Here is a 112,548-nt window from a genome sequence, read left to right as displayed (position 1 = left end):
GGCCTCGGCGGAAGCGTGACGGGTTGGCCTGGAGGAGCACAGGCGCCGGAAGGGCCATGGCGCGGCTGGGCATGACTGCGGCTCGGCGCGGGTGGGCAGTGCGCCGGCGGTCAGCGGCAGGAGGCACATGGGCCGCCAAAGGTTCACGCTGTCCTGAATTCAGGATGTGATGTACCTTCGGGGGGTGCTGACTGTTGCCTCCGACATCGAGGTGCTGGCCCGGTTCGGCCGCGCGCTCGCCGACCCGATCCGCTGCCGCGTCCTGCTCGCCCTGCGCGAAGCGCCCGCATACCCCGCCGACCTCGCCGATGCCCTCGGCATCTCGCGGACCCGGCTGTCGAACCACCTGGCGTGTCTGCGCGACTGCGGGCTGGTCGTCACCGTGCCCGACGGCCGACGCACCCGCTATGAGCTCGCCGACGAACGCCTCGGCCACGCCTTGGACGACCTGCGCACCGCCGTGGTGGCCGTCGAGACCGACCGGACCTGCGGCGAAGCCGACGAGAAGGGATGCTGCTGATGGCCGCCGGGATATCGATGTCCCTCGGACCGTCTCCAGCCCGCCGCGAAGCGCTGGCTCGCCGGATACGCCTCCTGGTCGCCGCGACCATCACCTACAACGTCATCGAGGCAGTCGTCGCCATCACCGCGGGCACGATGGCGTCCTCCACCGCCCTGATCGGCTTCGGACTCGACTCGGTCATCGAGGTCTCCTCCGCCGCCGCGGTCGCCTGGCAGTTCTCCGCGGCCGACCACGCCGTCCGCGAAGCACGCGAGCAGCGCACTCTGCGGATCATCTCCGTCTCCTTCATCGCGCTCGCCGCGTACGTCAGCTTCGACTCCGTCCGCGCGTTGACCGGCAGCGGTGAAGCCGAACGCTCCGTCTCCGGCATCGTCATCGCCGCCGTGTCACTCGCGATCATGCCGTTTCTGTCCGCCGCCCAGCGCCGGGCCGGCCGGGAGCTCGACTCCGCGAGCGCGGTCGCCGACTCCAAGCAGACACTGCTGTGCACGTACCTGTCCGCCGTCGTCCTTCTCGGCTTGGTCCTCAACGCCACCCTCGGCTGGTCCTGGGCCGACCCCGTCGCCGCCCTCGTCATCGCCGCAGTCGCCGTCAAGGAAGGCCACGACGCGTGGCAAGGCAAGGGCTGCTGCGCGCCCGCGTCGGCCGCACCGGTCCCGTCCGCCGCGGCCGGGACAGACGCCTGCGGGTGCCGCGTCGGCTGCGACTGCTGCGGCTGACGTCCCACGCGAAGCGGGCCCCGGTGTGGTGCGGGGCCCGCTTCGCGTTCAGGATCACGCGCGTGTCGTTGGTGGCGGTGCCCCGGGCGTCTGCCAGTCGCACTCGAAACGAGAGCACCCCACTCCCCTCCTCCACGGATCCTCCACGGAGCGGCGGCGCAGGGCCGGTTCCGGTCCCGGGCGGGGACCGTCCGGTGGTCAGCCGGAGGGCTCCGGGGTCAGTGCTTCCGGTTGCTCCTGCGAAGGGGACACGACCGGGCACGCGTGGTCCGACTGCGTCACCGTCCATCCGTCCCCGAGCACATGGAGGCTGCCGGACGTGACGGAACGGCGCGCGGTGCCGCCGTCGGCTTCCGCGTGGGTCACCGTGCACGTCAGCTGGAGCATGGCCCGACGGGTCAGCGGAGTCGTCGTGCCGGGGAGTTGGATGACGAGGATGCCGTCGGCGGCCACCACCCGTGGGGCGTCCGTCAGGCGCGGCAGCTCCGTGGTGGCCGTCGCGGTCTCGTTCGCGGCCGGTCCCTCGAACAGCAGGTGCACGACGGCCTCCAGGTCCCCGGCGTCGTCGACGCGGCGGGGATAGGGCGTCAGGTCCCCGTCGCGCAGGAAGAAGAGGGAGACGGTGGCGGGCGTCGAGGGTGCTGCCGCGCTGGGGGAGTACATGCCGCTCGCCGGCGCACCGGCCTCGATGACACCGGACGGGGGGACTCCGCACGCCGTGAGAGCGACCGCGGCCGTGAGCCCGGACAGCAGCGCTGCCGTCCGCGAGCCCTTCACCGGGTGCTCCCACCGCCGGCACCGGTGTCGGCGGCGGTGTCGGTGTCGTCGCGGTGCAGCGGGAGTTCGACCGTGAACACCGCGCCGCCCGAGGGCAGGTTCGCCGCCCGGATGCGCCCCCCGTGCAGGCGCACGTTCTCCGCCGTGATGGCCAGACCCAGGCCGCTGCTCTCGCTCCTGGCCCGTGAGGTGCTCGCCTTGTAGAACCGCTCAAAGATGTGCGGCATGTCCTCCTCGGCGATCCCCGGCCCGTTGTCGGTCACCTCGATGACGGCCCACGTCGTGCCCGCCCCGTCCACCCGTACCCCCATGGTCAGCCGCACGGGCGGCTCTCCGTGCCGCAGCGCGTTGCCGATGAGGTTGGCCGTCACCACGTCGAGCCTGCGCGGATCGACGCGCGCGCGGAGCTCACCCGGTCCGGGCAGCCGGGTCTCCACCTGCTCCTGCCTCCACCGGGAGGCGACGGTGCGCCGTACGGACTCGGCCAGGTCGATCTCGTCCCGGTTGAGTTCGGCCGCCCCCGCGTCGAAACGGGAGATCTCCATCAGGTCGTTCACCAGTCCGCTCAGCCGGTTCGTTCCCTCGCTGATGAGCCGCAGCGCTTCGCCGGTCTCCCCTTCCCCCTCCAGGTCCAGCACGTCGGTGACCGCGGACATCGCCGCCAGCGGTGTGCGCAGCTCGTGGGAGACGTCCGCCACGAAGCGGCGCCCCTGGGCCTCCAGGCGGCGCAGCTCCCGTACGGTCCGCTCCAGTTCCGCCGCCGTCTCGTTGAAGGACTGGGAGAGGTCGGCCAGTTCGTCGGAGCCGGAGACGTCCAGCCGGACGTCGAGGTGACCCGCGGCCATCCGGCGCGTCGCCCGGCGCAGCGCCCGTACGGGACGCAGTACGCCGCTCGCGGCGAGCAGCGCCAGGACGACGGCGAGGCACAGGGCCACCAGGGTGGCCCGCTCGATGCCGCGGACCATGGCCTCGACGTACCCCTCTTCGGTGGTCTGCGGGACCTCCAGGTACATCACGAGCCCGGAGAGCATGGTCTCCAGGCCCTCGTCCGAGGTGTACGTGACGGGCATGCCGACGACGAGACGAGGGCGCCCGTCGACGTTCATCCGCTGGAACACCGCGACACGTCGGTCCCGGACGGACCGGAGCATTTCGGGGCTCAACTCGACGAAACCGGGGTTCGGCGCATAGGCGCGGTGGCCGCCGTACGCGGCCATGATCCGCCAGTCCGACGAACGGTTCGCGTACCGCACCTGGTCCACCGCGAACTGGAGGTCCGACTGGTCCGGGGCAAGGGGGATGGCGGGTGCGACGGCGTCGACGCTCGCACGGAACCGGTTGATGACGGAGTCCTGGCTCTGCTGGAGCACCCCCGTGCGCGCCTCGCGGAAGGCGAGGGCCCCGGTGCCCAGGGAGCTGGCCATGGCCACCAGGACGAAGGACGTCAGCAGGCGGGGGCGCAGGCCGCGCAGGGGGAGCGGGATGCGCGCCAGTGCCGCCCGGAGGAACCACCGGGGGCCGGCACCCGGTACGGCGGCGGACGTCCGGTCGCTCATGAGGTGCCGAAGCGGTAACCGAATCCGCGTACGGTCTGCACGTAACGGGGATTCCTGCCCTCGCCGAGCTTGTTGCGCAGTCGCTTCACACAGGCGTCCACGAGCCGTATGTCGCCGTGGTAGCTGTGTTCCCAGACCGCTTCCAGCAGCTGCTGGCGGCTGAACACCTGGCCGGGCGAGGCCGACAGGGTCAGCAGCAGCCGCAGTTCGGAGGGGGCGAGGGTGACGGGTTCGCCGCGGTGCGTCACCACGAGCCCGGCGCGGTCGACGACCAGCTCGCCGTACGTCTCCGCCCGGGGACGGGTGCCGTCCGGCAGCGACGCGTCCTGTCTGCGCAGTACGGCCCGTATCCGTGCGTCGAGCACCCGGGCCTGCACGGGCTTCACCACGTAGTCGTCCGCACCGGTCTCCAGTCCCACGACCACGTCGACGTCGTCCCCCCGGGCCGTCACCATGATGATCGGCACCTGGTCGCGGTCCCTGATCCGGCGGCACACGTCCAGGCCGGACATGCCGGGCAGCATGAGATCCAGTACTACGACGTCCGGCCGGAAGGGGCGGAGCTGTTCCAGCCCCTCCTCCCCCGTTTCGACGGCGAAGACCTCATGTCCCTGGTGCCGCAGACCCAGTTGGACGGCCCTGCGGACATCCAGGTCGTCTTCGACGATCAGGACCCGTGGCATTTCGGCAGTGTAAGCAGACCGGACGAGGCGACCGTCCCGGGGAAGGTCCCTCTCCGACCGCCGTTACACAACGATCACATGGGCCGGGAACGCGGGGCGTCGTTATCTTTCCGTGACGGCACCGGCTCATGGGGATCATCTGGGATCACCAGATTGACCTGCCATGCATTCGGCACGACAGCGGCAATCCGCACCCGCCACCGGCGGCACCACGGCCGCTCACCGCGCCGGCCGCCGACGCCGGTCCGCCCATCGCCGGGAACGGCCGCGCCGCCGGGGCCGGAGCCTGCTGATCAGCCTGCTGGTGACCGCCGGCCTGCTGGGTCCGGCGGCGTACTTGCTGGACGGCGGGCGGAGCGACGCGTCGGGCGGTGCGCCGCACCCGCGGAGCACGCGTGTCACCCCCACTCCCACACCGCCCCCCTCCTCCCCCACCCCCACCCCCTCCCCCTCCTCCCCCTCTCCCTCTCCCTCTCCCACCGCGAGCCGGACCGAGATCGACGTTCCCCCGACGGGCACCGGGACGTTCGTCACCGCGCAGGCCAGTGGGGAGAAGGTGGGCAGCGGCCCCCGCCCGGTGCGCTACGTCGTGGAGGTCGAGACCGGCCTCGACGTCTCGCCGTCCCAGGCGGCGAACGAGATCGCCGGGATACTCGCCGCCCCGCGGGGCTGGACCCACGACCCGGACAACGCGTTCCGGCTGGTGGGCGCGGGATCGCCGCACGACATCACGATAAAGATCGCGACACCGGCGACGGCGGACGCCCTGTGCTGGGCCGGCATCCAGCAGGACACGGGAGGCGAGTACAACTGCGAGGTTCCCGGAGGGGTGGTGGTGAACCTCAAGCGCTGGGTCAAGGGCTCGCCCACCTTCGACGGGCCGATCCACGACTACCGGGCGCTGATCATCAACCACGAGGTGGGGCACTTCCTCGGCCACTCGCACGTCACCTGCGGGGGCGCCGGACAACTGGCCCCCGTGATGATGCAGCAGATCAAGGGCCTGCACGGGTGCGTCGCCAACGCCTGGCCCTACGACGAGAACGGTGACTTCGTCACCGGACCGCCCGTATGACCGGCGCCCGTCCCGAGGCCGGCCGTCACGGCGAACGGCCGTTACAGCTCGGTCATGTACCGGCCCCAGGGCCATGAACCGCCGGCACCACTGTGAACTCCGCTTTCTCCTGCGTCCGCAGGCGAAATCCCCCTCCCTTCCGATCGGATGGAAGCAGATGACTCGATCCCGCACTGTCCGAAGACTGGCCGCCGCGGCGGCGGTCAGTCTGCTGCCGCTGCTCGCGGCCTGTGGCGCCGGCACCGGCACCGACACCGACACCGACACCGGCTCGGAGTCCCACGCGTCGAACGGTGAGAAGACCACGGACGGCTCGTCGGGGCAACTCGACATTCCCGCCGACGCGAACGCCGATCTCAAGAAGCAGTACCTCCTGGAGAACGCGATCGCGGCCTGCATGAACAAGCAGGGATTCCCCTACACCCCCGTGGCCCCCGAAGATCCCGCCGCCTCCTGGACCACTGACGGGGCGGACTACGAGCTGACGAAGAAGTACCGGCAGAAGTACGGCTTCGGCATCTACGCGGGCATCGTCTACCCCGGCGACGCCGGCGCGCCGGGCAGTGCGGCCGCCCGGCAGGACTCGGACCGGACGCCCAACGCGGACTACGTCGACACGCTCACTCCCGGGCAGAAGGCCGCGTACGACGAGGCGTTGGGGGCTTTCCCCGACCCGAAGGCCGGTGAGAAGAACTGGACCGGCTGTCTGGGTGAGGCCGACAAGAAGGTCTACGGCTCCGCGTCGGCCCGGGAACGGGGCACCGCGACCACGAACCGGAACCAGGCCAACGCGCAGGCGCTCAACGGTGATCCGAAGCTGGTCGCGCTGGCGCAGTCGTACGCCTCGTGCCTGAGGAAAGAAGGCATCTCCGTCACGACCACGCAGCCGACCGGCATCGGGGAGATGGTCAAGCTCCAGGCGTTCGAGTCCACTCCGGCCGGAGCCGGTGGCGTTTCCGCCGCCGACGGGAGCGGGAACGCCCAGGAGTCCCTGAGCAAGGAGGAGGCCCTCCCCCTGCTCACCAGGGACATCGAGCTGGCGATGCGGGACCTGGAGTGCGGCAAGGAGTTCCGGGCCGCCTACTTCCCGAAGTTCCTGAAGGCCCCGACCAGCGGTGGCGGTGCCGGGTGAGGCGGCGTCCCGAACCGGCCGGCCCCCGTCCCGGGCGGGTCCGCAGGCTGGTCGGCACCCGTTCCGGACAGCTGACGGTCGTCGTCACCGCGGTGGCGCTGGTCGGAGCGGGCGGCTGGTTCGCCGGATCGCGGATGCAGTCACCCGCGGACGCCGCCGCCGCGCACCGGCCGCCGGAAGCCGGTCCCGTCACCGTCACGGTCGAGCGGCGCTCGCTCACCGCGAGCGTGGTGGCCCAGGGTTCGGTGGAGTTCGCCTCGCCGCGGAGCGTGACCCTGGCCGGGCCCGTCGGCTCTCCAGGCTCCGGGTCCGGCGACGCGGGGGCCGGTGACAGCGTCACCCAGCGGGTCACCAAGTCACCGGCGGCCGGGGTGGAGGTGAAGGAGGGCGATGTGCTGATGCAGGTGAGCGGGCGGCCGGTCCTGGTGCTGCGGGGCACCGTGCCGATGTACCGGACACTGGGGCCCGGCGCCTCCGGGGACGATGTCGGGCAGCTCCAGCGGGCGCTGACCCGGCTGGGCTTCAACCCCGGTTCGACGAGCGGGACATACGGGCAGTCGGACGCTGCGGCGGTGAGCCGCTGGTACGACAGCGAGGGCTACCGCGCCATGGAGCCCACCGTCGCCGACAAGCAGCAACTGGGGACGCTCGAAGCGGCGGTGACCACCGCGCAGCAGGCCCTCCTCGCGGCACGGAACCCGGGCGGCGGGTCCGGGGGGTCCGGGGGGACCCGAGGCCCCGCGGAGCCCGGCGGCGGCCCCGCGGAGCCCGGCGGCGCCTCCGGGGAGTCCGGCGGCGGCTCCGAAGACGGCTCGGGCGCCGACGGGGACGCCGCCGAACTGCGGCTCAAGTCGGCACAGCAACAGTTGGACGCGGCCAACGCCGCGCTCTCCGCCTTCCAGGCCGGTTACGGGACCAAGGTCCCCGCCGGCGAGGTGGTCTTCCTGCCGGAACTGCCGGCCCGGCTGGACAAGGTGTCCGTGAAGACGGGGGACAACCCCTCCGGACCGGTCGCCACGGTGACCAGCTCCAAGGTCGTGGTACGGGCCGTGGTCCCGGCCGACGACGCCGAACTGCTCCACCAGGGCATGCGGGCCCGGGTGGAGACCACCGACGGCACGGAGGCGGACGGCGAAGTGGTGGCACTCGGCGACGACGTGCCGAAGGACGCTCCGGCCGGCACCGGCAAGCAGCAGGGGGCCTCGGACGGCGGGAGCGGCGACGGCTCGGCTCCCGTACCGGTGCAGATCTCCGTGCCGGCGGGGACGCTGGCCGAGAAAGCCGCCGAATCCGCGAAGGTCACCATCGAGGTGGGCTCCTCGGAGGGCAAGGTGCTGACGGTGCCCGTCGCCGCGCTGCACACGTCCGCCGACGGGAAGGCCCGGGTGCGGGTCGTGCGCGGCGGCGAGGTGGTGGACGTCCCCGTCGAGGCCGGACTCTCCGCGGGCGGCCAGGTGGAGGTCACCCCGTCGCCCGGTGCCGCCTTGAACTCCGGCGACCAGGTGGTGGTCGGGCGATGAGCGGTCCGCTGTTCTCGGTCGTGCCCGACGCGGACACGGTCATCCAGCTGATCGCCGTGGACCGGACCTTCGACTCCGAACCGCCGGTGCACGCCCTGCGCGAGGTGAACCTGACCGTTCGGCGCGGCGAGCATCTGTCGATCGTCGGCCCGTCCGGTTCCGGCAAGTCGACGCTGCTCAACACCCTGGGACTGCTGGACCGCCCCACCTCGGGCACCTACTGGCTCGACGGGGTGGAGACCAACGCGCTCGGCGACCTGGAGCGCACCTCGTTGCGTGGCAGCCGGATCGGGTTCGTCTTCCAGTCCTTCCACCTGCTGCCGTACCGGACCGTGGAGGAGAACGTCATGCTGGCCGAGACCTACCGCCGGCCGCGCCCCGGGCGCGGCCGGGCCGGCCGCCGCGCCAGGGCCGAGCAGGCACTGCGACGGGTGGGTCTGGCGCACCGGGCCGGCTTCCGGCCCGACCGGCTCTCCGGCGGTGAGAGACAGCGCGTGGCGATCGCCCGGGCGCTGATGAGCGAACCCGCCCTGCTGCTCTGCGACGAGCCCACCGGCAACCTCGACAGCGAGAACACCGAGTCGGTGCTGGACCTCTTCGGCCGGCTCGGCGAGCAGGGCATGACCCTGGTGGTGATCACGCACGAGGAGGCGGTCAGCGGGCGTGCCCACAGACGGGTGAGGATCAGCGACGGACGGCTCACCGAGGAGCACCGATGAGGTCCCGGAAACGCGTCCCGCGAGCCGCGGCCTCCACGGGCACGGCACGGGCCGGCGGAAGAGCACCCGCCACGGGGACCGTCGAGCGCCCCTGGATGGACGTCAGGGACCTGTGGTCCGAAGCGCTGGCGGGGGTGCTCGCCCGCCCGACGCGCTCCGCCCTGACCACGCTGGGCACCGTCCTGGGCATCACCACCCTGGTCATCACCATCGGGGTCTCGTCCACGGCGGGCAACCAGATCGTGGGCCGGTTCGACGCCCTGACCGCCACCTCGGTCACGGTGGGGGTGTCCTCCGCGGCCCCGGCCGGCCCCGGTCCGCTCGTGGACTGGTCGGGGGTCGACGCGGTGCGCCGGCTGGCCGGGGTCGAATCGGTGGCGGCGATCGCCGCCTCCCAGGAGACCGCGGGCGTCGAGGTGCGGGCCGACGACGTGGCCGCTCCCGGCGAGGTCAGCGGTCAGACCATGGCGGTCGTCGCCGCGTCCCCCACGCTGCCGGCCGCGGTACGGGGCGGGATGACCACCGGACGCTTCCTCGACGACGGGGACATCGCCCGGCACGACCGGGTGGCGGTCCTCGGCGACCAGGCGGCACGGCTCCTCGGCATCAGCTCGGTGGAGAACGCTCCCGCGGTCTTCCTGAAGGGCCAGGCGTACACGGTGATCGGGATACTCGGCGGAGTGGAGCGGGAACAGCAGCTCGCCACCGCGGTGATCCTGCCGCCCACGACGGCCGCGGACCGGATGGGGCTGGGGACCGTGACCCGGGTGCTGATCAACACCGCGCTCGGCGCGGCCGGCCAGGTCGCCCGCCAGGCGCCGATCGCGCTGGCCCCCGGCGCCGAGGCTTCCCTGACCGTGACCGCACCGGCCGATCCGGCCGAGGCCCGCAAGGGAGTGCAGGGCGACGTCAACGGCCTGTTCCTGGTCCTCGGGCTGGTCTCGCTGGTGGTGGGGGCCATCGGTATCGCCAATGTGACGCTGGTGACGGTCATCGAGCGGATCGGGGAGATCGGACTGCGCCGCGCTCTCGGGGCCTCGCGGCGGCAGGTCGCCGGCCAGTTCCTGGTGGAGTCGACGACGATCGGGCTCCTCGGCGGTGTCGTGGGCGCCGCCCTGGGCGTAGTCGTCGTGGTGATCGTCTCCGCCGTCAAGGAGTGGACACCGGTCCTGGACGTCCGCCTCGCCCTCGGAGCCCCGGTCGCCGGAGCCCTGGTGGGACTCCTGGCCGGCCTCTACCCGTCACTGCGGGCCTCCCGCATGGAACCGGTCGACGCCCTGCGCTCGTAGCCGTGCCCCGCGGGGGGGGCCGGGCAGGAGAAGCCTGTGCGCGCCTCCGGGAAGTTCGGGCACGGGGGCGGCGTGAGTTCTTCACCCCTACGACGGCTTCACCGCTCCCGGCACCGACGGGCGCCCCCGACCTGTGGGTTCGCCGCGCTCATCGCCGCTCCAGAGGCTCCATAGGCGCCGGGAAGGGGCCGGGGCCCCGGCCGTCGGCCGCGACCCGCGCGACGGGGCCGTGCACACGGACGGAGAAGGCCGAGTCGCCCACGGTGCCTCCGGCCGACGATGCCGAGGAGCTTCTCCCGCGCGGCGGTGAGCTCGGAGCAGCGCACGCCCTCGTACGCCTGCACCGCGTTGCCGGGGAACGCGCCCGCCTGCGGGTCGCGGGGTGCGAGCCACCGGCGCGCCGAGGTGACCCGTCCCGGGCGGGTCGTTCGGCGAGATCGTCGTCCCGGCGTCCCACCCGGCGTCCCAGCAGGGACACGTCTGCCCAGGTGGGGGGCGGTGTGTGTGTCCCAGTGTCCCGCGTTCGCCCGGGGAGTGGCGGATGGGACGGGACCGGGCACAGGCTGAGGTCATCGCAGCACGGGGTCACGCCGGACACGGTGGGCCACCGCGCTCGACTCCTCCCTCGTACGCCGTGTGTCCGCATGGTGCGGTCGAGGTCAGCCGGGCCGACACGGTCCTTCAGAGAAAGCAGTCCGTCATGCGTATCGCCACTCGTCTCCTCTCCCGTACGGCCGCCTCCTCCGTGGTCGTCGCCGCCGCCCTCGCGTTCGTCGGTGTGCAGGCCGCCGGGCAGGCCGCCGCCGCTCCGAAGAAGGCGTCCACGGCCGTCACCTGCACCGCGTCGAACACGAAGCTGACCGTCACCGAGGTGTCGCGTCCGATCAACCACCTGCTGCTCAAGGCGACCAACACCGGAACCAAGCCCTGCTACGCCTACAGCGCCCCGTTCCTGCGGGCCGGCGACGACGCCCAGGCCCCGCTGCCGTGGGCCACGGAGACCACCCCGCAGTCCGTGGTGACGCTCCAGCCGGGCCGGTCCGCCTACGCGGGCATCCTGACGTACTCCCCCGACGGCGAGGGTGGTGCCGACGTGAAGACCCTGGGCGTGCTCCTCACCGACAAGAAGGGCGGCGCGACCGGCGAGGAGAAGACCCTGAAGCTGCCCCACGGCGGCACCTTCTTCAACAGCGCCGCCTCCGTCACGTACTGGCAGGACAACGCGGCGGACGCCCTCACCTGGTGACCGGCGCCGCGACCGCCGCCGGCCGCACCGGGGCTCCCGTCCTCACGGGCCCGGCGCGGCCGGCGGTGTCCGGGGCGGTGTCAGATCCGCCTGAGCTGGAGCGGGGAGAGACCTGGGCGGTGACGCGGCCGTCCGGCCGCGTTCACCCGACGCGCCCGGACGATCACGGAGTGTCATCCAGGCGCGTCGGGGTGTGAACGCGGACCGGGGGCACGCGGGAGGCGGGACGGGCCGTCCGGGCATCGGCGGGGCCTGTGCGCGTACCGGTCTTCTCATATGAGTACGGCGGACATCGGCCGACCGTGAGCGATCGAGGACGGGATCTGACCTCTTTCATCCCTAGCGTGGTTCTGACGACGGAACAGGACCAGCGGAAGGCGAGAACCATGAGCGGCGACGAGTCGACCACCCGTGAGCAGAGCGGACGCCCGGCGGCCGGCGGGGAGCGCGCGGACCTGCTGGAGGCACTGGCCAAACAGCGGCACTTCCTGCGCTTCACGACCCGTGACCTCAACGACGAGCAGGCCCGCTCGCGCACCACGGCCGGCGAATTGTGCCTGGGCGGCCTGATCAAGCACGTCACGGAGGTCGAGCGGGGCTGGGGGGACTTCGTCCTCGACGGCCCCTCGGCCCTGCCGGACTTCACGCAGATGACCGAGGACGACTGGGCGCGGCGCGAGAACGGGTTCCGGCTGCTGCCCGAGGAGACGCTGGCCGGTGTGCTGGCCGACTACGCGGACGTGGCCCGGCGGACCGACGAGCTGGTGGCCACCGTGCCCGACCTGGACGCCTCGTGGCCGCTGCCCAAGGCGCCGTGGTTCGAGGCGGACGCGCGGTGGTCGGTCCGCCGGGTCGTGCTGCACATCGTCGCCGAGACCGCCCAGCACGCCGGTCACGCCGACATCATCCGGGAGTCCCTCGACGGCGCGAAGAGCATGGGGTAGGACGCCGGCTCAGGACACGCGGCCCCGGGGTTCCACGCGCGCGTGCTGTCCCCGGGCGCAGTGCACGATCCGGTCCCGTAGGCCCAGCCGGCCGGCCTCGGCGAGGAAGTCGTCGAGGGGGGAGCGGAAGACGGAATAGTCGTCGTGGTGCACGGGCAGCACCCGGCGGTAGCCGAGCCGGCGGGCGAGTTCCGCGCCCTGTACGCCGTCCATGGTCACGACGAAGCCGCCGGGCAGCCGGGTACCGCCCAGGTGGAGCACGGCCAGCTCGGCGCCGGGGAAGCGGCGGGCGATCTCGTCCAGGCCGTCGTACAGGAGGGTGTCGCCGGAGAGGTAGACCCGCAGCGCGACCGGTCCGCCGCGCGGCCCGAACTCGAGCATGCTGCCCATCACCGGCGGCAGCAGACAGCTGAGCACCGGCCGCAGCGCGTGCCGGCCCGGCAGGGCGGTGATCCTGACCTGGGACCGGCCGCGGGCGAAGGTGCAGCTCTCCCAGGTCCGCAGGCCGCCGGCCCGGCCGTACCCCTGCCAGGTGCGCAGGTGCCGGGCGGCGTGCGGGGTGGTGACGACGGGCACCGAGCGGTCCAGTCCCCGTCTGGCCCGCCGGTCCCAGTGGTCGCCGTGCAGGTGGGAGAGGACGACGGCGTCCAGCGGCGGCAGCTCGGCCACGTCCAGGGCCGGTTCGGTCAGCCGGCGGCTCACCAGCCCGTACCCCAGGTGCGCGCGTTCACCTCGGTGCAGGAAGTTGGGATCGGTGAGCAGGGTGAGGTCGCCGTGGCGCAGGAGCACCGTCGCGTTGCCGATGAAGTGCACGTCGAGCGGGTCGTCGCAGGCGGCCATGGTGGTCCTCACCCGTCGGGGGCCGTGCCCGGGGGGGGGGGGGGGGGACGGCCCGGGGATGTGCGGTGCGGGTACGGGGATGCTGCGGGGGCCCGTACGGAGTACCCGGTGCGCGGAGGCTCACGCGCGGGGTGCTCCGCCGGGGACGGCCGTTTCCCGGAGCGCGGGGACTCGAAGGGGTGGTCCGCGTGGCCATTCGGCGCAACGCCGATCCGCGGGGACGACGGGGTGGATTAACTTCCTCGCGACCGGTTACGCACCGCCTCTCCGCAGCGCACCCCACCGGACGCCGCGTCCGTGGCCCCGACGAGGATCGTGATGGCGACTCACACGACTGAACCCCTCTCCCCCGTTCCGGCCGCGGAAGGACGCCGCGGCCGGGGCCGGGTGATCGTGTCCTGGCTGACCACCACCGACCACAAGAAGATCGGGCACCTGTACCTGATCACCTCGTTCTGCTTCTTCCTCGTCGGGGGGCTGCTGGCGATGGTGATCCGGGCGGAGCTGGCCCGGCCGGGGCTGCAGATCGTCTCCAGCGAGCAGTACAACCAGGCGTTCACGATGCACGGCACGATCATGCTGCTGCTGTTCGCGACGCCGACCTTCGCCGGGTTCGCCAACGCGATCATGCCGTTGCAGATCGGCTCCCCGGACGTCGCCTTCCCCCGGCTCAACATGTTCTCGTACTGGCTGTTCGCCTTCGGCGGGCTCATCGTGCTGGCCAGTTTCCTGACCCCGCAGGGCGCCGCCGACTACGGCTGGACCGCGTACACGCCGCTCAGCGGGTCCATCCGTTCCAACTTCGTCGGCGCCGACCTGTGGATCATGGGGCTGGGGCTGTCCGGGTTCGGCACGATCCTCGGCGCGGTCAACTTCATCACCACGATCATCTGCATGCGGGCGCCGGGCATGACCATGTTCCGGATGCCGATCTTCACCTGGAACGTGCTGCTCACCTCGGTGCTGGTGCTGCTGGCCTTCCCGGTGCTGGCGGCGGCCCTGCTGGTGCTGGAGGCCGACCGGCGGTTCGGGGCGCAGGTCTTCGGCGCCGAGAACGGCGGGGCGATCCTGTGGCAGCACCTGTTCTGGTTCTTCGGCCATCCCGAGGTGTACATCCTGGCGCTGCCGTTCTTCGGCGTGGTCAGCGAGATCATCCCCGTTTTCTCACGCAAACCGATCTTCGGATACATGGGGCTGATCGGCGCGACCATCGCCATCACCGGGCTGTCGGTGACCGTGTGGGCGCACCACATGTTCGCGACCGGGGCGGTGCTGCTGCCGTTCTTCTCCTTCATGAGCTTCCTGATCGCGGTGCCGACCGGGGTGAAGTTCTTCAACTGGATCGGCACGATGTGGCGGGGCTCGCTGTCGTTCGAGCCGCCGATGCTGTGGGCGGCCGGCTTCCTGGTGACGTTCCTCTTCGGCGGGCTGACCGGCGTGCTCCTCGCCTCCCCGCCGATCGACTTCCACGTCACCGACAGCTACTTCGTGGTGGCCCACTTCCACTACGTGCTGTTCGGCACGATCGTCTTCGCGATGTTCGGCGGGTTCAGCTTCTGGTGGCCGAAGATGACCGGCACCATGCTGGACACCCGCCTGGAGAAGGTGCACTTCTGGACACTGTTCACCGGCTTCCACACCACCTTCCTGGTGCAGCACTGGCTCGGCGCCGAGGGCATGCCGCGCCGGTACGCCGACTACCTGTCCGCCGACGGGTTCACCGCCCTGAACACCGTCTCCTCCATCGGCGCGTTCCTGCTGGGCCTGTCCACGCTGCCGTTCCTCTACAACGTGTGGAAGACGGCCCAGCGGGGCGAGAAGGTGGGGGTGGACGACCCCTGGGGGTACGGGCGTTCGCTGGAGTGGGCGACGTCCTGTCCGCCGCCCCGGCACAACTTCCACGCGCTGCCGAAGATCCGCTCCGAGTCGCCCGCCTTCGACCTGCACCATCCCGCCATCGCGCAGTTCGACGACGAGGAGAACGTCGGCAAGCGCGACGTCCTGGACGCGCCGGGGCACAAGGGCGACCGCCCGTGAACCGGCCCCGTCCCGCGACCCCGCCCGGCCACCGGGCCGACGCCCTCGCACACCAGGTCGAGGGCTACCTGCTGGTCCACGCCGAGCGGGAACGGGCGGAGCGGGAGGCCGCGGTCCTCTGCGCGCGCCTGCCCTGGCTCACCACCGCCCAGGCCGACGATCTCACCCGCCATTACACGGAACAGCGGCTCGTCCTCACCCGCCGCACCCTCCAGGCCACCGTGGAGCGTGCCGAAGCGCTGCGCCGGGAGTACGAGGCCCGCTACGCCGCCCTGCGGCGCGAACTGCTGAAGCGGCACGCGGCGGGCGCCTCGCTCCTCCTGCTGACCGTCGGCACGGTGAGCGCGACGGGCGTGTTGCTGACTCGGTGACGCGGGCGGGGGCCGGTGGCATCACCCGCACGACGCCGGTGAAGGGCGGGCGTCTGCGGACCCACGACTTACGGTGGCGCGTTCCCCTTCCCGAGCAGGCACTCGGCGCGGGGACCGAGCCGGACCGGGGACCGCCCGGCCGCGATCGCCGAGGACCAGGGCCCGGCCGCGGCGCTGGGGGACACGATCCGCACCACGGTCGCCGCGCTCACCGCGGTCATCGCCTCGTGCGCCCTCCAGCGGAAGACACCGGGCGGTGCGGCTGTTCACTCATTCGCTTTCATGAATGCCAGTCGCCTGCGCCGATGCCCGAAAGGGGCATGGGGGACATGACGTGCCCGCATCGGGCATGTCGAGTCCCGACGCATCGAAGTACCGCACCCGTCCGCCGGTACCGGGACAGCCGGCAGGGGCGCGGCAGGCGGTTCCCGCGGGTGCCGCTGTCCGCCGGCAGAGCCGCGGTCGGCTCCTCGACGGTGCGGACCGTACGGAGCCGCGGGCGGACGCGGACCTCGACGCGATGAACCCGCCCCGCGCGAGGGCCGGTCCCGCGTCGCGTGGGCCGTCGGCGAGCGGTGGGGGTCAGCGGCGGCGGGACGTGCGCCGTGCTCCGAGGACCACGGCGCACGTGGCGGCGAGCGCGCCCAGTGCCAGGGCTGTGCGCCTGGCCGTGGGGCCGGCCGTCGGGAACCGGTCGCGCAGGCGGTCGAAGCCGCTCAGGGGGATGCCGGCGAGGGCGTTGCCGGGCGGGCGGCGGGAGACGGCGGGGTGCGGGTGCGTGGGGGCGGACAGCCGTACCGCCTCCCAGGCCGCGCCGACCCGGCGCAGCTGACGGTCGTCCAGTGCGGCGCGCAGGCGGGGCAGGAGGACGTCCTCCTCGTCCCTGATGTCCTCCCGTACGAAGCGGAACGCCTCCTCGGCCCACTCCTGGCGGCGCGGGTCCCCGGGCGCCTTCTCGACGCGCGCGAGCAGGTCGTTGACGGCCTGGTGCTCCTCCTCGACCCGGGCGGTCAGTTCCTCGCCGTCCGGGGCGACCCGGCGCAGCACCGGCCAGAGGACCGTCTCCTCGGCGAAGGCGTGGCTGAAGACGAGCCGTACGAAGTCGTGCCAGAGGCGGTCGCGTTCCGGTCCGCCGGGGGCGGCCGCCCGGTGGGCGTTCATGAGGCGGTCCAGCTCGGCGTGGTCGCGCCGCTGCCTGAGCAGGACGCTGCCCGGCCCGCCCAGTTCGGCCGGGCTCTGCCGGGAGACCGAGGGAAGGGCGGGGTGCTGTTCGTGGTGGGCGGGCATGCCGCTCCCCTTTCATGAGCCGTGCGGGCGGGCGGTACGGCGGCACGGGCGGTGGACGGGTACCCGCGGGGTCCGCGGTGTACCGGCCCGGCGGGCACGCGTCCACCGGCCCGGCGGAAACGCCTCGTCCACCGGCCCGGCGGACACGCCTCGCCGTCCGGAGGGTGCCGTTTCGTTCCGGTGGCCGGGGTAACCCGGCGCCGGAGGCGGGTCCGCCGGGCCCGGGCGTGAAGGCGGAGGGTGCCATGAAGAAGCTGTGGTGGGCGGTTCCGGTCGTCGCGGCCGGTGCGGCGGCCGTACGCCGGGCTCGGGCGGGGAACGGGACGGACGACCGGGCGGGTGACCGCTGGCTGACCGTGAGCGTGTACCGGCAGCCCGCCGACGTGGGATCGGAAGGCAAGCCGCCGCCGCCTCTGGACGGCCTCGCGGACCTGATCGACGTACAGGTGCGGCCCGCCCCGGGCGACCGGGGCACGGAACTGGCCGCCCGCTACAAGGAGCCCGTGCCGCCCGCGTCGGCCTCGCTGCCCGCGCGGCTGGCCGGGCAGGACCCCCGGCAGGAGCTGCGGCGGGCGCTGCGCGAGGCGAAGGCGCTGCTGGAGGCGGGTGAGGTGCTGCGGCCCGACGCGCCGCCGACGACCCGGCCCACGCCCGGCGGCAAGCTGGTCGGGATGGTCACCCGCCGCTCCGGTGGGGAGGGAGTGCTGTGAAGGCGCTGTGCTGGGAAGGCGTGAACAAGCTGTCCGTCGAGCAGGTGCCGGACCCGGAGCCGCGCAACGACCAGGACATCATCGTGCGGTTGATCGCGGGCACCACCTGCGGGTCCGACCTGCACCTCATCGGCGGGTACATCCCGGCCATGCGGGCCGGGGACGTGATCGGCCACGAGTTCGTCGGCGAGGTCGTCGAGACCGGGTCCGCGGTGCGCCGGCACCGGGTGGGCGACCGCGTCGTCGTCTGCTCCTTCGTCGGCTGCGGACGCTGCTGGTACTGCGCCAACGACCTGTGGTCCCTGTGCGACAACACCAACACCAACCCCGGCATCGGACAGGCCCTGTTCGGCTACGAGACCGCCGGCATCTTCGGCTACTCGCACGCGATGGGCGGCCTGCGCGGCAGCCACGCCGAGTACGTCCGCGTCCCCTTCGCGGACTACGGCGCCTTCAAGGTCCCCGAGGGCATCGACGACACCAGCGCCCTGTTCGTCTCCGACTCGGTGCCGACCGGGTGGATGGGCGCCGACCTGGCGGGTGTGAAGCCCGGTGACGTGGTCGCCGTCTGGGGCTGCGGCGCGGTCGGCCAGATGGCCGCCAGGGCCGCCGTCCTCAAAGGCGCGGAACGGGTCTTCTCCATCGACCGCGTCCCGGAGCGCCTGGCCATGGCCGAGCGGTACGCCGGGTCCGAGGCCCTCGACTACACCGCCACGGACGTCGCCGCCGAGCTGCGCGAACGCACCGGCGGGCGCGGCCCCGACGTCTGCATCGAGGCCGTCGGCATGGAGGCCCACAGCGACGGCCCGATGCACCTGTACGACCAGGCCAAGCAGCAGCTCCGGCTCCAGACCGACCGGCCCACCGCCGTACGGCAGGCCATCCACGCCTGCCGCAAGGCCGGCACCGTCTTCGTCCTGGGCGTCTTCGCGGGCGCGGTCGACAAGTTCCCGCTGGGCGCGGTCGTCAACAAGGGGCTCACCGTGCGCGGCGCCCAGATGCACGGGCAGCGCTACATCCCGATGCTGCTGGAGCGGCTGGCCGCCGGTGAGATCGAGACGGCCCAGCTGGCGACCCACACGCTCTCCCTGGACGAGGCCCCGCGGGCGTACGACATGTTCAAGGAGAAGACGGACGGCTGCGTGCGCGCCGTCATCCGGCCCTAGCGCGCACGGAGCCGGAGCCACGGACGCGAAGGGCGGGTGAGCGATCACCCGCCCTTCGCGCTTCCCGCACCGGGTGCCGGAGGAGACCTCCGGTGGGCGCCGGCCCGGCCGTCACCGTGTCCCCGAACCCCGCCGGAACCGTCCGTGATCGGTAACGGACGCAGCCCCGGGCCGTCCTCCGCCGTCCTCGTCGGCGAAGTGGATCTCGGCGTGGCCGGGAGACGACGGCGACGGTGAAGGCGGGGCGGACATGGCACGGCACGACGGCCGGCGCGGCTGGTACGGCAAGGTGATCGGGGCGGCGCTCGGGGTGACGCTGCTGGCGGCCGGCGCGTCGATGTGGACGGCGCAGGCCGGCTCCGCGGGCTCCGCACCCCGGCGGGCGACGGCCTCCGCCACACCGGACGGCGCCGCCGCGCCGGTCGACGTGACCATCGCGCACGCCTCCGACCGGGGTCCGCGCGGCGTCAACATCACCATCGACGACGGGCCGGACCCGGTGTGGACGCCGCAGGTCCTCGACCTCCTGCGGGAGTACGGCGTCAAGGCCACGTTCTGCATGGTGGGGACGCAGGCGCGGGCGTATCCGGACCTGGTGAAGCAGGTGGTCGCGGCCGGGCACCGGCTGTGCGACCACACCGTGTCCCACGACACCGCCATGGACCGGAAGTCCGAGGCGTACCAGTCACGGGAGATCCTCGACGCCGAACGCATGATCACCGAGGCGTCCGGGGGCGTCCGGCCGGCGTACTACCGGGCGCCCGGCGGAGCCTTCACCCCCTACAGCCGCGAGCTGGCCGCCTCCCGCGGCATGCGCCCGCTGGGCTGGAACGTGGACACCGAGGACTGGGAACTGCCGGGCGCGGACGCCATCGTCGCCACCGTCGAGCGGGAGCTGTCCAACGGGCCGACGCTGCTCTTCCACGACGCGGGCGGCGAACGCTCCCAGACCGTCGAGGCGCTGCGCCGCGTCCTGCCCTGGCTGAAGGAGCGGGGCTACTCCTTCGGCTTCCCCGTCCGCTGAGCGGTGCCGCCGGTGCCCGCGGGCGCGGTCGCGTCGGCCTCGGCCGCGTCGGCGAGGGCCTCGGCGGCGGCCTGGGCCGCGCGGGCCGTGTCGTTCGCGGCCTCGGCGGCGGGGGTGTCGCCGGCGGGCCGGTCGCGGGTGGCCGGGGAGGGCGGCAGCACCTCGCTGAAGGCCCGGGACACGCCCTGGAGCGCGGCGGTGATCTCGCTGGGGACCACCCAGAAGGTGTTGCCCTCGCCCTGGGCGAGCTGGGGCAGGGTCTGGAGGTACTGGTAGGCGAGCAGCTTGGGGTCGGGGTCGTTGCGGTGCACGGCCTGGAAGACCTCGTCGACGGCCCGGGACTGCCCCTCGGCCTGGAGGATCGCGGCCGTCCGGCCGCCCTCGGCGCGCAGCACGGCGGCCTGCTTGTCGCCCTCCGCCGTGAGGATCTGCGACTGGCGCTGGCCCTCGGCGCCGAGGATCGCGGCCCGCTTGTCCCGCTCGGCGCGCATCTGCTTCTGCATCGCGTCCTTGATCGACTGCGGGGGGTCGATGGCCTTGATCTCCACGCGGTTGACCCTGAGCCCCCACTTGCCGGTGGCCTCGTCCAGGACGCCCCGCAGCTGGCTGTTGATGGTGTCGCGCGAGGTGAGGGTCTTCTCCAGGTCCATGGAGCCGACGACGTTGCGCAAGGTGGTCACCGTGAGCTGCTCGACGCCCTGGAGGAAGTCGGCGATCTCGTAGAAGGCCGCCCGCGGGTCGGTGACCTGGAAGTACAGGACGGTGTCGATCTCGACGACCAGGTTGTCCTCGGTGATGACCGGCTGCGGCTTGAACGAGACGACCTGTTCCCGCAGGTCGATCAGCGGGTGCACCCGGTCGATGTAGGGGATGACGAGGCTGAGGCCGGGGTTCAGGGTGCGGTGGTAGCGGCCGAGCCGCTCCACGTTGCGGGCGCGTGCCTGGGGGACGATGCGGACCGCCCGTACCAGCGTGACGACCGCGAAGACGGCGACGATCAGCCCGGCGATCAGGGAAGCGGAGATGTCCATCGTTCAGTCCCGGGGGTAGACGAGCGCGGTGGCGCCTCTGATCTCTATGACGTCGACGGTCGCTCCGGCCGGGACGGCCAGCGTCTCGTCGTAGCAGCGGGCGGTCCACTCCTCGCCGTCGATCCGGACCCGGCCGTCGGTGCCGGTGACCTCGGTGACGGTGCGGGCCGCCCGCCCGACCAGCGCGTCGGTGCCGAAGCGCGCGGTGTGCGAGGGGCGGAGGTGGCGCAGGGCGACCGGGCGTACGAACAGCACCGAGGCCACCGCGAGGACGGCGTACGCCACGAACTGGAAGGGCAGGGCGAGCCCGGCCGCCGCGAACCCCGCGGTGAACGCGGCGGCCACGCCCAGCAGGCCGAACACGACGGTCAGGGTGCAGATCTCCAGTACGGCCAGGACCGCCGCGACGATCAGCCAGACCAGCCAGGGTTCCATGACGGGACCTCCCCACAAGAGCCCTTTGTTCTATTTTGCCCCTTCGGTCCACGATCGCGGTATCGCGCTACGATCACCCCCGTTCGCCCTGCGAGCGGGCCCGAGCCGGAGGACCGTGGGAGGCAGGCGGTCCGGAGGGTCCGATGCGTGGCGCGGTGGGAGAGGGCATGGGGCCGGAGTACTGGCGGCAGGTCGTCGAACAGCTCGGAGCGGCCCTGCTGGTGCTCGACACCGCCGGACGGGTCGTCGCGGCGAATCCGGCGGCCGAGCGGCTGCTGGGCCGTACGGCCACGGCGATGCGGGGCGCGGACGCGCACGACCTGCTGCACCGGGACGCGGACGGCGACGAGGTGCCGCGGGACCGGTGCCCGTTGCTGCGCGCGCTGGCCGGGGGGTACGGGGCGCGCGGCGAGGGCGGCACCTACCTGCGGGGCGACGGCCGCCTGCTCGCGGTCTCCTGGTCCGCCTCCCCGTTGACGGAGGCCGGCTCCGTCAGGGGCATGGCCCTCCTGTTCACGGACGCCACCGGGGACCGCCGCCTCCACCGGGAGCGGACGGCGCGCACACGCGCGCTGGAGGATCTCAACGAGCGGCTGTCCCTGGTCGCCGAGATCACGGACGTCCTGGGGCAGACCCTGGAGACCGACGAGGCCCTGGCCCGCCTGGTGCGCCTGCTGGTGCCCCGTCTCGCCGACTGGGCGGCCGTGGACCTGCGGACCGGTACCGGGGAGATCCACCGGGTGGCGGTGACCGGTCCCGAGGGGCGGCACGCCGGGTTCGAGGGCCGGCGCGCCCGTGTGCCGGAACCCGGTGAGGCCGACGCCTCCCCTCTGGGCCGGGTGCTGACCCTGGGTGAGTCCGTGCTCCAGGGACGGGTGACGGCCGCCCCGCCGGCCGCGGGACACTCCCCTCTGGCCGCCCTCCACCACGGGTTCCTGGGTGCCGTGGGCGCGACCTCCGCCGTCACGGTGCCGCTCGGCGCCGGCGACCGGGTCACCGGGGCGCTGACGGTGGTGCGCACCGACCCGGCGCACCCCTTCGACGACGGCGACCTGGCGGCGGTGGGCGACGTCGGCCGCCGGGTCGGCGTGGTCCTCGACCACACCCGTCGCTACGGCCGTCAGCGCGCCGTCGCCGAGGCCATGCAGCGCAACCTGCTCGCCCCGCTGCCCCGGCCCGGCCGCCTCCGGCTGGCCGCCCGCTACCAGCCCGCCCCGGCGGGCTCGCAGGTCGGCGGGGACTGGTACGACGCCTTCACGCTGCAGGACGGCGCACTCGCGCTGGTCATCGGCGACGTCGTGGGCCATGACCTGACCGCGGCGGCCGGCATGGCACAGCTCCACGGCATCCTGCGCTCCCTGGCCTGGGACCACACCGGGCCGCCCGGTGCCGTCGTCGACCGGCTGGACGCCGCCATGCCCGTCATCACCACCGTCCCGCTCGCCACCCTGATCCTCGCCCGGGTCGAGGGCGACCCGGAAACGGGGCCGTGGACGCTCCACTGGACCAGTGCGGGACACCCGCCTCCGCTGCTCCTCTCGCCGGACGGCACGGCGTGCTACCTGGAGGCCGGCCAAGGACTGCTCCTCGGGACGGATTCGGCCCCCGGCACGGGCCGGCCCGACGCCACCCACCCCCTGGAGCCCGGCTCCACCCTGCTGCTGTACACCGACGGCCTCGTCGAGACACCGGGCAGCGACCTCGACACGGGCCTGGAGCGGCTGCGCCGGGACGCCCTCGCGGTCGCCCACGCACCGCTGGACGCGCTGTGCGGCCACATCCTCGCCCACGTGCCGCCCGGCAACGCCGACGACGTGGCCCTGCTCGCCCTGCGCACGCCGCCGCCCCGGGACGGCGGCGGCGTTCCCCGCAAGGGCAACCGTGACCCCGCCGGAGCGACCGGGGGCACGCGTCCGCCGGTCCCCGGGCGCCGCTGACCGACCGTCACGCTCCGGCGGCGTTCCCCGCAAGGGCAACCGTGAACCCGCCGGAGCGACCGGGGGCACGCGTCCGCCGGTCCCCGGGCGTCGCTGACCGACCGTCACGCCGCCTTTACACGCCGAGGAGTAGGCTGAGGGGACCGAGGGCATCACGTACGCCGGTGGCGGACCGGCTCCGCCCCGGTGCCCCCCGGCGGCTCGTCACCCGGCACGGGCCCTTCTCTCCGCCGCACCCGCCCGCCCCCGCGCACTCCCGGTGGACGCGAGCGCCGCTCTCCCCGGCGAGGCAGGCCCGGCCTCCACCACGCCACCCACCGACGGAACGCCCGGGGCAGGCCGACCCCCGGCCGCCGTGACCGGGTTCCCGGCATCCGGCGGCCCGGACCGCTCAGCGCCCGCCACCCCGACCGGTCGTCCCCTCACCGGGCCGCGTCCTTCCGTCCCTCCGGACGTCCCACACCACGCTCACCAGGAAGTACCCACGTGGCCACCACAGCCCGGACCACATCCTCCTCCCCGTCCCACCCCCTCCTCCGCCTGCGTCTCGCGCCCCACGGCCCGCTGCCGCGCCGGCTCGACGGGGTGTGGTGGCCGCACTCCCGCGACCTCCTGACCCAGCTCCCGCCGCTGCTCGCCGCGCTGCCGAGCGCATGGGGTGACATCACCGGCATCACCGTGGACGCCACGGCCTGGTCCTCGGCGCCGGGGCGCACGTTCGTCGCCGGCCAGGTCGTACGCCTGCACAAGGCCACCACTCCGCACGTCCCGGACACCGTCATCCTGCTCTCCCCCGGGCACGGTCGCCGGGACCTGCTGGTGATCCCTCCCGATACGACGGAGGAAGCCGCGGGCCTCCTCATGACCGCCGCGCTGGACGACCGCGCGCCCGGCACCGACGGAGAAGCCTGAGCGCCGCGGCTCCCCGTTCCCCACGGCGGCGGAACCCGTAGCGACGCCGGCCCACCCGCGCCCGCGCCCTGTCCCCGCGCCGGCCCCGCCCAGGAGGGCCGCTGCGAGCCCTCCGCCTTCTCCTCAGAGAGTTCCCCCCATGACCACGGTCACGACCACCCCGCGCTCCGGCACCCCCGGCAGTGACTTCGCCCGGCTGTCCAGGAAGATCGCGGACGCCGGCCTGCTGGGGCGCCGCCCCGGCTACTACACGGCACGGATCACCTCGGTGGCCGGCCTCTACGCCACCGGATGGCTCGCGCTCGTCCTCATCGGCCCCTCGTGGTGGACCCTGGCGGTCGCCGCCTTCATGGCCGTCCTGTACGGGCAAGTGGCCCTCGTCGCCCATGACATGGCCCACCGCCAGGTGTTCCGTCGCCGCCGGGCCAGCGAGGTGTCCGGGCGGATCGCCGCGTCGTCCATCGGCATGAGCTACGGCTGGTGGCAGGACAAGCACACCCGTCACCACGCCAACCCCAACACCGAGGACCTCGACCCCGACATCCGCCCCGACCTGCTCGTCTGGTCCCCGGACCAGGCCCTCGCCGCCACCGGTCTGCCCCGTCTGCTCGGCCGCCGGCAGGCGTTCCTGTTCTTCCCCCTGCTCACGCTGGAGGGCTTCAACCTGCACGTGTCGAGCGGACGGGCGCTCGCCGACCGCCGGCTCAAGCACCGGACCCTCGACGGCGCCCTGCTGCTCGCGCACTGCGCGCTCTACCTGACCGCCCTGTTCCTGGTCCTGCCGCCCGGCATGGCGGTCGCCTTCCTCGCCGTCCACCAGTGTCTGTTCGGCGTCTACCTCGGTTCCGTCTTCGCGCCCAACCACAAGGGCATGCCGATCCTGTCGGCCGACGACCGGCCCGACTTCCTCCGCCGCCAGGTGCTCACCTCCCGCAACGTCAACGGCGGCTGGTTCACGGACCTGGCGCTCGGCGGCCTGAACCACCAGATCGAGCACCACCTGTTCCCGAGCATGCCCAGTCCCAACCTGCGCGAGGCCCGTGCCATCGTCCGGCGATACTGCCGGGAACTGGGCGTGGACTACACGGAGACGGGGCTGATCGCCTCGTACCGGCTGGCGCTCACCAGCCTGCACCGTGCCGGCGCACCGCTGCGGCGGGCCCGCACCGGGACCTGAGCCGGTCCGCTCAGCCGGCGAGGGGCGAGGGGAGGGCTTCCCCCCGCCCCTCGCCGGCTGGGCGCGGCGAGCTCAGGTGGAGGGCGCAGCCGGTGATCCGGACGACACGGACGAGGGAGTCCGGCGGGCGGTGCAGGCGCAGGACCGCCCCGGTCCGCCCGATGGCCTCCGCGGCCGCGACGAAGACGTTCAGCGAGCTGACGTCGCGGAAGCCGATCCCCGTGAGGTCGACGTCGACGGTGCGGGCGGGCAGGCACCGGGCCAGGGCGCCGCGCACGAGCGGTGCCGTGGTCAGGTCGATGTCGCCCACGACGGTGATCGCCACGCGCGTTCCGCGGTCCTGGTGCCGGACACTGAACCGTGAAGGGGGCATGGCTCCTCTTTCGGTGGGTCCCGCGAAGGCACTCGCCAAGCGGTCCGGGGCGGGATCACCCCGGCTTCTCAGGGCTCCGGGGTCATCCGGTCCGCCCGTCAGGGGGCTTCCGGTCCGGTACGGCCGTACCGCGGCGTCCGTAGTGGAAGGCCGCGATCCGAACGCCGTGCTGCGCGTTGAGCCGGTGGATGAGGAACGCGCCCACCGCGATCACCGCCAGCAGCACGAGCACCGTCAGGAAGATGTCCATCGTCCTCACACCCTCTCCGGGCGGTTTCCGTCCCCTCGCGGGGGAACGGCGGGACCACCGGTTTCCTGTCCCCCTTCGGACTCCCAGGCCGCTTCCCCGGCGCCGTCGGCCTCGGCGGTCGCCGTCAGGTGCGCGGCGTCCGCCATCAGGCGGCTCGCGGTGGCGGTGCGGCGCGGGTCCCCGGCGGCGGCCAGCAGCCAGGCGGCCGCGGCCGGGGACGTCTCCGGGGGGATGACCAGCAGGTTCCAGCGGCCCAGGTGGTAGGAGAGCAGGAGCAACTCGTGCGGGTCCTGCTCGAAGCGGAACCAGCCCACCTTGACCACGTGCCCGGTGACGGGCACCTTGCGCGGGACGACCGGCCACTCCCCGGGATGCACCGTGACCCGGGTGATCCGTCCCCACAGCGGATCGAGCACGGACGCCAGGGCGGGCAGTTCCGCGGCGAGATCACGCGAGCGCGGCCACCAGGCGCCGTCCAGCAGGGCCGGGGCCGAACCGGCGGGAGCGAGCGACAGCCGCACGGCGGACGCGGGGCGCCGGCCTTCGGAGGTCATCGGGGGGAAGACGGTCGCAGTCATGACGCGAACCCAGCCCCGGGCCGGCCGAGCCGGCCCGGCGTAGTCGATCACCGTGGACGACACAGGCGCGAATGCCCGTGCGCGGCGTGTCCTCGGTCTTTCGAGCCTACTCCTCGCGGCGGCCGAACGGACCGTACGGGCGACGGCTGTGCCGCGCGTGCCACGCCCTGGTCCCCGAGGGGCGCTGCGGAGCGCAGTGACGGGCGCTCCGTTCCCGTCGCACAGGCGGAGTCTCCTGACCGTCGCCGGGTCGCCCGAGGCCGTCCGGCGGGTCGCGGAGGTCGTCCGCAGCGGCTGTCACCGCGACCGAGCAGCGCGGCTTCGCCGCGGGTGACGAGGGCGGGACCCGTCCCGAACGGACCGTGGACACGGCCCGGGCGGAGGAACCGGCCGTGGCCGGAGTCCGCCCGGTGAGCGACCGCCCCGCTGTCAGGGGCCGCCCCGAGAGGAGACCGGCACCGCCGCACGTGACGAGGGACCTGGACTCCACGGGGGCGCCGTCCCTCGTCAGCGGGCGGTCGCGGAGCCGGGCGTCTGCCCCGGGACCCGGGCCGGTGTGCCGGCGGGGCCGTCCGGCCCGTGTCCCGGGACCCGGGCCGGTGGGCCGGCGGGGCCGTCCGGTCACCCGCCGCGCGGGCACGCCGGCACCGCCAGGACCCGGCGGCGGCCCTGGCCGTCCACGGGGAGTCCGAGTGTCTGGAGGATGTCGCCGACGTGCTTGCCGACCGCCGCCTCGGTGACGAACAGGGCCTGCGATGCCCGTGTCGGCGCGTCCCCCGGCCATCAGCGCGAGGACCTCGCGCCCGCGCGGGGTGAGGCGGCTGAGGGCGTCGTGCCGGCGGTGCGGGAGCTGGCGGACCACCTCGGGGTCCACGACCGCCGCGCACCCGGCGACCCGCACGACCGCGGCCGCGGACTCGCCGGCCGCGCTGACCCGGTCCTGGAGCAGGTGGCCGACGCCGGTGCCGCCGCCGAGGCCGAGCGGATGGGCGGCGTGGGACTGCTCGATGTACTGGCTGGACACGAGGACGAGGACGTCCGCGTGCGGCCGGGCGTGCGCCTCGACGCGCGCCGCCCGTAGTGACGGACGGCACGCCGCCTCCTCCCCAGGCCGCTCCCGGTCCTCTTCCCCACCCACCTCGCCACCACGGCCGGCCTGACCATGCGCCGCGCCGGCACCCTGCCCCGGACCGCCTGCGCCCGGCCGGCCCCCACCGTCTGCGCGGCGGCGGGCACCCCCGCCGCCGGCGCGGTCCTCACCGCCCGGACGGCCGCCCTGCTCCGCCGGCGCCGCCGGGCCCCGCGCCCGGCCCGCCGTTCCCCGTGGACGCCGCCTAGTCTGAAGCCGTGTTCGACTCGCCCGACTTCGATCTCGCGCCGTACGCGGGCAGCGGCGCGGACCGGCGGGAGCGGTCCGTGCGGCGGACGTTCTGCAGCTGGGAGGAGGCGGGCTGGCGCTCGCTGCTGGTGCAGAGCTTCACGCACGCGCCCCGGGCGGAGGAGCTGCCGCTGCCCGGCACGGCCGATCTGCACCTGGTGCTCTGCACGGCCGGGGACGCGGTGATGCGCACCCGCGACGGGGGCCGGGAGACCCGGCGGCGCTGGGTCCCGGGCCGGCTGGAGCTGATGCTCCCCGGCCGGGCGACCGTCCGCGGCTACCGCGCCGCCGCCCCGCTGCGCAGCGTCCAGGTCCACCTGCCCCGTGCCGCCGTGCGACGGTCCGCCGCCGAACTGGGCCACCCGGAACCGGACTTCGAGGAACTCCGCGCCGCCCTCGGGGCCGGTGACCCGGTCGTCGAGCAGATCATGCGGGCGCTGCCCGTGTCCGGGCCGGCGGGCGACCTGTACGCGGAGTCGGCCGCCGCGTTCCTCACCGCGCACCTGCTGTCCCGGGGCCGGGACCGGCCGCTGCCGGGGCCGGAGCACGCCGGGGTCCGCGCGGCGATCGCGCTGATGAGGGAGCGGCCGGGTGATCCGCTGACCGTCGCCGACCTGGCCGCCGAGGCGCACCTGAGCCCCTACCACTTCCTCCGTGTCTTCCGCGAGGCCACCGGCGAGACCCCGCACCGGTATCTGACCCGGCTGCGCATGGCGCAGGCGCGGCGGCTGCTGGACGGCACCCGGCTCCCCCTCGACGACATCGCCGCGCGCTGCGGCTTCTCCTCCGCCGCCGCCCTGTCCGCGGCGTTCCTCAGACACGTCGGCGTCCGCCCGTCGGTGTACCGCGCGAGGTGACCAGGGCGCCGCAGGATCGGACCGGCGGGTGCGCAATCGGGAGCGTGGCCGCCCGCCCGGCTCCGCCCTAGCGTGACCGCATGCCGTACTCCTACTCCGTCACCGCCCACTCCCCGGCGGCCCCCGGTGCCGTCTTCGACGTACTGCTGCGCGCCTCGACCTGGCCGTCGTGGTCACCGATCGACGCCGCCGCACCGGCCGACGGAGGCGACCCGGACCGGCGGCAGGGCGTCGGTGACATCCGCGTCTTCCGCACCGGCCGGGCCGTCTCCCGTGAGCGCGTCGTCGAACTGGTCCCCGACCGCCGTTTCGTCTACGAGAACCTCGGCGGCCCCTTCCGCTCCTACCGGGGCACGGTCGACCTGGCCGAGGCCCCCGGCGGCGGCACCGACCTCACCTGGTCGGCTGTCTTCGAGCCGAAGCCGCGCTTCACCGGCCCGTTCTGGCAGTGGTACCTGACCCGGTTCATGCGGCGGATGGCGGAGGGTCTCGCCGGATACGCCGCGACCCGCTGAACCCCGCCCGCCGCCCCGCTGTCCCCCAGGTGAGCGACAGCGAAGTGCGCTCCCGGCGGTGACGATCCGGCGCCTGATCCTCCCTAGCGTTCTGTCCGTGGCCGGAAGGCCCCCGTAGACGGAACTCGCCCGCTGGAGGCAGGAATTGAACCGCCGGACCGCGTCGACCGCCCTGTCCGCCGTGTGCTCCGCCGCGGCGGGCGCCGCACTCCTGGCCGGCGGGTCCCCCACCGGGACCGCCATGCCCGGCACGGCCCCCGAGGGGGCCGCCGTGTCCGCCGCCCGGCACCCGGCCGACCGCGCCGCCGGCGCGGCGCGGACCCGGGCCGGCCAGGACTCCGCCGCCGGCTCCGGCACGGACGCTCCGGCCCGGCGCGGGCTGCTGGTGCTCCCGACGGCCGGCGCCGGTGACGGCCCGGACCCCACCGCCCCCTCGCCGCGGACGCCGGGTGAGCGGGGCCGGGACTGCTCCCACGACCACCGGCCGCGCGGCCTCCGGCCCGTCGCCGGCGGCGGCCGGGCCCCGACCGGCGTGCCGGACCACGTCACCGGCGACCGCCCGGCCGTGCCCGCCGGCCGGCCGCTCGACGGCCACCTCGCCGCCCGCCACGCCCCCGCGCACCGGGACCGGACCACGGGCCCGGTGCCGCTGGACGCCGGCGTTCCCGCGCCGCGTTCCGGCAGCGCCCGGCCCCTCCCCGCCACCGGCCTCGCCGCCCTCCCGTCCGCCGGGCGCGTCCCGGTACGGATCGTCCTGAACGCCTCCCGGTCCGCCGGAAACCCCGGCTGCGGGCCCGCGCCGGAGGCGACGGGGACCGGGGGCCGGTGGCAGCGGCGCGGCCTGTTCCCCCGCGACCGCCCCACCACCGCCGCGCGCCGCGGCCACCCCCGCCACGCCGACCGGCCCGGCCCCGCCGGCGCCACCGTCCGGGACGCCACCGCGCGGGTCGCGGACGACCGGCACTGAACACGCCCCCAGAGAGCCCGCCCTCCCTCGTACCGAGAGGTTCCCCATGAGATTCGTCTGGCAGTTGCTGACCGTCGCCGCGGTGTCGCTCGTCGGCGGCCAGGCCGCCGCCGCGCTGGAGAGCAGCCCGTACCTCCAGTGCGCCGTCGGCGCCCTCGCCGCCGTCCTCGCCGTGCTCTGCTACGGCTGGGTGGTGCGGCGCACCGAGCACCGCCCGCCGACGGAGGTGTCCCGCGAGGGCGCCGCGCCCGCGCTCGGCCGGGGCGTGCTGATCGGCGCCGCGATGTTCGCGGCCGTCGTCGCCAACCTCTGGACCGCCGGGTACTACGACGTCCACGGCCTGGGCTCGCCGGCCGGCGCGGTCGGCCTGTTCGGCTTCATGGCCGCCGCCGCGGTGACCGAGGAACTGCTCTACCGGGGCGTGCTGTTCCGCTGGGTCGAGAAGCTCACCGGCACCTGGATCGCGCTGACCCTCACCAGCCTGCTGTTCGGCGCGTCGCACCTGCTCAACCCCGACGCGACCCTGTGGGGCGCGCTCGCCATCGCCGTCGAGGCCGGTGGCATGCTCACCGCCGCCTACGTCGCCACCCGCAGGCTGTGGGTGCCGATCGGCGTGCACTTCGGCTGGAACTTCGCCGAGTCCGGCGTCTTCAGCACCGAGGTCTCCGGCAACGACACCCAGCAGGGCCTGCTCGACGCCACGGTGCACGGCCCGACGGCGCTCACCGGCGGTGCCTTCGGCCCGGAGGGCAGCGTCTACTCAGTGCTGTTCGGCCTGATGGTGACGGCCGTGTTCCTGCTGCTGGCCCGCCGGCGCGGCCTGATCGTCCCCCGCCGCCGCGCCGACCGGACCACCGGCCCCGTTAACCTCGTCCGGTGACCGCGCTCTCCAACGCCCTGCGCCTGACCTACCGTTGGGTCCCGGAGACCTGGCGCCAGTTCGACGTGACCCCCTGGTACGTGCCGCTCGCCCCGATCCTGCTGGCCACCTCCTTCATCCCGACGCTGCGCAACCACGGCACCCAGCTCGGCGGGATGCCGGACCGCCCCTTCGACGTGCTCGCCGTCCTCGTCCTCGCCCTGGAGTGCCTCCCGCTGACGCTCTGCCGGCGGTGGCCGGCGCTCTGCCTGGCCCTGGTGTCGGCGGGGTTCGCGGCGGACCAGCTGCTCGGCTACCACTCCCTGGCGGGCACCGCCCTGGCCCTCGCGCTGCTGGGCGCCGGCTCCCGCCTGGAGCGGCACCGGGGCGTCACCGCGCTGGCCCTCTCGGCGGCGTACGTGCCGCTCGCGGTCGTCCTCGCCCGGCTCGGCACGGGCGAGGCGGTCAGCGGGTTCGTGATGTTCTACCTGGTGCTCGCCCTGGTCTGGGGCGTGGGCACGGTGATGCGCGCGGCCCGCAGGGCGGAGGCGGAGCGGCGCGAGCGGCTCGCCGAGGAGACCCGTACCGCCGAACGCACCCGGATCGCGCGTGAGTTGCACGACGTGGTCACCCACCATGTGACGGCGATGGTGGTGCAGGCGGAGGCGGCCCGCTATCTGACCGCGGCGCCCGAGCGCCTGGAACAGGCCCTGACCGCCGTCTCGGACACCGGCCGCCAGGCCATCGGCGACCTGCGGCACCTGCTCGACCTGCTCGACCCCGATCCCGCCTCCGAGGGCGCCGGGGCCCGGACCCCGCCCGTCGGACAGGTCCGTACGCTGGTGGAGCAGACCCGCCGGGCGGGCCAGCCGGTGGAGTTCACCGAGGAGGGCGGTCCGCCCGCGTCGGCGGGCAGCGCCGAACTGGTCGCCTACCGGGTGGTGCAGGAAGCCCTGACGAACGCCCTCAAGCACGCGCACGGCACGCCCACCTCGGTCCTGGTGCGGCACGGCGAGAAGGAGATCACCGTGGAGGTCGCCACGGCGGCGCCCCCCGGCACCGGCGGCACGCCCGTCGGCGGCAGCGGGCGCGGACTGGCCGGGCTGCGGGACCGGGTGGCCGTCCTGGGCGGCGAGTTCGGCGCGGGCGCCGGCCCGGACGGCGGCTTCCTGGTCCGGGCCCGCATCCCCGCGGGGGGCCCGGCATGACGGCCGCGGCGCCCACCCGGGTCCTGGTCTGCGACGACCAGATGCTGATCCGCACCGGACTGGTGACGATCATCGACGCCCAGCCCGACCTCGCGGTGGCCGGCGAGTGCGGTGACGGGCGAAGCGCCGTCGACCTCGCCGGGCGGCTGCGCCCGGACGTCGTGGTGATGGACATCCGGATGCCGGGCCTCGACGGCATCGAGGCCACCCGCCGCCTCGCCGGCGCCGGTGTCGCCCACCCCGTCAAGGTCCTGGTGGTGACCACCTTCAACCTCGACGAGTACGTCTACGAGGCGCTGCGGGCCGGCGCCAGCGGCTTCCTGCTCAAGGACGCGCCCCCGGACCGGCTGCTGCACGGCATCCGGACCGTCGCCACCGGCTCGGCGCTGCTGGACCCGGAGGTGACGCGCCGCCTGGTCGGCCGGTACGCCGCCCGCATCCGCCCCGCCGACGGCGCGGCACCCGAGGTGCCGCTGACGCCGCGCGAGCTGGAGGTGCTGCGGCTGATCGCGGACGGCCTGTCCAACACGGAGATCGCCGCGGCGCTGCTGATCAGCCGGGAGACCGTGAAGACGTTCGTCTCCCGCATCCTCACCAAGCTGGGGCTGCGCGACCGCGTGCAGGCCGTCGTCTACGCCTACCGGCACGGCCTGGTCACGTGACCGGGGCCGCGCCCGCCCCCGTGGGCGGCAGCGCGGCGACGTCGGCCAGGACCCGGGCCGCCGGTGCCGGGTCGACCAGCCACTTCAGGTGGCTGCCGGTGAGGGTGCGGACGTCGTAGGGGTTGTCCGGGGTCAGCGCGTCACCCTCGCGGATCATCCGGTCCTGCATGGCGAGCGGGATGGCGGCGTCCTCGGTCAGCCGCACGTACGACCGGGGGATCCGCCCCCAGGTGCCGGCCCGCGCGCGGTCGTCGGGGGTGCCGGTGTCGAGGTTCTCGTCGGGCTGGAAGGTGTTGAGGAACACCAGGAACTCATCGTCCGTGCCGTCGGCGAGGAACGCCGCCTTGAGGGAGGCGAGGACGGCGGGGTCGGCGGTGCGGAAGTTGGCGCGCAGCACGCCGAGTTCGGCCGGGTTCCCGGCCATCACCGAGGCGAGCCCCGTGCTGTCGGCCCCGGCCATCTCGGGCTCGGCGTAGTAGGCGCCGACCGGCAGGTCGACGGGGCACCAGGCGGAGACGTAGACGAGGCGGTCGATCAGGTCGGGCCGCCGGCCGGCCGCGACGGTGGCCGTGAGGCCGCCCCGGCTGTGCGAGACGAGGACGACGGGCCCGTGCCGCTTCGCGCGCTCCAGCACCCCGAGGAGGTGCGCGACGTTGTCGGCGAGCGTGACGCCCTTGAGGGCGCCGGGCGCGGTGGCGAGCCCCTCGGGGTCCTGCGGTGCCTGGTAGGCGCGCGGATACGTCGCCGCGAACCCGTGCCCCGGGAGGTCGACGGCGACACAGCGGTGCCCGAGGAGGCCGAGTTCGGCCTGGAGGGGGGCGAAGGAGAAGGAGTTCGCGAACGCTCCGTGCACCAGGACGAACGTCGGCTGCATCTGTACCCCCGTCTTCCGGCCGCCGCGGTATCGGCGGCGCGCGTACCACCGGTCGCGGCTCACCGTACGCAAGGGGAGATCATCCGCGCCAGGGGCGGGCGAACGGCCCCTCCAGCGCGGCCCAGTGCAGCAGCAGGACCGTCTTGCCGTCGGCGATGCGGCCGTCGCGGACCATGGCGAGGGCCTCGGTGAAGGGCACCTCCAGGACCTCGATGTCCTCGCCCTCCGCCGCCACCCCGCCGCCCGCCGAGGTCCGGTCGGCCGGCGTGTAGGGCGCGGCGTAGAAGTGGAGGCGTTCGGTGACCGAGCCGGGGCTCATGCAGGCGTCGAGGACGGGGGTGAGCGGGCCGAGGGCGACGCCGAGTTCCTCGGCGGCCTCGCGGCGGACGGCGTCGGCGGGCGCGTCCTCACGGCCGGGTGACACCCCCCATGTATCTACAAGGCTGTAGAAGTTAGGCTGTCGGGAGTCGGCCCGACCAGCGGGGCGCGGCGGGCGGCCCCACCGGGCACCGCCGGCACGGCACGAGAAGGAGTACGTCATGGGAGTGTCCCTGGCCAAGGGTGGCAACGTCTCGCTCAGCAAGGAGGCCCCCGGTCTGACCGCCGTCCTGGTCGGCCTCGGCTGGGACGTGCGCACCACGACCGGCACCGACTACGACCTGGACGCCTCGGCCCTCCTCCTCGACGCGTCCGGCACCGTCCTCTCCGACCGGCACTTCGTCTTCTACAACAACCTCAGGAGCCCGGACGGTTCGGTCGAGCACACCGGCGACAACCTCACCGGTGAGGGCGAGGGCGACGACGAGTCGGTCAAGGTCGACCTCGCCGCCGTACCCGCCGGGGTCGACCGGATCGTCTTCCCGGTCTCCATCCACGACGCCGAGAACCGCGGCCAGAGCTTCGGCCAGGTCCGCAACGCCTTCATCCGCGTCGTCGACCAGGCCGACGGCCGGGAGATCGCCCGCTACGACCTCTCCGAGGACGCCTCCACCGAGACCGCGATGGTCTTCGGCGAGCTGTACCGGCACGGCACCGAGTGGAAGTTCCGCGCCGTCGGCCAGGGCTACGCCTCCGGCCTGGCCGGCATCGCCGCCGACTTCGGCGTCCACGTCTGACCCTCGCGCCCCGGCAGGCATACGTCCGCGCTTCCCGGGCAGGCGCCCCCGGTCACCGCTCGCGTAAGCCGGCAGAGGGGAAGCGTCTCCGTCCATGGCCGAGGCACCGGACTCGACGACCACGCGCACGCTCGATCCACGGCCCGGTGACTCCCCCGGCAGACCCCCCGCCCCGGCGGCCCCCCGCAGTCCGCGGGGCGCCCGCCGGGGCTTTCCTTCGGCTCTCGCGCGCTGCGGCCGGGTGGACGCGCTGGACGGGCTGCGCACCCTCGCTGTGGCCCTGGTCCTCGTCTACCACGTCGAACCGGACCTGCTGCCCGGCGGCTCGGTCGCCGTCGACCTGTTCTTCACCATCAGCGGCTTCGTCATCACCCGGCTGCTGCTCGCCGAGTACGTCCGCACCGGCCGGATCGCCCTGTTCCCCTTCTTCCGCCGCCGCTGGCTGCGCCTGGTCCCGGCGCTTCTCGCGGTCTGCGCGGTCTGCGCGGTGCTGGACGCCACCACCTCCCTGTGGGCCTTCGACGGCGCCCTGCGCGCGGCCGGCCTCGCCGCGGTCTTCGCCGTCAACCTGGTACGGGCGTCCGAGCCCGGCCCGTACTCCGACCTGACCGCGCCCCTCGCCCACACCTGGTCCCTGGGCGTGGAGGAGCAGTTCTACCTCGTGTGGCCGCTGCTCCTGTTCACCCTGCTGCGCCTGCTGCGGGCCCGTACGGTCCTGATGTGCACGGCCGTCCTGTGCGCGCTGCCCGTGCTGTGGCGCTGCGCCCTGTGGGCCCCGGACGCCGCGCACCGCGTCTACAACGGCACCGACACCCGCGCCGACCAGCTCCTCGCCGGCGCGCTCGTCGCCGTCCTGCTGGCCCGGCTGCGCGCCGACGACCCCCGGCTGGCCCGGCTGCGCGTCTGGACCGGCCGGCTGGCCTGGCCCCTGCTCGGGTCCCTGCTCCTGGTCGCCTGGCAGGTCCCGGTGACCCGGCACACCGGTTGGTGGACCCCCCTCTGGTACACCGCCGGGCTCCTCGCCATGGCGGCGCTCTCCGCCACGCTCCTCACCGACCTGGAGCTGCGCCCCCGCGCCCGCCTCTCCCGCCTGCTCTCCCTCCCCGTGCTCGCCTGGCCCGGCCGCAACCTCAGTTACGGCCTCTACCTCTGGCACTACCCGGCGGTCCGCCTGCTGGCCTCCCTCGGCATGAAGGAGGGCCGGCCGGCGGCGACGGTGGTGCTGACCGGCGTGCTGGCGCTGCTCTCGTACTGGCTGATCGAGAGCCCGGTCCAACGCGCCCTCCGGAGGCGGACGTTGCGGGCGGACCGGGCGTCCTGACACGCCGCGCCCGCTCGTCCGCGCCCGCTCGCCCGGCCCCGCTCATCCGGTCCCGGTCGCCGGGGTTCCGTCCGGGGCGAACGCGCGGTGGAGGGTGAAGGCGTGCGGCGCGGGGCCGTGGTCGCGGAGGTGCTCCAGTCCGCGCACCCCCTCCCGCCAGGTCGGAGTCACGTCGTCGGGCACCCACCACGCCACGTGACTCGGGTGCCCCGTCCGCTCGAACCAGTCGTGCCGCCTGCTCAGCGCCGTACGGTGCAGGCCGGTGTGGACGGCGTCGAAGGCGGAGCGCGGGCCGGTCCAGAGGGAGAGGGTCGCGGCCAGCGCGGTGGTCTCTACCGTCCGGCCCTTGCCGTACCAGGCCGGTACGGCGAACTCCCCCCACGGGCCCCAGTCCGCCCCGAAGAGCAGACCCCGGTCACCGCCCGCGGGCTCGGCACGGGCGAGGTACCCGGGGTGCCGGCCGATCTCCCGGTAGACGGACTCCCCGAGGGCGTAGAACTCGCCCGTGAGAGGCGTGGGATCGGCGAGGGGGGACTTCAGGACGCCGAAGGTGTACAGCGCGAGCTGGGGCATGCGTCTCTCCCTGGTGCGGGGTGCCTGGTGCGGGGTGCCCGGTGCGGAGGGGCTCGGTGCGGAGGGGCTCGGTGCGGAGGGGCTCGGTGCGGAGGGGCTCGGTGGCCCACGGGGGCGTGGCCGGCTCGGCTCCTCGCGGGCGGCCCGGCCCGGACCGACTCCGGCGCGACCGTGGGCGGTCGCCGGGGACCAGGTGAAGGTAGCGGCCTTCGCGGGCCCTGTCGACGTTGCGTTTTCCCTGTTCACGTGGCTTCCCGTACCGGCCGTTCGCGGGCCGGCGGCGTCCCGTCGGGGGCGGCGTCCGCGCCGGACACGGCCAGCGGGTGCCGAGCCGTAGACTGCGCCCCTGAGCGCCGGCCCGGTCCGGCCGTGGTGCGCCGTCTGGGGGAGGACATCGCATGCAGGACCCTGCGGACCCGGCGGGGACCGCCGCGCCCGAGGCCGGCGGCCGGGACGGTGGCGCCGCGCCCCCCGGCACCGACGGTCCGGAGGAGGCGGCGGACAGCGGCGCGCCGGCGGCCTCCACGGTGCTGGCGGAGGTACTTCCCGGCATCGCCGTCGTCCTCGGTGAGGTGCCGCCGGAACTCGCGCCCGAGCTGGTCGACTTCGGGCTCGTACCGGCCGTCGACCGCGCGCGGCTGGCCGCCGTCCTCGCCTCGGTCGGCGGCGCGGCGACCGCGGCCGGCGCCCTCGGTGACGCCGTCGCCGGCGTGCAGGGCCTCTACCGGCTCAGCGACGCGACCCGGGCGCTGTTGAAGGCCGGCGCGACGCTCGCCGCCAAGGACGGCGCGAACCTCGGGACGGTCATGGTCCCGGGCCGCATCCTCGCCCAGGCCCGGTTCCTTCCCGTGACCTCGGTGAGCATGGCCCAGAACGCGGCCTCGCTCGGGCCGGCGCTCGCGATGGTCGGCCTGCAGATGCAGCTCAGCGAGGTCACCGGTCTGGTCAGGACCAACATCGCGCTGACCGGCCAGGTACTCGCGGCCCTCCGCAAGGAGCAGTGGTCCGAACTGGCGGGGCTCGTCACCACCGTCGACCGCGCCGTCGACCAGGCCCGCAAGGCCGAGACGGTCCCCACTTCGCTGTGGGAGAGCGTCGCGGGCAGTCAGACGCTGCTCGACAAGCAACTCGACCTCTACCGGCGCAACGTCCGCGACCACGTCCGGCAGATCGACGGGGCCGGCCCCCGGCACCGCCGCGAGTACCTCCAGGCGAACGCCGAGGCGATCGTCTTCGACGCCTACGCCCTGCTGTCCTCCCTCAAGGCGTGGACCGGGTACCAGGCGCTCCGCGCCGCGAGGGCACGCGCGACCGGCCGCGACGACGCGGACGAGGCACGGTTCGTCGGCATCGTCGCCCGCGACACCCGCGCGGAGCTGGACTCCGCCCTCGCCGCCACGACGAGCCTCGTCGGCTCGCTGACGCGGGAGCTGCGCGTCATCGCCGAACTGCCCGGACGGGACACCCTGTCCCAGTCGCTGCCGGGCCGGCGCAAGGACGCGAAGGCGGCCCGCCAGACCTCCGCCCGCCTCCTGGAGGCGATCCAGCCGCTCTCCGACGTGCTCCGTCCACCGGCCCCCGCGCTCACCGCGCCGGACGTCGTCTGCGCGCCCGAAGCGCTGGACCCGGCGCCGTACCTCCGCGTCCTGCGCTGGTTCCTGGAGGGCGGTGAGTCCCTGCGCGTCCTCGGTTTCCCCGACCAGGTCGATGCCCTCGGCCCGATCTCCGCGTTCCTCGGCGGCGCGATGGAGAAGCTGGCGGCGGCGCGGGACAAGGCTCCGGCGAGGACCCTGGTCGCGGTCACGGACCGCCGCGTCCTGACGGCCCGGGCGAACGCGTTCCTCGAACAGGGCGAGATCCGCCAGGAGATCCCGGTCGGCCAGGTGCGGTACGTCCGGGCGGCGTCCGCGCAGGACCGGAGCGGGCGCCGGGCGGTCGACCTCATCACACGGGACGAGAGCATCCGGTGGCTCTTCCGCGCCGGCATCGACAGCGCGGCGGTGGACGCGCTCGCCGCGGTGCTCGCGGAGTCGATGACGATCCCGGACGCGGAACGCGACGAGCTGCTGGGACGCCGGCGCCCCGCCGCCGAGGCGGACGAGCGGAGCGGGGACGCCGCCGCCGGGGCCGGTACGCGGAGCGGGGACGCCGCCGTCGGGGCCGGTACGCGGAGCGGGGACGCCGCCGTCGGGGCCGGTACGCGGAGCGGGGACGCCGCCCCGGGGTCCGCGGGGCCGGCCGCCGGCGGCCCCGGGTAGGCCGCGCGGGCGTCAGCGGCCCGGCACCGGTACCAGCCGGTACCCCTCCGCCTCCTCGACCACCCGCCCCGCGGTGGGCGGCGGGAAGTGGGTGCCCAGGAGGAGGGTGTCCGTGCCGGCGAGGGAGGCGAGGAGGGCGCGGCGGGTGGCTTCCGAGCGGGGCGGGTCGATGTCGACGCAGGCGCCGAGCGCGGGGTGCGGGAGCTGGACGGGGTGGTGGACGCAGTCGCCGGTGATGAGGGCGGTCGCGCCGCCGCTGGTGAGCTGGACGGCGACATGGCCGGGCGTGTGCCCGGGGGTCGGCAGCAGGCGCACGCCGGGGACGAGGTTGGTGCCGCCGGCCGGGACGTCGACGAGGTCGAGCAGGCCCGCCTCCTCCACGGGCCGGACCGAGTCCTCGAACATCTGCCGCCGGGGTCCGTCCATGGCGTACCCGGCCCAGAAGGCACGCTCGGCGCGTGAGGTGACGTAGCGGGCGCGGGGGAAGGTCGGGACCCAGGCGCCGTCCGCCCAGCGGGTGTTCCAGCCGACGTGGTCGGTGTGCAGATGGGTCAGGACGACCAGGTCGACGGTGTCCGGGGCGAAGCCCGCCGCGGCGAGCCGGTCGAGGTAGCCGGTGCGCAGGTCGTGCCAGGCCGGGTCGGCGCGGGTCTTGCCGTTGCCGATGCCGGTGTCGACGAGGACGCGCGCACCGTCCGGCGTCCGGACGGCGAAGCTGTGGCTGGCCAGGCGCAGGACGCCCGCGTCGTCCGCGAAGTCCGGCCGCAGCCAGTCCTGCCCGCGGACCAGGCCGGCGGTGGCGCCGGGCAGCAGCCACGCGCCGGTCCCGGGCGGCAGGGGGGTCTCGTCGACGCGGTGGACGGTGAGGTCCCCGACGGTCCAGGTGGGGGCGGCGTGCATGGGGTCCGGCTCCTTCGCCGATGGAGAGTCGCTTAAAGCAATCAGTTTGCCTTAAGGAGACCCTAGGCCCTACGGTCAACTAACGCCAACTCTTTGCTTTTAGCCGTACCGCCCCGAGGAGCAGCAGCCATGCCCACCGACGACCTCACACCCCCGGAGGCGGCCCGCTGGGCCGCGCGGGCCGGACTGCCGCTGGCCGAGGACCGGCACGCCCGCGTCGCGGCCACCGCCCGGCACATCCACTCCGTCGTCTCGGTCCTGCGCGAGCTGGACTTCGGCGACGTCCCGCCCGCCGCCGCCTACTCCGCGCACTCCGACCACTTCGCCGAGGAGCCCCGCCATGACGCCGGCTGACCTGACCCTCGCCGCCGCCGCGGCGGCGATACGGGACCGGCGGCTGTCCCCCGTGGAGCTGGTGGAGTCCGTCCTCGACCGGATCACCCGGGTGGAACCCGGGCTGGGCGCCTACGCCACCGTGACGGCGGACCGCGCCCGCGCCTCGGCGCGCGCCGCCGAGGAGGAGATCGCCGCCGGACACCACCGCGGCCCGCTGCACGGCGTCCCCATGGGCCTGAAGGACCTGATCGACGTGGCGGGGACGGCGACCTCGGCCGGTTCCCGTGTCCGGGACGGCCACCGGGCCGGCACCGACAGCACGGTCGCCGCCCGGCTGTCGGAGGCCGGCGCGGTCCTGGTCGGCAAGACCCACACCCATGAGTTCGCCTACGGCCTGATCACGCCGCAGACCCGCAACGCCCGGAACCCCGACCGGGTCGCCGGCGGTTCCAGCGGCGGCTCGGCGGTCGCCGTGGCCGCCGGTACGGCCACCTTCGCCCTCGGCACCGACACCGGCGGCTCGATCCGGGTGCCCGCCGCCCTCAACGGTGTCGTCGGCCTGAAACCCACCTACGGTCTCGTCCCCCGTCACGGCGTGACCGCGCTGTCCTGGTCGCTGGACCACGTCGGCCCGATCACCCGCACCGTCGAGGACGCCGCCCTGGTGCTGCCGGCCCTGGCCGGGTACGACCCCCGGGACCCCGCCTCCGTCCGGAGCGGGCCGCCGGACCACCGCCCGGCCCCGGAACCGGACCTGACCGGCCTGCGCGTCGGCGTCCCGCACACCTACTACTTCGACCACGTCGACCCCGAGGTGGAGGCCGCCGTCCGGAGGGCCGTCGACCGGCTCAGCGACCTCGGCGCGCGGCTCACCGAGGTCGGCGTGCCGCTGGCCCGCTACATCCAGGCGACCCAGTGGGGCCTGATGGTCCCGGAGGCCACCGCCTACCACGCGCGGACCCTGCGCGACACCCCCGACCGGTACGCCGAGGACGTCCGCGTCCTGCTGGAGGCCGGGGAGCTGATGCCGGCCGGCGACCATCTGCGCGCCCAGCGCGCCCGCACCCTGATGCGGCGGGAATGGGCCCGGCTGCTGACGGAGGTCGACGTGATCGCCGCCCCCGCGGTCCCGCTCACCGCCGTCCCCGCGGGCCGGGAGAGCGTCACCTGGCCGGACGGCACGGTCGAGGCCGTCTCCGACGCCTACGTACGCCTCTCCGCGCCGGCCGACATCACCGGCTTCCCCGCGCTGACCCTCCCGGTCGGCCACGACCACGCGGGCCTGCCGATCGGCATGCAGCTCCTGGGGCGCCCCTTCGAGGAGGCGACCCTGCTGCGGACCGGGCACGCCTACGAACGGACGGCACCCGCGGTCCGCCCGCGGGAACACGCGCCGCGGGACACGGTGCCCGGTACGGGAGGCGGCGACGCGGGGATTCCCGCCGGCGCGTGAGGCGCGGCCGGTCACGTCCCGCACCTCAAAAGCCAGGCGTTCGCTTTAAGGGTCGTACGATGGCAGGTCCCGCGCCGAGGTGGCGGGGAGACCGAGGAGAGGCGGAGCGGTGAGCCCCCGACAGATGGTGCGTCCCGGCGGGCGCAGCGCCCGGGTCCAGGAGTCCGTGCACGCCGCCGTGCGCGCACTGGAGTCCGAGGTGGGCCGCGACGCCCTGACCGTGCCGCTCATCGCCCGCCGCGCGGGCGTCACCCCGTCCACGGTCTACCGCCGCTGGGGCGACCTGCGGGAACTGCTGTCGGACGTCGCCGTGGAGCGGCTGCGTCCCGAGACGGAGCCCGAGGAACTCGGCAGCCTCGCCGCCGACCTCACCGCCTGGACGGAGCTGTTCCTGGACGAGATGGCCTCGCCCGGGGGCCGCGCCTACGTCCGCGACGCCCTGCTCGGCGACCCGGACGGCGGCAACGCCGGGCAGTGCTCGGCGTACGCGGCCGAGCAGATCGAGGTCGTCCTCGCCCGCGCGGCCGGCCGCGGCGAGGCCGTCCCGGACGTGGAGACGGTAGTCGACCGCGTGGTCGCGCCCCTGATGTACCGCATCCTGTTCCGCCCGGCCGGCCTGGACGCGTCCTACGCCCGTGCCCTGGTCGCCGGGCTGCTGGACCCGTCCGGCCGCTGACCGGCCCCCGAGGACGGCGGCTGCCCCCGCCGGGACCGGCGGCGTCGGCGGCGGCTCCCGGCGGGTCCGGCAGCCCGACGCGCGGTGGGGGCGGGAGACGGGCCGCTGCTCTCCGGCGTACGTGATCTTCGCCGTGCGTTCACCGTCCCGTCCGCCTGTCCCGGCCCCGGGGGTGCGACGATCCGGCCGCAGTGGCCGTATCCGCACGTACCCGAGGCTGGAGGCGGAGTCGTCGGCGGCGCCGCCGGCCCAGGTGACGTGGGTGTCGGCGAGGTGGGCGGTGATCTCGGGCCAGGCGGACCTTCGCCCCTCGTACGCCTGGACCGGGAGTCGATGAAGGCGGGGCTCGCCTCGGCCTCCTCGTGGCAGCCGGTGACCGTCCCGCCGCCGGTCTCCGTCTCCGCGGGCTCCGGACCCCGGAAGCGGGGACTCATGACGACCTGGCCGCCCAGCGATGAAGCAGTCGACGACGAGGGGGTGGCCGTCGAACTGGAAGCCCCGGGGTTCGATGGCCGACGGGGTGCCGAGGACCGTCCAGCAGCAGGCGTCCTCGTGGAAGCGGCCGGTCCGGCCGATCGCCTCGCCGGCCGCCTGGCTGATCCGGCGGACGCGCTCCGTCGTCTCCAGCCCGCCGGCGCTCGGCGCGGTCTGGGGCAGGACGGTGCCGAGCGCCTTCCGGGGGTCGGTGAGGCCGGCGGGGGAGAGGAAGGTCTCGGCGGCCGTGAGGACGGGGGCGGTGGCGGCCTTGGCGGAGCGGACCGTGAACAGGTCGTCGATCCGCCTGCCGTCGGTGGTCAGGCCGAAGAAGTCCCCGGTGACGGTCCGGTCGCCGGGTCCGCCGCCCGCCCCGGCGCCCGGGGACCCGCTGGGCGCGGCGGACGCGTCGGCGATCGCGGTGCCGGTGCTCTCCCCGGCCGGTGCCGACCGGGCGCCGGCGCCGCCCATCGGGGCGACGGCCGTGGCGCCGGAGGCGAAGAAGACCTTGCGCGGAAAGGAACGGCGCTCCGCGTGGGCAGCCGGGCGTCCTCGTGGCGCAGCCGGCGCGGCACCTGGGGGGCCGTCCGGATCGGGCAGCATCCGGTCCGGGACGACGGCGTGCGGGGCGCAGCCGCGCGCCGCGGTGAGCGCGCCGCGGCCGTCGCGCGCGAGGAACGGCCGCCGGCCGGCCCCGGTGACGGCCCGGGCCGGCGGTGCGGCCGGCCGGGGCTCGTCGCCGACGATCAGCACCCGGACCGTGGCCGGGCGGGCGGCGGAGCGTTCTCGGGCGGCAGGCATACTGGTCGGCCTGTTCCGCGACGGCTGGGAGCACCCTGTGGAGCAACCGTGGTGCCGGCTGTGGGATACGTCTCTCCGGGCCATCCGGGTGATCTCGCCCGCCCGTGCGCCGACCGCCCGCCGTGCGGGCATCGCAGGAGGTCACGGCCGTGCGGCCGGGATGCCGCGCCGCGACCCTGCGCCGGGGGCGGGCCAATATCTGTGCCGGCCACGTAAGAAATTGTCGTGACCTCCGGGGAATATTCCTGGAAACGGCACGTGAGGGGTGCACGGGCCGGAAAATCTTCCCCGACATCGGCGAGAGTGCCGTGCTAGTGTCGACGTCAGTTGCAGTTGGTTGCCAGTCTTTCCGACGGGGTGATCATCGCGGCGACCGAAGTACACACAGGGTGTGCTTCGTGCACCGTTCTCCGAAGGAGATTTATTATGGCTTCCGGTACCGTGAAGTGGTTCAACGCCGAAAAGGGCTTCGGCTTCATCGAGCAGGACGGCGGCGGCCCCGACGTCTTCGCCCACTACTCCAACATCAACGCCCAGGGCTTCCGCGAGCTCCTGGAAGGTCAGAAGGTGACGTTCGAGATCGCCCAGGGCCAGAAGGGCCCGACGGCGGAGAACATCACTCCTGCCTGACGACGCCGTCGGGTGACCGACGCGTACTTCACAGCTGGGGCCCGCACCGTGGGGTGCGGGCCCCAGCTGATTGCTTTCCGGGACATCGGATCGGATTCCCGGGGTATTTCCCCGTTCCGGGACGGACGCGAAATCCGTCCGTTTCGGCACGCCGGGTGAATACCCGGCCCACTTCCCTGCCCGTACCGTCATTTTCCGGCTCGTTCTCGCGATTCTCAGCGCCGTACCACCGCTGCGGGAATTCCTTGACACGCGCCGCGTCGAGGAAGGTTCCCCATGAACCGTGCACGTGCCGACCGCCCCTACGACCGCTCCGGCTCCTCCGCCGCCCGGCGCTCCGGCGGTCCCCGCCGCCGCCCCCAGGGCAACGGCGGCGGGCGCCGTCCGGCCGCGTCCCCGGGCGGTGAGTTCGCGCTGCCGAAGACGGTGACGCCGGCCCTGCCCGCGGTCGACGCCTTCGCCGAACTGGACCTGCCCGCGAAGCTGCTGGCCACGCTCACCGCCGAGGGCATGAGCGTCCCGTTCCCCATCCAGGCGGCGACCCTGCCGAACTCGCTGGCCGGCCGGGACGTCCTCGGCCGCGGCCGGACCGGTTCCGGCAAGACCCTCGCCTTCGGCCTGGCGGTCGTGGCCCGTACACAGGGGCTGCGCGCCGAGCCCAAGCGCCCGCTCGCCCTGGTCCTCGTGCCCACCCGGGAACTGGCCCAGCAGGTCACCGACGCCCTCACCCCGTTCGCCCGTGCCGTCGCGCTGCGGCTGGCCACGGTGGTCGGCGGCATGTCGATCGGCCGGCAGGCCGGGGCGCTGCGCTCCGGCGCGGAGATCGTCGTCGCGACGCCGGGCCGGCTCAAGGACCTCATCGACCGCGGCGACTGCCGGCTGGACGACGTCGCCGTCACCGTCCTGGACGAGGCCGACCAGATGACCGACATGGGCTTCCTGCCCCAGGTCACCGCCCTGCTGGACCAGGTGCGCCCGGACGGGCAGCGACTGCTGTTCTCCGCCACCCTGGACCGCAACGTCGACCTGCTGGTGCGCCGCTACCTCACGGACCCGGTCGTCCACTCCGTCGACCCGTCCGCGGGCGCGGTCACCACGATGGAACACCACCTGCTCCACGTGAACGACGACGACAAGCAGCGCACCGCCACCGAGATCGCCGCCCGCGACGGCTCGGTGATCATGTTCCTGGACACCAAGCACGCGGTGGACCGGCTCACCAAGCACCTGCTCAGGAGCGGCGTCCGCGCGGCGGCCCTGCACGGCGGCAAGTCCCAGCCGCAGCGCACCCGGACCCTCTCCCAGTTCAAGGACGGCCAGGTGACCGCGCTGATCGCGACCAACGTCGCGGCCCGCGGCATCCACGTCGACAACCTGGACCTGGTCGTCAACGTCGACCCGCCGGGCGACCACAAGGACTACCTGCACCGCGGCGGCCGTACCGCCCGCGCGGGCGAGTCCGGCAGCGTGATCACCCTGGTCACCCCGGGCCAGCGCCGGGAGGTGACCCGGCTGCTGTCCGCCGCCGGGATCGTCCCGCAGGTCACCCGGGTGCGGCCGGGCGAGGAGGAGCTGACCCGGATCACCGGCGCCCAGGCCCCCTCCGGCATCCCCGTCGTCATCCCCGTGCCCGCGCCCGCCGCGGAGCGTCCGCGCGGCGCCGGGTCCTCCTCCCGCCGGGGCCGTCGCCGCTCCTCCGGCACGGGCCGGACGGGCGGTGGCACCGGCCGGTCCGGCGGAGGCGGGGCGCCGCGCCGCCAGGGCACGGGCGGCGCCCGGTGACCCCCTCCCCCGGGGTCCGCGGGTCCTACTGGTCGGAGTAGCTGAAGTCGCCCACGGTCCAGGCGCTGACGTCCCTGATCGCCACGCGGTACATCCCGCCGGTCTCCGGAATCCCGAGACTGCCCTGGAGGATGCGCGCGAGGTGGAAGTGCAGATGCGTGGGCGACTGGTCCTGGGGCCGGTCCCGCTGCCGGACGAAAGCGTCGGCGAACGGACTCAACCGGTCGGAGGTGCGCAGCACCTCCGCCACCCGCTCCCTCCAGGTGGCCTCAGGGGCCAGGCGGCCCGTGATGACGGCACCCCCGGTCACCACGGTCAGTGACATCTGATTGCTCGACTCCGACTCCACCATCTCGGCGATGGAGACGAGCAGCCCATCAGTGTTCGGCATGAGATCGAGTCTATGGGTCACCCGAAGAGGCCCGGCCGCCGCGGCGGCCGGACGCCCCGATGGTGTTGAATCGTCCAGGGGCCCGGCGCCGTACGGCGCCGGGCCCCTGGACGCGTTGCACTACGAGGTGACATGACAGCAGGCAATCCGCTCAGCGAACGGCTGGACGACGACGACTACCCCGCGTACACCATCGGCCGGGCCGCCGAGATGCTCGGCACCACTCCCGGCTTCCTGCGGGCCCTCGGGGAGGCTCGGCTGATCACCCCGCTGCGCTCCGGGGGCGGTCATCGGCGCTACTCCCGCTACCAGTTGCGGATCGCGGCACGGGCCCGCGAACTCGTCGACCAGGGGACCCCGATCGAGGCCGCCTGCCGGATCGTCATCCTCGAGGACCAGCTGGAGGAGGCACAGCGCATCAACGCCGCGTACCGGCGGGCCGCGGCCGAGGCGGAGGACGGGCAGGACGGCGGGGGGAACGGGGACGACGGGGACGACGGTCCCGGAAGGGACGGTCCCGGACACGCCGGTGCCGGGACCGCCGGGTAGCGGCGCCGGACAGGGCGGCGGGCCGCCGCCGGCCGGTTTCCCGGCCTGCGGCGGCCCGTGTGCGGTGGGCGGTGGGCGGTGGGCGGTGAGGTCAGCCCACCGGCTCGGCCGCCGGGCCCACCAGTTCGGTCAGGACGTCCTCCATCGTGACGAAGCCCAGGACCGTGCCCGTCTCGCCGGTCACCGCGGCCAGGTGGCTGCCCGTGGCGCGCAGGGCGGTGAGGGTGTCGTCCAGCGGGGTGTCGATGCGGACCCGGGTGACCGGGTGCAGGGCCGTGCGCGGGAACGGACGGTCGCGGTCGGCCCGGCCCAGGGTGTCCTTGATGTGGAGGTAGCCCAGCAGGGTGCCGCCCGGCCCGCTGACCGGGAAGCGGGAGAACCCGGCCTCGGCGGCCAGCCGCTCCAGCTCGGCCGGGGTCACGGTGTGCGTGACCGTGCGCATCCGCTGCGGCGGGACCAGGATCTCGCCGACCGGGCGGGTGCCCAGCTCCAGCGCGTCGCGCAGCCGTTCGCCGTCGGCCGGGGCGAGCAGTCCGGCCTCGCTGGCGTCGTCCACCATGCGGGCGAGCTGGTCGTCGGTGAAGACGGCCTCGACCTCGTCCTTCGGCTCGACCCGCAGCAGCTTCAGCAGGGTGTTGGCGAAGGCGTTGATCCCGAAGATCACCGGCTTGAGCGCCCGGGTGAGGGCGACCAGCGGCGGTCCGAGGACCATCGCGGTGGCGGCCGGGGCGGCCAGCGCGATGTTCTTGGGGATCATCTCGCCGATCAGCATGTGCAGATACGTGGCGAGGGCCAGGGCGATGGCGAAGGCGATCGGGTGGACCAGGGCGTGCGGCATGTGCACCGCCTCGAAGGCGGGCTCCAGCAGGTGCGCGATGGCCGGTTCGGCGACCGCGCCCAGCACCAGCGAGGAGACGGTGATGCCGAGCTGGGCGGTGGCCAGCAGCGCGGAGATGTGCTCCAGGCCCCACAGCGTCATCCGGGCCCGCTTGTCGCCCTTCTGCGCGCGCGGCTCGATCTGGCTGCGGCGCACCGAGATCAGGGCGAACTCGCCGCCCACGAAGAAGGCGTTGGTCACCAGCGTCAGGGCGCCGATGAGGAGCTGGACGGCGGTCATCGGGCCATCTCCTCGTGCGCGTGGCGGTCCTGGCGGTCCTGCTCGGGTACGGCCGCCGGGGCGGGCGGCGCGGTGACGCGCAGCCGGTCGGCGCGGTGGTGGTCGACGTCGAGGACGTCCAGCCGCCAGCCGCCGTCCAGCTCGACCGTGTCGCCCTTGGCGGGAATCCGGGACAGGTGGGTGGCGACCAGGCCGGCGAGCGTCTCGTACGGCCCCTGCGGCGCGCTCAGCCCGATCGGGGCGAGCTGGTCGATGCGGACCGAGCCGTCCGCCTCCCAGGTTCCCTCGCCGGCCGGCTGGAGGTCGGGGGCCTCCACCGGGTCGTGCTCGTCGCGGACCTCGCCGACGACCTCCTCGACGATGTCCTCCACGGTGGCCACGCCGGCCGTGCCGCCGTACTCGTCGATGACGACGGCCATGGTGCGGGCGGCGCGCATGCGCTCCAGGAGGCGGTCGGCGGGCAGGCTGTCGGGGACCAGGAGGGGCGCGGTGGCCAGCGCGGTGACCGGGGTGACCGCCCGCTTCTGCGGCTCAAGGGCCAGGACGTCACGGATGTGGACGGTGCCGATGACCTCGTCCAGGCTGTCCCGGTAGACCGGGAAGCGGGACAGGCCGGTGGCGTGCGACAGGTTGGCGGCGTCCGCGGCGGTGGCGTGCGCCTCCAGGGCCTTGACGTCCACGCGGGGCGTCATCACGTTCTCCGCGGTCAGCTCGCTCAGGTGCAGGGTGCGTACGAACAGCTCGGCGGAGTCGGCCTCCAGGGCGCCCTCGGCGGCCGAGTGCCGGGCGAGCGCGACCAGTTCCTCGGGGCTGCGGGCGGAGGCCAGCTCCTCGGCGGGCTCCAGGCCGAAGCGGCGTACGACGCGGTTCGCGGTGTTGTTCAGGTGGCCGATGAAGGGGCCGAAGGCGGCGGTGAAGCCGCGCTGCGGGGTGGCGACCACCTTGGCGACGGCCAGCGGGCGGGAGATCGCCCAGTTCTTGGGCACCAGCTCGCCGACGACCATCAGGACGACGGTGGACAGGGCCACCCCGAGCACGGTCGCCACGGTGGACGCGGCGCCGCCCAGGCCCATCGCCTCCAGCGGCCCGCGCAGCAGCGCGGCCAGCGACGGCTCGGCGAGCATGCCGATGACCAGGGAGGTGACGGTGATGCCGAGCTGGGCGCCGGAGAGCTGGAGGGTGAGGCGGCGTACGGCCTTCAGGGCGCCGTCGGCGCCGCGCTCGCCGTTCTCGGCGGCGCGCTCCAGGTCACCGCGCTCGACGGTGGTGAGGGAGAACTCGGCCGCGACGAACACGGCGCAGAGCAGGGTGAGGAGGACGGCCAGCAGAAGCAGCAGGACCTCGGTCACCGTGCCACCCCCGCTCCGACACGGGTCGGGACAGGGCCGGTACTGGGAGGCTCCATTACGGAACGGGGCTCCTTTTGAGTCAGAGGGTCGGGTCCCATGGTAAAGGAAGAGCAAAGCCGCGCCAACGGCTCTACTTGACTGTAGAGAACGGCGCGCCTTCGCGGAATGTTCCCCGGCGATCCCTGATAGCTTCTACACAACTGTAGAGGAACGGAGTGCTCATGGCCCTGTGGGACCGTCTCAAGGAGTCCGCGTCGCAGATGCAGACCCAGCTCGTGGCGAAGAAGAACGACCTCAGGAGCGGCGCCTTCCGCGACGCGAGCATGGCCATGTGCGCCCTGGTCGCGGCGGCCGACGGTACGGTCGACCCGTCCGAGCGGCAGCGGGTGGCGCAGCTCATCGCCTCCAACGACGTGCTCCAGAACTTCCCCGCCGACGACCTGCGCCGCCGCTTCGAGGCCAACCTGGACAAGTTGACGGCCGACTTCGCGTTCGGCAAGGTCAGCGTGTTGCAGGAGATCGCCAAGGCGAAGAAGAAGCCCGCCGAGGCCCGTGCGGTGGTCCAGATCGGCATCGTCATCGGCGGCGCCGACGGGGACTTCGACAAGGACGAGCAGGCGGTGGTGCGCGAGGCGTGCTACGCCCTCGACCTGCCGCCGCACGAGTTCGATCTCTGACCGATCCGACCAAGAGGGGACAGGGGGGCGCGGTGTTCGGACTGAGCGAGCTGGCGATCATCCTCATCGTCATCGCCGTCGTCGTGGGCGTGAGGAAGCTGCCGGAACTGACCCGCTCGGCGGGCAGGTCGGCCCGCATCCTCAAGGCCGAGGCACGCGCGATGAAGGAGAGCGAGCCGGGGCCGGAGGCGGCGGGCCGGGAGCCGCGCGTCATCCAGGGCGAGGCGGTCCGCCGGGACCCCCCGGCGGCCGGCGACCAGGGACCGGCCGGGCGGAGCTGACGGCACGGGGTCTCCCGCGGGACCCCTCAACGGGGTTCCTCGGCGGAGGCCCTCCCGACGGCGCCCCCCGCTCCCGCCCCGGAGCGGGGGGCGCTCCCCGTGCGGGCTCAGGCCGGGTCGTCCGGCATCGCCGCCAGCAGGCTGCGCACGACGGGCCCCGCCCCGCCGCCCCCGGTGAGGCCCTCCTCGACGACGCAGGCCACGGCCACGTTGCCGCGGTGGGCGACCAGCCAGCCGTTGTTCTCCTGGTCGTCGGAGACCTCGGCGGTGCCGGTCTTGGCGCCGACCTCGCCGGGCAGGTCGGCCAGCATGGTCGCGGACCCCTCGGTGACGGTGGCCCGCATCATGTCGCGCAGCCGCGTGACGACCTCCTCGGGCAGCGGCTCGGTCGACGTGCCGTCCTCGGTGCCCGCGGTGACCGACGGCTGGTGGAACCGCCCGGAGACCGCGGTCGCCGTCACCGACGCCATGATCAGCGGGTTGGCCTGCACCCGGCCCTGCCCGATCATCGCGGCGGCCTTCTCCGTCTCGTCCCCCGGCACCGGCACCGCCCCGTCGTACGTCGGCACACCGACGTGCCACTCCTGCCCCACCCCGAAGTACTTCCGGGCCACCTCGCCCAGCTCCCCGTCGGCCAGCTTGCCGCGCAGGCTGATGAAGGCGGTGTTGCAGGAGCGCGCGAAGTCCTCGCGGAAGGTGGCGCCCGGGTACGACGAGTCGCCGACGTTGGTGAACTCCTTGCCCACGGTCAGCTTCTGCGGGCAGTCCACGACGTCGCCGGGCGCGACCGCGCCCTTCAGCAGCAGGGCGCTGCTGGTCACGATCTTGAAGGTGGAGCCGGGCGCGTAGGTGCCGGAGGCGGCGCGGTTGAAGCCGGACGCGGGGTTGTTGGCCATGGCGAGCACCTCGCCGTCGTCGACGCGCAGCGCGACCAGCGCCGCGTTCTTGCCGCCGGCCTCGCCCAGCGCCCGCTCGGCGGCGGCCTGCCAGTCGGCGTCCAGGGTGGTGCGTACCGGCCCGTCGGACGCGGCCCCGGCGCTCTCGTCGCCGAACTCGGCCTCCGTGCGCTCGACCTCTCCGGTGGCCCGGTCGACGAGCCGGACCGCGCCGCGCGGCCCGCCGCCCGCCGTGCCGCCGAGGTGGGCGGTGATCGGCGCGAGGGACGGCAACTTCCCGGCGGACAGGGTGCGGCCCCGCCGGTCGGTGACCTCGGCCTGGTCCGTCTCCGCCCGCTCCAGGCGGAACTTCTCCGTGTCGCTGAGCCGCGGGTGGACCAGCGACAGCCGCCAGTCCACCTTCCAGCCGCCGTCGTCCTGCTCGCGCAGCGGCAGCGTGGATCTGTAGGTCCAGGTGCCGAGGCCGGTGACCGGCATCTTCGCGGTGAACGGCACGGTGACGGTGCCGTCCTCGCCCTCCGTCGCCTGCTCCGGCGGGGCGGCGGTGAGCTTCGGCCCGCTGATCTCCAGGCCGGCGGTGAAGCTCTCCAGGATCTCCGCCGCCCCGGCCGGGTCGGTGGTCCGGCCGCCCGCGGCGTCGAGGCGGTCGGCGGACCAGTCGGCGAGGAAGGCACGGGCCTGGGCCAGGGCCTCGGGATCGGGTCCCTCGTCGCGGGCGAAGGGGCCGAGCCCGGCGGCCCAGGAGCCGCCCGTCGCGACCGCCAGCACCACGGCGACCGCGACGCCCGCGCGCAGGGCGGTACGGGGCGCGCGGCGACCGCGGGTGATGTCGTCTCCGGTGGGGGACATGGATGCGCTGCCTCTCGTCGGGGCCTCGCGGGAGGCCGGGGACCGTGCCCCGAGGCAAGCAAGCCACCGCACTCCTGTCCAAGATTCCTATCGATGCCGGATCGATCAATTCCCGATATGCTTCCTGTTCGTGGACCTGGTGCGGCACCTGGAGTGCTTCGTGACTGTTGCAGAAGAGTCACACTTCGGCCGGGCCGCCGCCCGGCTCGGCATGGCCCAGCCGCCCCTCTCCCAGCGCATCGCGCGGCTCGAACGCGAGCTGGGCGTCCGCCTCTTCGAGCGCACCAGCCGCCAGGTGACCATCACCGAGGCGGGCACGCTGCTGCTGGCCGAGGCCCGGGAGCTGCTCGCCCGGTCGGAGGCGTTCCGCGCCACCGCCCGCCGCATCCGGGACGGCGAGACCGGGCTGCTGCGCGCCGCGCTCACCCCCGACGTGCCCGGCGAGACCGTCGCCGCGCTGCTCGCCGGCTTCCGGGACCGCCGCCCCGGCCTCGAACTGGAGCTGCGCGAACTGACCACCGCCGGGCAGCTCGCCGCCTTCGCCGCGCACGAGCTGGACGTCGGGGTCCTGCACCACCCCTGCGACGTCACCGGCCTGGAACTGGGCCCGGTCCTCCGCCGCGACCTCGGCGTCCTGCTGCCCCGCGACAGCCCGCCGGCCCGGCTCGACGAGGTCCCGCTGCCCGCCCTCACCGGCTACGGCCTGGTCCTCTTCCCCCGCGACGACGCCCCCGCGGTCTACGACGACCTGCTCACCGCCTGCGCCCGGGGCGGCTGGACGCCCGCCGCCGTACGGCACGGGCAGGGCGCCAGCTTCGTCCGCGGCCTGGTGCTGTCCGCCGGCGCGGTGGCGCTGGCGCCCCGTGACACCCGGCTCACCGCCGCCGGCGACCGGGACCCCGCCCTGGTCTGGCGCCCGCTCGCCGGGGCGCCGCCGGCCTGGCGGCATTCGGCGGCCTGGCCCCGGGGACGCGGGGACGCGGCCGTCGCCGCCTTCTCGGACGCGGCCACCCACGCCCTGCGCACCGTCGCCGGCGCCCGCCCCGAGGCTCCCGACCGCCCGCTGCACCTGCGCCCCGCATCGGAGTTCTGGCTGTGACCGACACCCCCTCCCGCCTCCGTGCGGTCTTCGCCGACGCCGGGGTGACGGGCTGGCTGCACGCCGTCGACATCGACACCGGCGCGCAGGTCGAGGCGGGCGCGGACCAGCCGGTGTGCACGGCCAGCGTGCACAAGCTGTGCCTGCTCGTCGCCCTGCACCAGGAGGCCGCGGCCGGCCGCCTGGACCTGACCGAGCAGGTCGAGTGCCCGCCGGTGGGCCGGACGCCGGGGCCCACCGGGCTCGCGGCCATGCTGGACACCGCCCGGCTCTCGCTGCGCGACGCCGCCTATCTGATGATGGCCGTCAGCGACAACACCGCCGCCGACCTGCTGCTCGCCCGGGTCGGCCTGGACACCGTCAACCGCTGCACGGCCCGGCTCGGCCTGACCCGTACGCACGCGGCGCACGGCTTCGGTGAGATGCTCGCCCTGATGCGGGAGGACGCCGGGCCGGACGGTGCCCGGGCCCTGGCCGACCCGCACGTCATCACGCGGCTGCGGGCGCTCGACCCGGCCCGTACCAACCGCAGCACCCCCCGGGACATGACCCGGCTGCTCGGCGCGGTGTGGCGGGACGAGACCGGCCCGCCCGAGCACGGCGCCGCGATGCGCCGGGTCATGGGCCTCCAGGTCTGGCCGCACCGGCTGGCCGCCGGTTTCCCCTTCGACGACGTGCACGTGGCCGGCAAGACCGGCACCCTGCCGACCCTGCGCAACGAGGTCGGGGTCGTGGAGTACCCCGACGGCGGCCGGTACGCCGTCGCCGTCTTCACCCGCACCGACCGCACCGCCGCCGTCCTCCCCGCGGCCGACGCGGTGATCGGCACGGCCGCGCGCGTCGCCGTGGACGCGCTGCGGGCGGCGGCCTGACGTCCGGGGCCGGCCGGTCAGCCGTCGTTGTCCCGCCACCGGCCGCCCGCCGGGGCGGAGTCGAAGCGGGTCGCCGCGGAGGCGTTGCCGCCGAAGTCGTTGCCGGAGACCCGGCCGCCGGTCCAGGCCCCCGCGTCGGTGATCCACAGGGCGTGCGTCTGGGTGCGGGGGTGCCCGTCGTCGCGGACCCGGTTGCCGTGCACGTACGGGTGGGTGACCGGGGCGGCGGCGGTGATCCCGGCCCGGGGGCCGGGGGCGTCCGGGAGGGCGTAGGGGGTCCCGGCGGCGGGGACGCCGTCCGGCCAGGCGCGGTCGGCGCCGGGGCGCCACGGGGCGAGGCTCAGCCCGGTGGCGGTGTTGCCGGTGACGACGGCGGTGCCGTCCCCGACGGTCACGCGCTTGCCCAGGTGCCCGTCCGGCGGCCAGTCGGCACCCGCGTCGGTGAGGGACAGCGGCCCGTACGTCACCCCGCCCCCGCCGCCCCGCGCCGCCGGCGCGCACCGGCGGCCGTTGCCGCGGACCCGGTTGCCGAGGAGCGCGGGCTCGCGCAGCGGGGCGTCGATCCGGACGCCGTCCAGGGCGTTGTCCCGGATGTCGTTGGAGTCCAGGACGATGTCGACGGCGTCCTCCTGGTCACCGCCGGCGAGGTTGTGCTGCCAGTAGCCGTACCGGCCGTTGCGGCTGATCCGGTTGCCGTGGAAGGCGTACGGGCCCGGGGTGTTGCCGAGCGCGATCCCGTCGCCCGGGTTCCCGTCGATGACACAGCCGGTGACGATCCCGCCCCGGCCGCCGACGCGGGTGGTCCCCTGCGCGGACACGTCGAACCCGGCGGTCCGGTTGCCGATCATCGCGCACCCGGTGACCAGCAGCCCGTCGGCGCCCCAGTCGGAGATGCCGCAGGTGTTGCCCTCGGTGTGGCAGGCGGTGATCCGGATGCCGCGCGGGGGTGTCCAGTCGTCCTGCTGGAGTTCGAGGAAGATGCCGTTGGTGCCGTTGCCGGTGGCGGTGCACGCGGTCACCGTCAGCCGCTCCACCGGCCCCCAGCCGCCGACGCCGATGCCGATGCCCGCGCCGCCCATCAGCGTGCCGGAGTCCTGCCGCCCGCACCGGTCGGCGAGCACGCCCTCGACCACGGTGTCCTGGAGGAAGTCGCAGCCGAACCCGGTCGCCGCGGTGCCGTGGATGTAGAGGTCGCTGAACCGTCCGCGCAGCACGTACTGGAGCCCCAGCCCCTTCGCCAGCACCTCGTAGTCGTCGGTGCGCACCTCGGACCCGTCGATCTCGAAGTGCGCGAAGGTGAGGTCGGCCAGGCAGTTGCCGGGCCCGGCGCCGTGCTGGGCGGTGGTGAACCAGGCCAGCGGCACGGGCGCGGCCGGCGCACCCGGGTTGCGCAGCACGAAGCAGGTCGCCCCGCGTCCCTCCCCGATCAGCGAGACGCCGCTGCGCCAGCGCACCGGGCGGTCCTGGACCACGTACCGCCCGGCGGGGACGCGTACGGTCCGGGGCCGCCCGTCGGCGGCGCACGCGTCCCCGAGGGTGTCCACCAGGTCCTGCAGCGCGGGCCCGTCGTCGGTCCGGCCGTCCCCGGCCAGGCCGTACGCGCGGGCGTCGGCGGTGAGCGGCGGCTCAGTCATACGGGCCCTCCTTCCGCCGCCCGGGTACCAACCGCGCACCCGTTCAACCCCTTAATCCGTTTTTGTCGCTTTTCATCCTTTCCGGGGTCATAATCACAGCATGGGTACGGCAACGACGGACCTGCTGGCCGCAACACAGCACACGCTCAACATGACCGCGGCCTTCCTCGGCGGGCTGGTGATCGCCGGCGCGCTGATCTGGGCCGTACGCGTCGGGCTGCGCGTCCTCGACCGGGACACCGGCCACCCGCGCCCCGACGAACAGCCGAAGATGCCGGCCACCGGCCCCGTCCGCGAGGAACGGGAGATGCGGGAACCGGACGACGTCCCCGTGATGGCACCGGGCGGCTCCCGGCTCATGCCCTACGAGCTGCACCGCGCGAGCACCCGGCGAGGGAAGGACCAGACCAGACGCCGCTGGCTGCCCGGCTCCACCGGCTCCTTCGGAGGCGGCGGCCTGCCCCGCGGCCTGTGACCGGGCCGGGCCGCCCCCCTCGGCCTCAAGGGGTCACAGCCCCAGCCAGGCCGTGGTGTCCGGCCCCAGCCGCCCGTCCTCCAGCGGCGCGCTGGTCAGCAGGACCTCTCCGGCCGGCAGGTCGACCGGCCGGCCGGAGAGGTTCGCGACACAGCGCCAGCCCGGCGAGCGGTCGAACCGCAGCACGCCCGGCGGCGCCTCCTCCGACCAGGTGAGCGTCTCCCCGTCGAGCAGCTTGCGGCGCAGCTTGAGCGCGGCCCGGTACAGCTCCAGGGTCGAGCCCTCCACACCGTCCTGCGCCTGGACGGAGTACGCCGCGAAGGACGGCGGCTGCGGCAGCCAGGCACCCGCCGCGCCGAAGCCGTACGAGGGTCCGTCCGTCGTCCACGGCAGCGGCACCCGGCAGCCGTCGCGGCCCTTGCGGACGTGCCCGGTCTGCTCCCAGATCGGGTCCTGGAGGACCTCGGTGGGCAGGTCCGCCACCTCGGGCAGGCCCAGTTCCTCCCCCTGGTAGAGGTACGCCGAGCCCGGCAGCGCCAGCATCAGCAGGTTCGCGGCGCGGGCCCGGCGCAGGCCGGCCGCCTCGTCGACCGCCGGGGCGGCGCCGCCGGCGAGCAGCCAGGCGTCGGTGTCGGTGCCCGGCGGGAGCATCAGCCGGGAGGCGGGGCGGACCACGTCGTGGTTGGCCAGCACCCAGGTCGCCGAGGCCCCGGCGGCGGCCGCGTCGGCCAGTGAGTCCTCGATGACCTGGCGCAGCTCGGCCGCGTCCCAGCCGGCCTTCAGGTACTCGAAGTTGAACGCCTGCCCCAGCTCGTCGGGCCGCGCGTACAGCGCCCGCCGCGCACCGGGCACCCAGGCCTCGGCGACCGCCATCCGGGGCGGGCGGTAGGCGTCGAGGATCTTGCGCCAGTCGCGGTAGATCTCGTGGACGTCGTCCCGGTCGAAGAAGGGGTGGGAGCCGGGCGGCAGGTGGGCGAGCGACGCCTCGTCGCTCAGCTCGGGGGCGCCGAGGTCGCGCAGCGGCTCGGCCAGGTCCTTGGCGAGGGCGTGCGCGACGTCGACCCGGAAGCCGTCGACGCCCCGGTCCGACCAGAACTTCAGCGTGGTCCGGAAGTCGGCGCGGACCTGCTCGTTCTCCCAGTTCAGGTCGGGCTGCTCGGGGGTGAACAGATGCAGGTACCACTGCCCGTCGGGCACCCGCTGCCAGGCGCTGCCGCCGAAGACGGACTGCCAGTCGGTGGGCGGCAGTTCCCCGCGCTCACCGCGCCCGTCCCGGAAGACGTACCGGTCCCGGGCGGCCGATCCCGGCCCCGCCGCCAGCGCCTCGCGGAACCAGGCGTGCCGGTGCGAGGTGTGGTTCGGCACGAGGTCGACGATGACCTTCAGGCCGAGCCGGTGCGCCTCGGCGGCCAGCGCGTCGAAGTCGTCCAGGGTGCCCAGGCGCGGGTCGACGTCCCGGTAGTCGTCGACGTCGTAGCCGCCGTCGGCCAGTTCGGACGGGTAGAACGGGCTGAGCCACAGCGCGTCCACGCCGAGCGCGGCCAGATGGGTGAGCCGCTGGGTGACGCCCCTGAGGTCACCCAGCCCGTCCCCGTCGGCGTCGGCGAAGCTGCGCGGATAGATCTGGTAGATGACGGCCTGCCGCCACCAGTTGGGGTCCTGGGACGACAGGTCGGGCGTGCCGGAGACGGTACGTACGGACACTCGGTTCCCTTCGCTCTGCGGACGGGCGACACGAGTAGGTCTGTCCAGATCGCCGGGAAAGTGAACCCTCCGCGGTGCCCGGTCGGATGTGCGGTCAGCCCTCGACCGCCCCCAGGAACACCGCCACGTACCGCGCCACGTCCACGTCGAGGCCCACGTCCACCAGGGGCTGTTCGCGGGGGCCGGTGTGCAGCTCCGATTCGCCGGGGCGGGTGCGGCGGTCGACGAGGGTCTGGCCGCGGGCCGGGCCGGGGGCGAGGGAGACCTCGACCGGGAGGCGGCGGGTGGTCAGGCCCGCCGGGTCGACGACCGCGCAGACCGCGCCGGCGTCACCGAGGCCGCCGCCGGGGTCCGCCTCGTCGGTGGCGGGGCCGCGGTGGGCGAGCAGGTCGCCGGCGAGGCGGGTGCCGGGGTCGGCGCTCGCGCGCAGCCGGCGGACGTCCGCGCCGGGGACGACGACCCGCTGGAAGACGTCCAGGCCGTACATGGTGATCGGCACCCCGGCGGTGAGCAGGATCGCCGCCGCCTCCGGGTCGTGCCAGACGTTGAACTCGGCGACCGGCGTGGCGTTGCCGGTGGCCACCGCGCCGCCCATGAAGACGATCCGCTCGATGTTGCGGGTGACCTCGGGGTGGGTGCGCAGCAGCAGCGCGATGTTGGTGGCGGGCGCGGTGGGGATCAGGGTGACCGGGCGCGGGGAGGCGAGGATCTCCCGGCGCAGCAGGGAGACGGCGTCCAGGTCGACGGGGGTGCGGGTGGGCGCCGGGAGGCCGAGGTCGCCCATGCCGTCCTGGCCGTGCACGTGCCGGGCGGTGCGCACCGCCTCGATCAGCGGGCGCTCGGCGCCCCGCGCGACCGGGACACCGGGGGCGCCCGCGTGCTCCAGCACGGTGAGGGTGTTGCGGACCACGCCGTCCACGTCGGTGTTGCCGGCGACGCAGGTCACGGCCCGCAGGTCGAGACGGGGGTGGCGGACCGCCAGCAGCAGGGCGAGGGCGTCGTCGATGCCGGTGTCGCAGTCGATGATCACCGGGATGGGCCGGTCGTCGGTCACCCGGTCGGGCCGGTCGGTCGTCGTCACGGCGGGGTTCTCCTTCCACGCGCGGGGTCGCCCGGTGACCCTATGCGCCGGCGCCGGCCGGCCGAGGCGCGGTCCCCCGGCGTGCGGGAGGGGTCCGGCCCGGTACGGGGTTCAGTCGTCCGGGTTCAGCCGCCGGCGGTTGCTGATCACGTCCTCCGCCGCCTCCTGGACCGTACGGCCGTGGGAGAAGGCGTGGCCGCGCAGGCGGGCCAGGGCCTCCTCGGAGCCGATGCCGAGCTGGGCCATGATCATGCCGACCGCCTGGTGGACGCGGTCATGGCCGCCGGCCGGGCCGTTCAGCCAGGACCGGCCGCCCGGCCGTTCGTCGTCCTCCCCGTGCGGCAGGGCCATCAGGGCCATGGTCATCACGCCGGCGATCAGCCACGCCGTACGCAGTTGCTCGTCGGTGAGCCCGCCCGGGATGTCGCGGTACAGGTCGAGGGTGCCCAGGCACACCGTGTCGCTGCCGAGCGGCAGCGCGTACACCGCCCGCACCCCGGCCGCCGCCGCCTGCTGGGCGTACACGGGCCAGCGTCCCACCGCCGCGTCCTCGGTGAGATCGCGGACCAGCACCGGGGCGCCGGTCCGCGCGGCGTGCACACAGGGCCCGTCGCCGAGGGTGGCCTGGATCTCCGCCACCCGGTCGGCCCGCTCGCCGCTGGCGCACAGCCGCACCGGCACGCCGTCGCTGCGCAGCGACACGCTCGCGCCGGACACCGGCAGCAGCCGTACCAGCACCCCGCACAGCCGCCCCGGCACCTCGTCGGGCGGGGCGTCCCCGACGCCCCGGGCGATCAGGTCGGCGACATCGCCCGCACCCGGTTCCGGGCGCCGCTCCGGCCGGCCGGCGGGCCACCGGACCTCGTCGCTGGGCGGCACGCCACCGCCTCCTTCACCACTAGGGCCTGTCGTTCGGATCACGCCGCAGACGCGGGGCCTCACCGGCGCGAGGAAGACGCAGCCGATTCCCCGCGACCTGATCCGGACGACAGGCCCTGAAGCCTGTCCTGCGGATCACGCCGAGGACGCGGGACTCACCGCGCCGGCACGTCACCGTCCATACCCCGCGACCCGATCCGGACGACCGGCCCCAGGGCGAAGCCCCGACTACCCGGGTCCGACCAGGCGAAACCAGCTTTCGCGGAGCGCGGCACGAGCGGGCCGGGGGCCGGCCGTCAGGGCCGCTCGTACGGGTTCGCCGGCTGCGTGGTGCGCCGTACCCGGTCCGCGTCCACCACCGGCGGCCACGCCGCGTCCGTGCCGAGCCCGCCCTCGGGGTGCCAGGTGCCGGTGACGGTGACCCAGGCGCCGTCGGCCGGGGCGCCGGCCGCCGCGACGCCGCGCACCTCGGCCTTGCCGGTGGTGGCGTCGGCGGCGCAGCAGGTGACGAGGAGCCGGGTGACGTACCAGGTGCCGTCGTCGTCCCGGGTGACGAAACCGGTCAGACGGACGGTACGGCCCGCCAGGGAGCGTCCGCTGTCGTAGATCGCGCGGGAGGAGAACTCGGCGAGGGTCAGCTCCACCGGGTCCCCGGACGGCAGCGCGGGGAAGGTGCCGACGCCCTGCGCGGCGCGGGCCGCCGCCTCGCGTTCGGCGCTGTAGGTGCCGAGGGCGGGCGGCGGGAAGAGGAGCAGGGCGAGGGCGGGGAGGGTGAGGAGCCGGGCGACGCGGGGGCCGGCGGGGCCATGGGCGTGGCCGTGACCGTCGTCCGCGGCCTCCGTGCGCCGGGCGACCGCCGACGCCGCCGCCAGCAGCACCAGTACCGCCCCGGAGACGATCAGGTACGGCCGCAGCCCGGCCTGCACGTACCGCAGGTACAGCTCCGAGAAGAGCGAGACGCGCAGCACCGCCGCGCCGGTCAGCGCGAGCAGCGCGGAGGGCCCGAAACGCCTCACAGCAGCCACCACCCCGCGAACGCGCTGCACGCCACCGCCACCACCCACGTCACCGACGCGAACCGCACCGCGAAGGCCCGCCCGAAGGTCCCCGCCTGGAGCGCGATCAGCTTCAGGTCGACCATCGGGCCGACCACCATGAACGCCAGCCGGGCCGTCGGCGGGAACCCGCTCAGCGACGCCGCGACGAACGCGTCCGCCTCGCTGCACACGCACAGCACCACCGCGAGCAGGGCGAGCAGCGGCACCGACAGCCAGGCGGACCCCGTGAAGACGTCGAGGACGGTACGGGGGACCGCGAGGCCGAAGGTGGCCGCCGCACCCGCGCCGAGCACGAGGAACCCGCCCGCGTGCAGGAAGTCGTGCCGCAGCCCGGCCAGGAACCCGCCGAGGCCGTACGACGTGCCGGGCCCCGCCGGCCGCCGCGGCGGGCGCAGCCACGCTTCCTTGCCGAACCGGGCCCACAGCCAGCCCATCAGCACGGCCGTGCCGAGCGAGGCGGCCAGCCGGCCCAGCACCATCGACGGCTGCCCGGGGAACGCGATCGACGTCGCGACCAGGACGACCGGGTTGATCGCGGGCGCCGACAGCAGGAACGCGAGGGCCGCCGCGGGGGCGACCCCGCGCCGGATCAGGGACCCGGCCACCGGCACCGACGCGCACTCGCACCCCGGCAGCACGACACCCGCCGCGCCCGCGACCGGCACCGCCAGCGCCGGGCTGCGGGGCAGCAGCCGGGCGAGGACCCGGTCGGGCACGAACGCGCCGAGCGCCGCCGACACCACCGTGCCCAGCAGCAGGAACGGCACCCCCTGGACGACGACCGCGGTGAACACCGTCCACCAGGCCGCCACCGCCGGGGTGTACAGATCGAGGGCGACGACCGGGCCGAGCACCGAGACGACGGTGGCGACCGCGATCAGCGCGGCCCCGCCGACGACGGCGTACAGCAGCGCGCGCAGCGCGAGCCGCAGCGCGTCGGCCGCCGTCCGCCGCGCCCGGTACCGGTTCTCCATCCGCGCAACCTAGCCACGCCCCCTGTGCGCGGCCCCGCACTCCTCACAGAGGAGGCTGTGCGGGCGCGGGCCCCAGCGTCGTCGTGCCCGGGGCCGTACGGTGGCCCAGTCCCGTGCGGTACGCGTCCAGGGCGGCCTCCACCCGGCCGGTGCGGCGCAGCAGGTCGCCCAGCAGCCGGCACAGGTCGGCCAGGTCGCCGGCCGCGCCCGCCCGTTCCAGCAGGCTGAGCGCGCGGACGTAGTGCTCCTCGGCGGCCTCGGTGTCCCGGGCGTCCTCGGCGATGATGCCGAGCAGCCGGTGCGCGCCGGCCGCGTGCACGGCGCCCCGCTCGGAGGTGAGGTCGTCCGTCACCGCGCGCAGCAGCGACGCGGCCTCACCTGATCTGCCGCGCCGGCGCAGGACGTCGGCGAGTTCCACGGCGACCTGGCTGGTGTAGAGGGCGGCACGCTTGGCGGACAGCATGTCCAGCGCCTGCCGCAGCTCGGCCTCGGCCTCCGCGAGGCGGCCGTCCTGCGCGCGGACGTAGCCGCGCATCCAGTGGCAGTTGGCCAGTTCGGTACGGAGCTGGAGGGTGCGGTACAGCTCGGCCGCCTTCGCCAGGGAGGCGTCGGCCTCGGCGAGGCGGCCCTCGGCGAGCAGGGTGCGGGCGACGGACCGGTGCATCCGGGCGACCAGCGCGGGGTCGCCCGCCCGCGGGGCGAGGGCGAGGGCCAGCTCGGCGGCCTGGGCGGCGCGGGCGTGGGCGCCCAGGTCCATGTACGGGCCGATGGCGCTGGCGTAGAGGAGGAGCAGCGCGTCGGGGTCGTGCAGGCCGGTGCGGTTCAGCTCGTCGAGGGTGGATTCGAGGAGGTAGACGGCGTAGCGCAGCTCCCCGGCGAGGTAGTGGGCGAGCGCCCGGCCGCGCAGGGCCGGGACCCGGGCGGGCAGCGGGGCGTCGGCCAGGCAGCGTTCCGCCCGCTCGAAGTACTCGCGTCCGGCGGTCAGTTCGCCCTGCTCCACCGCGCACTCCCCGAGCCCGAGCAGCGCGGCGGCCTCCAGCTCGGCCAGCCCGTGCGCCGCGGCCTCGGCGCGCAGTGCGGCGTAGCTCTCGGCGGCGGCCTCGGCGGCGCCGGTGGCCAGGGCGCGCTGCGCCTCGGTCAGCCGCAGCCGCAGGTCGGTCGCGAGGTGCGGCGGGCGCCCGGTGACCAGTTCCTCGAAGGCGACGCCCAGCCGTCCGGCGATGTGCCGCAGCGCCTCGTCGGAGGGGCGGACGCGGCCCGCCTCCAGCGTCGAGACGTAGGCGGGCGTGTACGCCGGTTCCGCCAGCTGCCGCTGGGTCAGTCCGCGGTCGGCCCGCAGCCGCTGCACCCGGCGTCCGATGACGGCCGGATCGTCCCGGTCTCCCACTGCCAACTCCCCCATGGCCCCTTGCCGTTCGGCATGTCCGGCCCTAGGTTAAACCGAGAGTTAAGCGTGTTTAACAGTTCGCTGTAAGTCGTTCCCGTCCCTCTCGTCCCCCTGGTCCCGTCCGCTCCTCCCCGTCCGCCCGCTGCCGCGAGGTCGCCGTGCTCGAACGCCCACGCACCGCCGAGCGTTACGTCCGGGCCGCCGTCGCCGCCGCCGTCGCCACGGCCTGCCTGCTGCTGGCCGGAAACACCGGCCCGGCGCACTCGGCACAGCACCCGCCGGCCCCGCCCGGCCCCTCGGCCCAGGACGACCTCACCGACCGCCGTCCCTAGGCCGCGCGGGTCTACCCCGGCAGCACCCGGCGCAGCGCCGCGTCCAGTGTCCTCGCCAGGGTCGCGTCGTCGGGCGGATCGGTGCCGAAGAGGGGGCCGAGCCGGGCGGTGAGCGTCTGGGTGAACGCCCCGTACAGCGGGGTCCTGGGCCGGTGCGCCGCCCGCCGCAGCGCGGGGAGCAGCACGGTGCGGGCGTAGGCGGGCCGGTCGGCGCCGTCCCTCGGCATCCGGTCGGAGCGCTCCCCGCTGGGCGTGGCCGAGGGCGTCCCCGCGACGTCCGCCGGGCACCGCAGCCGGTCGTCGGTGTACGCCGAGACGCGCGTCGCCGCGAACCCGGCGTCCAGCAGGCAGCGTTCGCTCTCCTTGCCGGTGAGGAACTCGATCAGCTCGGCCGCCTTGCCCGCCCGCCGCGACCCGGCGGCCACCGCCAGGTTCTGGCCGCCCAGCACCGCCCGCCCCGGCAGCGCCGTCACGCCCAGCCGGCCGGCCGGGAAGGTCCGGTGCAGGGTGCGGTACACCCACGGCCAGTGCCGCAGGAACGTCGTACGGCCGTCCGCGAAGTCGGCGAGGGAGGCCGCCTCGTCGGACTGCGCGGCGTCCGGCAGCGTGTACGGCGTGGCGGTGCGGCGGCGCAGCTCGGCGATGCCCCGGGTCAGCTCCTCGACGGTCGCGGTGTAGCGGCCCTCCTCGTCGGTGAGGGTGATCCCGCCCGCCGCCGAGGCGAACGCCTCCACGGCGTTGACGGTGCGGCCCTCGTAGGCGGCGAGCTGGGTGGTCCAGCCCTTCTCGTAGCCCGGGATGTCGTCCTGCTCGTCCAGGACGTCGATCAGGTTCTCCAGCGTCCGCCAGGTGCCGAAGCCGTCCAGCTCCGTCCGGGTCAGGCCGGCCCGTTCGAGGTGGTCGCGCCGGTAGTAGAGGAGGCCGACGTCGCTGTTGAACGGCACCGCGTACACCCGCCCGTCCCAGCGGGCGGTGCCGGCCACCGGGCCGATGACGTCCGGGTCGTCGACCAGGGCCCCGGGCAGCGGGCGGACCAGTCCGGCGGCGGCGAACTCCGGGACCCAGGTGACGTCCAGGTTGACCACGTCGTAGGCGGAGCTGCCGGACTGGAGGGCGCCGAGGAGCTGGCCGCGCTGTTCGTCGGCGCTGCCGGGGAGTTCCACCAGACGGGCCCGGAACTCGTGGCCCGCCTTCTCCTGCCGCTCGTTCCAGGCGTCGATCAGGCGGCGGCGCACCCCGTTCTGCCCGGTGACGTCCCGGCCGCTGGCCACCACGATGTCGCCGGGCACGTCACCGGAGGGCGCCGGTCCGGTGCCGTCCCCGCCGCCGCCACCGCCGGTGCAGGCGGCGGGCGCGAGCAGCAGAGCGGCCAGGAGCGTGCCGAGCAGGCGGCGCCGGGGCATCAGTCCGCCCCCGTCCCGGTGCGGGCGACCTCGTCGTGCAGGGCGGAGCCCAGGTCGTCGCCGGCGTCCAGGCAGCGCCCGCCGCTCACCTCGGCGATCCGGGCGTCCGGCCGGCCCGGGTCGCAGCCGCCGCCCGCCAGCGACACCGTCGTCACGGGCACGTCGGCGGCGCGGGCCGCGGCGAGCACCTCCGCCAGCCGGTCGCCGGTGAGCCGCCCGGCGTCCTCGTCGTCGGTGACGTACACGATCAGGCCGGGCCGCGCCCGCTCGGCGGCCCGCCGCTCCATGTGGTCGACGGCGGCGAGCAGCGCCCGGTGCGGATCGGCGTCGGCGGCGTGGGTGACGGCGGCCCTGGCGAGGGTCCGCTCGGCGTCCCGGCGCCGGTGCGGACCGGTCGGCAGCAGGGTGTCGTACGGGTCGTCGCCCGAGCCGTACACCGCCCACACGCCGTACTCGTCGCGCGCCCCGAGGCCGCCCAGCGAGCGGGCGAGCAGACCGGGGCCGCCGCTCGGCCCGTCCCACACGTCGCGCATCGAACGGGAGCTGTCCAGCAGGAACAGCACCCGGCCCGGCCCGTTGACGCCCCGGTAGGCGGTGAGCGCCGCCTCCATCGCGTCCCGGCCGGCCGGCTCGATCAGCGGAGAGGGCGCCGCGAGGACCCCGTAGGCCCGGTCGTCCTCGGCGAGCAGCGGGCGTTCGCCCTCCGCGGAGCGGAAACCGGCGCCGGCGAACACCGCCCGTCCGCCCGGCCCGGCCAGCCACCGGCGGAACCCCTCGGCGGCGGCGTCCCGCTGCTCCGCGTCGCGGTCGGCGCCCTGCCAGCGGACCCGGACGAAGACCGGCTCAAGACCGGGCACGTCCCCCGGGTACTGGGCCATCCGCGGGACGCGCCGCGCGCTGTCGCAGGACACCCCGCTCTTCAGCAGGAACTCGGGGACCAGGGCGGCGGTGCGGTCGTCGACGGCGTCGTCGTCGGGCAGCGCGCACAGCAGCTCGGCGGCGGTCGGGGCGGGCGGGCCGGACTGCGCGACCCGGCGCTCGGCACCGGTGGCGTCCCGGGCGGCGGCGCCGGAGTGGGTGCCGTACAGGCCGATCGTGGCGAGCAGCCCGGTGTCGGCGAACTCCGGGTCGGGGCGGCGCACCTCGGCCCCGGGGTGCCGGCCGCGCAGGGTGTCGATCATCCGGTTCAGGTCGACGGAGACGCGTTCCTCCTGCGACTCGGCGGCCAGTTCCTGCGGGACGGCGAGGACGACGGGGGAGTACGCGAACGGCTGCCGGTCCGCCTCCAGCGCGGCCACCGCGTCGGTGTCCCGCCCGGTGGTGACCCGGGCGACGTCGGCGGGCGAGCCGGGTATCCAGACATCCGGCTGGGGGCCGACGTCGCGCTGCGGGTTGGGGTCGTCACCCGGCTCCTTCCAGGCACCGGTCTGCCGGCGCAGGGCGGTGACCGCGTCGGCGGTGCCCGCGCCGTAGACGGTGAGACCGGCACGGCGGCAGCCGTCGTCCGTGGTGTTCTCGTCGGAGACCAGATAGGCGTCGGCGGCGGCGCGCACGGTCGGCTCCAGATCCGGGTCGGCCAGCACGCGCAGCTCCGGCGGCGGTACGCAGACGGTGCCGGACCCCGCCGGGGCGAGGACCCGGTACGCGCCGACGCCGGCGGCGGCGAGGAGCAGCAGCGCGAGGAGGAGGGTGAGGGGGGCCGGGAGGCGGGGGCGGGGCTCCTCGGGCGGGAGGTCGGGGGTGGGCCCGGGGGGATCGGGGGTGGGCTCGGAGGGCTCTGGGGCCGGCTCGGGGGCCGGCTGCCCTACGGGTGTCGGGGTCGGCGCGGGCGCGGGCGCGGGCGCCGACGTGGACGCGGGCGCCGGTGTGGGCGCCGGCGTGGACGCGGGCGCCGGCGTGGACGCGGGCGCCGGTGTGGGCGCGGGGGCGGGTGCCGGCGTGGGCGCCGGTGCGGGCGCCGGCGTGGGCGCGGGGGCGGGCGCCCACAGCAGGACGTCCTCCCCCGGCTCCGCCCGGCTCTGCGGCTCCCAGGGGGCGCCCCGTACCGTCCGGTACCCGCCGGCCGCCATCCGCTCCCGCAGCCGCTCCGCCAGCCCCCCGAACCACAGCTCCGCCCCGCCCTCCTCCTCCAGTGCCCGCAGCAGCTCGGCGGTGAACGGCGTCGGCGTGCGCGGATCGCCCGCGTCCGTACGGTGATTGGCCTGCACGCTCATCAGCAGCAGCACCCGCCGCTTGTCGCGGAAGGTCTCCCACAGCCACGCCGCGTTGCCGGCGAAACAGCAGTCGAGGACGATCACGATCCGCCGGGCCGGACTCGCCGCGAGCACCGTCAGCACGGTGGTGAACATCTCCGCGCCCGGGAACACCGCGTGCCCGCCCGCCACCACACTGGCGTTGCGCATCTGGAGGAACAGTTCGTCGCCCGCGCTGGGGATCGCCCCGTGCCCGGCGAAGTACAGCAGCAGGACGCCCTCGGCCTCGTCGGCGGCGGCGCGCAGCGACCGGCTGAAGTCGTCCAGCGTCGGCGACCGGGACAGCGTGATCTCCCGGTCGCCGAAGACCCGGCCGCGCAGCAGCGCGTCCCGCAGCCGGTTGAGGTGGTGCTTGACCGCGGGCAGGTCGCAGGGCACACCGTGCGGCGGCTCCGTGAAGTCGTACTCGGACACCCCGACCAGCAGCGCCCGGTTCACCAGCTCACGCGGGTCGAAACCGGCCACCGGCCTACCTGTCGTCGGGGTTCACCGGGTCGACGCGCCCCTCGGGCGGTTCGCCGTCCTCCACCTCGCGGCGGTTGGTCCGCCAGGCCTCCACGGCTCCCTTGACCTGGTCGAGCAGGTCCCGGATCACCACCGACGCGGCGCCCGACACCACCGCCACGACGATCTCCATGCCGACGCCCATCGGCGCCCCGGACTCGTCGGCGCTCGGCCGCTCATGGATGCGCAGCCGGCCCGCGCGGACCAGCTCGTCCAGCGGCTTCTCCCGCTCCAGCCACTTGCGCAGCGCCCCGATGTCGCTCTCGGTGGCGGTCCCGTCCAGCCGTACCCGGATGTCCCGTGTGGCCACTTCGTCCCCCTCAGCCATAACTCACCATCATGGCAGCGGGGTTGCGTTCGGGGGAGGGTCCGTGCACCACTGTTGCGCGCGGGATCAGCCCTGCGTCTGCAACTGGTCCAACTGCCGTCGTACGTGGTCCAGGGCGCCCGCACGCCGGCCCGGCACCCGGCCCCGCAGCTCGGCGAGGACCTGGCCCAGCTCACGGGCCCGGCGCGGGTCGCGGATCTGCCCCCACTGGTGGTGGGCCCGGTCCACGGCGGCCTCCACGGCGGGCGCGTCCGCCGCCTGCCCCGCGTTGAGCCGGGACCGCGCCACCGTCAGCCAGCCCAGGCAGCTGCGCACCGGGTCCCCGGCGAACATCGCCAGGTCGGCCCGGACCTCCGTCCAGTGCAGGGCGTCCTCGGAGGCCGGGCCGTGCGCGTAGACGGCGTCCCGCTCGTGGGCGGCGGCGAGCGCGTCGGCGTCCGCGTGCCGGCCGGCCTGCACCGCGGCGGCGACGGCGGCGTGCGGGTCACCGGCCGCCGGGCCCGGCACCGTCAGGACCAGGTCGGCGCTCCGGCCGCCGTCCTCGGCGGCGCTGCGGGCCAGCGCCTGCTGGTGCAGGTCGCCGGGCGGCGGCCGGTGCCCGCTGCGCAGGATCGTCGCGACGCCGCGCATGTACGTCGGGACGGCCGGGCCGCGCCGGGGCGGGGGCGCGACCCGGCCGTAGACGGCGTTGTCGCGCCCGCAGTCCAGGGGGTTGCGCCGGAGCCACTCCCAGGTCTCCTGGTCGGCGTGGAGATCGAGCAACAGGGTGGTCGCGCCGGTCGGCCGCAGCCGCAGCTCCTCCTTGATCCAGTGCCAGGGCAGGGCGGTGTAGCGGACGGTGGCCGGGGTGGTGCGGGCCAGCGCGAGGTGGGGCAGGTGCTGGCGGCGGTCGGTCTGGAGCTGCCCGGTGACGTACACGGTCAGCGGGCCGGGGGCCGCGGCGGCGGCCCGGAGCCGGGTGAGGACGGCCTGCGGGTCGAGCGGGTCGGCCAGTTCGATGACGTTGGCGGTGTCCGTCCCCGACAGGACCGGGGGCGGCACCGCCGCGAGGACGGGGAGCACCGAGGCCGCGTCCACCAGGCGTCCTTTGCCCACGGGCGACGCCGCGAGCAGCAGCACGGTTCCGGGCATGTCCCCTCCCCCTGTCGATCACGTACGTCAGCACGGTAACCGGTGCGGGTGCGAAGGGGGGTATCCGGCGGGAAAGTACGGTTCCCTGCGGGGCCTGCCTGTGCGGTGCTCCGTCGGCCGGCCCCGGGTTCCGTCGGGGCTGACCGCGCCGTTCCCCGCGCCCCTGGCGGCGCGTCCCCGGCGGTGTGCCGGGGGCGCCCCAGCCCTCCCCGCGGCCCCGGGGCGTGCCCTCAGCGGCGTTGAGGGGTTCCGGTGGTTTCTCGGCCGTTCCCGGGCGGCGTTGGGGGGTCCAGGGGGGCTGCCGGCGTCGGGGTTGTCTGCCGTCGCCGCCGCGGCGGACCGCGAAGACCGTCGTGTCGTCGTCCAGCCGGCCCCCGCAGTGCCGCAGCGTGCCGTCGCGTACGAGGCGTACCAGGCGGCGCGGTTCGGTGACCTTGGCGTCGAGGGCGACGCCCCGGGCGACCTCCTCGGCGTGCCGGTAGAAGCAGCCCTGCCGGTCCCGCGCCTCCGTCACCCCGTCCGTGACCAGCAGGAGCGTCTCGTCGGCGGCCAGCGGCAGCCGGCACACCGGCGGCGGCCCGGTGCCCAGTTCGGCCAGGCCCAGCGGCAGCCCGCCGGTGACCGGCAGTTCCCGCACGCCGTGCGGGCCGACCGCGAGCGGTGCCTCGTGCCCGAAGACGACGGTGTCGATCGCGCCCGGCGCGTCCGGCGGGAAGCCGACCAGCACGGCCGTCGCGAACCGGTCGCCGTCGGACCGCCCGAGGGCCGCGGTGTGCGTCCGGTGCCGCGTCATCCGCGCCTCCAGCCGCTCGGCGACCGTCGCGAGGTCCGGCTCGTGGTATCCCGCCTCGCGGAACGCCCCGAGCAGCGCCGCCGCCGTCTCCACCGCGCCCAGCCCCTTGCCCTGCACGTCACCGATGAGGACGCGGGTGCCGTGCGGGCCGGGCTGGATGTCGTAGAAGTCGCCGCCGACCCGCGCCTCGGCGTCCGCGGCGAGATAGACGGCGGCGTGGTCGAGGCCGCCCCAGCCGGGCGGCAGCGGACGCAGCACCGCCCGGCGGGTGGTGTCGGCGACGTCCCGGATGTGCAGCATGCGCCGCTCGCCGCGCACCCGCAGCACACAGGCCAGTACGGCCAGCAGTCCGCCGACGGCCACGAGGATGAAGTCGGGCAGCCCGCTCTGGTACTGGTGCGGCCAGGCGCTGTCCACGCTGTAGTACGTGACGACCGCGAGGACCGCGTAGACCGCCGTCCCCCACACCCCGCAGAGCGCGGCGGCGATCCCGGGCACCAGCACGATCCAGGAGATCATCCGGAACTGCCCGCTGGTGTTGGCGTCGGCCACCGCGACGCCCACCAGCAGCAGCAGCGGCGGCACCCAGCTCACGCTCCGGCCGCCCACCCGCACCAGCTGGTGCCGGTGCACGGCGTCCGGGTCGGCGGAGAGCCGGCCGAGTCCTCCCGGCCGGCCGCCGGACGGCCTGAAACGGACGCGACCCCTCACCCGCCCAGCGAAGCACGCGCCCCTGCCCCCCGCATCCTGAGTTGCCCGCGCGCGGGAGCGGGTGTGCCCTGGTACACGGGGGCCAGGAGAGAGAGGAGCGCCCTCATGGCGCACGCGGAAACCACGACCGACCCGACGCCGAGCCGGACCGGACAGGGCCGTACGACGCCGTCGACGCCGGACGTCTTCGGCCCCCGGACCCACCTGGTGGCGAAGTGGCTGGTGCCCGTCCTGCTCGCGCTGGTCTTCGGCTGGTGGGCCGCGGCCAACCGGCGGCACGGCACCGGGATAACCGGCGGCAACATGCTCTTCGGCTGGCTGAGCGCCCTCGTGTTCCTGATCCTGTACGTCGCCGTCCGCGAGATCGCCGTACGGCTGCGGCGCGAACAGCACGCCCTGCTCTGGGCCGCGTTCACCGGCTCCGCCGTCGGGTTCCTGATCTACCAGTCGGGCCGGAGCCTCATCCAGTCCGCGGGGATCGGCCTGGCGGTCGCGGCGGGCATGTTCCTGATGGCCTTCTACCGCTACTACACCCAGGAGGACGCGACCGGCCGGCGTCTCACCTGACCGGCCGCGTCCGCGCGCTCAGTGGCCGGTGGGCAGGGGCCGGGGGCAGTCCGGCACCCACCGGCCGTGGGTGTCGATCCAGGCGGCGCTCGCCCAGCCTCCGGTGGCCTCCAGCCAGTACCAGTAGGGGTTGCCGCTGACGTCCTGTCCCTCCACGGCGCACCGGACGCGGTCCCGGGTGCCGGGCGCGAGCCGGTCGACGGCGGCGGAGTGACTGGTGGGTGCCTCGCGCACGGCGAGGGCGGTGGGTGAGGTGACGGTGCCCAGCACGGGTCCGTCACCGGTCACCGCGCCCGTGGCCGCCGCGCCCGTGGTGGTGGCGGCGAGGACACCGCCGCTGAACAGGGCCGCGACCAGGGCCCGCAGAACCGGGGTACTGCGCATGATCGCCTCCATTCTCCCCCGCTCCAGGAAACACCCGTACGGGTGAACCCTCCACCGGAGCCGCCGGCCGCCCCGGTCCCGGGCGTCCCGTGAACGCCCCCACCCGCCGGGCCGCGCGGCGCCCCCCTCCCGGCTCAAGCCGTACGCCCACCTGCACGCACCATGCTGGCCCTCACCCCTCGCCCCCCGTTCCCTGGAACCGTGCACCCACCCACCCGCACCCCCCGCCTCCGCACCACCCTCGCGGCCGTTCTCCTCACCCTCGCCTGCCTCCTCACCCCCTGCGCCGCCCTCGCCGCCTGGGCCGTCCACGGGCTGACCGACACCCGCCGCCACGCCGACGCCATGGCCCCCCTCGCCACCGACCCCCGCGTCCGGGACGCCGTCGCGGACACCGTCCGGGACGCCGTCTTCGCCCAGCTCGGCGCCCACCCCGACGCGGTGGCCACCGGCGCCGGCGCCCCGCGGCAGACCGCCCGCGCGTTCGTGCACGACGCCGCCCGCTCCTTCACCCGCACCAGGGCCTTCCGCGCGGGCTGGGACACGGCGCACCGCACCGTCCACGCCGCCCTGGTCCGCGCCCTGCGCGATCCCGGGCCCCGCCGCTCCCGCCCCGTCACCGTCGACCTCGCCCCCGTCACCGCCCGTGTCAAGCACCAGCTCGCCCTCGACCACGTCCCGTTCGCCCACCGCATCCCCGTACGGCACACCACCGTCACCGTGCTCGGCGCCGCCGAGACGGACCGGCTGAGGAAGGGCTACCGCGTGCTCGACGTCGCCGCCCGCTGGCTCCCCCTCGCCGCCGTCGCCTGCGCCCTCGCCGGGATCACCGTCGCCGCCTGCCGGCGGCACGCCGTCACCGCCGCCGGTCTCGGCACCGCCCTCGGCGGCGCGCTGCTCGGCCTCGCCGTGACGATCGGCCGCCGGCTCACCCTGTCCGAGCTGCCGGGCGCGGTCCACGGCCCGGCAGCCGGAGCGGTCTACGACGCCCTCACCGCCGGCCTGCGCAGCGCCGCCTGGCTGCTGGTCGCCCTCGGTCTCGGCACCGCCCTCGTCTCCTGGCTCACCGGCCGCCTCGCCCGCCGCCGGCCGTCCGTGGTTTCCTCATCGGGGGAAGTCGGGGAACTTTCCGATCGCGCTCCCCGTCTTTGACTGGGGACCCGGGGCCCCCGACCGCGCTGTGCCGCGCCCGCCGCCCCCTGACCACGTACGACGCGCAGCACCGAGCGGAAGGCCGGGACTTGAACACGGACACCAGGGCCGCCGCCTGGGCGGTCCCCCGTCACGTACGTCGCAGACGGGCCGGCCGCCGGGCCGCCCTCACCTGCGCGTTCCTCCTGTTCGCGGGCCTCAGCGTGGTCCTGGGCTGCCGTACCGCCGACACCGACGGCGTCACGCCCGTACCGCAGTTGCTCGCGTTCCTGCCCTGGCTGCTGATACCCCTGGGCGTCGCGCTCGTCATCGCCCTCTACACCCACTGGTGGAGCGGCGTGCTCTGGGCCGTGGTGCTGCTCGGCCTGCTGGCCTGGTTCCTCCAGCCCTACGGCAGGACCGGCGACCCGGTCGGCCCGGCCGTCGCCGAGCTGCGCGTACTGACCTCGAACGTCGAGTTCGGGAAGGGCACCGGCGCCCTGGTCGGGGCCGTCCGCCGGGAGAAACCCGACCTCGTCTTCGTCCAGGAGTGCGAGAGCACCTGCGCCACGCTGCTCCGGGCCGAGTTGGGCGGGACCTACCCGCACCGGCGGGCCGTCGAGGGCGACGGCTCGAAGGGCTCCGTCATCCTCAGCCGCTTCCCGCTGACCTCCGCCAAGGGCGTCGAGGCCACCCTGGGCATGCCCGCCGCCGTCGCGGAGATCGGCGGTCTCGACGTACGGCTCCAGCTCGCCCACCCGATGCCGCCGCTGCCCGGACAGACCGGCGTCTGGGCCCGCGAACTGGACGCGCTGCACGACGTCGTCGCCCGCGACGACAAGACCCCCACCCTGGTCGCCGGCGACTTCAACGCCTCCCAGGACCACGCCGCGTTCCGCCCGCTGCTCGACGCCGGCCTGCGCGACGCGGCCCGGCTGGCCGGCTCCGGCCGCACCCCGAGCTGGCCGGCCGCGACCCTCCCGGCGTTCGGCGTCCAGATCGACCACGTGCTGGTCTCGGAGGACTTCACCTCCCGCGACGCCCGCTTCCTCGACCTCGACGGCACCGACCACCGGGCCCTGCTCGTCGACCTCACCCTGGGCCGGGCCGGCTGACCCGCCGGGCCGGCCCGGGGTGGTCACCGGTCCGTCAGACGCCGATGTCGGAGCCGTCCGCGCGCCACACCGCCACGACGGCCGGCCGCACGATCTTCCCCGGCCCGTCGGGCCAGGTGCTGGCCGGCTTCTCGACCGAGGCGCCGTCCACCTCGCCCGGGTGCTGCACGGCGACCAGCACCCGCCGGTCCTGCACGAGCGGACCGCAGGTCTCGGCGCCGGTCGGCACGGTCAGGAACTGCTTCAGCTCACCGCGTCGCTCCCCGGCCGTGGCGACGCCGAAGAGGCCGTCGTGGGTGCCGAGCGCGTTGCCGTCGGTGGAGATCCACAGGTTGCCGTGATCGTCGAAGGCCACGTTGTCCGGGCAGGAGATCGGGCTGACGTTCTCCTTGGGGAAGCCCGCGAAGTACGTCGCCGGGTCCTCCGGGTCACCGGCGACCAGGAACAGCGACCAGCCGAACTCCAGGCTGTCCGCCCGGTTGCGGTGCTCGGTCAGCTCCAGGACGTGCCCGTGCTTGTTGGCGTTGCGCGGGTTGGCCTCGTCGGCCGGGGCGTTGGAGCCGGCACCGCGGTTGCTGTTGTTGGTCAGGGCGACGTAGACCTTGCCGGTCTTCGGCGACGGCTCGATGTCCTCGGGCCGGTCCATCTTGGTCGCGCCGACCTTGTCACCGGCGAGCCGCGTGAAGACGCACACCTCCTCGGCGCTCATCCCGTCCACGTGCGAGACGGCACCGTCCGCGTCCGCCGTGACCAGCGGGATCCAGACACCGCTGCCGTCGAACTCGCCGTCGGCCGGCAGCTTCCCCGTGCCGTCGATCTCGATCGCCGGGGAGTCGCCGGTCAGCTTGGCGACGTACAGCGTCCCCTCGTCGAGCAGCGACAGGTTGTGCTCGCGCGCCGCCCGCGACGAGCCCTTCTTCATCCGCTTGCCGCCGACGAACTTGTAGAAGTAGTCGAACCGCTCGTCGTCCCCGGTGTAGACGACGGGACGCCCGTCCGGGGTGAGCCGCACGGTGGCCGCCTCGTGCTTGAACCGGCCGAGCAGGGTGTGCTTGCGGGGCGTGGAGTCCGGGTCGTACGGGTCCAGCTCGACGACGTACCCGAAGCGGTGCACCTCGTTGGGCTCCCGCGCGACGTCGAAGCGCTTGTCGAACCGCTCCCACTTGCGCTCGGTGGCGCCGGTGCCGATGCCGTACCGCTTGTCGGTGGCGCGGGAGCTGTTGGCGAAGTACTGGTTGAAGTTCTCCTCGCCGTGCAGCGTGGTGCCCCACGGGGTGGTGCCGCCGGAGCAGTTGTTCAGGGTGCCGAGCACCGTGCGGCCGGTGCGGTCGGCGGAGGTCTTCAGCAGGTCGGAGCCGGCCGCCGGGCCGGTCAGCCGGAACGCGGTGGTGGCGGTGACACGCCGGTTGAGGTGGTGCCGGGGTACGGCGGTCAGCGCGCCGGTGCGCCGGTCCTCCTCGACCACGACGGCGGACAGGCCGTGCGCGGCCCAGGCGATCTCGACCTGCTCGCGGGTCGGGTTCGCGGCGTCGTACCCGCGGAACATGAGGACCTCGTCGGTGTACTCGTGGTTGGCCACGAGCAGCTGCCGGCCGCGCTCCCCCGGCAGGGGCAGCAGCGCGAGGAAGTCGTTGTTGTACCCGAACTGGCCGGCCTGGGCCTTGGCGGTCTGCCGCTCCGGGTCGAAGGCGGGCGCGCCGCGCAGGATGGGCTCGCCCCAGCGGATGACGACGTTCTGCCGGTAGCCGTCCGGCACGGTGACCGCGTCGTTCTTGTTGGGCGCCACCGGCGTGAACCGCAGCCCGCGCGCGCCCTTCGGTTTCACCGGGCGCCCGTGGCCGTGCCCCTTGCCGGCCACCGGCGCGGCCTGCGCCGACCCGGTGCCGCCGACGGTGACCGCGCCGGCGCCCGCCGCGACGACGGTGACTGCGGCGGCGGCCCGCATCATCGAGCGGCGGCCGATCGCGCCGGCAATGACATCACCGACGTACTCGTTGTCACTGGTGTTGGGCACCTCGTGGAAGCAGGCGTCGCCGCACCGGAAGCGGCAGGTCATGGCGGACCGGCCGCCGGGGTGAGAACCGGACGGGGTTCCGATCAACGGCAACAGCTTGCGCACTTCGCACTCCCATGTGGATGCCCTGGTGTTTCCTTGGTGTCAGCGTGACCGTAGGGGTACATATGTGCGGCTGCCGGGCGCCCGAATGAACAGGGCGTGAACCCACGGCGTCCGGGGGGACGTCGACCGGGATCGCGGTGCGTTCCGCACGGGGGCCGAATGCGACCCTTGACGCGGGCGCGTCCGCTGTGCCAGACCCGGCCCGGGGAGGGCGGCGGAGGCCGCTAACCTTACGTGTCCGTCCTGGCCAGGGATTGACGGGCTTCAACTCATGCGAAGGGTTGCGCACATGGGCATTCTCACTCTCCTGCGGAACGCGTTCGGCCGCTCACGCAAAGCGCGGTCCGCCCAGCCGGAGGAGGCCCCCGAGGAGACGGCCCCGGCGCCGGACCCGGCGCCGGCCCCCCTGGCGCCCGCCGAGGACCCGAAGGTCCCGGCCCAGACCCGCCCCGAGCCCACCCCCGATCCGGTGGTCCCGGAGCCGCGCACGTCGACGGAGGACACCCCCGAGGCCGACGTCCACGAACTGGTCACCGCGGCCTTCGACAAACTCACCCCACCGAAGCCCACGGAGCCCCCGGCCACCACCCCCGAGCCGCGGACCCCCGAGCCGGACCCGGAGCCGGAGGCGGAGCCGAAGCCCGGACCGGACGCGAAGGCGGAGCCGAAGCCCGGACCGGAGCCGGAACCGGCCGCAGAGCCGAAGCCTGAACCGGAACCGGCACTGGACGCGGAGCCGGAACCCACCCCCGCCCCGGAACGGGAACCGGCACCGGAACCCGACCCGGAACCGGAACCGGAACCGGAACCGGAGCCGAAGGCGGAACAGCGGCCCGCCCCGGAACCCTCACCCGCACCCGCACCGGAACCCACCCCGGAACCCGCACCCGGCGACGGCGAGGACGCCCCGCAGGGGCCAGCCGCACCCGAGGACGAGAGCCGCACGGGTGGTGCGGGTGGGAACACGACGCAGGCCGAAGGCGAAGCCGGGACCGCGAAACCCGCCACCCCCGCCCCCCGCGTCCGCTCCCGCGCCCCCCACCTCTCCCCCGCCTACAAGGCCGCCACGACCACCCTCCGCAAGCACGACCTCACCGGCACCCGGGCCAAGGTCTACCTCGTCCTCGACCGCTCCGCGAGCATGCGCCCGTACTACAAGGACGGCTCCGCGCAGGCCCTCGCCGACCAGACCCTCGCCCTCGCCGCCCACGTGGACCCCGACCCCACCCTCACCGTCGTCTTCTTCTCCACGGAGATCGACGGCACCACCACCCTCACCCTCACCGACCACGAGAACAAGATCGACACCACGCACGCGGAGCTGGGCCGCATGGGCCGCACCAGCTACCACGCCGCCGTGGCCGAGGTCCTCTCCCTGCACGACGCGTCGGACGACCCCACCGCCCCCGCCCTGGTCGTCTTCCAGACGGACGGCGCCCCCGACGCCAAGACCCCCGCCACCCAGGCCCTCACCGAGGCGGCGAAGACACACCCCGGCGTCTTCTTCTCCTTCGTCGCCTTCGGCGACCCCGAGAACAAGGCGTTCGACTACCTCCGCAAGCTCAAGACGCCCAACACCTCGTACTTCCTCGCCGGCGAGACCCCCCGCGAGCTGACGGACAAGGAGCTGTACGAGGGCGTCCTCGCCGCCTGGCGCCCGTAACGACGACCCGGCGAGTGGACGGAACGCCTCCGTCCACTCGCCGAAACGCGGGTGGGTCGGTCTTCACCGGACCAGTAGGATTTCGCCCATGGCGGCCACTGGAACCGAGAAGCAGGGTGGCAAGGCGTTCTACGTCAGCACCCCCATCTACTACGTCAACGACGCTCCTCACCTGGGCCACGCCTACACGACCGTCGCAGGGGACGTGCTCACGCGCTGGCACCGTCAGCGCGGCGAGAAGGTGTGGTACCTCACCGGCACGGACGAGCACGGTCAGAAGATCATGCGCACCGCGGAGGCGAACGGCGTCACCCCGCAGCAGTGGGCGGACAAGCTCGTCACCGAGGCATGGGAGCCCCTCTGGGAGCACCTGGACATCGCGAACGACGACTTCATCCGCACCACCCAGAAGCGGCACACCGACCGCGTCCAGGAGTTCGTGCAGGATCTGTACGACAAGGGAGAGATCTACAAGGGCGGCTACGAGGGCCCGTACTGCGTGGGCTGCGAGGAGTACAAGCTCCCCGGCGAGCTGCTCGACGGCGAGGGCGAGTACGCGGGCCAGAAGCTCTGCCCGATCCACAAGAAGCCGGTGGAGATCCTCAGCGAGGAGAACTACTTCTTCAAGCTGAGCGCCTACGGCGAGAAGCTCCTCGCGCACTACGAGGCCAACCCGGGCTTCATCCAGCCCGAGTCGGCGCGCAACGAGGTGCTGAACTTCGTCCGCCAGGGCCTCCAGGACCTCTCCATCTCCCGCTCGACCTTCGACTGGGGCATCCCGATCCCCTGGGACGAGAAGCACGTCATCTACGTGTGGGTCGACGCCCTGCTGAACTACGCCACGGCCGTCGGGTACAACGAGAACCAGGCGAAGTTCGAGGAGACCTTCCCCGCCGACGTGCACCTGGTCGGCAAGGACATCCTCCGCTTCCACGCGGTGATCTGGCCGGCCATGCTGATGGCGCAGGGCCTGCCGCTGCCCGGCAAGGTCGCCGCCAACGGCTGGCTGATGGTCGGCGGCGAGAAGATGTCGAAGTCGAACCTGACCGGCATCAAGCCGCAGGACCTGACCTCGCACTTCGGCGTGGACGCCTACCGCTGGTACTTCCTGCGCGCGATCGCCTTCGGCCAGGACGGCTCGTTCTCCTGGGAGGACTTCTCCGCCCGCTACACCAGCGAGCTGGCCAACGACTACGGCAACCTCGCCTCCCGCGTCGCCGCCATGGTCGGCAAGTACTTCGACGGCGCCCTGCCCGAGGCCACGGCGGACGGCGCGGCCGAGCAGGCGATCAAGGACGGTCTCGCCAGGGCCGTCACCGAGGCCGACCGGAGGATCGGCGAGGAGCTGGACTTCCAGGGCGGCATCCTGGCCGTCTTCGACTTCGTGAAGCAGGTCAACGGCTACATCACGGAGCAGGAGCCCTGGAAGGTCGCCAAGGACACCTCCGACGAGGGCAGGGCCCGCCTGGCCACCGTCCTCTACACGGCCGCCGAGGCCCTGCGCGCCGTCGCCGTGCTGCTCAACCCGGTGATGCCGGAGACCTCGCAGAAGCTGTGGGACTCCCTCGGCGCGGGGGCCGCCCTGGGCGCCCTCGCCGACCAGCGGGTCCAGGACGCGGCGGACTGGGGCCGGCTGCCGGCCGGCGCGACCGTCACCAAGGGCGCGGTGCTGTTCCCGCGTCTCGAGGAGAAGCCGGCCGCGTAACGCGCCTGCCACAAGATCGGGGCCGGGGAGGGCGAGACCTTCTCCCCGGCCCCGCGTTCTGTCACGATCGCCTCCGAGGCGGCCGTGTCCGACGCCGCCGCAGCCCACGCGGGGGACCCCATGGCACTCTTCGGCAACGCCCACACCATCGACCCGGCCCAGGCCGCCCAGGACTACGCCCGTCTCCTCGGCCACGGCGAGCAGGTGCACGCCGCCTTCCTGCTGATCCGCGACACCATCCTCTTCACCGACCGCCGGCTGATCCTGATCGACAAGCAGGGCCTCACCGGCAAGAAGACGGAGTACCACTCGGTGCCGTACCGCAGCATCACCCACTTCTCCGTCGAGACCGCCGGCCACTTCGACCTCGACGCCGAGCTGAAGATCTGGCTCTCCGGCAGCCAGACCCCGATCCAGAAGACCTTCACCAAGGGCGTCGACATCTACGAGGTCCAGGCGATCCTGACCCAGTTCGCGGCCCGCTGACGCGCCCCCGGATACAGTCCGGGGATGCCGAGACTCAAGGTCAGTGTCATCGTCCCCGTCCACAACACCGGTCACTACATCGAGGAGTGCGCCCCGTCGCTGCTCGGCCAGAGCCTGCCGGCCGACGCGTACGAGGTGATCTACGTGGACGACGGGTCGACCGACGACACCCTGGCCCGGCTGGAGAAGCTCGCGGCCGACCACCCCAACGTCCAGGTGCACACCCAACCCAACTCGGGCTGGCCGGGCGCCCCGCGCAACCTGGGCCTGCGCCACGCCAAGGGGGAGTACGTGCAGTTCGTCGACCACGACGACAAGCTCGGGCCCGAGGCCCTGGAGCGGCTGTACGAGCACGCCGTCCGCAACGACGCCGACGTGGTGGTCGGCAAGATGTCCAGCACGATGGTGCGCCCCCGCCGGCTGTTCCGGCACACGGTCGACTCCTGCACCATCGAGAACGACGAGCTGATGCAGAGCCTGTCCCCGCACAAGATGTTCCGGCGGGCCTTCGTCGAGGAGCACGGGCTGCGGTTCCCGGAAGGGCCGTGGATCCTGGAGGACCTGGCCTTCGTCAGCGCCGCCTACCTGAAGGCCGAGCGCATCGCGATCCTCGCCGACTACCCCTGCTACTACTGGATGAAGCGGGACGACGGCGGCAACAACACCCGGCACCGCTTCGACCCGCGGTACGGCTTCTGGGACAACACCCGCACCATCGTCCGCCAGATCAAGGACGGCACCACCCCCTCCGACGACATCGACGCGCTGCAGAACCGGCTGCTGCACCGCCTCTACCACGTGGAGGTCCTCTCCCGGACCCGAGAGCCGGAGATCCTGCGCGAGGAACCGGCCGAGCAGATACCGCGGATCGAGGCCGCCCGCGCGGTGGCGCTGGAGGAGTTCCCGCAGGCCGTCCGCGAGGGCCTGCCCGGGGTGTCCCGGGTCCGCGACCGCCTGCTGGAGCGCGGCGACTACGAGGGCGCGCGGGCCTTCGCCGAGCACGTCCGCGCCGTGACCGCCCGCTACCGCAGCGGGCCGCTGCGCTGGGCGGACGGCTGCCTGACCGCCGACGTCACCCTCGACCTGCTGCGCGGCGACGGCGAACCGCTCGTCCTGCTCGAACGGGACGGCACCTGGTGGCTGGACCCGGCCCTGCTGGACGGCGTACCGGGCGGCGAGGACGGCTACGAGGTCCCCGACCCGCTCCGCCACGCCTACGCGGAGATCGTGGTCAAGGACCGCGACCGGGAGGACTGGTGGTACCCGGAGGGCGACCTGGAGGTCCGGCTCGAACCGGCCGGTGAGGGCCGCTCCCGGCTGGTCGCCTCCGGGCAGCTGCGCCTGGACCCGGAGCGGCTGGCCGGCGGCCGGCCCCTGGAACGCGGCGTCTACGACGTGTGGGGCTTCGTCCGGCTGCTGGGCGTCGACCGGCTGGTCCGGCTCAGCGCCCGGGACGCCGACGGCACCCCCGAGGCCAAGAGCCCGGCGGCCGTGGGCCCGGCGCTGTCCGGCGGCCGGATCGCCCTGCCGTACTGGACCGCCGGTCACCAGCTCGCCCTCGACGTGGACCAGCGGCTGCGCCGCTTCGGTCCCGACACCGCCGAGGCCGCCGCCGCCAACGACGCCCGCGCCGGCCGGGCGCTGCCCCTGCCCTACGTCACGGCGGCGTCCGGCGGCCCGGTCAAGGTCAAGGTCACCGTGGCGGCCCGCACGGTCACCGCCCGGCTGGTCCCCGCCGCCGAGGGCACCTCGGTGCGGCTGAGGCTGCCCGAGCGCCTCGACCTGCCCTCCGGACGCCACCCGGTCACCTTCCCGAAGGCGACGGAACCGGCGGCGTACGCCGTCGTCAGCGACGGCGCCCTGCTGCGGCTGGAGGGCCCCGCCTACACGGCCGGCGCCGGACGCCGGCTGCTCGACGCGCTCGCCGGGAACCCCCGCCTGCGCCGGCTGCGGGACCGGACCGGCCGGTAGGCCCCGCACACACGCGGAAAGGGGCCCGGGATCGTCTCCCGGGCCCCTTTCCCCCTGCCGCGCCTACTTCGGCTGGGGCTTGCGCACCGACAGGTGCAGCTCCCGCAGCCGGGACTCGTCCAGCTCGGTCGGCGCGCCCATCATCAGGTCCTGGGCGTTGCCGTTGAGCGGGAAGGCGATGGTCTCGCGGATGTTGGGCTCGTCCGCGAGCAGCATGACGATGCGGTCGACGCCGGGGGCGATGCCGCCGTGCGGCGGGGCGCCGAAGCGGAACGCGCGCAGCATGCCCGCGAACTCCCGCTCGACGGTCTCCGCGTCGTACCCGGCGATCTCGAACGCCTTGAGCATGATCTCGGGCTCGTGGTTGCGGATCGCGCCGGAGGACAGCTCCACGCCGTTGCAGACGATGTCGTACTGCCAGGCCAGGATGTCCAGCGGCTCCTGGTTCTCCAGGGCGTCCATGCCGCCCTGCGGCATCGAGAACGGGTTGTGGGAGAAGTCGATCTTCCCCGTCTCCTCGTCCTTCTCGTACATCGGGAAGTCGACGATCCAGCAGAACCGGAAGACGTTCTCCTCGAAGTGCCCGGCGCGCTTGGCCGCCTCGACCCGGACCGCGCCCATGATCTTGGAGACCTCGTCGAACTCGCCCGCGCCGAAGAACACGGCGTGTCCGGCGGCCAGCCCCAGCCGCTTGGTCAGCTCCGCGACGTTCTCCTCGGTGAGGAACTTGGCGATCGGGCCGGTCAGCGTGCCGTCCTCGCCGACGCGGACCCAGGCCAGGCCCTTGGCGCCCTGCGACACGGCGTAGTCGCCGAGCTGGTCGAAGAACTTGCGGGGCTGGGCGGCGACGTCCGGGACCGGCAGCGCGCGCACGTGCTTGCCGGCGAACGCCTTGAACTCCGAGCCCGCGAAGATGTCGGTGAGGTCGACCAGTTCGAGCTTGGCGCGCAGGTCCGGCTTGTCCGAGCCGTACTTCAGCATCGCCTCGCGGAAGGGGATGCGCGGGAAGGGCGAGGTGACCTCGCGGCCGCCGCCGAACTCGGTGAAGAGTTCCGTCATCAGCTTCTCGATCGGCTGGAAGACGTCCTCCTGCTCGACGAAGCTCATCTCGACGTCGAGCTGATAGAACTCGCCCGGCGAGCGGTCGGCGCGGGCGTCCTCGTCGCGGAAGCAGGGCGCGATCTGGAAGTACCGGTCGAAGCCCGAGATCATCAGCAGCTGCTTGAACTGCTGCGGGGCCTGCGGAAGCGCGTAGAAGCGGCCCGCGTGCAGCCGGGAGGGGACGACGAAGTCACGGGCGCCCTCGGGGGAGGTCGCGGTCAGGATCGGCGTCGCCATCTCGTTGAAGCCGAGGGCCACCATCTTGCTGCGGATCGCGGAGATCACCTGCGTGCGCAGCATGATGTTGCGGTGCATCCGCTCGCGGCGCAGGTCGAGGAAGCGGTACTCCAGACGACGCTCCTCGTTCACCCCGTCCTCGGTGTTGATCGTGAACGGCAGCGGCTGTGCGGCGCCGAGCAGCTCGACCTCGCCCACCTCGACCTCGACCTCACCGGTGGGCAGGTCCGGGTTCACGTTCTCCGTGCCGCGGGAGACGACGGTGCCGTCCACCCGGACGGTGGACTCCTTCGTCAGCTTGTCCAGCGCCGCGTACGCGTCCGTGCCCGGACGGGCGACGAGCTGGGTGATGCCGTAGTGGTCGCGCAGATCGATGAAGAGGATGCCGCCCAGGTCGCGCCGATTGTGCAGCCAGCCGCTCAGCCGGACGTCGGTGCCGACGTCAGAGGCGCGGAGCTCGCCGCAGGTGTGGGACCTGTACCGATGCATCGTCGTTCATCCAGTCTTCGCGGATCGGGTGGGTGTCTCACCGTGGGTGTTTCACGTGAAACACCCCCAGCGTACCGGGCGGTCCCGCCCCCCTTCCTCCCCATTGCCGGGACCGCCGCCGCCCCGCCACCCGCACCGCGACCGGTGGCAGCCTGCGATCCCCTCTTCATAGAGTGGTGCAATGCGCACTGGTGAGCCCCTGCCCGCCGTGGGGGATGTCCTGGCCGCCCTGGCGACCGGTCTGTGGCACTGGGACACGGCCGCCGGGCTCGTCACGGTCGACGCCGAGGCGGCACGGCTGCTCGGGCTGCCCGCCCGCCGGGCCAGTGTCCACCAGGCCCAGATCCGGGCCCGCCTCCACCCGGTCGACTGGAACGAGATCACCGGCGTGATCCGCCTCGCCGCCACCGAGGGCACCGTCGCCGAGGTGCGCGTCCGGGTCATGGACGAGCAGGGCCGCGTCGTCCGTGTCGTCCGCAGCCGCTCCAAGCCCTCCTTCGACCCCGAGGAGCAGGCGTACCGGCTGATCGGCACCCTCCAGGAGGTCACCGAACCGGCGCCGGGCACCCCCGCCGGGCGCAGCGCCGTCACCGGTGACTGGCGGCGCTCCCGGGAGGCGTTCCTGCTGGACGCGGGCCGGGCGCTGGCCGAGGCGCGGTCCACCGAGGAGGTGCTGCGGGTCGCGGCGGGCCTGTCGATGCCCGGCTTCTCCCCGGACGGGCTGGCCGTCTTCAAGGTGCAGGGCGACGAGCTGCGCATCATCGGCCACCGCACGGAGCCGGAGCAGGGGGACAGCCCGTTCGCGCGGATGGGGCTGGAGACGGACTACCCGGCCGCCGAGGTGGTCCGCACCGGCCGCGCCGTCTACCTCTCCTCCCCCGAGGAGTACGCCGCCCGCTACCCGCTCACCTGGCCGCTCGCCCAGCGCTACCGCCGGCGCTCCTGGGCGTTCCTGCCGCTGACCGTGGCGGGCCGCACGCTGGGCGCCTGGATGGCGGCCTTCTCCTACCCCGTCGTGTTCACCCCGGACGAGCGCTCGGTGCTGACCACGGTGGCCCGGATGATGGCCCAGGCCCTGTCCCGGGCGGGTGCCGACGAGACCCAGCGGGAGCTGACCGACGGGCTCCAGCGCTCCATGCTGCCCGCCGTGGGACCCGAGATCCCGGGCGTGCGGATCGCCGCCCGCTATGTGCCCACCGGCGGCGGACTCCAGGTCGGCGGCGACTGGTACGACGTGATCCCCCTGCCCGGGGGTACTCCCTCCGGAGGAGACCGGCTCGCCCTGGTCATCGGCGACGTCCAGGGCCATGACGTACGGGCGGCCGGGCTGATGGGCCAGCTGCGCATCGCCCTGCGCGCCTACGCCTCCGAGGGCCACCGCCCCGACGCGGTGCTCGCCCGCGCCTCCCGGTTCTTCCACGGGCTCGCCCAGTCCGCCGAGCACCTCGGCGACTCCCGCTTCGCGACCTGCCTCTACGTGGAGGTCGACCCCGCCACCGGCACCGTGGAGACCGCGCGCGCCGGCCATCTCGACCCGGCGGTGCGGATGACGGACGGGACGGTGCTGGTGCGGGCCACGGCCGGGGGGCTGCCGCTGGGCATCGACCCGGACGGCGACTATCCCACCACCCGGCTCACCCTGGAGCCCGGCGAGACGCTGATGCTGATCACCGACGGCGTGCTGGAGACCGGCGGCCACGATCTGGAGTCGGGCTGGCGGCGGCTGAGCGCCGTCCTGGAGAAGCTGCCCGTCGGCGACCCGGAGGAGCTGGCCGACGCGATGGTCCAGGCCGTCAGCGGGCCGCCCTCGCACCACACCACCGGTCCGCTCGCCGACCGCCGGGAGGACGACCTCGCCCTCCTGCTGCTGCGCCGGCCGGACCGGGACGGCGACGGCGCGGACGGCCGGCCGCCGGCCCGGCGCACGATCATCACCGTCGCCCAGGCCGAGCCGGAGCGGATCGGCGCCGCCCGGCGGCATCTGCGCGCCCTGCTGCACGACTGGCCCAGTGAGGACCAGAAGGATTCGGCGGTGCTGCTGCTCTCCGAGACGCTGACCAACGTCCTCGTGCACACCGACGCCGACGCGCTGGTCGTGGCGGAGGTGACCGGCGCCCCGGGGCGGCGCCGCATCCGGGTGGAGGTCACCGACAGCGGCGAGGAACTGCCGCACAAACGCCGGCCGGGCGAGATGGCGTCCTCCGGGCGGGGCCTGATGCTGATCGAGATGCTCGCCGACGAGTGGGGCGTCGCCCCGCGCGGCGACGGCAAGAGCATCTGGTTCGACTTCTACGAGCCGCCGGCCGGCCCGTCGGTCCCGGAGGACTCGGCGGCGTAGCGCTCCTGGAGTTCGTGGACGATGCCGACGCCGGCGGCGACCAGCGGCACCGCGAGGAGCATGCCGAGGATGCCCGCGACCGAGGCGCCCGCGGTCAGCGCGAGCAGCACCACCGCCGGGTGCATCCGCACGGTCCGGCTCTGCACCATCGGCTGGAGCACGTGCCCCTCCAGCAGTTGCACGGCGACCACCACGCCGAGCGCCCACAGCGCGATGACGAACCCGCGGTCGGCGAGCGCCACGAGCACCGCCACCGCGCCGGAGATGAACGCGCCGAGGTAGGGGATGTAGGCGCCGACGAAGACCAGCGCGCCGAGGCCGAGGGCGCCCGGGACGCGCAGGACGAGCAGGCCGACGGTGATGCAGACGGCGTCGATCAGCGCGATGATCGTGGTCCCCCGCATGAAGCCCTCGACGGCCCCGAAGGCCCGCCGGGCCATCGCCTCGGCCATGTCACCGCCGCTGCGCGGGACGAGGGCGCGCACGGTGCCGACCGCCCGGTCGGAGTCGCGCAGGAAGAAGAAGACCAGCAGCAGGGCGAGGACGGCCATGGCGATGGTCTCGCCGACGACGCTGACCCCGCTGATCACCCCGGAGGCGGCCGTCGAGCCGAACTTGCCCAGCAGCTCGCGGGCGTTGGAGGCGAGGTCGTCCAGCGAGGTGCCCGCGGCCCCGAAGTGGCGGGCGAGGTCCTGGGCGGAGGTCTTCAGGGAGGCCACGATCTGGTCGCCGCTGTCGACGAGCGCGGCGACCACGATGTACACGGCCCCGCCGACCACCACCAGCACGGCGGCGCAGGTGAGCCCCGCGGCCAGGGACCGCTGGACGTGCGCCGCCACCAGCCGCCGGTACAGCGGGCGCAGCAGGGCCGTGCCGAGCAGGGCGAGCAGCGCGGGCGCCACGGCGGTGCGCAGCTCGACGCAGAGCCGGACGGCGACCCAGGCGAGACCGGCGGCGAGCAGGAGAACGGCACACCAGGCGGCGAACCGACGGACCGGAACGGGAAGCAACAGCACGGCCCCAGCCGACCACGCCCCGGGCTGACCGTCCCGCCGGAACGGCCCGCCCGGGTGAGGCGCGGGGCCGGGCCCGCGGACCTGTCCGTGGTGACGCCGGCTCATGAGCCTGCCTGGACGGTTCCGCGGGTCCGGGAACTGCTCGCCGTCCAGGAGCAGCGCCCGGTCCTGCGCCTCGTGCGGTGACAGGTCAGCCCTTCCGAGCAGCCCCTGCGGGCCGGATGGCATCGACCGGGATTCCGGCCTCACGGGCTCCGAGGACGGTGTCGGCGGTGCCCCCGCCCGTACCGGTGGGCGGTTCGCCGTTCCATACGGCGGCGAGGCGGTCGGCGCGGTCGATGCGGAGGGCGTTGGCGCCTTCCTACGCCCGGCGGTCCCCCGGGTGTGGAGCACGGCCCGCACACGAGGCCCGGTGACGTGGCGGGCGCCGTCCTGGGAGATGCGGACCAGTGCGAGGGCATCCCGCGACCGGTCGCGGTGGAGCGTCTGCCGGGCCATGCCGGCGAGGACGCACGGGTCGTCGTCACCGGGCTGCTCCCGACGGCCTCGCGGGGAGCACACCCCGATCGCGTTCCCGGGCTCCGCTGTCCGGCAGATGCGCCGAGGTGGACCCGACTCGATCCGACTCCCAGATCGCCGTCCTGCGCCTGGGCTCCGGACGCGAAGGGGCCGAGCCGGTCAACGACGGACGAGTCGTTCGTCAGTGACCGACCCGGCCGGGTGCCCGGTCAGGCCCGCGGCCCCTCCGCGGTCATCCCGTGCACCGCCGGCACGGTGCCCAGCCGGCCCTTCTGGAAGTCCTCGAAGGCCTGCTGGAGTTCGTCACGGGTGTTCATGACGAACGGGCCGTAGTGGACCATGGGCTCGCGGATCGGCCGTCCGCCCAGCAGGACGACCTCCAGGTCCGGGGTGTTCCCGTCCTGCTTCTCGTCCGCCCGCACGGTGAGCGAGCCTCCCGCCCCGAAGACGGCCGCCTGCCCGGTGCGCACCGGCCGCCGCTCGGTGCCGGCCGAGCCGCGCCCGGCGAGGACGTACGCCAGGCCGTTGAAGTCCTCCCGCCAGGGCAGGGTCAGCTCGGCGCCCGGCGCGAGGGTCGCGTGGATCATCGTGATCGGCGTGAAGGTGGAGCCGGGCCCCTGGTGGCCGTCCAGGTCGCCGGCGATCACGCGGACCAGGGAGCCGCCGTCCGGGGAGGTCAGCAGGGCCACGCTGCCGCCGCGGATGTCCTGGTACTTCGGGGCCATCATCTTGTCCTTGGCCGGCAGGTTCACCCAGAGCTGGAGCCCGTGGAAGAGTCCGCCGGACATCACCAGGGACTCCGGCGGCGCCTCGATGTGCAGCAGGCCGGAGCCCGCCGTCATCCACTGGGTGTCGCCGTTGGTGATGGTGCCGCCGCCACCGTGGCTGTCCTGGTGGTCGAAGATGCCGTCGATGATGTAGGTGACGGTCTCGAAGCCGCGGTGGGGGTGCCAGGGGGTGCCCTTGGGCTCTCCGGGCGCGTACTCCACCTCACCCATCTGGTCCATCATGATGAACGGGTCGAGGTGGCGGTAGTTGATCCCGGCGAACGCGCGGCGCACCGGGAAGCCCTCGCCCTCGAAACCGCTGGGCGCGGTCGTGACGGTGAGCACGGGGCGGGCCACCGCGTCCGCGGGCGCGGTCACACGGGGGAGCAAGAGCGGGTTCTCGACGGTCACGGCGGGCATGTCGACCTCCTTGGGCGGCGTGCGTCCCACTTTAGTTGAGCGTTGAACTTTCTGCTACCCGGAACCACAGGAGCCCGGAGGGCATTCCCTCCGGGCTCCGCCGGCAGTCGGCGCGGTCGCCTGATTCAGCCGCGCACGGTTCAGCCGTACATGCGCCGCATCGCGAAGTCGACCATCTGTTCGACGGCCTTCGCGTCGAACACCATCCGGTGCTCGCCCTCCATGTCGAGGACGAACCCGTAGCCGGTCGGCAGCAGGTCGAGCACCTCGGCACCGGTGATCACGAAGTACTTGGACTCCTTGCCCGCGTACCGGCGCAGCTCCTTGAGCGTGGTGAACATGGGGATCACCGGCTGCTGGGTGTTGTGCAGGGCGAGGAAACCGGGGTTGTCGCCGCGCGGGCAGTAGACCTTGGAGGTCGCGAAGATCTGCTGGAAGTCCTCGGCGGCCAGCTGGCCCGTGGTGAAGGCGCGCACCGCGTCCGCGAGCGAGGGCGGGGACGGCTCCGGGTACAGCGGCTGCTGCCCGTATCCGCCGGACATCGGCTGCTGGGGCGGCGCGTACTGCTGCTGGCCCGCGGTCTGGTCGTAGCCGCACATACCGCAAAGAGTAGCGAGTGAAGAGTCACAGATGGAGCGGCCGGGGTTGCGACTTATTACCGACGGGTAGCATCATCGTAGCTACCAGCCGGTACATGGCTGATACGGGAACAGGCGCGAGGAGTCAGTGCCTCGCCGATCGCTTAACGGAGCTGTCGCCATGGGGCACTACAAGCCGAATCTCCGAGACATCGAGTTCAACCTCTTCGAGGTGCTCGGCCGCGACAAGCTGTACGGCACCGGCCCGTTCGCGGAGATGGACGTCGACACCGCCAGGAGCATCCTGGAGGAGATGGCCCGCCTCTCGGAGAACGAGCTGGCCGCCTCCTTCGAGGACGCCGACCGCAACCCGCCGGTCTTCGACCCGCAGACCAACACGGCACCGGTCCCGGCCTCCTTCAAGAAGAGCTACCAGGCCTTCATGGACTCCGAGTACTGGCGGCTCGGCCTGCCCGAGGAGATCGGCGGCACCACCTCGCCGCGCTCCCTGATCTGGGCGTACGCGGAGCTGATCCTCGGCGCCAACCCGGCCGTGTGGATGTACTCCTCCGGCCCGGCCTTCGCGGGCATCCTCTTCGAGGAGGGCAACGAGGTCCAGAAGAAGATCGCTAAGCTCGCCGTCGACCGCCAGTGGGGCTCCACCATGGTCCTCACCGAGCCCGACGCCGGCTCCGACGTCGGCGCCGGCCGCACCAAGGCGGTCCAGCAGGCGGACGGCTCCTGGCACATCGAGGGCGTGAAGCGCTTCATCACGTCCGGCGAGCACGACATGTCGGAGAACATCCTCCACTACGTCCTCGCCCGCCCCGAGGGCGCCGGCCCCGGCACCAAGGGCCTGTCCCTCTTCCTCGTCCCGAAGTACGAGTTCGACGTCGAGACCGGCGAGCTGGGCGAGCGCAATGGCGTCTACGCCACCAACGTCGAGCACAAGATGGGCCTGAAGGTCTCCAACACCTGCGAGATGACCTTCGGCGACCGCCACCCCGCCAAGGGCTGGCTGATCGGCGACAAGCACGACGGCATCCGCCAGATGTTCCGCATCATCGAGTTCGCCCGCATGATGGTCGGCACGAAGGCGATCTCCACCCTCTCCACGGGCTACCTCAACGCCCTGGAGTACGCCAAGGAGCGCGTCCAGGGCCCCGACCTGGCCAACTTCATGGACAAGACGGCCCCCAAGGTCACCATCACCCACCACCCCGACGTCCGCCGCTCGCTGATGACGCAGAAGGCGTACGCCGAGGGCATGCGCGCCCTGGTGATGTACACCGCCTCGATCCAGGACGAGATCCAGGTCAAGGAGGCGAACGGCGAGGACTCCGCCGCCGCGCACGCCCTCAACGACCTGCTGCTGCCGATCGTCAAGGGCTACGGCTCGGAGAAGGCGTACGAGCAGCTCGCCCAGTCCCTCCAGACCTTCGGCGGCTCCGGCTTCCTCCAGGAGTACCCGGTCGAGCAGTACATCCGGGACGCCAAGATCGACACCCTCTACGAGGGCACCACGGCGATCCAGGGCCAGGACTACTTCTTCCGGAAGATCGTCCGCAACCAGGGCACCGCGCTGAACTCGCTCGCCGAGGACATCAAGAAGTTCCTCGCCCTCGGCACCGGCGGCGAGGAGCTGTCCGGCGCCCGCGAGCACCTCGCCAAGGCCGCCGTCGAGCTGGAGGCCATCGTCGGCCTGATGCTCACCGACCTCGCCGCCACCGAGCAGGACGTCAAGAACATCTACAAGGTGGGCCTCAACACCACCCGCCTGCTGATGGCCTCCGGTGACGTGGTCGTCGGCTACCTGCTCCTCAAGGGCGCCGCGGTCGCCGCCGAGAAGCTGCCGACCGCATCCGCCAAGGACAAGGCGTTCTACACCGGCAAGATCGCCGCGGCGAAGTTCTTCGCGGCGAACGTCCTGCCCGGCGTCACCCTGGCCCGCAAGGTCGCCCAGGGCGTCGAGCTGGACCTGATGGAGCTGGACGAGTCCGCGTTCTGAGCCCCCTGACGAGGGCCCGCTTCCCGGTGGACGACGGGGAGCGGGCCCTCGGCCGTCGTTAAGGTGAACCCATGAGCGAACCCCCCCGCTTCGACCGCGGCCACACCGACGACCTGATGACCTTCCTCGCGGCCTCCCCGACGCCGTACCACGCCGTGGCGAACGTCGCCCAGCGGCTGGAGAAGGCAGGGTTCCGGCAGGTCGCGGAGACGGACGCCTGGGACGCGGTGAGCGGCGGCGCGTACGTCCTGCGGGGCGGCGCGGTCATCGCCTGGTACGTCCCCGAGGGCGCCGACGCCCACACCCCCTTCCGCGTCGTCGGCGCGCACACCGACTCGCCCAACCTGCGCGTCAAGCCCCGGCCCGACACCGGCGCCCACGGCTGGCGCCAGGTCGCCGTGGAGATCTACGGCGGCCCGCTGCTGAACTCCTGGCTCGACCGCGACCTCGGGCTGGCCGGCCGGCTCAGCCTGCGCGACGGCTCCAGCCGCCTGGTGAACGTCGACCGCCCCCTGCTGCGCGTCCCGCAGCTCGCCATCCACCTCGACCGCAACGTCACCGCGGACGGCCTCAAGCTCGACAAGCAGCGCCACCTCCAGCCTGTCTGGGGTCTCGGCTCCGACGTCCGCGACGGCGATCTGATCGCCTTCCTGGAGCAGGAGGCGGGCCTGGCGGCCGGCTCGGTCACCGGCTGGGACCTGATGACGCACTCCGTGGAGCCGCCCGCATACCTGGGCCGCGACCAGGACCTCGTCGCCGGACCGCGCATGGACAACCTGCTCTCCGTGCACGCCGGTACGGCCGCCCTGGCCGCCGCCGCGAGCACGGGCGCCCGGCTGTCCTCCATCCCCGTGCTCGCCGCCTTCGACCACGAGGAGACCGGCTCCCAGTCGGACACCGGCGCGGACGGCCCGCTGCTCGGCACCGTGCTGGAACGCTCGGTGTTCGCGCGCGGCGGCACCCTGGAGGACCGGGCCCGCGCCTTCGCCGGCACCGTCTGCCTCTCCTCCGACACCGGCCACGCCGTCCACCCCAACTACGCCGAGCGGCACGACCCGACGCACCACCCGCGGGTCAACGGCGGCCCGATCCTCAAGGTCAACGTCAACAACCGCTACGCCACCGACGGTTCGGGCCGCGCGGTCTTCGCCGCCGCCTGCGAGCGGGCCGACGTGCCCTTCCAGTCGTTCGTCTCCAACAACGCCATGCCCTGCGGCACCACGATCGGCCCGATCACCGCCGCCCGGCACGGCATCCGGACCGTCGACATCGGCGCCGCGATCCTGTCGATGCACAGCGCCCGCGAACTGTGCGGCGCGGACGACCCCCACCTGCTGGCGAACGCCCTGACGGCGTTCCTGCGCGGCTGATCCCGCGGCCGCAAGGGCCCGGCGCCGCATGGGTGTTGCCTCCCGGGGTAACCGGACGGAACCGGATCGACCGGAAGGACCGGAACCGACCGGATCTACAGGGAGGCGACAGTCATGGGCCTCGGCGGATGCATCATCCTCATCGCCGTGGGAGCCATCCTCACGTTCGCGACCGACTGGGACATGCAGGGCGTCAACCTCGACCTCGTCGGCGTGATCTTCATGATCGTCGGCCTGATCGGTGTCGCGACCTTCAGCAGCATCGCCCGCAGGCGGCGCGTCGTGGTCCCGCCGACGACGCCGGTGGTCGAGGAACGGCCCCACACGCACGACGGCTACCACAACGGCTACGGCGCCTGACCGCCCCGGCGTGACCCGGGCGTCCGTACCCGCCGGCACCGCGACGCGGCGGGCGGGGAGCCGGGTCACCGGGGGGTGCCGGGTGCCCGGGGGGTGCCGGGTGCCCGTCCGCCGGCCGGCGGACGCCCGCGGGACGGCGTCCGGCCGCGGCACGCCCGGTGCCACCTCGGCGTGACCCGGCGCCCGGCCGCGTGACGGCGACCGGCGGCCGGGGAAGCGATCGCCGTATGAGATTTCTCGTGTACGACCGGCTGCTCGGCTTCGGCGACGACTACTGGATCGAGGACGACCGCGGGAACAAGGTCTTCCTCGTCGACGGCAAGGCGATGCGGCTGCGGGACACCTGGGAGCTGAAGGACGCCCGGGGCCAGGTCCTGATCGACATCCACCAGAAGATGTTCGCGCTGCGCGACACCATGGTGATCGAGCGGGCCGGGGAGCCCCTGGCCACCCTCCGGCGCAAGCGGCTGTCGCTGCTGCGCGACCACTACCGGGTCACCCTGGCCGACGGCACCGGGCTCGACATCAGCGGCCGCGTCCTCGACCGCGAGTTCGCCATCGAGTACGACGGCGAGCTGCTGGCCGTCGTCTCCCGGCGGTGGCTGACCGTCCGGGACACCTACGGCCTCGACGTCGTCCGGGACGACGCCGACCCGGCGCTGCTGATCGCGCTGACGGTGTGCGTGATCCATCTGGCGGAGAAGGAGCGGGAGAGAGAGCGGGAGACGGACGAGGGAGACGGCTGACCGGCCGTCGCGCCGGCGGGCGCACCACCACCGTGGCGTCACAGGGGCCGGTACGGGCCTACGATCGTCACACGAAAGCACTGCCGGGGTACCGCACAGCAGCGTAACTTAGCCTCCCAAGACGCCCGCCGACCGCCGCCCATCCCGCCTGTACCGACCGCCGAGGGGTCCCGTTCCGTGAGTCTGCATCCCACCCTCCAGCCCTACGCCGACGCCTGGACTCACTCCATCGAAGCGATATCCGAGCTGGTCCAGCCGCTCGTGGAAGCCGAGTGGAACCGTCGTACGCCGTGCCCCGGCTGGTCCGTGCGCGATGTCGTCTCCCATGTCATGGGCCTGGACTCGGAGATGCTCGGCGACCCCCGCCCCATCCACACGCTGCCCCGCGACCTGTTCCACGTCACCAACGACCACCAGCGGTACATGGAGATGCAGGTCGACGTCCGCCGCCACCACACGGCGCCGGAGATGACCGCCGAGCTGGAATACATGATCATCCGGCGCAACCGGCAGCTGCGCAACGAGTCCCGCGACCCCGGTCACAAGGTGCGCGGCCCGCTCGGCACCGAGCTGACGCTGGAGGAGTCGATGCGCCGGCACGCCTTCGACGTGTGGGTGCACGAGCAGGACCTGCGCGCCGCCCTCGGCCGCCCCGGCAACCTCGACTCCCCCGGCGCGTACGTCGCCCGGGACGTGCTGCTCGCCGAACTCCCCCGGATCGTCGCCGAGGACGCGGACGCGCCCCGCAGCTCGGCCGTGGTCCTCGACGTCCACGGCCCCGTCGAGTTCCTCCGCACGATCCGCGTCGACATCCAGGGCCGCGGCACCCTGGAGACGGCCCCCGCGCTGGGCCCCGCCGCGACCCTGGCCCTCGACTGGGAGACGTACGTCCGCCTGGCCTGCGGCCGGGTGACGCCGGAGGCGGTGTCGGACCGCGTGAAGACCGAGGGCGACCCGGAACTGACGACGGCCATCCTGCGCCACTTCACGGTCACCAAGTAGCCGGGGCGGCCCGCGGCCAGGGCCTGTCGTTCAAAGCAGGTCGCGGGGAATCGGCTGCGCCTTCCTCGCACCGGTGAGCGTGCCAGGCCCCGCGTCCGCGGCGTGATCCGAACGACAGGCCCTAGATGTGCTGTTCGGACAGGTTGGTGACGCGGCTGGCTGGTGGGTGGCCGCCGATGCCGGTGTGGGGTCGGTGGTAGTTGTACCAGTCCAGCCAGTCGGGAAACGCTGCCTGGCGTTCGCGGTCTGAGGTGTAGGGCCGCTGGTAGGCCCACTCCTCGAGCAGGGTGCGGTGGAAGCGTTCGACCTTGCCGTTGGTCTGCGGCCGCCAGGGCCGGGTCCAGCGGGGGCTGATGCCCAGGTCGCGGCAGGTGTCGCGCCAGGTGTTCTTGGTGTAGGCCCAGGCGTTGTCGGTGAGGACCCGTTCGATCGTGATGCCGCGTGCGGCGAACCAGGCGGCGGCCCGGGTGAGGAAGCCGGCGCAGGTGGCGGCCTTCTCGTCGGGGAGGTCTTCGGTATAGGCGAGGCGGGTGTGGTCGTCCAGGGCGGTGTGCAGGTAGGCGTATCCGGTGCCGTTGCGGCGGTCCTGATTGGCTCGGCCGGCTGCCCGGCCGAGGACTTTGTGGCCGCCGCCGTCGGGGATGCGGCCGAGTTTCTTGACGTCGATGTGGACCAGTTCTCCGGGCCTGGCACGCTCGTAGCGGCGCACGGGCTCACCGGTGGCCCGGTCACAGGCGGCCAGTGCGGGCAGGCCGTGCCGCAGGGGGATGCGGTGCGCGGTGGAGGCGGCGATGCCGCAACGGGCGGCCGGCCGCACCGGACCGATCCGGTGTTCGCGTCGCAGCCGCACCACCTGCTGTTCGACCGGGGCGGGCGTCTGGCGCGGGCTGTGGTGGGGGCGGCTGGAGCGGTCCCGCATCCCGGCCGGGCCCAGTTGCCGGTAGCGGCCCGCCCAGCGGGCGGCGGTGGTGTGGCTGACCTGGAAGCGTTCCGCGGCCCGCCGCAGCGGCCAGCCTTCGTCCACGACGCACCGGGCCGGGCGAAGCCGCCCGGTCGGGGTCAGCGGGGCGTTACGGTGGGACACGAGGGCCTCCTGCGGTCGGGTGCAGATGTCGCAATCCACACCGAACCCAGAAGGCCCTCACCTGTTCAAGCACCCAGCACGCGTGTCACCAACGTCCCGGGACAGCACACCTAGACGGGCACGTGCACGGAGGACACCCGGCTGGCCACCAGGCGTTCCCGCTCCCGCTTCGCCGCCCGCCGCCGCAGCCGCAGGATCTGCGAGACCCCCAGCGCCTGGAGCACGAACACCGCCGAGAACGCGACCGTGTAGTCGTCACCGGTCGCGTCCAGCAGCACCCCGATCGCCAGCAGCGTCGTCATCGAGGCGACGAAACCGCCCATGTTGGTGATGCCGGAGGCGGTGCCCTGACGCTCCGGCGGGTTGGCCGGACGGGAGAAGTCGAAGCCGATCATCGACGCCGGGCCGCAGGCGCCCAGCACCACGCAGAGCACGATCAGCAGCCACATCGGCGCGTGCTCGGCCGGGTAGGCCAGCGTCGCCGCCCACAGCACCGCCGTGGCGCCCACGGTGGTCAGGGCCAACGGCAGCCGCGCCCCGTGGTGCCGGGCGATGATCTGGCCGTAGACCAGGCCGACGAGCATGTTCGACAGCACGACGAGGGTGAGCAGTTCGCCCGCCGCGGCCCGGGTCAGGCCCTGCGCCTCCACCAGGAACGGCAGGCCCCACAGCAGCAGGAAGACCATCGCCGGGAACTGGGTGGTGAAGTGCACCCACAGGCCCAGCCGCGTCCCCGGCTCCCGCCAGGAGGCGGCGATCTGCCGGCGTACGTACGCCGCGCCCTGGTGCGGCACCGGCTCGGGTTCGTGGCCCTCCGGGTGGTCCTTCAGGAAGAGCAGCAGCAGGACGAGGACGACCACGCCGGCCAGCGCGCTGCCCGCGAACGCCGCCGTCCAGCCGATGCCGTGCAGCAGCCGGGCGATGACGAGGGTGGAGACCAGGTTGCCGGCCATGCCCGCGAGGCCGGCCAGCTGCGCGACCAGCGGGCCGCGCCGGGCCGGGAACCAGCGGGTGCCGAGGCGCAGCACGCTGATGAAGGTCAGCGCGTCACCGCAGCCCAGCAGCGCGCGCGAGGCCAGCGCCGTGCCGTAGGACGGGGAGAAGGCGAAGCCGAGCTGGCCCACCGTGAACAGCACCACTCCGATGCCCAGCACCTTCTTGGTGCCGAGCCGGTCGACCAGCAGGCCGACGGGTATCTGCATGCCGGCGTAGACCAGCAGCTGGAGTATGGAGAACGTGGACAGCGCGGAGGCGCCCACGTGGAAGCGCTCCACGGCGTCCAGGCCGGCCACGCCCAGCGACGTGCGGAAGATGACGGCGACGAAGTAGACGGCGACACCGACGCCCCAGACGGCGATCGCGCGCCGGCCGCCGGGCGGGTCACCGGGCAGAGTCGTACCGGCGCTGCTCATCGGACCTCCCCCCGGGCCAGGTGGGAGAACCAGCCGACGTGCCGGCCGACGACCCCGACGGCCGCCTCCGCGTCGCCCGCGCGCAGGGCGTCCAGGATCTCCTGGTGCTCCACGATGGTCTTGGCGATCCGGTCGGGGTGGGAGTGCATCACGGCGACGCCCATCCGCAGCTGGCGGTCGCGCAGCTGGTCGTAGAGCCGGGAGAGGATCTCGTTGCCCCCGCTGCGCACGATCTCCGCGTGGAAGCAGCGGTCGGCGACGGCGGCGGCGGCGAGGTCCCCGGCCGCGGCCCGCTCCTTGTGCTCCCGGAGCAGTTCCTCCAGCCGCTCGATGAGCGCGGGCGGGGCGGGTACGGCCTTGCGCGCCGCGTACTCCTCGACCAGCAGCCGGGTCTCCACCACGTCCGCGATCTCCTGCGCGGAGACCGGCAGCACCAGCGCGCCCTTCTTCGGGTAGAGCCGGATCAGCCCCTCCGCCTCCAGCCGCAGCAGCGCCTCGCGCACCGGGGTGCGGGAGACCCCCACGGCCTCGGCGAGCTCGCCTTCGGTGAGCAGGGTGCCGCCCTCGTAGCGGCGGTCGAGGACGCCCTGCTTGACATGGGTGTAGACGCGGTCGGCGGCTGGGGCTTGCTTCACGGCCAGGCTCATGCCCACAGGATAGATACAACAGGGACGCATGAAACGGACCGTCCGCCATGCGGACGGAGGAGCACGGCCGGAGGATTCCTGGTTCCGCCGTGCAACCATCCACCCCCGTCACGTGTCGCACAGACGTGGCCCCCTTGCTGCCCAGACCTCAACTCGGCCGCACCGCAGGGGCATAAGACGTAATCGGGGTAACTCACGTGAAAACCGCTATCCAAGGCATGCGCCTCCGCCGGGCCGTAGCCGTCGCGGTGACCAGCGGCACCATGCTGGCCACCGGTGTGCTCACCGCGGCACCCGCGCAGGCCGTCGCGACGCCGACCATCACCGCCAAGGGCGGGTTCCTGATGAACAGCGCCAACGGCAAGACCCTCTTCAGCAAGTCCGCCGACACCACCCGGCTGACCGCCTCCACCACGAAGATCATGACCGCGAAGGTCGTGCTCTCGCAGAAGAACCTGAACCTGGACTCCAAGGTCACGATCAAGAAGGCCTACAGCGACTACATCGTGTCCAAGGGCGCCTCGTCGGCCCGGCTGATCGTCGGCGACAAGGTCACCGTCCGCCAGCTCCTCTACGGGATGATGCTGCCGTCCGGCTGCGACGCGGCGATGGCGCTGGCCGACAAGTTCGGATCGGGCTCGACCGTCTCGGCCCGCACCAAGAACTTCATCGGCAAGATGAACTCCATGGCCAAGAGCCTGGGCATGACCAAGACGCACTTCGACTCGTTCGACGGCATCAGCAACGGGTCCAACTACTCGACGCCGCGCGACCTGACCAAGCTCGCCCGCAGCGCGATGGGCAGCTCCACCTTCAAGACCGTGGTGAAGGCCAAGTCGTACAAGGCGAAGACCATCACCAAGTCGGGTTCGACCCGCACGATGGCCACCTGGTCGAACACCAACACCCTGCTCGGCTGGAACGGCACGCTGGGGGTGAAGACCGGCTCCGGCACCTCCGCCAAGTACTGCCTGGTGTTCGCCGCCACCAAGAACGGCGAGTCGGTCGTCGGCGCGGTGCTCACCTCGTCCTCGGCCGCCAACCGCACCTCGGACGTGAAGAAGCTCGTCAACTACGGCTACGCCAAGATCAGCTGACGCACCCGGCGCGACGGAAGGGGGTCCACCGCCGGCGGGCGGTGGACCCCCTTCCGCGTGCCCGCTACGCCCAGGTGATCAGGCGCTTGGGCTGCTCCAGTACGGCCGCCACGTCGGCCAGCACCCGGGAGCCCAGCTCGCCGTCGACCAGGCGGTGGTCGAAACTGAGCGCCAGCGTGGTGACCTGTCGGGGCTTCACCTTGCCCTTGTGGACCCAGGGCTGCGGCTTGATCGCGCCGACCGCGAGGATCGCGGACTCGCCCGGGTTGAGGATCGGCGTGCCGGTGTCGACGCCGAAGACGCCGACGTTGGTGATGGTGACCGTGCCGCCACGCATCGCGGCCGGGGAGGTCTTGCCCTCCCGGGCCGTGGCGACCAGCTCGGCGAGTGAACGGGCCAGCTCCGGAAGGGTCTTGGCGTCCGCGTCCTTGATGTTCGGCACGATCAGGCCACGGGGGGTGGCGGCCGCGATGCCCAGGTTGACGTAGTGCTTGAGCACGATCTCCTGGGCGGCCTCGTCCCAGGACGCGTTGATGTCCGGGTGGCGGCGGATCGCGACCAGCAGGGCCTTGGCGACGAGCAGCAGCGGGCTCACCCGCAGCCCCTCGAACTCCTTGTCCCGCTTCAGCTCCTCGACCAGCTTCATCGTGCGGGTCACGTCGACCGTCACGAACTCGGTCACGTGCGGCGCGGTGAAGGCCGAGCCGACCATCGCCGCCGCCGTCGCCTTGCGGACGCCCTTGACCGGGACCCGGGTCTCGCGGGCCGCGTCGTACGCCACGGGGGCGGGCGTGGCGGCGGGGGCCCGGCCGGCGGCCAGGTCCGGCTCCGGGGAGGCGGGCGGCGCCACGGCCGCGTGCACGTCCTCGCGGGTGATGACGCCGTCCGGCCCGGACGGGACCACGGTCGTCAGGTCGACGCCGAGGTCCTTGGCGAGCTTGCGCACCGGGGGCTTGGCCAGCGGACGCCCGGCGGTGGCCGGGCGGGCCGGCGCGCCGCCGTTCAGCTCCGCCCGGAGCGCGGCCGGCGCCTGCCCTCCGGAGGCGGCGGGGGCGGAAGCGGCGGGGGTCCGGTCCGCCGGGGCGCCCTTGCGGGGGCGACGGCGGGTGGCGGAGGTGGCCACGCCGTAGCCGACCAGGACCGGCTGCCGGGCCGGGGGCTGCTCGGGCTCCGGGGCACCGGCCTGGTCCGCCGGCGCGGTCTCCGGTGCCGGCCCGGCGGCCGTGCCGCCGCCGGTGTCCACGGCGATGATCACCGTGCCCACGTCCACGGTGGTGCCCTCGGGGACGTGCAGCGCGCGGACCACGCCGTCGTAGGGGATGGGCAGTTCGACGGCGGCCTTGGCCGTCTCGACCTCGCACACCACCTGCCCGTCGGTGACCGTGTCACCGGGCTGGACGTACCACTTGAGGATCTCGGCCTCGGTGAGCCCCTCGCCCACGTCGGGCATCTTGAACTCGCGCACCGCGCCCACGGCGCTCTCCGTCATCGTCGTCACGGCCCTCTCCTCAGTACGCCAGCGAGCGGTCGACGGCATCCAGCACCCGGTCCAGGTCGGGCAGGTACTCCTCCTCCAGGCGCGCCGGCGGGTACGGCGCGTGGTAGCCGCCGACCCGGAGCACGGGCGCCTCCAGGTGGTAGAAGCAGCGCTCGGTGATCCGCGCGGCGATCTCCGCGCCCGAGCCGAGGAACACCGGCGCCTCGTGCACCACGACCAGCCGGCCGGTCTTCTCCACCGAGGACTGCACGGTGTCGAAGTCCAGCGGGGAGATCGAGCGCAGGTCGACGACCTCCAGGGAGCGGCCCTCCTCCGCGGCCGCGTCGGCGGCCTCCAGGCAGAGCTTCACCATCGGGCCGTAGGCGACCAGGGTGAGGTCGGTGCCCTCGCGGGCCACCCGCGCCCGGTGCAACGGACCGGGGATCGCCTCGGTGTCGACCTCGCCCTTGTCCCAGTAGCGGCGCTTGGGCTCGAAGAAGATCACCGGGTCGTCGCTCTGGATGGCCTGCTGCATCATCCAGTAGGCGTCCGCCGGGTTGGACGGCGTGACCACCTTCAGGCCCGCCACGTGCGCGAAGAGTGCCTCGGGGGACTCCGAGTGGTGCTCGACCGCGCCGATGCCGCCGCCGTAGGGGATGCGCACGACGACCGGCATCCTGACCTTGCCCAGCGCGCGGGCGTGCATCTTCGCGAGCTGCGTGACGATCTGGTCGTACGCCGGGAAGACGAAGCCGTCGAACTGGATCTCCACCACCGGGCGGTAGCCGCGCAGGGCGAGGCCGATCGCGGTGCCGACGATGCCGGACTCGGCGAGCGGGGTGTCGACGACGCGGCTCTCGCCGAAGTCCTTCTGGAGGCCGTCGGTGACCCGGAAGACACCGCCGAGCTTGCCGACGTCCTCACCCATGATCAGGACCTTGGGGTCCGTCTCCAGGGCGTGCCGCAGCGACTCGTTGATCGCCTTGGCGATCGCCATCTTCTCAGCCATGATCAGACCCCCTCGGCTTCCGTGTCGGCGAACGACGCCTGGTAGGCGGCGAACTGGGCGCGCTCCTCGTCGACGAGCGCGTGTCCGTCCGCGTACGCGTGCTCGAACAGGGCGAACCGGTCCGGGTCCGGCATGGCACGGACCACTTCGCGCACTCGTTTGCCCAACGCCTCGCTCTCCGCCTCCAGTTCCGCGAAGAACCCCTCGTCCGTGTGGTGGGCGGCTTCCAGGTGGCGGCGCAGGCGGAGGATCGGGTCCTTCGCCTCCCAGGCGATCCGCTCGTCGTCGTGGCGGTAGCGCGAGGGGTCGTCGGAGGTGGTGTGGGCGCCCATCCGGTAGGTGAACGCCTCGATGAGCGCCGGTCCTTCGCCCCGGCGGGCCCGCTCCAGGGCCCAGCGGGTGACCGCGAGGGAGGCCAGCACGTCGTTGCCGTCGACGCGGACGCCGGGGAAGCCGAAGCCCTCGGCGCGGCGGTAGAGCGGCACGCGGGTCTGTTTCTCGTTGGACTCCGAGATCGCCCACTGGTTGTTCTGGCAGAAGAAGATCACCGGGGCGTTGTAGACCGCGGCGTAGTTGAACGCCTCCATGACGTCGCCCTGGCTGGAGGCGCCGTCGCCGAAGTAGGCGAGGACGGCGGAGTCGGCGCCGTCCATGGTGATGCCCATCGCGTAGCCGGTGGCGTGCAGCGCCTGCGAGCCGATGACGATGGTGTACAGGTGGAAGTTGTTGCTGTTGGGGTCCCAGCCGCCGTTGTTGACGCCGCGGAACATGCCCAGCAGGTTGGTCGGGTCGACGCCGCGGCACCAGGCGACGCCGTGCTCGCGGTAGGTCGGGAAGACGTAGTCGTCCTCGCGGGTGGCCCGGCCGGAGCCGATCTGCGCGGCCTCCTGGCCCAGCAGCGAGGCCCACAGGCCCAGTTCGCCCTGACGCTGGAGCGCGGTGGCCTCGGCGTCGAAGCGGCGGGTGAGCACCATGTCGCGGTACAGGCCGCGCAGTTCCTCGGGGGTGACACCGGCGACGTAGGGGTCGAACTCGGCGTTCCGCACCCGCTCGCCCTCGGGCGTCAGCAGCTGTACGAGCTGCGGCTCGGCGTCCTTCCTGGGGGCGCGCGCGGCGCGGGGGGCGCGCTTGGCGCTGGTGGTGCTGCTGGTGCGCTTGGGGCCTGCGGTGCCGGTGGTGCCGGCCGCCTCCGTTCCGGTGCCCCCGGGGGTCCCGGTGTCCCCGGTCTTGCTCCCGGCGCTGCGTCGCGCCTTGCGCGCGGCAGTGCTCTCCACGGTCACGTGTGCTCCTCCGTCGGTCCGGCCCCCGGGTTCGCCGGGAGGCGGTGCGGCTCACCTGTGTCCGGCGGGCGCACGGGGTGGGTGCGCCGGAGTCGTGCACAGGCGTGACAGGTGCCCCGGCGAGCATCCTGCACCACGCACGTTACCCAGTGCGCCACATATCTGTGAAACCCCTCCTGACCTGCGTTTTTACTTGGGTTTCCTAGTAAATGCGCAAAGTCGGGAACAGGCACTGGTCACAGCGTCGCAGGGGGCCGGGACAACGGCACGTTATCCCGGCGGCCCCGGGCGCGGGAAGGGTTCGTATGGGAGACTGACTCCGTGCGCGGAGACGGACATATCAGGGTATTCCTCCTCGATGACCACGAGGTCGTCCGGCGGGGTGTCCACGACCTGCTCTCCGGCGAGGAGGACATCGAGGTGGTCGGCGAGGCCGGCACGGCCGGCGAGGCGCTGGCCCGCATCCCGTCCACCCGCCCGGACGTGGCGGTGATCGACGTACGGCTGCCCGACGGCAGCGGCGTCGAGGTGTGCCGCGAGATCCGCACCCACGACGAGTCCGTGCACTGCCTGGTACTGACCTCCTACGCCGACGACGAGGCCCTCTTCGACGCGATCATGGCCGGCGCCTCGGGGTACGTCCTGAAGGACATCCGGGGCGCCGAGCTGCTGTCCGCGGTCCGGGACGTCGCCGCGGGGCGCTCCCTGCTCGACCCGGCCACCACCGCCCGCGTCCTGCAACGGCTGCGCGAGGGCGGCGGCCCCGACGACGACCGGCTGGCCCGGCTCACCGAGCAGGAGCGCCGCATCCTGGAACTGATCGGCGAGGGCCTCACCAACCGGGCCATCGGGGAGCGCCTCCACCTCGCCGAGAAGACGATCAAGAACTACGTCTCCAGCCTGCTCGCCAAGCTCGGCATGCAGCGCCGCTCCCAGGCGGCGGCCTACGTCGCCCGGACCCAGGCGGAGAAGCGCTGAGCGGGCGGCTCCTTTCCGTTCACCCGGGACTCATGTCCCGCGAGCGCGGGGCCGGGGGCCCTGCCCCCCCTCCGCCCCACGGCACACGGTGAAGGCATGCCCCTCGACGCGTCCCGCGCCGTCGGCCTGCTCGGCCGCACCGCCTACGGCCGGGCGGCCACCACCCTGCGCGCCCTGCCGCTCCTCGCCTCAGCGCGCCACATCGTCTCCGACGGCCGGGTCCTGCCGCGCGTACCCAGGAACGGCGGCTACCACCGGGTCCGCGCGGGCGGCGCCGGAAGGCCGAGTCGCCTACGGCTCCGGCAACGCCGGAGCCGCCGGACCGGGCGAGGGCCTGTGGGCCGCGTCCGGGTCGTGGGCCGCCGCGAGCCGTACGCGCCTGCCCCGGCCGAGCCCGAACGGTCCGGCCCCGCACCGGGCCGGGCGGACGGCGCCCCCTTCGGCCCGTCCGCCTGAGCATCGAGCCGCGGCTGCGCGTGGTCCATGCCATGGACGGGCACGGCGACGCCAGCCGGCACCACTTCGGAAACGTCCCGGACGCCCTCTGAGCACCCCTTGCCGGGGTGGCGACCGAAAGCGACCGACGACGACTGTGTGTGACAATGCGCAGCTCAAGAGCACTTCTGGTGCCCTAGCATCGGCGGCGTGCCGCGTTTATGTGTACCGACCACCGTGCCTCACGCGCCCCCCTTGGGCGCCCTCCTCCGCCAGTACCGCGCCGGTTCCGCGCTCGCCTGCGAACCCGTCGACCAGGGCCTGCTCAACCGCGGCTGGCGCCTGTGCACCACCCGCGGCCGTTTCTTCCTCAAGCACCACTTCGACCCCGAGACCGCCACACCGGCCGCGATCGGCCGTCAGCACCGGGCGACCCGGCGCCTGGCCGGCCTCGGCGTCCCGGTGGCCCCCGCGCTGCCCGGCCGGGACGGCCGCACGGTCGTCGTCATCGGCGGCCACTGCTACGCGCTGCACCCGTGGATCGAGGGCCGGCACCGGCACGGCGGCCAGCTCACCGAGGCCCAGTGCGGTCGGCTCGGCGCCCTCCTCGGGGCGGTCCACGCCGGCCTGGAACGCGTGATGCCGGCCCGCGGCGCCCGTCCCCGCGGCGGCCCGGACCCGGCCGCCGGCGTCCCCGACGCGGGCGTCAGCGCCGACCCCGCCGACACCTTCGCGCTCATCGACGACCTGCTCGGACGGGTGCGCCGGCACCGCCCGGCCGACTCCTTCGACGCCCTCGCCCGGCACCGCCTGCTGGAACGCCGGGCGCTGCTCGAACGGCACGCCGGCCGGCGCCCGCCGCGCGGCGGTGCGGTGGGCTGGGTGCACGGCGACTTCCACCCGTTCAACCTGCTCTACCGAGGGGACGCCCCGGCCGCGATCGTCGACTGGGACCGCCTGGGCCTGCGCCCGCGCGCGGAGGAGGCCGTCCGCGCCGCCGCGATCTTCTTCGTGCGCCCCACCGGCCCGCTCGACCTGCTCCGGGTCCGGGCGTACGCCCGCGCGTACCGGCGTACGGCGGGGGCGACCCCCTCCCAGCTGGAGGCGGCCGTGCACCGGGTGTGGTGGGAGCGGCTCAACGACTTCTGGATGCTGCGCTGGCACTACGAGCGCGGCGACCGCCGGGCCGACCCGCAGTTCCCCGCGGCCTCGGCCCTGGCGGTGTGGTGGACCCGGGAGTACGACGCGGTGTGCGAGGCGTTCACCGGCTGAGCGGGTCCGGCGGGCGGTCAGCCCCGGAGGGGACGGCCCGGGAGGGGACGGCCGCTCAGCCGCCGAGACCGGCGGTCAGGCCGCCGTCCTCCTCGCCGCCACCGCCGTTGCCGTCGTCGCCGGTCGCGGGGGCCGACGGCTGGGTCCCGCCGGTCTCCTCGCCGCCGCCGTCGTCACCGGTCGCGGTGTCCGTGGGCTGGGCGCCGCCGGTCTCCTCGCCGGTGGGCTCCTGGCTGGTCTCCTGGGACTGCGTCACGGACGGCGTCCAGGACGGCTGGTACGACTGCTGCCAGCCGCTGTCGCCGCCGCTGCCGGTGCCGGTGTCCTGACCGGTGCCGGTGTCGCCGGTGGGCTCGTCGGAGGTCTCGTCGCTCGGCGACGCGGAGGACTTCTCCTCGTCGGTGCTCTGCGTGGCGCTCGGCGACTGCGAGGTCTTCGTACCGCCGCCGCCCTCGGTCTCGCCGTTGTTCAGCGCCAGCGCGACGCCCGCCGCGATGGCGATCACCGCGAACACGGCCAGGATCCACAGCTTGCCCCGGCCGCTGCCCCGGTTGCCGTGGCCCTCGAAACCGCCGTCGTCCCCGCCGCCGTAGCCGCCGCCGGGCAGGATCGGCTGGGGGATCTGCGCGGTGCCGGAGTGGTCGGGGTGGGGCAGCACGGTGGTGCCCGCCATGCCCATCCCGGCCGCGGGCGTCTGCCGCCCGTCGTGGTCGACCGGGCCGGTGTTCCAGGTGCCGGTGTGGCCGCCCTGGGCGTAGAGCATCTGGAGCGCGTACTGGACCAGCCCGCGCATCTCCTCGGCGGTCTGGAAGCGGTCGTCGGGCTCCTTGGCCAGCGAGCGCATGACGAGGCCGTCCAGCTCCGGCGGGACCGCGTCGGAGACCTCGGACGGAGGCGTCGGGATGTCCTGGACGTGCTGGTAGACCACCGACAGCGGGGTCTCGCCGGTGAACGGCGGGCGCAGCGCGAGGAGTTCGTAGAGCAGGCAGCCGGTGGCGTACAGGTCGGAGCGGTGGTCGACGGCCTTGCCGAGGGCCTGCTCCGGGGAGAGGTACTGGGGGGTGCCCATGACCATGCCGGTCTGCGTCATCGTCGTGGACGCGCCGTGCAGGGCGCGGGCGATGCCGAAGTCCATCACCTTCACCGCGCCGCCGTGGGTGATGATGACGTTGGCCGGCTTGATGTCGCGGTGCACGATGCCGTGCTGGTGCGAGTAGGCCAGCGCCTCCAGGACGCCGGAGACGATGATCAGCGCCTGCTCCGGGCCGGGTGCCTCGGCGTTGAGCAGGAGGTCGCGGATGGTGCGGCCCTCGACGATCTCCATGACGATGTACGGCACCGACTGGCCGCCGACGACATCCTCGCCGGAGTCGTACACGGCGACGATCGCGTGGTGGTTCAGGCCGGCCACGGACTGCGCCTCGCGCGTGAAGCGGGCCTTGGAGACCGGGTCCTCGGCGAGGTCGGCGCGGAGCAGCTTGACGGCCACGGTGCGTCCGAGCCGGACGTCCTCCGCGGCGAACACCTCGGCCATGCCGCCCCGCCCGAGTCTGCGGGTCAGCCGGTACCGGCCGTCGCCGACCAGCCCGCCGTTGCCCCAGGCTTCCGGCGTGTCCGACATACCGCCGCCAGTCGCCTCGGGTTCGGACGGGCCCTGAGCGCGCTGCTGCTGTGCCATCAGTCCTCGCCGTCGTTTCTGCCCGCGGTACGCGCGGTGTTGTGTCACGGTCTCCGTCGGCCACGCTACAGCCTCCGCGCAAGCCTCCGGTCCGAGACGGTGGCCGGGACCGGCACGTGACGGACCGGTCATGAAACCCTGGTTCCGTACTGCCGTGCAAATTCTGTGCACCGTGCGCGCCCGCGCCGTGACGCATCCATGACGCTTCCTTCGCGTACGGTCACGGATCGGGCACCCCGCTTGACGTGTCGGGGGGCTCGGGCAGACTGGGCGGAACCGCGGAGTGGATCATGTCCCTCCCCGCGGGCGCCCGGCCGGGGCCGCGTCGGGGTGAGTGACCTTCGCCACGATCGCGTTCCCGTGCTGACGGGCTGCTCGGCGTGCGCCGAAACGGCCGGCGGTCACCGGGGCGGACTTCGCGGACCGCACGGCCGAGGGGTCCGGCGGCCGAGGCCGCCGGACCCCTCGGATGCGGGCTTCTCGCTGTGCGCGGTGCGCACCGGGGCGTGCGCTCCCGGTGGGTTCCCTACAGGTACGGGCCCCCCGAACGGCCGCCCGGGTGCGGGCCGTCCTCGCCGTCACCCATGCCCGGCGGCAGGGCGCGGCGCATCTGCTCCAGCTGGGCCCGCGCGGCCATCTGCTGCGCGAACAGGGTGGTCTGGATGCCGTGGAACAGACCCTCCAGCCAGCCGACCAGCTGCGCCTGGGCGATCCGCAGCTCCGCGTCGCTCGGGGTCGCCTCCTCCGTGAAGGGCAGGGAGAGCCGCTCCAGCTCCTCGACCAGCTCCGGCGCGAGACCGTCCTCCAGCTCCTTCACCGAGCTGGAGTGGATCTCCTTGAGCCGGGCCCGGCTGGCGTCGTCCAGGGGAGCGGCGCGCACCTCCTCCAGCAGCTGCTTGATCATGCTGCCGATCCGCATCACCTTCGCCGGCTGCTCGACCTGATCGGTCACCGGCGTCTCACGGGCGTCGCCGTCGCCGTCCCCGCCGCCACCGAGCGCCATGCCGTCCTGGCCGACGACCAGGATCTGGGGCTTCTCCGGCGACCTGTCGTTCCTCGGCATCTCCATGCCCCCATTCTCTCGCACACCCGGTCCGCGGTCCGGGGGCGCCCCCGTCCGAACCCGGCCGCCGCGTTCGGACGCGCCCGGAATGCCGTGAGGGTCGCGGAGTGTGACGCTTGTTCCGTCGGTCTTGGCGACGGGTACCGGGAGGGGGTCACCGACGTGACTCCATGGCTGGGCGGGGCCGCCCTGCGGGCGGGACTCTGCGGACTGGCGGGGCTCCTGGCCACGGGCGCGGCCGGACCGTCGTACCGGGCGGCCCCCACGGCGTACGGGGCCGAGGCGACGGCACCGGTCCCCGCCGCGCACGCCTCCCCGTCCGCGCGGCCCCCCTCCGGCGCTCCGCGGGCTCCCCGGGACGGGGCCGGCCCGTCGGACGGTCCCGGCGGGAGCGGTCCGCCGGCACCCTCGGCGTCGCGGGACGGCGACGCGGCCGGGCGCTCCCCGGGTGCCTCGGCCTCCCCCAGCCCCTCGGGCGCCGGACGGTCCGCGTCGGCGCGGCCCGCCGGGCCCTCCCGGTCCGCCGGGCCCTCCCGGTCCGCCGGGCCCTCCCGGCCCGCGTCCCGGCCCGCCGGCCGGCCGGAACGGCCCCGGGCGCGGGACCGGTCCGGGGAGGTACGGCAGCGGCCGGGCGGCCCGGGGGAGTCGTACGCGCGGGAGCACGGCGCCGGTGACGGGACCGGCGCGTCGGGGCGGGACCCCGGCGGAGCGGAGGAGCACGGCGGCGCGGTCGGCCCCGACGCCTCCACCGGGCCCCCGGAGGCCGGGCGGGACGCGTCCGAGGTCCCGGTGCGGCCGGTGCCCCGGTCCCTCCCTCGCGCGGAGGAGGGGCGGACGGGCCCTCGGGTGCTGCCCCTGGGCAGCGGGCTGGTCCTCCTCGGGCTGGGCATGGGCCTGGCCTTCGTCGGCCTGCGGCTGCGCCGGCCATGAGGGCGCAGCCGGTGACGCGGGCGGGACGCGGGCTACGGCGCGAGCAGCAGCACCTTGCCGATGTGTCCGCTCTCCTCGACGACCCGGTGGGCGGCGGACGCGTCGCTCATCGGCAGTTCCCGGTCGACGATCGGACGGACCCGGCCGGCGGCGACGAGCGGCCAGACGTGTTCGCGCACGGCGGCGACGACGGCCGCCTTCTCGTCCAGCGGACGGGCGCGCAGCCCGGCCCCGCCCACGGTGGCGCGCTTGGCGAGCAGGGCGCCGATGTCCAGCTCGGCCTTCCGGCCGCCCTGCATGCCGATGATCGCGAGCCGGCCGTTGAACGCGAGCGCCTGGAGGTTGCGCTCCAGGTACTTGGCGCCCATGTTGTCCAGGATGACGTCGGCGCCCGCGCCGCCGGTGGCCTCCCTGACCTCGGCGACGAAGTCCTGCTCCCGGTAGTTGACCAGGATGTCCGCGCCCAGCTCGGCGCAGCGCTCCAGCTTCTCCCGGCTGCCCGCGGTCACGGCGACCCGCGCGCCGGCCGCCTTGGCGAGCTGGATCGCCATGGTGCCGATGCCGCTGGAACCGCCGTGCACGAGGAAGGTCTCGCCGGCCCGCAGCCGGGCGATCATGAAGACGTTCGACCAGACCGTGCAGACCACCTCGGGCAGCGCCGCGGCCTCCTTCAGACCGACGCCCTCGGGCACCGGCAGTACCTGCCCGGCCGGGACGGCGACCTTCTCGGCGTAGCCGCCGCCGGCCAGCAGCGCGCACACCTCGTCGCCCACCGACCAGCCGGACACGCCGGGGCCGAGCGCGGCGATCCGCCCGGAGCACTCCAGGCCGGGGTAGGAGGACGCGCCGGGCGGCGGCGGGTAGTGACCCTGGCGCTGCATGATGTCGGCCCGGTTGACGGCGCCGGCCGTCACCTCGACGAGGACCTCGCCCTCGCCGGGCACGGGGTCGGGGACCTCGGCCCAGACCAGCGCCTCGGGGCCTCCGGGTTCGGGGATCGTGATCGCATGCATGAGGGGGACGCTACCCCCGCGCACCCCGGCGGACCCGTCCGACCCGGCGGTCCCCGCCCGCCCCGCGCTCCCGGCCCGCCCCGCTCGTCCCGGCCGCGGCCGGGACGAGCACGGCGCCGGGGCCCGGCCGCGCGCGGGCGAGGAGTCCGCGGGACGGCGCGGGTCCTCCCCGGGTGGACGACGACGCGGAAGGAACCCAGCATGAGCACGGAGACGTCCGGCCTCGCGATCGAGACCGCGGGCCTGGTCAAGACGTTCGGCACGACCCGGGCCGTGGACGGGGTGGACCTGCGGGTACCGGCCGGCACGGTCTACGGCGTGCTCGGGCCGAACGGCGCGGGCAAGACCACCGCGGTCCGGATGCTCGCCACGCTGCTCAGACCGGACGCCGGCGAGGCCCGCGTCTTCGGCCACGACGTGGTGCGCGAGGCGGACGAGGTACGCGCCCGGGTCAGCCTCACCGGGCAGTACGCGTCCGTGGACGAGGACCTCACCGGCGCCGAGAACCTGACGCTGCTGGCCCGCCTCCTCGGCCACGGCCGGGCGGCCGCCCGGCGGCGCTCCGAACAGCTGCTGGCGGCCTTCGGGCTCACCGAGGCGGCGTCCCGGCAGATCAAGCACTACTCCGGTGGCATGCGGCGCCGGATCGACATCGCCGCGTCCATCCTCAACACCCCCGACCTGCTCTTCCTGGACGAGCCGACCACCGGCCTCGACCCGCGCAGCCGCAACCAGGTGTGGAACATCGTGCGCGCGGTCGTCGCCCAGGGCACCACGGTGCTGCTGACCACGCAGTACCTGGACGAGGCCGACCAGCTCGCGTCCCGGATCGCCGTCATCGACCGGGGGAAGGTGATCGCCGAGGGGACGAAGGGCGAGCTGAAGGCGTCCGTCGGCGCCGGTTCGGTGCACCTGCGGCTGCGCGAGGCCGGGCGGCGGGCCGACGCCGAGCGGGTGCTGCGCGGGCTGCCCGCCGCCGAGGTTCAGCTCGACGGCGATCCGGTGGCGCTGACCGCCCGGCTGACCGCGACGGCCGGGGACAGCGCCGCCGAGCAGGCCGCCCGCGCGCTCGCCGCGCTGACCCGGGCGGGCATCACCGTCGACCACTTCTCCCTGGGGCAGCCCAGCCTCGACGAGGTCTTCCTCGCGCTGACCGGCCACGGCACCGGGCAGGAGGGACTGCCGAGCCCTGACGACGACCCGAAGGACGGGGTGGCGGCATGAGTACGGCCACGAGCGCGCAGGGCGAGGGCCGCACCGGGGACCCGGACCTCGCCCCGGTCAGCGCCGAGTCGCTGGCCGCCCTGCTGGTCGCCGGGGAACGGCCGCCGCGACCCGGCGCCCTGTCGACGTCGCTGACGTTCGGCCGGCGCGCGGTCCTCAAGCTCAAGCACGTGCCGGAGCAGCTGTTCGACGTCACCGCGTTCCCGATCATGAACCTGCTGATGTTCACGTACCTCTTCGGCGGGGCGCTGGCCGGTTCGCCGTCCGAGTACCTGCAGTTCGTGCTGCCCGGCGTCCTCGTGCTCTGCGTCGTCATGATCACGATGTACACCGGGATGTCGGTGAACACCGACATCCAGAAGGGCGTCTTCGACCGCTTCCGGTCCCTGCCGATCTGGCGGCCGGCCGCGATGATCGGCTATCTGCTCGGCGACGCCCTGCGTTACAGCATCGCCTCCGCGGTGATGCTCGTCGTCGGTCTGGTCCTCGGCTACCGGCCGGCCGGCGGGGCCGCCGGGGTGGTCGCCGGGATCGCGCTGCTGCTGCTGTTCTCGTTCGCCTTCTCGTGGGTCTGGACGATGTTCGGGCTGATGCTGCGCACCGAGAAGGCGGTGATGAGCGTCAGCATGATGGTGATCTTCCCGCTCACCTTCCTGTCCAACGTCTTCGTCGACCCCGCGACCATGCCGAGCTGGCTCCGGGGGTTCGTCGACAACAGCCCGGTCACCCACCTGGCCTCCGCGGTGCGGGGGCTGATGGCGGGCGACCCGCCCGGCGACGACCTCCTCTGGACGCTGGGCTGGTCGGCGCTGTTCCTGCTGGTCTTCGGCCCGGTCACGATGCGGCTCTACAACCGCCGGTGACCTCCGGCTCACGACCGCCGGTACCTGCGGTTCCGCAGCCGCCGTGACCGCCCGGCCGGGTCAGTCCTGGGGCAGCGGCCGGACGTCCGGCGCGATCTGCGTGCCCGGGGACGCCCGGATGATCGTGATCAGGCGGTCCGTCAGTTCCAGGCCACCGACCGCGGGATCGTCGTAACCGAGCACCCGGTGCCCGCGCAGCACGCTCACCACCAGGTCGTCGACCTCGCGCGGGCCCTTGCCCACCTCGGACTTTATGACGGGCCGTTCCACCAGGTCGAGCCCGCTGCCCTGGCTGATGAGGTCCTCCATCACCATGCC

General features: G+C 74.1%; 103 protein-coding genes and 2 pseudogenes (1 of these 105 only partly in view). 59 read left to right on the top strand and 46 right to left on the bottom strand.

All coding sequences use genetic code 11. The features are described 5' to 3' along the window. The first annotated feature begins 184 nt into the window (after positions 1-184). Together Sdagh_RS22220 and Sdagh_RS22215 are read left to right on the top strand one after the other, a co-directional pair. A complete protein-coding gene (locus tag Sdagh_RS22220) occupies positions 185-520 on the top strand; it encodes an ArsR/SmtB family transcription factor (protein ID WP_190012264.1) in 336 nt (111 codons plus the stop codon). Then, entirely contained in the window at positions 511-1,242 is a 732-nt protein-coding gene (locus Sdagh_RS22215; protein WP_372478462.1) for a cation efflux transmembrane domain-containing protein, read from the top strand. Before Sdagh_RS22220 ends, Sdagh_RS22215 begins: the two co-directional genes overlap by 10 nt. 198 nt (positions 1,243-1,440) lie before the next feature. Here the strand turns inward: Sdagh_RS22215 and Sdagh_RS22210 are convergent, their stop codons facing one another. The 3 genes from Sdagh_RS22210 to Sdagh_RS22200 all read right to left on the bottom strand — a co-directional run bounded on the left by Sdagh_RS22210 (position 1,441) and on the right by Sdagh_RS22200 (position 4,258). Beyond that, positions 1,441-1,905, bottom strand: coding sequence for a hypothetical protein (locus Sdagh_RS22210; RefSeq protein ID WP_226535532.1), 465 nt, complete (start codon positions 1,903-1,905; stop codon positions 1,441-1,443). Between the two features lie 110 nt (positions 1,906-2,015). Beyond that, the gene (locus Sdagh_RS22205; protein WP_226535530.1) at positions 2,016-3,575 is read right to left on the bottom strand and encodes an ATP-binding protein; all 1,560 of its coding nucleotides are present in this window, start codon (positions 3,573-3,575) and stop codon (positions 2,016-2,018) included. Further along, the gene (locus tag Sdagh_RS22200; RefSeq protein ID WP_189422196.1) at positions 3,572-4,258 is read right to left on the bottom strand and encodes a response regulator; all 687 of its coding nucleotides are present in this window, start codon (positions 4,256-4,258) and stop codon (positions 3,572-3,574) included. The genes Sdagh_RS22205 and Sdagh_RS22200 overlap by 4 nt, the downstream gene beginning before the upstream one ends. Before the next feature lie 163 nt (positions 4,259-4,421). Here Sdagh_RS22200 and Sdagh_RS22195 point away from each other — a divergent pair, with 163 nt between their 5' ends. From Sdagh_RS22195 to Sdagh_RS22165, 7 genes are all read left to right on the top strand, one after another. Then, positions 4,422-5,333 carry a DUF3152 domain-containing protein gene (locus Sdagh_RS22195; RefSeq protein ID WP_372478461.1) on the top strand — a complete coding sequence of 304 codons (912 nt, stop codon included), beginning with the start codon at positions 4,422-4,424 and terminating at the stop codon, positions 5,331-5,333. A 157-nt stretch (positions 5,334-5,490) separates the two neighbouring features. Further along, positions 5,491-6,465, top strand: coding sequence for a hypothetical protein (locus tag Sdagh_RS22190; RefSeq protein ID WP_190077026.1), 975 nt, complete (start codon positions 5,491-5,493; stop codon positions 6,463-6,465). Continuing rightward, positions 6,462-7,985, top strand: coding sequence for a peptidoglycan-binding protein (locus Sdagh_RS22185; protein ID WP_226535528.1), 1,524 nt, complete (start codon positions 6,462-6,464; stop codon positions 7,983-7,985). The genes Sdagh_RS22190 and Sdagh_RS22185 overlap by 4 nt, the downstream gene beginning before the upstream one ends. Beyond that, entirely contained in the window at positions 7,982-8,704 is a 723-nt protein-coding gene (locus tag Sdagh_RS22180) for an ABC transporter ATP-binding protein (protein WP_190077027.1), read from the top strand. Before Sdagh_RS22185 ends, Sdagh_RS22180 begins: the two co-directional genes overlap by 4 nt. Positions 8,705-8,799: 95 nt before the next feature. Further along, positions 8,800-9,993, top strand: coding sequence for an ABC transporter permease (locus tag Sdagh_RS22175; RefSeq protein WP_190012269.1), 1,194 nt, complete (start codon positions 8,800-8,802; stop codon positions 9,991-9,993). A gap of 700 nt (positions 9,994-10,693) precedes the next feature. Then, positions 10,694-11,239 carry a DUF4232 domain-containing protein gene (locus Sdagh_RS22170; RefSeq protein ID WP_189422200.1) on the top strand — a complete coding sequence of 182 codons (546 nt, stop codon included), beginning with the start codon at positions 10,694-10,696 and terminating at the stop codon, positions 11,237-11,239. A 386-nt stretch (positions 11,240-11,625) separates the two neighbouring features. Further along, a complete protein-coding gene (locus Sdagh_RS22165; RefSeq protein ID WP_190012271.1) occupies positions 11,626-12,183 on the top strand; it encodes a DinB family protein in 558 nt (185 codons plus the stop codon). Between the two features lie 9 nt (positions 12,184-12,192). On the opposite strand, the gene Sdagh_RS22160 is transcribed toward Sdagh_RS22165, so the two are convergent. Next, positions 12,193-13,023 carry an MBL fold metallo-hydrolase gene (locus Sdagh_RS22160; RefSeq protein WP_190077028.1) on the bottom strand — a complete coding sequence of 277 codons (831 nt, stop codon included), beginning with the start codon at positions 13,021-13,023 and terminating at the stop codon, positions 12,193-12,195. Between the two features lie 318 nt (positions 13,024-13,341). On the opposite strand from Sdagh_RS22160, the gene ctaD reads away from it, so the two are divergent. Both ctaD and Sdagh_RS22150 read left to right on the top strand, forming a co-directional pair. Then, a complete protein-coding gene (gene ctaD, locus Sdagh_RS22155; protein ID WP_226535526.1) occupies positions 13,342-15,060 on the top strand; it encodes an aa3-type cytochrome oxidase subunit I in 1,719 nt (572 codons plus the stop codon). Continuing rightward, positions 15,057-15,431, top strand: coding sequence for a hypothetical protein (locus Sdagh_RS22150; RefSeq protein ID WP_189416471.1), 375 nt, complete (start codon positions 15,057-15,059; stop codon positions 15,429-15,431). Before ctaD ends, Sdagh_RS22150 begins: the two co-directional genes overlap by 4 nt. 582 nt (positions 15,432-16,013) lie before the next feature. Here Sdagh_RS22150 and Sdagh_RS22145 read toward each other — a convergent pair. Continuing rightward, on the bottom strand, positions 16,014-16,718 hold the full coding sequence (locus tag Sdagh_RS22145) for a hemerythrin domain-containing protein (protein WP_190078287.1): 705 nt from the start codon (positions 16,716-16,718) through the stop codon (positions 16,014-16,016). A 245-nt stretch (positions 16,719-16,963) separates the two neighbouring features. Here Sdagh_RS22145 and Sdagh_RS22140 point away from each other — a divergent pair, with 245 nt between their 5' ends. From Sdagh_RS22140 to Sdagh_RS22130, 3 genes are all read left to right on the top strand, one after another. Then, a complete protein-coding gene (locus tag Sdagh_RS22140; RefSeq protein ID WP_189416476.1) occupies positions 16,964-17,428 on the top strand; it encodes a hypothetical protein in 465 nt (154 codons plus the stop codon). Further along, entirely contained in the window at positions 17,425-18,594 is a 1,170-nt protein-coding gene (locus Sdagh_RS22135) for a zinc-dependent alcohol dehydrogenase (protein WP_189416480.1), read from the top strand. The genes Sdagh_RS22140 and Sdagh_RS22135 overlap by 4 nt, the downstream gene beginning before the upstream one ends. Positions 18,595-18,844: 250 nt before the next feature. Continuing rightward, positions 18,845-19,618 carry a polysaccharide deacetylase family protein gene (locus tag Sdagh_RS22130; RefSeq protein ID WP_189416483.1) on the top strand — a complete coding sequence of 258 codons (774 nt, stop codon included), beginning with the start codon at positions 18,845-18,847 and terminating at the stop codon, positions 19,616-19,618. Here the strand turns inward: Sdagh_RS22130 and Sdagh_RS22125 are convergent. Next, the gene (locus Sdagh_RS22125) at positions 19,591-20,649 is read right to left on the bottom strand and encodes an SPFH domain-containing protein (protein WP_189416486.1); all 1,059 of its coding nucleotides are present in this window, start codon (positions 20,647-20,649) and stop codon (positions 19,591-19,593) included. The two genes, Sdagh_RS22130 and Sdagh_RS22125, sit on opposite strands and share 28 nt — an antisense overlap. 3 nt (positions 20,650-20,652) lie before the next feature. Beyond that, entirely contained in the window at positions 20,653-21,084 is a 432-nt protein-coding gene (locus Sdagh_RS22120) for an NfeD family protein (protein ID WP_189416489.1), read from the bottom strand. A gap of 143 nt (positions 21,085-21,227) precedes the next feature. Between Sdagh_RS22120 and Sdagh_RS22110 the strand changes: the two genes are divergently transcribed. From Sdagh_RS22110 to Sdagh_RS22100, 3 genes are all read left to right on the top strand, one after another. Beyond that, positions 21,228-23,021, top strand: coding sequence for a SpoIIE family protein phosphatase (locus Sdagh_RS22110; protein ID WP_189416494.1), 1,794 nt, complete (start codon positions 21,228-21,230; stop codon positions 23,019-23,021). A gap of 486 nt (positions 23,022-23,507) precedes the next feature. Continuing rightward, positions 23,508-23,933 (top strand): DUF5994 family protein, encoded by a 426-nt coding sequence (locus Sdagh_RS22105; RefSeq protein ID WP_189416496.1) that lies wholly within the window; start codon positions 23,508-23,510, stop codon positions 23,931-23,933. Between the two features lie 139 nt (positions 23,934-24,072). Continuing rightward, positions 24,073-25,110: a fatty acid desaturase family protein gene (locus tag Sdagh_RS22100; RefSeq protein WP_190078286.1), complete on the top strand. Its 1,038-nt coding sequence runs from the start codon at positions 24,073-24,075 to the stop codon at positions 25,108-25,110. 10 nt (positions 25,111-25,120) lie between these two features. Here the strand turns inward: Sdagh_RS22100 and Sdagh_RS22095 are convergent, their stop codons facing one another. From Sdagh_RS22095 to Sdagh_RS22085, 3 genes are all read right to left on the bottom strand, one after another. Continuing rightward, positions 25,121-25,435, bottom strand: coding sequence for an STAS domain-containing protein (locus Sdagh_RS22095; protein ID WP_189416503.1), 315 nt, complete (start codon positions 25,433-25,435; stop codon positions 25,121-25,123). 130 nt (positions 25,436-25,565) lie between these two features. Beyond that, positions 25,566-25,733: a hypothetical protein gene (locus Sdagh_RS22090; protein ID WP_189417296.1), complete on the bottom strand. Its 168-nt coding sequence runs from the start codon at positions 25,731-25,733 to the stop codon at positions 25,566-25,568. Positions 25,734-25,738: 5 nt separating this feature from the next. Continuing rightward, positions 25,739-26,311, bottom strand: a complete 573-nt coding sequence (locus Sdagh_RS22085) for a DUF5994 family protein (RefSeq protein WP_189416504.1) — start codon at positions 26,309-26,311, stop codon at positions 25,739-25,741. A 736-nt stretch (positions 26,312-27,047) separates the two neighbouring features. On the opposite strand from Sdagh_RS22085, the gene Sdagh_RS22080 reads away from it, so the two are divergent. The 7 genes from Sdagh_RS22080 (at position 27,048) to Sdagh_RS22050 (ending at position 32,757) form a co-directional block, all read left to right on the top strand. Continuing rightward, on the top strand, positions 27,048-27,392 hold the full coding sequence (locus Sdagh_RS22080; RefSeq protein WP_190078285.1) for a hypothetical protein: 345 nt from the start codon (positions 27,048-27,050) through the stop codon (positions 27,390-27,392). A gap of 266 nt (positions 27,393-27,658) precedes the next feature. Next, on the top strand, positions 27,659-28,546 hold the full coding sequence (locus Sdagh_RS22075; protein ID WP_190078284.1) for an AraC family transcriptional regulator: 888 nt from the start codon (positions 27,659-27,661) through the stop codon (positions 28,544-28,546). Positions 28,547-28,626: 80 nt separating this feature from the next. Next, positions 28,627-29,061, top strand: coding sequence for an SRPBCC family protein (locus Sdagh_RS22070; protein ID WP_189416511.1), 435 nt, complete (start codon positions 28,627-28,629; stop codon positions 29,059-29,061). Between the two features lie 145 nt (positions 29,062-29,206). Beyond that, positions 29,207-30,028 (top strand): hypothetical protein, encoded by an 822-nt coding sequence (locus Sdagh_RS22065; protein WP_190078283.1) that lies wholly within the window; start codon positions 29,207-29,209, stop codon positions 30,026-30,028. Positions 30,029-30,074: 46 nt separating this feature from the next. Beyond that, positions 30,075-30,908, top strand: coding sequence for a CPBP family intramembrane glutamic endopeptidase (locus Sdagh_RS22060; RefSeq protein ID WP_189416516.1), 834 nt, complete (start codon positions 30,075-30,077; stop codon positions 30,906-30,908). Continuing rightward, positions 30,905-32,095, top strand: coding sequence for a sensor histidine kinase (locus Sdagh_RS22055; RefSeq protein ID WP_226535524.1), 1,191 nt, complete (start codon positions 30,905-30,907; stop codon positions 32,093-32,095). The genes Sdagh_RS22060 and Sdagh_RS22055 overlap by 4 nt, the downstream gene beginning before the upstream one ends. Further along, entirely contained in the window at positions 32,092-32,757 is a 666-nt protein-coding gene (locus Sdagh_RS22050; protein WP_189416519.1) for a response regulator, read from the top strand. The genes Sdagh_RS22055 and Sdagh_RS22050 overlap by 4 nt, the downstream gene beginning before the upstream one ends. Here Sdagh_RS22050 and Sdagh_RS22045 read toward each other — a convergent pair. Both Sdagh_RS22045 and Sdagh_RS22040 read right to left on the bottom strand, forming a co-directional pair. Beyond that, on the bottom strand, positions 32,750-33,631 hold the full coding sequence (locus tag Sdagh_RS22045) for an alpha/beta fold hydrolase (protein ID WP_190078282.1): 882 nt from the start codon (positions 33,629-33,631) through the stop codon (positions 32,750-32,752). The two genes, Sdagh_RS22050 and Sdagh_RS22045, sit on opposite strands and share 8 nt — an antisense overlap. Before the next feature lie 79 nt (positions 33,632-33,710). Then, positions 33,711-34,037, bottom strand: a pseudogene (locus Sdagh_RS22040) (NUDIX hydrolase); the annotation flags it as partial. A gap of 133 nt (positions 34,038-34,170) precedes the next feature. On the opposite strand from Sdagh_RS22040, the gene Sdagh_RS22035 reads away from it, so the two are divergent. Then, entirely contained in the window at positions 34,171-34,746 is a 576-nt protein-coding gene (locus Sdagh_RS22035) for a TerD family protein (protein WP_189416525.1), read from the top strand. A gap of 241 nt (positions 34,747-34,987) precedes the next feature. Then, positions 34,988-36,067: an acyltransferase family protein gene (locus Sdagh_RS22030; protein WP_308288757.1), complete on the top strand. Its 1,080-nt coding sequence runs from the start codon at positions 34,988-34,990 to the stop codon at positions 36,065-36,067. Positions 36,068-36,109: 42 nt separating this feature from the next. Here Sdagh_RS22030 and Sdagh_RS22025 read toward each other — a convergent pair whose 3' ends face one another. Next, positions 36,110-36,640: a DUF3291 domain-containing protein gene (locus Sdagh_RS22025; protein ID WP_189416530.1), complete on the bottom strand. Its 531-nt coding sequence runs from the start codon at positions 36,638-36,640 to the stop codon at positions 36,110-36,112. Positions 36,641-37,038: 398 nt separating this feature from the next. On the opposite strand from Sdagh_RS22025, the gene Sdagh_RS22020 reads away from it, so the two are divergent. Beyond that, positions 37,039-38,898: a hypothetical protein gene (locus tag Sdagh_RS22020; RefSeq protein ID WP_226535522.1), complete on the top strand. Its 1,860-nt coding sequence runs from the start codon at positions 37,039-37,041 to the stop codon at positions 38,896-38,898. A gap of 12 nt (positions 38,899-38,910) precedes the next feature. On the opposite strand, the gene Sdagh_RS22015 is transcribed toward Sdagh_RS22020, so the two are convergent. Beyond that, positions 38,911-39,798, bottom strand: coding sequence for an MBL fold metallo-hydrolase (locus tag Sdagh_RS22015; RefSeq protein ID WP_190009951.1), 888 nt, complete (start codon positions 39,796-39,798; stop codon positions 38,911-38,913). 129 nt (positions 39,799-39,927) lie between these two features. Between Sdagh_RS22015 and Sdagh_RS22010 the strand changes: the two genes are divergently transcribed. From Sdagh_RS22010 to Sdagh_RS21990, 5 genes are all read left to right on the top strand, one after another. Further along, on the top strand, positions 39,928-40,152 hold the full coding sequence (locus Sdagh_RS22010) for a hypothetical protein (RefSeq protein ID WP_190009953.1): 225 nt from the start codon (positions 39,928-39,930) through the stop codon (positions 40,150-40,152). Further along, positions 40,139-41,587 (top strand): amidase, encoded by a 1,449-nt coding sequence (locus Sdagh_RS22005; protein WP_189416538.1) that lies wholly within the window; start codon positions 40,139-40,141, stop codon positions 41,585-41,587. The genes Sdagh_RS22010 and Sdagh_RS22005 overlap by 14 nt, the downstream gene beginning before the upstream one ends. A 124-nt stretch (positions 41,588-41,711) precedes the next feature. Beyond that, positions 41,712-42,263, top strand: coding sequence for a TetR/AcrR family transcriptional regulator (locus Sdagh_RS22000; protein ID WP_189417200.1), 552 nt, complete (start codon positions 41,712-41,714; stop codon positions 42,261-42,263). 1,701 nt (positions 42,264-43,964) lie between these two features. Further along, entirely contained in the window at positions 43,965-44,168 is a 204-nt protein-coding gene (locus Sdagh_RS21995; RefSeq protein ID WP_189416541.1) for a cold-shock protein, read from the top strand. A 276-nt stretch (positions 44,169-44,444) separates the two neighbouring features. Continuing rightward, positions 44,445-45,950, top strand: a complete 1,506-nt coding sequence (locus Sdagh_RS21990) for a DEAD/DEAH box helicase (protein WP_190009955.1) — start codon at positions 44,445-44,447, stop codon at positions 45,948-45,950. Between the two features lie 25 nt (positions 45,951-45,975). On the opposite strand, the gene Sdagh_RS21985 is transcribed toward Sdagh_RS21990, so the two are convergent. Then, positions 45,976-46,341, bottom strand: coding sequence for a GvpU-like protein (locus tag Sdagh_RS21985; protein ID WP_189416546.1), 366 nt, complete (start codon positions 46,339-46,341; stop codon positions 45,976-45,978). A 132-nt stretch (positions 46,342-46,473) separates the two neighbouring features. Between Sdagh_RS21985 and Sdagh_RS21980 the strand changes: the two genes are divergently transcribed. Continuing rightward, entirely contained in the window at positions 46,474-46,890 is a 417-nt protein-coding gene (locus tag Sdagh_RS21980) for a helix-turn-helix domain-containing protein (RefSeq protein WP_226535520.1), read from the top strand. A gap of 91 nt (positions 46,891-46,981) precedes the next feature. Here the strand turns inward: Sdagh_RS21980 and Sdagh_RS21975 are convergent, their stop codons facing one another. Both Sdagh_RS21975 and Sdagh_RS21970 read right to left on the bottom strand, forming a co-directional pair. Continuing rightward, complete coding sequence (locus Sdagh_RS21975; RefSeq protein WP_189416549.1) at positions 46,982-48,007, bottom strand: hemolysin family protein; 1,026 nt, start codon at positions 48,005-48,007, stop codon at positions 46,982-46,984. Further along, complete coding sequence (locus Sdagh_RS21970; RefSeq protein ID WP_190078281.1) at positions 48,004-49,356, bottom strand: hemolysin family protein; 1,353 nt, start codon at positions 49,354-49,356, stop codon at positions 48,004-48,006. Before Sdagh_RS21970 ends, Sdagh_RS21975 begins: the two co-directional genes overlap by 4 nt. Before the next feature lie 221 nt (positions 49,357-49,577). Here Sdagh_RS21970 and Sdagh_RS21965 point away from each other — a divergent pair, with 221 nt between their 5' ends. Both Sdagh_RS21965 and Sdagh_RS21960 read left to right on the top strand, forming a co-directional pair. Next, positions 49,578-50,033, top strand: a complete 456-nt coding sequence (locus tag Sdagh_RS21965; RefSeq protein WP_189416555.1) for a tellurite resistance TerB family protein — start codon at positions 49,578-49,580, stop codon at positions 50,031-50,033. Positions 50,034-50,065: 32 nt separating this feature from the next. Beyond that, positions 50,066-50,314 (top strand): twin-arginine translocase TatA/TatE family subunit, encoded by a 249-nt coding sequence (locus Sdagh_RS21960; RefSeq protein ID WP_189416560.1) that lies wholly within the window; start codon positions 50,066-50,068, stop codon positions 50,312-50,314. Between the two features lie 107 nt (positions 50,315-50,421). Here Sdagh_RS21960 and Sdagh_RS21955 read toward each other — a convergent pair whose 3' ends face one another. Then, positions 50,422-52,059: a penicillin-binding transpeptidase domain-containing protein gene (locus Sdagh_RS21955; RefSeq protein ID WP_189416563.1), complete on the bottom strand. Its 1,638-nt coding sequence runs from the start codon at positions 52,057-52,059 to the stop codon at positions 50,422-50,424. A 160-nt stretch (positions 52,060-52,219) separates the two neighbouring features. Between Sdagh_RS21955 and Sdagh_RS21950 the strand changes: the two genes are divergently transcribed. Further along, positions 52,220-53,158: a LysR family transcriptional regulator gene (locus Sdagh_RS21950; protein ID WP_229867834.1), complete on the top strand. Its 939-nt coding sequence runs from the start codon at positions 52,220-52,222 to the stop codon at positions 53,156-53,158. Continuing rightward, a complete protein-coding gene (locus Sdagh_RS21945) occupies positions 53,155-54,030 on the top strand; it encodes a serine hydrolase (protein ID WP_370594904.1) in 876 nt (291 codons plus the stop codon). The genes Sdagh_RS21950 and Sdagh_RS21945 overlap by 4 nt, the downstream gene beginning before the upstream one ends. 17 nt (positions 54,031-54,047) lie before the next feature. Here the strand turns inward: Sdagh_RS21945 and Sdagh_RS21940 are convergent, their stop codons facing one another. Continuing rightward, positions 54,048-55,664, bottom strand: a complete 1,617-nt coding sequence (locus Sdagh_RS21940; RefSeq protein WP_190078280.1) for a right-handed parallel beta-helix repeat-containing protein — start codon at positions 55,662-55,664, stop codon at positions 54,048-54,050. Positions 55,665-55,764: 100 nt separating this feature from the next. Here Sdagh_RS21940 and Sdagh_RS21935 point away from each other — a divergent pair, with 100 nt between their 5' ends. Then, a complete protein-coding gene (locus Sdagh_RS21935; protein ID WP_190078279.1) occupies positions 55,765-56,139 on the top strand; it encodes a DUF6479 family protein in 375 nt (124 codons plus the stop codon). Between the two features lie 33 nt (positions 56,140-56,172). On the opposite strand, the gene Sdagh_RS21930 is transcribed toward Sdagh_RS21935, so the two are convergent. From Sdagh_RS21930 to Sdagh_RS21905, 6 genes are all read right to left on the bottom strand, one after another. Then, complete coding sequence (locus tag Sdagh_RS21930; protein WP_189416573.1) at positions 56,173-57,843, bottom strand: glycoside hydrolase family 13 protein; 1,671 nt, start codon at positions 57,841-57,843, stop codon at positions 56,173-56,175. A 94-nt stretch (positions 57,844-57,937) separates the two neighbouring features. Further along, positions 57,938-58,897 (bottom strand): nucleoside hydrolase, encoded by a 960-nt coding sequence (locus tag Sdagh_RS21925; protein WP_189417206.1) that lies wholly within the window; start codon positions 58,895-58,897, stop codon positions 57,938-57,940. Between the two features lie 138 nt (positions 58,898-59,035). Then, positions 59,036-59,803: a GAF and ANTAR domain-containing protein gene (locus tag Sdagh_RS21920; protein ID WP_189416576.1), complete on the bottom strand. Its 768-nt coding sequence runs from the start codon at positions 59,801-59,803 to the stop codon at positions 59,036-59,038. Between the two features lie 296 nt (positions 59,804-60,099). Further along, positions 60,100-60,819, bottom strand: a complete 720-nt coding sequence (locus Sdagh_RS21915; protein WP_190078278.1) for a TIGR03943 family putative permease subunit — start codon at positions 60,817-60,819, stop codon at positions 60,100-60,102. Then, on the bottom strand, positions 60,816-61,835 hold the full coding sequence (locus Sdagh_RS21910) for a permease (protein ID WP_189416582.1): 1,020 nt from the start codon (positions 61,833-61,835) through the stop codon (positions 60,816-60,818). Before Sdagh_RS21910 ends, Sdagh_RS21915 begins: the two co-directional genes overlap by 4 nt. 43 nt (positions 61,836-61,878) lie before the next feature. Next, the gene (locus Sdagh_RS21905; RefSeq protein ID WP_189417209.1) at positions 61,879-63,222 is read right to left on the bottom strand and encodes a helix-turn-helix domain-containing protein; all 1,344 of its coding nucleotides are present in this window, start codon (positions 63,220-63,222) and stop codon (positions 61,879-61,881) included. Positions 63,223-63,380: 158 nt separating this feature from the next. Here Sdagh_RS21905 and Sdagh_RS21900 point away from each other — a divergent pair, with 158 nt between their 5' ends. Continuing rightward, entirely contained in the window at positions 63,381-63,554 is a 174-nt protein-coding gene (locus tag Sdagh_RS21900; protein WP_189416585.1) for a hypothetical protein, read from the top strand. Between the two features lie 11 nt (positions 63,555-63,565). Here Sdagh_RS21900 and Sdagh_RS21895 read toward each other — a convergent pair whose 3' ends face one another. From Sdagh_RS21895 to Sdagh_RS21865, 5 genes and pseudogenes are all read right to left on the bottom strand, one after another. After that, entirely contained in the window at positions 63,566-64,957 is a 1,392-nt protein-coding gene (locus Sdagh_RS21895) for an extracellular solute-binding protein (RefSeq protein ID WP_190078277.1), read from the bottom strand. After that, entirely contained in the window at positions 64,957-67,674 is a 2,718-nt protein-coding gene (locus Sdagh_RS36515; protein WP_190078276.1) for a substrate-binding domain-containing protein, read from the bottom strand. The genes Sdagh_RS21895 and Sdagh_RS36515 overlap by 1 nt, the downstream gene beginning before the upstream one ends. A gap of 4 nt (positions 67,675-67,678) precedes the next feature. Then, positions 67,679-68,041 carry a hypothetical protein gene (locus Sdagh_RS21875; protein WP_189416594.1) on the bottom strand — a complete coding sequence of 121 codons (363 nt, stop codon included), beginning with the start codon at positions 68,039-68,041 and terminating at the stop codon, positions 67,679-67,681. A gap of 66 nt (positions 68,042-68,107) precedes the next feature. Continuing rightward, positions 68,108-69,172 carry a hypothetical protein gene (locus Sdagh_RS21870; protein ID WP_190009971.1) on the bottom strand — a complete coding sequence of 355 codons (1,065 nt, stop codon included), beginning with the start codon at positions 69,170-69,172 and terminating at the stop codon, positions 68,108-68,110. 310 nt (positions 69,173-69,482) lie between these two features. After that, positions 69,483-70,598 (bottom strand): annotated as a pseudogene (locus tag Sdagh_RS21865) (PP2C family protein-serine/threonine phosphatase); the annotation flags it as partial. A gap of 183 nt (positions 70,599-70,781) precedes the next feature. On the opposite strand from Sdagh_RS21865, the gene Sdagh_RS21860 reads away from it, so the two are divergent. Continuing rightward, positions 70,782-71,243 (top strand): hypothetical protein, encoded by a 462-nt coding sequence (locus Sdagh_RS21860; protein WP_190078288.1) that lies wholly within the window; start codon positions 70,782-70,784, stop codon positions 71,241-71,243. A gap of 18 nt (positions 71,244-71,261) precedes the next feature. Here Sdagh_RS21860 and Sdagh_RS21855 read toward each other — a convergent pair whose 3' ends face one another. Next, the gene (locus Sdagh_RS21855) at positions 71,262-71,627 is read right to left on the bottom strand and encodes an SH3 domain-containing protein (RefSeq protein WP_189416602.1); all 366 of its coding nucleotides are present in this window, start codon (positions 71,625-71,627) and stop codon (positions 71,262-71,264) included. 201 nt (positions 71,628-71,828) lie between these two features. Here Sdagh_RS21855 and Sdagh_RS21850 point away from each other — a divergent pair, with 201 nt between their 5' ends. Both Sdagh_RS21850 and Sdagh_RS21845 read left to right on the top strand, forming a co-directional pair. After that, positions 71,829-72,779, top strand: a complete 951-nt coding sequence (locus Sdagh_RS21850) for a hypothetical protein (protein ID WP_190078275.1) — start codon at positions 71,829-71,831, stop codon at positions 72,777-72,779. 89 nt (positions 72,780-72,868) lie between these two features. Continuing rightward, entirely contained in the window at positions 72,869-73,873 is a 1,005-nt protein-coding gene (locus Sdagh_RS21845) for an endonuclease/exonuclease/phosphatase family protein (RefSeq protein WP_189416607.1), read from the top strand. 34 nt (positions 73,874-73,907) lie between these two features. Here Sdagh_RS21845 and Sdagh_RS21840 read toward each other — a convergent pair whose 3' ends face one another. Beyond that, positions 73,908-75,992 carry a PhoX family protein gene (locus tag Sdagh_RS21840; RefSeq protein WP_189416610.1) on the bottom strand — a complete coding sequence of 695 codons (2,085 nt, stop codon included), beginning with the start codon at positions 75,990-75,992 and terminating at the stop codon, positions 73,908-73,910. A gap of 289 nt (positions 75,993-76,281) precedes the next feature. Between Sdagh_RS21840 and Sdagh_RS21835 the strand changes: the two genes are divergently transcribed. The 4 genes from Sdagh_RS21835 (at position 76,282) to Sdagh_RS21820 (ending at position 81,817) form a co-directional block, all read left to right on the top strand. Further along, positions 76,282-77,655 carry a VWA domain-containing protein gene (locus Sdagh_RS21835; protein ID WP_190078274.1) on the top strand — a complete coding sequence of 458 codons (1,374 nt, stop codon included), beginning with the start codon at positions 76,282-76,284 and terminating at the stop codon, positions 77,653-77,655. 88 nt (positions 77,656-77,743) lie between these two features. Then, on the top strand, positions 77,744-79,360 hold the full coding sequence (gene metG / locus Sdagh_RS21830) for a methionine--tRNA ligase (RefSeq protein WP_190078273.1): 1,617 nt from the start codon (positions 77,744-77,746) through the stop codon (positions 79,358-79,360). A 120-nt stretch (positions 79,361-79,480) separates the two neighbouring features. After that, on the top strand, positions 79,481-79,846 hold the full coding sequence (locus Sdagh_RS21825; protein WP_189416617.1) for a PH domain-containing protein: 366 nt from the start codon (positions 79,481-79,483) through the stop codon (positions 79,844-79,846). Between the two features lie 24 nt (positions 79,847-79,870). Continuing rightward, the gene (locus Sdagh_RS21820; protein ID WP_190078272.1) at positions 79,871-81,817 is read left to right on the top strand and encodes a glycosyltransferase family 2 protein; all 1,947 of its coding nucleotides are present in this window, start codon (positions 79,871-79,873) and stop codon (positions 81,815-81,817) included. Positions 81,818-81,880: 63 nt separating this feature from the next. On the opposite strand, the gene aspS is transcribed toward Sdagh_RS21820, so the two are convergent. Beyond that, the gene (gene aspS / locus Sdagh_RS21815) at positions 81,881-83,644 is read right to left on the bottom strand and encodes an aspartate--tRNA ligase (RefSeq protein ID WP_190009985.1); all 1,764 of its coding nucleotides are present in this window, start codon (positions 83,642-83,644) and stop codon (positions 81,881-81,883) included. A 181-nt stretch (positions 83,645-83,825) separates the two neighbouring features. On the opposite strand from aspS, the gene Sdagh_RS21810 reads away from it, so the two are divergent. Next, positions 83,826-85,982, top strand: coding sequence for an ATP-binding SpoIIE family protein phosphatase (locus Sdagh_RS21810; RefSeq protein ID WP_189416621.1), 2,157 nt, complete (start codon positions 83,826-83,828; stop codon positions 85,980-85,982). Here Sdagh_RS21810 and Sdagh_RS21805 read toward each other — a convergent pair. The 3 genes from Sdagh_RS21805 to Sdagh_RS21790 form a co-directional block, all read right to left on the bottom strand. Continuing rightward, complete coding sequence (locus tag Sdagh_RS21805) at positions 85,934-86,998, bottom strand: AI-2E family transporter (protein ID WP_190009989.1); 1,065 nt, start codon at positions 86,996-86,998, stop codon at positions 85,934-85,936. The genes Sdagh_RS21810 and Sdagh_RS21805 overlap by 49 nt on opposite strands. Before the next feature lie 728 nt (positions 86,999-87,726). After that, positions 87,727-88,704, bottom strand: coding sequence for a pirin family protein (locus Sdagh_RS21795; protein ID WP_226535518.1), 978 nt, complete (start codon positions 88,702-88,704; stop codon positions 87,727-87,729). A 140-nt stretch (positions 88,705-88,844) separates the two neighbouring features. Then, positions 88,845-89,303, bottom strand: coding sequence for an SseB family protein (locus Sdagh_RS21790; RefSeq protein WP_226535516.1), 459 nt, complete (start codon positions 89,301-89,303; stop codon positions 88,845-88,847). Positions 89,304-89,463: 160 nt separating this feature from the next. Between Sdagh_RS21790 and Sdagh_RS21785 the strand changes: the two genes are divergently transcribed. From Sdagh_RS21785 to Sdagh_RS21765, 5 genes are all read left to right on the top strand, one after another. Then, the gene (locus Sdagh_RS21785) at positions 89,464-91,290 is read left to right on the top strand and encodes an acyl-CoA dehydrogenase (protein ID WP_190078271.1); all 1,827 of its coding nucleotides are present in this window, start codon (positions 89,464-89,466) and stop codon (positions 91,288-91,290) included. 71 nt (positions 91,291-91,361) lie between these two features. Then, a complete protein-coding gene (locus Sdagh_RS21780; RefSeq protein WP_189416635.1) occupies positions 91,362-92,660 on the top strand; it encodes a M18 family aminopeptidase in 1,299 nt (432 codons plus the stop codon). Positions 92,661-92,774: 114 nt separating this feature from the next. Beyond that, complete coding sequence (locus Sdagh_RS21775) at positions 92,775-93,020, top strand: DUF6458 family protein (protein WP_189416637.1); 246 nt, start codon at positions 92,775-92,777, stop codon at positions 93,018-93,020. A 227-nt stretch (positions 93,021-93,247) separates the two neighbouring features. Beyond that, on the top strand, positions 93,248-93,766 hold the full coding sequence (locus Sdagh_RS21770) for an LURP-one-related/scramblase family protein (protein WP_190078270.1): 519 nt from the start codon (positions 93,248-93,250) through the stop codon (positions 93,764-93,766). Between the two features lie 177 nt (positions 93,767-93,943). Then, positions 93,944-94,768, top strand: a complete 825-nt coding sequence (locus Sdagh_RS21765; RefSeq protein WP_189416643.1) for a maleylpyruvate isomerase family mycothiol-dependent enzyme — start codon at positions 93,944-93,946, stop codon at positions 94,766-94,768. A gap of 121 nt (positions 94,769-94,889) precedes the next feature. On the opposite strand, the gene Sdagh_RS21760 is transcribed toward Sdagh_RS21765, so the two are convergent. From Sdagh_RS21760 to Sdagh_RS21750, 3 genes are all read right to left on the bottom strand, one after another. Further along, positions 94,890-95,852, bottom strand: coding sequence for an IS481 family transposase (locus Sdagh_RS21760; RefSeq protein WP_226535514.1), 963 nt, complete (start codon positions 95,850-95,852; stop codon positions 94,890-94,892). A gap of 110 nt (positions 95,853-95,962) precedes the next feature. Further along, positions 95,963-97,264 (bottom strand): MFS transporter, encoded by a 1,302-nt coding sequence (locus tag Sdagh_RS21755; RefSeq protein WP_190010000.1) that lies wholly within the window; start codon positions 97,262-97,264, stop codon positions 95,963-95,965. After that, positions 97,261-97,911 carry a GntR family transcriptional regulator gene (locus tag Sdagh_RS21750; RefSeq protein WP_189416651.1) on the bottom strand — a complete coding sequence of 217 codons (651 nt, stop codon included), beginning with the start codon at positions 97,909-97,911 and terminating at the stop codon, positions 97,261-97,263. Before Sdagh_RS21750 ends, Sdagh_RS21755 begins: the two co-directional genes overlap by 4 nt. A 218-nt stretch (positions 97,912-98,129) precedes the next feature. On the opposite strand from Sdagh_RS21750, the gene Sdagh_RS21745 reads away from it, so the two are divergent. Continuing rightward, a complete protein-coding gene (locus Sdagh_RS21745; RefSeq protein ID WP_189416652.1) occupies positions 98,130-99,008 on the top strand; it encodes a D-alanyl-D-alanine carboxypeptidase family protein in 879 nt (292 codons plus the stop codon). A gap of 64 nt (positions 99,009-99,072) precedes the next feature. On the opposite strand, the gene Sdagh_RS21740 is transcribed toward Sdagh_RS21745, so the two are convergent. Genes Sdagh_RS21740 through pdhA form a run of 3 tightly spaced genes read right to left on the bottom strand, consistent with a single transcriptional unit; the run spans position 99,073 to position 102,774 of the window. Next, the gene (locus tag Sdagh_RS21740) at positions 99,073-100,506 is read right to left on the bottom strand and encodes a dihydrolipoamide acetyltransferase family protein (RefSeq protein WP_190078653.1); all 1,434 of its coding nucleotides are present in this window, start codon (positions 100,504-100,506) and stop codon (positions 99,073-99,075) included. 10 nt (positions 100,507-100,516) lie between these two features. Beyond that, entirely contained in the window at positions 100,517-101,494 is a 978-nt protein-coding gene (locus tag Sdagh_RS21735) for an alpha-ketoacid dehydrogenase subunit beta (protein ID WP_189416654.1), read from the bottom strand. A 2-nt stretch (positions 101,495-101,496) separates the two neighbouring features. Then, positions 101,497-102,774 (bottom strand): pyruvate dehydrogenase (acetyl-transferring) E1 component subunit alpha, encoded by a 1,278-nt coding sequence (pdhA, locus tag Sdagh_RS21730; RefSeq protein WP_190078654.1) that lies wholly within the window; start codon positions 102,772-102,774, stop codon positions 101,497-101,499. Between the two features lie 321 nt (positions 102,775-103,095). Between pdhA and Sdagh_RS21725 the strand changes: the two genes are divergently transcribed. From Sdagh_RS21725 to Sdagh_RS21715, 3 genes are all read left to right on the top strand, one after another. Then, complete coding sequence (locus Sdagh_RS21725; protein ID WP_190078655.1) at positions 103,096-103,752, top strand: response regulator; 657 nt, start codon at positions 103,096-103,098, stop codon at positions 103,750-103,752. 96 nt (positions 103,753-103,848) lie between these two features. Continuing rightward, on the top strand, positions 103,849-104,208 hold the full coding sequence (locus Sdagh_RS21720) for a pyridoxamine 5'-phosphate oxidase family protein (RefSeq protein WP_226535511.1): 360 nt from the start codon (positions 103,849-103,851) through the stop codon (positions 104,206-104,208). A gap of 216 nt (positions 104,209-104,424) precedes the next feature. Further along, on the top strand, positions 104,425-105,459 hold the full coding sequence (locus Sdagh_RS21715; RefSeq protein ID WP_189416660.1) for a phosphotransferase: 1,035 nt from the start codon (positions 104,425-104,427) through the stop codon (positions 105,457-105,459). Positions 105,460-105,514: 55 nt separating this feature from the next. Here the strand turns inward: Sdagh_RS21715 and Sdagh_RS21710 are convergent, their stop codons facing one another. Next, positions 105,515-107,137, bottom strand: a complete 1,623-nt coding sequence (locus Sdagh_RS21710) for a protein kinase domain-containing protein (RefSeq protein ID WP_190078656.1) — start codon at positions 107,135-107,137, stop codon at positions 105,515-105,517. 526 nt (positions 107,138-107,663) lie between these two features. After that, a complete protein-coding gene (locus tag Sdagh_RS21705) occupies positions 107,664-108,206 on the bottom strand; it encodes a bacterial proteasome activator family protein (protein ID WP_189416665.1) in 543 nt (180 codons plus the stop codon). 156 nt (positions 108,207-108,362) lie between these two features. Here Sdagh_RS21705 and Sdagh_RS21700 point away from each other — a divergent pair, with 156 nt between their 5' ends. After that, positions 108,363-109,130, top strand: a complete 768-nt coding sequence (locus Sdagh_RS21700; protein WP_190078657.1) for a hypothetical protein — start codon at positions 108,363-108,365, stop codon at positions 109,128-109,130. Positions 109,131-109,162: 32 nt separating this feature from the next. Here the strand turns inward: Sdagh_RS21700 and Sdagh_RS21695 are convergent, their stop codons facing one another. After that, complete coding sequence (locus Sdagh_RS21695; RefSeq protein ID WP_189416670.1) at positions 109,163-110,143, bottom strand: NAD(P)H-quinone oxidoreductase; 981 nt, start codon at positions 110,141-110,143, stop codon at positions 109,163-109,165. Positions 110,144-110,344: 201 nt separating this feature from the next. On the opposite strand from Sdagh_RS21695, the gene Sdagh_RS21690 reads away from it, so the two are divergent. Continuing rightward, positions 110,345-111,367 carry an ATP-binding cassette domain-containing protein gene (locus Sdagh_RS21690; protein ID WP_190078658.1) on the top strand — a complete coding sequence of 341 codons (1,023 nt, stop codon included), beginning with the start codon at positions 110,345-110,347 and terminating at the stop codon, positions 111,365-111,367. Then, the gene (locus tag Sdagh_RS21685; RefSeq protein ID WP_189416677.1) at positions 111,364-112,230 is read left to right on the top strand and encodes an ABC transporter permease; all 867 of its coding nucleotides are present in this window, start codon (positions 111,364-111,366) and stop codon (positions 112,228-112,230) included. Before Sdagh_RS21690 ends, Sdagh_RS21685 begins: the two co-directional genes overlap by 4 nt. Positions 112,231-112,290: 60 nt before the next feature. Here the strand turns inward: Sdagh_RS21685 and Sdagh_RS21680 are convergent, their stop codons facing one another. Then, positions 112,291-112,548, bottom strand: partial view of a potassium channel family protein gene (locus Sdagh_RS21680; protein WP_189416681.1) — the 3' end only. 840 nt of this gene lie beyond the right edge of the window; only the last 258 of its 1,098 coding nucleotides appear in the window; the start codon falls outside the window, past its right edge — the gene reads right to left on this strand; it ends in the stop codon at positions 112,291-112,293.

The organism is Streptomyces daghestanicus, from assembly GCF_020521275.1.
GTDB lineage: Bacteria > Actinomycetota > Actinomycetes > Streptomycetales > Streptomycetaceae > Streptomyces > Streptomyces griseoviridis.
This window is presented reverse-complemented; position numbering and strand designations above follow the sequence as displayed.

Coding starts and splice junctions, on each gene's coding strand:
- Sdagh_RS22215 (WP_372478462.1), top strand. CDS start 511: ATGCTGCTGATGGCCGCCGGGATATCGATGTCCCTCGGACCGTCTCCA.
- Sdagh_RS22210 (WP_226535532.1), bottom strand. CDS start 1,905: ATGTACTCCCCCAGCGCGGCAGCACCCTCGACGCCCGCCACCGTCTCC.
- Sdagh_RS22205 (WP_226535530.1), bottom strand. CDS start 3,575: ATGAGCGACCGGACGTCCGCCGCCGTACCGGGTGCCGGCCCCCGGTGG.
- Sdagh_RS22200 (WP_189422196.1), bottom strand. CDS start 4,258: ATGCCACGGGTCCTGATCGTCGAAGACGACCTGGATGTCCGCAGGGCC.
- Sdagh_RS22195 (WP_372478461.1), top strand. CDS start 4,422: ATGCATTCGGCACGACAGCGGCAATCCGCACCCGCCACCGGCGGCACC.
- Sdagh_RS22190 (WP_190077026.1), top strand. CDS start 5,491: ATGACTCGATCCCGCACTGTCCGAAGACTGGCCGCCGCGGCGGCGGTC.
- Sdagh_RS22180 (WP_190077027.1), top strand. CDS start 7,982: ATGAGCGGTCCGCTGTTCTCGGTCGTGCCCGACGCGGACACGGTCATC.
- Sdagh_RS22175 (WP_190012269.1), top strand. CDS start 8,800: ATGGACGTCAGGGACCTGTGGTCCGAAGCGCTGGCGGGGGTGCTCGCC.
- Sdagh_RS22170 (WP_189422200.1), top strand. CDS start 10,694: ATGCGTATCGCCACTCGTCTCCTCTCCCGTACGGCCGCCTCCTCCGTG.
- Sdagh_RS22165 (WP_190012271.1), top strand. CDS start 11,626: ATGAGCGGCGACGAGTCGACCACCCGTGAGCAGAGCGGACGCCCGGCG.
- Sdagh_RS22160 (WP_190077028.1), bottom strand. CDS start 13,023: ATGGCCGCCTGCGACGACCCGCTCGACGTGCACTTCATCGGCAACGCG.
- ctaD (WP_226535526.1), top strand. CDS start 13,342: ATGGCGACTCACACGACTGAACCCCTCTCCCCCGTTCCGGCCGCGGAA.
- Sdagh_RS22145 (WP_190078287.1), bottom strand. CDS start 16,718: ATGCCCGCCCACCACGAACAGCACCCCGCCCTTCCCTCGGTCTCCCGG.
- Sdagh_RS22140 (WP_189416476.1), top strand. CDS start 16,964: ATGAAGAAGCTGTGGTGGGCGGTTCCGGTCGTCGCGGCCGGTGCGGCG.
- Sdagh_RS22130 (WP_189416483.1), top strand. CDS start 18,845: ATGGCACGGCACGACGGCCGGCGCGGCTGGTACGGCAAGGTGATCGGG.
- Sdagh_RS22125 (WP_189416486.1), bottom strand. CDS start 20,649: ATGGACATCTCCGCTTCCCTGATCGCCGGGCTGATCGTCGCCGTCTTC.
- Sdagh_RS22120 (WP_189416489.1), bottom strand. CDS start 21,084: ATGGAACCCTGGCTGGTCTGGCTGATCGTCGCGGCGGTCCTGGCCGTA.
- Sdagh_RS22110 (WP_189416494.1), top strand. CDS start 21,228: ATGCGTGGCGCGGTGGGAGAGGGCATGGGGCCGGAGTACTGGCGGCAG.
- Sdagh_RS22100 (WP_190078286.1), top strand. CDS start 24,073: ATGACCACGGTCACGACCACCCCGCGCTCCGGCACCCCCGGCAGTGAC.
- Sdagh_RS22090 (WP_189417296.1), bottom strand. CDS start 25,733: ATGGACATCTTCCTGACGGTGCTCGTGCTGCTGGCGGTGATCGCGGTG.
- Sdagh_RS22085 (WP_189416504.1), bottom strand. CDS start 26,311: ATGACTGCGACCGTCTTCCCCCCGATGACCTCCGAAGGCCGGCGCCCC.
- Sdagh_RS22070 (WP_189416511.1), top strand. CDS start 28,627: ATGCCGTACTCCTACTCCGTCACCGCCCACTCCCCGGCGGCCCCCGGT.
- Sdagh_RS22060 (WP_189416516.1), top strand. CDS start 30,075: ATGAGATTCGTCTGGCAGTTGCTGACCGTCGCCGCGGTGTCGCTCGTC.
- Sdagh_RS22050 (WP_189416519.1), top strand. CDS start 32,092: ATGACGGCCGCGGCGCCCACCCGGGTCCTGGTCTGCGACGACCAGATG.
- Sdagh_RS22045 (WP_190078282.1), bottom strand. CDS start 33,631: ATGCAGCCGACGTTCGTCCTGGTGCACGGAGCGTTCGCGAACTCCTTC.
- Sdagh_RS22035 (WP_189416525.1), top strand. CDS start 34,171: ATGGGAGTGTCCCTGGCCAAGGGTGGCAACGTCTCGCTCAGCAAGGAG.
- Sdagh_RS22025 (WP_189416530.1), bottom strand. CDS start 36,640: ATGCCCCAGCTCGCGCTGTACACCTTCGGCGTCCTGAAGTCCCCCCTC.
- Sdagh_RS22020 (WP_226535522.1), top strand. CDS start 37,039: ATGCAGGACCCTGCGGACCCGGCGGGGACCGCCGCGCCCGAGGCCGGC.
- Sdagh_RS22015 (WP_190009951.1), bottom strand. CDS start 39,798: ATGCACGCCGCCCCCACCTGGACCGTCGGGGACCTCACCGTCCACCGC.
- Sdagh_RS22010 (WP_190009953.1), top strand. CDS start 39,928: ATGCCCACCGACGACCTCACACCCCCGGAGGCGGCCCGCTGGGCCGCG.
- Sdagh_RS22005 (WP_189416538.1), top strand. CDS start 40,139: ATGACGCCGGCTGACCTGACCCTCGCCGCCGCCGCGGCGGCGATACGG.
- Sdagh_RS22000 (WP_189417200.1), top strand. CDS start 41,712: ATGGTGCGTCCCGGCGGGCGCAGCGCCCGGGTCCAGGAGTCCGTGCAC.
- Sdagh_RS21995 (WP_189416541.1), top strand. CDS start 43,965: ATGGCTTCCGGTACCGTGAAGTGGTTCAACGCCGAAAAGGGCTTCGGC.
- Sdagh_RS21990 (WP_190009955.1), top strand. CDS start 44,445: ATGAACCGTGCACGTGCCGACCGCCCCTACGACCGCTCCGGCTCCTCC.
- Sdagh_RS21985 (WP_189416546.1), bottom strand. CDS start 46,341: ATGCCGAACACTGATGGGCTGCTCGTCTCCATCGCCGAGATGGTGGAG.
- Sdagh_RS21980 (WP_226535520.1), top strand. CDS start 46,474: ATGACAGCAGGCAATCCGCTCAGCGAACGGCTGGACGACGACGACTAC.
- Sdagh_RS21975 (WP_189416549.1), bottom strand. CDS start 48,007: ATGACCGCCGTCCAGCTCCTCATCGGCGCCCTGACGCTGGTGACCAAC.
- Sdagh_RS21965 (WP_189416555.1), top strand. CDS start 49,578: ATGGCCCTGTGGGACCGTCTCAAGGAGTCCGCGTCGCAGATGCAGACC.
- Sdagh_RS21955 (WP_189416563.1), bottom strand. CDS start 52,059: ATGTCCCCCACCGGAGACGACATCACCCGCGGTCGCCGCGCGCCCCGT.
- Sdagh_RS21940 (WP_190078280.1), bottom strand. CDS start 55,664: ATGACTGAGCCGCCGCTCACCGCCGACGCCCGCGCGTACGGCCTGGCC.
- Sdagh_RS21935 (WP_190078279.1), top strand. CDS start 55,765: ATGGGTACGGCAACGACGGACCTGCTGGCCGCAACACAGCACACGCTC.
- Sdagh_RS21910 (WP_189416582.1), bottom strand. CDS start 61,835: ATGGAGAACCGGTACCGGGCGCGGCGGACGGCGGCCGACGCGCTGCGG.
- Sdagh_RS21895 (WP_190078277.1), bottom strand. CDS start 64,957: ATGCCCCGGCGCCGCCTGCTCGGCACGCTCCTGGCCGCTCTGCTGCTC.
- Sdagh_RS21875 (WP_189416594.1), bottom strand. CDS start 68,041: ATGGCTGAGGGGGACGAAGTGGCCACACGGGACATCCGGGTACGGCTG.
- Sdagh_RS21870 (WP_190009971.1), bottom strand. CDS start 69,172: ATGCCCGGAACCGTGCTGCTGCTCGCGGCGTCGCCCGTGGGCAAAGGA.
- Sdagh_RS21860 (WP_190078288.1), top strand. CDS start 70,782: ATGGCGCACGCGGAAACCACGACCGACCCGACGCCGAGCCGGACCGGA.
- Sdagh_RS21855 (WP_189416602.1), bottom strand. CDS start 71,627: ATGCGCAGTACCCCGGTTCTGCGGGCCCTGGTCGCGGCCCTGTTCAGC.
- Sdagh_RS21835 (WP_190078274.1), top strand. CDS start 76,282: ATGGGCATTCTCACTCTCCTGCGGAACGCGTTCGGCCGCTCACGCAAA.
- metG (WP_190078273.1), top strand. CDS start 77,744: ATGGCGGCCACTGGAACCGAGAAGCAGGGTGGCAAGGCGTTCTACGTC.
- Sdagh_RS21825 (WP_189416617.1), top strand. CDS start 79,481: ATGGCACTCTTCGGCAACGCCCACACCATCGACCCGGCCCAGGCCGCC.
- Sdagh_RS21820 (WP_190078272.1), top strand. CDS start 79,871: ATGCCGAGACTCAAGGTCAGTGTCATCGTCCCCGTCCACAACACCGGT.
- aspS (WP_190009985.1), bottom strand. CDS start 83,644: ATGCATCGGTACAGGTCCCACACCTGCGGCGAGCTCCGCGCCTCTGAC.
- Sdagh_RS21810 (WP_189416621.1), top strand. CDS start 83,826: ATGCGCACTGGTGAGCCCCTGCCCGCCGTGGGGGATGTCCTGGCCGCC.
- Sdagh_RS21795 (WP_226535518.1), bottom strand. CDS start 88,704: ATGCCCGCCGTGACCGTCGAGAACCCGCTCTTGCTCCCCCGTGTGACC.
- Sdagh_RS21790 (WP_226535516.1), bottom strand. CDS start 89,303: ATGTGCGGCTACGACCAGACCGCGGGCCAGCAGCAGTACGCGCCGCCC.
- Sdagh_RS21785 (WP_190078271.1), top strand. CDS start 89,464: ATGGGGCACTACAAGCCGAATCTCCGAGACATCGAGTTCAACCTCTTC.
- Sdagh_RS21780 (WP_189416635.1), top strand. CDS start 91,362: ATGAGCGAACCCCCCCGCTTCGACCGCGGCCACACCGACGACCTGATG.
- Sdagh_RS21775 (WP_189416637.1), top strand. CDS start 92,775: ATGGGCCTCGGCGGATGCATCATCCTCATCGCCGTGGGAGCCATCCTC.
- Sdagh_RS21770 (WP_190078270.1), top strand. CDS start 93,248: ATGAGATTTCTCGTGTACGACCGGCTGCTCGGCTTCGGCGACGACTAC.
- Sdagh_RS21755 (WP_190010000.1), bottom strand. CDS start 97,264: ATGAGCAGCGCCGGTACGACTCTGCCCGGTGACCCGCCCGGCGGCCGG.
- Sdagh_RS21750 (WP_189416651.1), bottom strand. CDS start 97,911: ATGAGCCTGGCCGTGAAGCAAGCCCCAGCCGCCGACCGCGTCTACACC.
- Sdagh_RS21745 (WP_189416652.1), top strand. CDS start 98,130: ATGCGCCTCCGCCGGGCCGTAGCCGTCGCGGTGACCAGCGGCACCATG.
- Sdagh_RS21735 (WP_189416654.1), bottom strand. CDS start 101,494: ATGGCTGAGAAGATGGCGATCGCCAAGGCGATCAACGAGTCGCTGCGG.
- Sdagh_RS21720 (WP_226535511.1), top strand. CDS start 103,849: ATGCCCCTCGACGCGTCCCGCGCCGTCGGCCTGCTCGGCCGCACCGCC.
- Sdagh_RS21710 (WP_190078656.1), bottom strand. CDS start 107,137: ATGGCACAGCAGCAGCGCGCTCAGGGCCCGTCCGAACCCGAGGCGACT.
- Sdagh_RS21705 (WP_189416665.1), bottom strand. CDS start 108,206: ATGGAGATGCCGAGGAACGACAGGTCGCCGGAGAAGCCCCAGATCCTG.
- Sdagh_RS21695 (WP_189416670.1), bottom strand. CDS start 110,143: ATGCATGCGATCACGATCCCCGAACCCGGAGGCCCCGAGGCGCTGGTC.
- Sdagh_RS21690 (WP_190078658.1), top strand. CDS start 110,345: ATGAGCACGGAGACGTCCGGCCTCGCGATCGAGACCGCGGGCCTGGTC.
- Sdagh_RS21685 (WP_189416677.1), top strand. CDS start 111,364: ATGAGTACGGCCACGAGCGCGCAGGGCGAGGGCCGCACCGGGGACCCG.